This window comes from Embleya sp. NPDC025285, from assembly GCF_055558835.1.
On sequence record NZ_JBVHLU010000044.1, the window covers coordinates 1 to 81,060 of the forward strand.

The following is an 81,060-nucleotide window of genomic DNA, read 5'->3' on the forward strand; positions in this document are numbered from 1 at the left end:
TCAGCCCCGCCGCGTTCGAGGAACGCGCGAGCGAGACCGATACGCTTTCACTGGCCGCATGAAACCCCGTGTCCATGTTCCGGGGGAAGCCTCACTCCGCGCGGCCTCTGCCTCCCGCGCCGTTGCCTTGCCCATGCCGGTCGTCTCCCGGCGCGACGGCGACCGGCCGTGACCGAGCCTTGTACTCCCGCGCAGGTTCTTCGGGAAGCCCGCCAGAAGGCCGGCCGCGAGAAGCGCGCGTGTGATCGCGGTCGTGGACCAGATGTAGGCGAGCGGAGAGCCGATCAGCTTCCTTGCGGTGGCGAGGATCGCGGGAGCGTCGAACTGGCTGGTCTATGCCGAGGCAGTACGTGAGCACATCGAGGAGGCCCGCAAAAGCCAAGCCAAAGGCGAGTGTCGGCGTACGGGTCAACGTGTCCAACCGGGTGCAGCCAAACGTGCACAGCTCCAAGACGACGCTCAGGGATTGATCGCGGTTGTCCCGCATATCGAGCGTCCACGATCGGCAGGACCGACCATGCACCCCGTGGCACGACAGTGCGGTCGCCCGTGAGACGGTTGCTGTCATGACAGTTGGCGCGACCCCGGGCAGCGAAGTTGTACTCGAGACGAGTCGCCTGCTGCTCAGACCTTGGCGGGTAGCCGAGGCTGTCGTCCAGCGTGAGCTGTGGACCGAACGTGATCCACGAGTGCCGCCGCACCGCCGAATCGACGCGGACGGACACCCCACGGTCGCGGAGCTCGAGGATTCGATCCGCACCAACCAACTGTGGTCGATCGGGTTGCCGGCCGTCGAGCGGAAGGCGTCTCGTGACGTCATCGGCTACTGCGGGCTGGTCGACAGCGGGCGAGGGTCGGTGGCGGAACCGGAACTGGCATTCGAGCTGCTACGCCGAGTTTGGCGTCAGGGATACGCGACCGAGGCCTCGTTGGCGGTTCTGGAATGGGCGAGATCATCTGGGCACGAACGTCTGGGGGCCACGGTCTGGGACTGGAACACCGCTTCTCGCCGTGTTCTGGCCAAGGTCGGGTTCACCGAGACCGAACGGAAGGAAGTGGACACGGTGTACGGGACCACCCTGTTCGCCACGAGACGGCTCTGAAACACCGGATGTCCGGTCTTGCGGACGGCCCCGTGCTGTGCCGGTAGGCGGCAGGTGTGCCCATTCCGTCGGCAGAAGCGGATGCGACACACGCTCGATGCCGGGGCGCTCGGGACGGAACATCACGGTGGCCGACAAACCCTTCATAGTGGGTCTCGCTGGGTCCGGTGGTCGGATCGAGGTCGGTTGAAGCATCGGACCTACCTTCGCGCGTCTCATCATCGATCCGCACGACGCTGTGCACGTTCAGCTGTGCGTGGGTGTGCACGTTCACTCGCCCGCCGACAGCGAGTCCAGAAAGGCCAAGGAGGGTGGGGTCGCAAGCGCTGCGAGCGTGGCCACGGATTTCGAACTGATCCGGACCGAGCCGCGAGCGGTCCGGGCCGAACGCGACGCGTTCAAGGCCGCTGTCCAACGCAGCCTGGGCCGGCAGGTCGACCAGGCCGGCTCTGCCGAACTCGTGGCCCGTATCCTGGAGTTGATCAAACAGATGGAGATACGGGACGAGACCATCAAGGCTCCGACCAGCGAGCGGAACGCGCTCAAGCACGTGCTGGAGGAGGCTCGGGCGACCTGATTTCGTCCCGGACAGCTCTGCGGGACATGATCCGGGCCCAGAATGCCCCGCAAGACGCGGTTCACTGAGATCAGGTCAGTGCGGCGACCCGCTGGTCGAGTTCCTGGGCGGCGGGCACCGTCTTGCGGCGGCAGGTGCGCATCTCGGTGTGACCTTGCGCGTCGACCGTTCTGTCAGAGGCCTCGTCTAGGGTCGCCCGATGACCGAGCTCTCCCATCTGGCCGCTGTCCGGGAGTCGTACGACACCGTCGCAGCCGCCTACGTCACACGGGTCCTGGCCCCGGCCCAGCTGGATCCGTTGTCACGCGCGATGTTCGCCGCGTTTGCCGAACTCGTGCAGAAGGCCGGCCTCGGACCGGTCGCGGATCTGGGGTGCGGACCCGGCAGGGTCACCGCGTATCTGGCCGAGTTGGGGTTGTCCGCGTTCGGCATAGACCTGTCACCGAAGATGATCGGGCTGGCCCGACATGCCTATCCGAGCCTGCGATTCGACGTTGGCTCGATGACCGCACTGGACCTCCAGGACGACGAGCTCGGCGGCATCCTGGCCTTCTTCTCCACGCACCACACCCCGCCGGAGCAGTTGCCGGTGGTGTTCACCGAGTTCCACCGCACGCTCGCGCCCGGTGGCTATCTGATGCTGGGCGGCCACATCGGGGACGACGAGCACCTGCGTCACACACAGGCATACGGCGGTCATCCGGTGTCCTACGATTCCTACTTCCTGCCGCTCGACCGCATCGCCGAGCTGCTGGGGCAAGCTGACCTCATCGTCACGGCACGACTGCGGCAGGAACCCGGCCACGGGGCGACAAGGCCGCATGCCTACCTCTTGGCCCGCAAACCCGAATAGCCGTAACACGGGACGCCGGCCCATCAGCCAGGCTGTTGGACGAGCTCCTGGCACAAGTTCGCCCGGGAACAGCCGCCGCCGACGCCCGGGGAGCGGGCCGCGGCCGAACGCGCGGCCCGCGAGGCGAAGGCCCGCGTGCAGGCGGAGCACGTCCGGGAGTACGAACTGCGCGAGTGGGCGGGCCGGTTGCCGACGGAGCGGTTGCGGCGGGTGGGCGGGAACGTGCACGGGATGCGGATGCTCGATGTGCACCTGGTCCACGCGATCGCGCGCGTGGACGACGGGACGCAGCGCGAGATCGCCCGCTGGGCGGCACATCGCGCCTATGCCCTGGCGCGGTTGGCCGACGTCGACTGGATTGCACCCGCGTTGGCGGCACTCGACGCGGGCGCGCCGCTGCCTGCGCCGTTCGACAATTCTGGTGAGCTGTGGCAGCGCCTGTTCGAGGACCCGAATGTTCCACGGCCACGATCACCCTCCCGAACGGCACCACCCACAACGCGCTCCAACAGGCGTGCGCCCTGCCGGCGTTGCTCGCCGCCGCCGAGCCGGACTCCCTGGAGGCTGCCCTCGACGACCTGCACGCCGCCGCGTACGCACACGGCACCGACCACCGCGCCTTCCTGGACGAGGTCCGCGACACCTGGCCCGGACTCGGTGTCGTACCACCCGCACCGCCGGAGTCGCCCCCGCCGCACTTCCCGTTCCTCCCGCCTTCCGCAGACGCATCCGGCGACACCGTCTCGGGCCGGCGGACTCCGGCCACCGAAGCACGACCCACCGCTTCGGCACCCGACCCGAAGGCCCCGGCCGCCCCACCTGGACACCGCCCACCGACCACGCCTCCCGTCGCGCCCCCCAGCGCACGGCGCGCGTCCGGTAAAGGCCTCGCGCCGCTGCTCCCGGCATCCGGCCCCCGGCACCGCCCCGCCGGCGCAACCACCTCGATGGACAGGGTTCGGATCGTCATCGTCGTAAGGTCTTCGGACCGGCCTGCAGCTGCCGAGCCCGCCGCGGTGGACGGCCTGGCGGGCGTCCCGAACAAGGGCGTCGACACCGACACCGATGGCGAGGAGAAGCCTCCCGACGTCGGATGAACAGGGGAGCGGATTCCCTGTCGCTTGCTGCGGTGACGGCCTGGTGGCCGTGGCTTCAACCCCCTGGACGTTCCAACGGGACGATGCCGACCAGCGCGCCGCTCACTCGCCTCGGTGAACGCGCCACGTGCTGCTGCCTATTGCTGCCGGAGTTCTCGGAGACGGGCGGTCTGGCGCTCCACCCGTGCGTTGTCCGAACGCCCCCGGTATCCCGCCAGGCCCTGCAACTCCACGACGGTCTCGACCAGCACGAGAACCGCCATGCTCGACGGACCGTGCTTGCTGGCTCGGTGCGGGCGACGATCGGCTCGGGCGTGTCCGGCCGCCACTTACCCCGGCGGGTTCGAATCTGGGGGAGGGTACGCGTGCTGCTTACGACGAGCACGCGTGCCCCGTCCAGGGCCCAGGCGGCGGCCGTGTGGTGGGCGAGTGCGTCCGTCTCGCCCCGGCCGACGACGGCCACCACCACCCCCGCCGGTGCGGTGGACCCCGCGACGGGCGCCCGGAACTCCGGACGTGTCGAGGCCGGGTGGGAACGGCGCGCGTAGTGTGTCGCGTTTGCGCGCGGCAGCGATGTAGGGGATCGATTCCCGCGCGGCGAGGGCGCGGGTGCGGGCCTGACGGCCTCCGGGGGCATTCCTGGACACGACTGTCTCCGTTGTCGGCGTGCCGGGCCCACGTCCCTCCACGCCCTGCTGGTTGGCCTACGTGTGATGCGGTCGGCCCCGCGAGCGCGGGGATGTTCCTGGATTGGATCGGTTGTCACTTCGAGATCATGTTGCGGGGGGCGCGGCGCCGGGTGGCCTGTCCTCGGTGGCCGTCGTCGCCTGCGGTTTTCCGGATGGTGTGGGTACTGGGGGTGTCGCATCGGGTGGTACCGGAGTCCTGGGCCTCGCGAACGAGGCGCCGAGCGTGGTTGGTTGCCTAGCGTCTGAGTCATGGGATCACACTTTTTGCACTCGTCCGGGGACACCGACATCCCGGTGGCCACTCGCCGTTGTGGGCCGAGGTCGGGGCGGCTGAGCCGAATCCTGCTTCCCGTCCTGCCGTTGCTGTGCCTGGCGGCAACCGTCTCGGGGACGCCCGCTCAGGCCGCGCCGGCCTCTTCGGCGGTGTCCGCCGACTCCTCCTCGTCGCAGGAGGGTCCCGCGCGCGCCTTGGCGCGTACCGCGCACCCGCTGGGCAGCACCGTCCCGGGCGGCTCCGACGCGGATCTGCGGGCGTTCGACACGATGATCCGCGGCGCGGACGTGGTCGGCGTGGGCGAGGCCACGCACGGGTCGAGCGAGTTCTACACCGTCAAACACCGCCTCTTCCGGCACCTGGTGGAGCGCCAAGGCTTCCGGAGCTTCGTCCTGGAGATCCAGTGGAGCGCGGGGGTGCGCCTGGACGAGTGGGTCCGCCACGGCGGGGGCGACCTGGACACGATCATGGACGAGGAGTTCCAGGCCGGCGGCAGCCTGTGGAACACCACCGAGACCCGGGACCTGTTCCGGTGGATACGAGCCTGGAACCTGCGCCACCCCCAGAGCCCCGTCCGCGTCGCCGGGGACGGCCCCGAGTTCGCCGGGCCCGCCCTGTTCGACACCGTCACGTCCTACGTCGCCCGCACACGTCCCGACCTGCTGCCCGAGGTCCGACGGCTGTACCGCGAGTCCCGACCCACGGCCTCCATGGAGGAAACCTTCAACGCGCGCCTGGCCCTGCCCCTCGCCGACCGCACACGCATGCGCGAGGACACCCGGCGCGTCCTGTCCCTCCTGGAGCACCGTCCCGCGGGCATCACCGCCAAGGAACACGACCTCATGCTCCAACACGCCCGAGCCATCGCCCAGAACGCCACCCTCTTCGGGTTCGACATCGCCAACGACGCCGCCGCCGCGTTGACATACCGCGACCAGGTCATGGCCGACAACACCGCCTGGTGGCAGCGGCACACCGGCACCAAGGTGTTCCTCTCCGCCCACAATTCCCACGTCGCCGGCGAGAGCGCGGCACCCGAGAGCCAGCCGAAGACGCAGGGGCAATTCCTGCGCGAACGGCTCGGAACACGCTACGTCAACGCCGGATTCACCTTCGGCCGAGGATCCTTCAACGCCATCGACCCCACCGCCTCCGGATCGACCTGGCGCCGCGTCGACGTCGGCCCCACCCGCGAGGGCAGCGGGGAGAACACCCTGGAGAAGGTGTCCCGACGCGATTGGTACCTCGACACGCGCACCGCGGCCCCCGGTACCGCCCGCAACTGGCTCACCACCGCACACCCCATCCGGAACATCGGCGCCTCCTGGCCCGTCGACGCGTACGAGAACACCCGGCTGCGCTCCACCTACGACATCGTGATCCATCTCCACAACATCAGCGCCTCGCACCGGCGCTGATCCACACCGCCGGATGCCGCGACCCATCGTCGCCCGTTCACCCTGCGGTCCGGTGCCGTCGCCCACGCCGAACAGCCCGGGCCGGGGACCGTGCCCGTCCGCGACGCCGGTCTCCGCCCGGCGAGCCCGTCGAGGCCGCGGGCACAACGGGAGCGCATCCCGACAGCTCCCGCCGTCGGCGCCGGCGCGTCGTCGTGATCGGCGGCACCGACCTCAACGACGGTGAGACGTGTTTCGCCGATATGCCGCGTCCGCGCCCGGTGGCCTCGACTCGAGGACACCGGGCCGGGCGGTCGGATGGTGACGCGTGGGGAACGCGCAGACGTGTCGGCGCGTGGCCCAGCAGGGTGGCCGTCGAGTCGACGATCGACAGGATCGCCCGGGCTGGGGCCGTCACCAGCGGAATCCGTACAGGCGGCGACCGCCACCACGCCTCCGTCGCCGTGGAGCCGTGGCGGTGGGTGCTTTGCACGTTCCGAGGAAGTGCGGGATGCCTCCGGTACCTGCCGATGCCGGCCATGCCATCGAGGGCCGAGGCGGTGCCGATCCTTGCGTTCCCCGGCCGGCCCGGATCGATCACCGCTCGAGAGGCATCGAGGGGACCATCGGGTGAACTACCGTGGTGTCGAACGGGGTTCACCTCGCCGCGGACGACGCGTAGGTGACAAGATGCAACCGAACGAATGCTGTTACCCGCTGGTAGGATCCCAAGTCATCCAGTGTCGGCCCCGCGCGAGCGGGGATGCCAACCCTCGGCGGGGGCTCGTTGCACGGGCACCGAACACACCGACATCCCGGTGGCCTCGGACAGCCGACGGGCGTACTCCATCGCCACCCGCTCGTCACCGCGTCCAGGCGTTCCAGGGACTTGTCGTTGCGGTGTACCGACCGCAGGTGCCCGCCGATCCGACGCACGGCCTCCATACTGAAGTTGATCAGGAACTCGGTGGGTTGCCACCGCCCCGTATCGGGCACGCGGACCGTTGACGACGTCGACCAGGCGCCGGAACGGGAGCCCCAGACCGCACGGGTCCAGAAACAGGAACAGCGGCAACCCGTCGGCCTCCGCGACGGCCAGGTCCAGGAATCCGCCGTCGACCACGCCGTGGTGGACGCGGGCGTCCACACCGCGACGGCGGTACTCCTGGGCCACCATCCCCAGCCTCGCGGCGGACTCGGCCTTGCGTTCGGCGAAGAAACACGTCCACGAGATCGCCCACTCCATCCCGGCGTGATCGGCGGCGATGCCCATCGCAAGCTCGGCCGAGCCCTTCTCGCCGTTCTCGTAGCGACCCTCGCCCGCGTAATCACCTTGATCGCACCCACCCCCACCGACCGGCCCCGGCGGTTCTCCGCTCGCCCTCGGGGTCGCCTCCAAGTTGCTTCCATGTGCCTTCCAGGACCATCCGGCGAGTGTTTTCCCCACAAGGCGACGACGACCGGTCCCGCCGGCCCGACACTGGGGAGAACATCCATGAAGCTCAGGACCCTGACCACCGTCCTGGCCGCCCTCGGTGGCGCGTTCATCATCTATGTCGGCCTCGCCTACCTGTTCGCCCCGCAGGCGACCGCGTCCGGCTTCGGCCTGCCCACCTGGCCCGAGCACGAGGGCACCGGGTTCCTGGCCGTCAAGGGCGTCCGCGACATCGGCACCGGGCTGGTCATATTCGCCCTCCTGTCGACCGGGCACCGGCGGGCACTGGGCTGGACGATGCTCGCGATGACCTTCATCCCGGCCGGCGACATGACGGTCGTGCTGGGCAACGACGGCTCCGCTGCCACGGCCTTCGGCGTCCACGGCCCGACCGCCTGCCTGGTGGCACTCACCGCCGGCCTGCTGCTGCGCGAACGCCCGGCCCGGGCAACCACCCCCACGCCCACCCCGACCACCCCGCACATGAGCCTCCCGGCCGCACGTTGACCCCTCGGGCCATGCCGGTACCGGTGCCCTGTTGCTGCCGGCGGGCTGCAGCGCGGCTCCCTTGCGGTCGGTTGCCCTCACTCGGCGGGGTGCTCGACGATGTGGCGGGCAACGTTAGGGGGCTGCGGTCGAACCTCCTGGCGAACGGCCGCTACCAGATACTCAGCTGCCTTTCCCATCCGTGCGGATGGCCGGGTTTTCGTCAACGCGTTCCTCGTCTGCGGTCACAAGGCGAATCCACCGAGCGCCCGAAGAGCCGGGTGGCCACATGTCGGAGACCGCCCTTGGACTTATGGCCGTTGCGATCCTCAGATGTCGTTCACTGTGTCGGGATCGCGCCCGATGCGGCCGCGTTGCGTCGCCGCGCGAAGCCCAGGAGCGCGTCTTTCGCGGTGAATACCTCGAACCCCAGGCGCTGAAGCGGACCGAGCTGTCCCGCCTGCGCAGCGAGGAGGAGAGAGCTGCGGGGCCGCCTTGGTCGACCTGAAGGCCGAGTTGTCCGAGCATGCCTTGGGCGTACCGCTTCGACTGCTGATGGTGATGCCGGACGTTACGTATGACTGTGCGCCGACGGCGTTCGTCGAAGCTGTGGTTGTCGCCGCGGAGTATCGGCGCCAGGACATCGCCGGCGCAATGCTGCGACAGCTGCTCGCGGACGCGCGATCCGCCGGCGCAACAAGGTCCGACTGCTGTCTCACAAGCGCCATGCCTTCGACGGGGCCCATCGCCTGTACTCGTCGTTGGGATTCGAACCCGAGGCGGAAGGGTTCCGGCTGTATCTTCAGCAGGCGCCCGCATTCGCCCAGAGCGCCAGGGCCGACGGATGACCGCGACGCAGCCCTGCGGCTCCGCTCACTACGGATTGCTACCTGGGACCTCGCCGTAGCGATACGAGTTCCGGACCGAGTAGCCCGTATCGGTGGCATACCGAATCACGTCGAGGATGTCGCGGCGGTGGTGGTTCTCCGAACGGCCGCCGCGCGGGGGTCGTCCGCTCGCCGGCGGCTGCGACAGCCGTTGCGGCAACCCCTGTTCCGCGTCGGTCTGGTCGGACGGGTTGCGCTGCTGACGCATCCGCGCCGGTGCGGCGGGACGGGGCCGGGTGTCGGTTCGTTGAGGCGGTGTCACCACGGCAGCGTGTACACGGATTCTGCGGCGCGGTGTTCCCGACCGGGCTGTTGCGGGCCTGCCTCGCTCGCGCGGGGCCCTCGGGTGGTGTCAATCGGACGCGCCGGATCCCGCGCGCCGCCGCGCCAGTGCGGTCACGGGGCAGATGCCCAGCGCACCGGTGAGGAGAGGGAGTAGCCCCAGGGCGGCGAGGGCTCACCAGGCGCCGCCGAAGGCGGCTCCGGCCGCGACCACGGCGGCGCCGATGCCGACGCGCAGGGTTCGTCCGGTGCGGCCGTTCATGAAGGAGAGGAAACGCATTTCGGTCTTCGGCCTCGCGATTCTCGGGTTCCGGAGTGCGTTCAGTGCGGGAGTGCGGTGAGGGCCGCGTCGAGGCGGGCGGCGGCTTCGGCGGCGACCGGTTCCAGGTCCGCGTGCCCGGTGAGGGTGACCATGGTGGTGGGGTCGAGCGCCTGGACGAGGGTGTGGTCGCCGTCGCGGCGTACCACGACGTTGCACGGCAGCAGCAGGCCGATGGCGCGGTCGACGTCGAGGGCGCGGTGGGCCGGCGGCGGGTTGCAGGCGCCGAGGGTCAGGTAGTCCTCCATGTCGGTGCCGAGCTTGGCTTTGAGCGTCGCGGTGACGTCGATCTCGGTGAGCACGCCGAACCCCTGCACGGCGAGCGCCTCGCGCACGGCGGCGATGGTGGTGGCGAAGTCGGTGGTGACACGCACGGTGCGGTCGAAGCCCATGCCGGCCTCCTGAGTGGTCGAGAGGGTGGTCGAGGACACTCTCCAAGATACCCCTACCCGTATTTTTGGATACCGGAGGGGGTATCGGCTATCGTCGTCTTCAATGTACCCCCCGGGGTATCTATGAGGAGGCTTTGTGACGACCGCCGACCCGACCCGCGTCCCCGCGCAACACGAATCCCCGCCCCGGCGCGGCACACCGCCGGGCGGACCCGGCAGGCTCGGGCCGCTGGGCAGGCTCGGTGTGCGCGCTGCCGGCCGTCTGAAGCTGGTGGCCGTCGTGTGGCTGGCGCTGGTGGCGGGGCTCGGTGCGTTCGCTCCGCAGGTGACCTCGGCACTGGCCGGGGCCGGCTGGCAGGCGAACGGATCGGAGTCGGTCCAGGTGCGCGAGCTGGCCCGGGCCCACTTCGGGGGCAACGCCTCCACCGCGCTCCAGGTGGTCGTCGCCGCGGACCGCTCGGTCGACGACCCGGCCGTACGCGACGTCATCGACCGGGCGACGACCCTGCTGCGCGCGGACGGCCGCATCGCCGAGGTGGTCCCGCCGCAGGACGGCGCCACCGTCAGCCCCGACCGCCACACCGCGATCCTGCTGGCCGGCGCCGCGGCCGACAGCAACGACATGGTCCGCGCCGCCGACGACCTCAAGGAGCCGCTGGCCGCGCTGTCCGGGGACGGTATCGAGGTCTCCGCGACCGGCGCGTCGGTGCTGTGGAGCGACTTCAACAAGGCCAACCACGACGCGATGATCAAGTCCGAGATGCTCTCGTGGCCGGTGACCCTCGCGATCCTCGTACTCGCCTTCGGATCGCTGGTCGCGGCGGGACTGCCGCTGCTGCTGACCCTCGCCGGCCTCGCGGCCTCCGCGGGGGCGCTGGTGCTGCTCAACCACGTCACGCCGACGTCGATCTGGGCGATGAACTTCGCGATGATGTTCGCCCTCGCCCTCGGCATCGACTACGCGCTGTTCCTCGTCGTGCGGTTCCGCGCCGCGCTCGCCCGGCACGGCGACGCCCGCCGCGCCGTCGGGGAGACCATGGACACCGCGGGCAAGGCCGTGCTGCTGTCCGGCGCGACCGTGCTGGTGAGCCTGTCCGCGGTCATGCTCGTCCCGGCGCCCGCGTTCCGGTCCATGGCCCTGGGAATCATGCTGGCCGTCGCCTTCGTGCTGGCAGCCACCTTGACCCTGCTGCCCGCCGTCCTCGGCCGCCTCGGCGACAAGGTGAACGCCGCGGCGCTGCCCTGGACCCGCCGCGGCACCGAACAGGCCGGCGCTTCGAAGACGTTCACCACATGGGGCGAGCGTCTGTGGCGGCACCCGCTGCGGTACGGCATCCCCGCCCTGCTCCTCCTGCTCGCCCTCGCCGCGCCGATCGTCGGACTGCGCACCGCGATGCCGTCCATCACCGTCGTCCCCGAGGACTCCTCCGCCCGCACCGGCTACACCGCCGTCCAAAAGGCGTTCGGCCCCGGCGCCCCCGGCACGCTCCAGATCGTCACACCGGCCGCCGCCGCCGACGCCACCAGCGCCGTCCTCGCGGGCGACCCCGGGATCGCCGCCGTCATGCCCGCCCGGCACGCGAGCGACAACTCGGCCCTGGCCCTGGTGCAGGCCGTCCCGAACGTCGACCCGTCCGACCCCGCGCTGAAGGACACCGTCGACCGCCTGCGCGGCAACCTCCCCGCCGACGCCAAGGTCGGCGGAGCGGCCGTGGAGAACCTCGACCTCCAATCCACCCTCGACGCGAAGACCCCGCTGGTCCTCGGCGTCGTCCTGGGGCTGGGCTTCCTCCTCCTGGTGCTCGCCCTGCAGGCTCCCCTGGCCGCGCTGCTCGGCACCGCCACGAGCCTGCTCGCCACCGCCGCGGCGTTCGGCACCGCCCGGCTGATCTTCCAGGACGGCCACGGCGCGGGCCTCCTCGGCTTCACGCCCCAGGGCTTCCTGGACGGCTGGGCACCGGTCTTCTTCTTCGCGATGATCTTCGCCATCGCCATGGACTACACCGTCTTCCTGCTCGCGGCCGCCAAGGAGCACTACGAGAAGACCGGCGACCCGCACCGCGCCGTCGTCGGCGCGCTCGGCCACTCCGGGCGCGTCATCTTCGCCGCCGCCGCGGTCATGGTCGCGGTGTTCTTCACCTTCGCCCTCTCCGGCCCCCTGCCGCCGAAGGAGATGGGCATCGTCCTCGGGTTGGCCGTGCTCCTCGACGCCGCCCTCGTACGCCTGGTGCTGCTGCCCGTCCTGCTGCGCCTGAGCGGCCACGCCGCCTGGTGGAGCCCGGCATGGCTGCGCCGGATCCTGCCCGACATCCGCTTCTCCCACAACTGAACCGCGCACATCCCACAGGCCCCCGGGCCCACCGGGGCCGAATACCCCCAGGGGTACCATGGGGGAAGCTCGCAAGCGAAGGGACACACGATGACCGTCGACGAAGAAGCCACGCGCGTGGTGCTCAACCGGCTCCGCCGGGCCCAGGGACAACTGGCCGCCGTCATCACGATGATCGAGGCCGGCCGCGACTGCAAGGACGTCGTCACCCAACTCGCCGCCGTCTCCCGCGCCCTCGACCGCGCCGGATTCAAGATCGTGGCCAGCGGCATGCGCCAGTGCATGACCGCCGCCGACGGCGACACCCCGCCCCTCACCGAAGCCGAACTCGAAAAGCTCTTCCTCTCCCTCGCCTGACGGCAGAGGCGCTCCGACACCACGCGTTCTGCGCACGCGGCGAAAGGGACAGGGTGGGGAGGGACATGACCGAGCCGGGCGACGCCGCCGCGGCTGCCCCGCGGACCGTCCGGCCCCCGCGGACGGCGCGGGCGCGGGGACGGCGAAGTTGGACCGCGGTGAGGCCTTGGCGCTGCTGGGGTCGGTGCCACTGGACCGGGTCGTCTACACCGAGCATGCCCTGCCCGCGGTGCGGCCGGTGAACTTCGTGCTGCGCGGCGACAAGGTCCTCGTCCGGCTGGACAGCCTTCCCGCCGCAGGTGCGTTCCGTCGACGCCGTGACGGCGGAGCGGTCGCTCCGGTCGTTGTCGGGCTCGATCTGTCATCAGGGCTCGCGGGCTTCGGTGGCGCCGCCGGCGGTGCCGTTCCTGTTGCGGATCGCCGCGGACCGCCGCGCGCATCCCCGGGTGGGCGCGCTGTTCCTGGTCGCGATGGTGGCGCGCTGGGATTGTCAGGAGGACTCGCGTGCCGATCTGTTGCGGGTGGCCGATTCCGACGGCGACCACGGGCACTTCGATGTGGGCGGCTACTTCCAGAACTGGACCGTGGAGGCGGCGCGCGACGCGATCGCCGCGGACGCGCATCTTCCGATCGCGCTCCTTCACGACCCGGACCCCGATGTCCGGGAGGCGGCCCAAGGTCGCGGTCGGACCGAGCGTGGCCAGCCGCGACGTTCCGGGCAGTCGGCGCAGCCTCGGACTCCCGGGGTCGGGCCGCGCGCGTCCGGATCCGGTGACCGGCCGGCAATGGCGTCGGCCCTTCCCGAACTCGCCGAGGGCCACTCGGAGGTCGGTGAACCCGGAGATGACGCGTCGCGGCGCTGTCCGGCGGTGGGGTCAGGACAAGCCAAGGTGCCTGGCGATCATCATCTGTTGTACCTCGGTGGTGCCTTCGCCGATTTCCAGGATCTTGGCGTCGCGGTAGAAGCGGCCCACGGGGCTGTCGTTCATCACGCCGGAGCCACCGAAGATCTGGGTCGCGTCCCTGGCGTTGTCCATCGCCGCCCTGGAGGAGACCAGCTTGGCCATCGCCGCCTCCTTCGAGAAGGATTCGCCGCGCAGCATCGAGGCCGCAGCCGAGTAGTAGGCCAGGCGTGCGGTGTGGGCGCGCGTCTCCATGTCGGCGATCTTGAACTGGATCGACTGGTACGCGCCGATGCGCTGCCCGAACGCCGTCCGCTCCTTGGCATGGCGCACACACTCGTCCACGCAGCCCTGGGCCATCCCCGCTCCGACGGCCGAGATCGCGATCCTGCTCTCGTCCAGCACCGACATGAACTGCGCGATGCCCAGGCCGCGTTCGCCGAGCAGGTGCTCGGCCGGCACCCGGCAGTCGGCGAAACCGAGTTCGTGGGTGTCCGAGGCGCACCAGCCCACCTTGGAGTACGACGGTGCCACCGTGAAGCCCGGAGTGCCCGACGGCACGACGAGCGCGGAGATCTCCTTGGCGCCGTCGGCGCGGGTACCGGTCACCGCCGTCACCGTGACCAGGCTGGTGACGTCGGTACCGGAGTTGGTGATGAACGCCTTGCTGCCGTTGATCACCCATTCGTCACCGTCGAGTTCCGCCTTGGTGCGGGCCGCCGCCGTGTCGGTTCCGCCGCCGGGTTCGGTGAGCCCGAAGCCGGCGATCCGCTCGCCGGTGCACAGGGCGGGGAGCCAGCGTTCCTTCTGTGCCGCGGTGCCGAACCGATGGATGGGGATCGCGCCGAGCGTCACGCCCGCGGACAGTGCGACGGCCACCGAGCAGTCCACTCTGGCCAGTTCCTCGATGGCCAGACACAGGGTGAACACATCCCCGCCCATGCCGCCGTAGCGTTCCTCGAAGGGCAGTCCGAACAAGCCCATGCGGCCCATGGCGGCGACCAGTTCGTAGGGAAACTCCTCGCGTCGGTAGATATCGGCGATCACCGGAGCCACCTTGGCGCGGGCGAAGTCGGCGACCGTCTCGCGCAGCAGCCGGCGTTCCTTCGACAGGCGTGAGAGTGTCATCGTGCTCCTTCGGGGGGATCGGACGTGGACCCGGAGCCGGACCCGGCGACCGCCCGTCGGGCCGTCGACGAGAGCAGGCCCGGTACGGGTCCGCGGTGGGGGTACAGGGCGTGCGCGCAGGCTGACGCCAGTGCGTCGACGCTGGACACCTGGAATTCCGCCGGCAGCCCGCTGTGCGCGTAGGCGAGCGGGAGTTCGGTACAGGCGCTGATCACCGGCAGGCACCGAATGCGCAGCAGCTCGTGGACCGCCGAACCCAGGGTCGCGCCGGCAGCCGGCAGCCGGTTCGCCTTCACCAGCACGGTGGCGGCGTGGATGCGCTGCTGGAGCGCCTCGTCGGGGAGCAGCAGTCGGTATCCCCGGTGCTGCGCATAGCGCTGGTAGATGCCGCCGGCGACGGTACCCGCGGTCGCCGTCAACCAGGCCCCGTCGGGACTGGCGACCTCGGCGGCCCGCACGCTCGCCTCCGCGATGTGCACCAGGGGCACCGGCAGTCGGCTGCGAAATCGATCGATGTAGACGTGCGCGGTGTTGCAGGGCACCGCGAGCAGCTCCGCGCCCCAGCCGGCAAGGGTGAACAGCGCCTGCCGGATCGGCAGGAGCGGTGCGTCGTCGCCCCTGAGCAGCGCGGCGGTCCGGTCCGGGATGCCCGGCTCGGACAGCATCAGGATCCGGGGGTGCTCCTGGTCGCTGCCAGCCGCGACGCGCACGGCCAGCAGCCGCAGGAACTCCGCCGTCGCCGCCGGTCCCATCCCACCGAGCACACCGAGGGTGCGTGAGGGCTCCACCTCAGCCGGCCTGCTCCCCGATCAGCCGCTGCGCGACGCGCTCGGGGATGTGGGCCGCCGCCAGCCGCGTGCCCACGGGGGCGGGACACCACCAGGTGAGCACGAGCTCGCCGGCGTCGACGACACCGGTGATCGTCGCATCGGTGTCGCCTGGGTGCCCCGGCCCGGCGAAGTCCCGCCACACCGTGTCGCGCAGCGTCCAGGCCACCCCCGACGGAAGCAGCGCGGCGGCCGGATCGCCGAAGTGTTCGTAGCGCACCCGGGCCGGCTCGGCCGCTCTCGCGACCCGTACGACGCTCGCTCCCCGCGCGAGCGGGGTCACCACCCAGCAGTCCGCTTCGGCCAGCGGACCGATCATCCGTGCCGCGGGCCTGCGCGTGGTGTGATCGAGGACGTCCGCGACCAGTCGCCCGCCGCCGAACTCCTCGACCAGCACGTGCGCGATCGCAGCGGCGACGTCGCGGGCCGTCGCCGCGCGCACCGGGCAGCGCGCTTCGAGCGGCTCCTCGGCGATCGGCTCGGGTGCGGGCGAACCCGGGAGGACACAGCCGGCCCCGGCGGCCTCCGGGCCCGCCTCGTCCTCGACGCCGGCGGGCTCGGCCGGGTGGTCCAGGAACGACGCGGCAGGCGGCAACCGGACCTCCGAGCCCGCCCGGAGCTGTCCCAGCCCCAGGGCCAGGTCCGCCAACAGCACCCGCCAGGACTCGACATCCGCGGCCAGTTCGTGCACGACGATCAACAGACCCGCCGGCCGGGTGCCCCGGTCGACCATCGCGGCCCGCAGCAGCGGGCCCTGATCGACGTGCAGCCGGGCCCGCATCCGGTCGGTGAGCCGACGCAGCACCTGCCCCTGCGCGCCCGGGTCCTGGCCGGTGAGGTCCACCCGCGACACGTGGACCGCACCGCCGAGGCCGCCCCGGGACTGCCGCCAGCCCTGATCCCCGTGGCCGAACCGCAACCGCAACGCCTCGTGGTGCAGCAGCAGTTGCAGCCACACCCGCTTCAGGTCGGTGACCGGGAAACCAGACTCCGAGGACAGGAACAGGGCTCGGGCTCGGTGCGCCGCCCGGACCGGATCCCGATCGAGGATCCGACGCTGTACCGGACGGACCCCGACCGAGCGATCGGAATCCGCGTCCGCGGTGACGCCCCCGCCCCGCGAGCCCGGGGCCTTCGGGCGGTGCATCCCGCGCAGAGCCCACTGATCCACGGCGCCCGCGACCCTGGGGATCTCCGCCACCTGCACCCACTGTGCCGGTACCAGTGTGGGCGGCAGGGCATCGGCCACCGCGGCCGCGAGCCGGTCGCCCGACGCGCTTCGGTCGGCGACGTAGTAGACCGCCAGCCGGGCGCCCGTCCGGTCGGCGTCGGCCGGGTCCGGATAGCCGATCCTGGCCAGCATCCGTTTCACCTGCGCGGTCTCCACCGGGGCGCGCAGCTCCGCGTCCGCCTCGGCGACGTCCAGATGCCCGAGCCGTACCTCCCAGCGGGTCGGCGCCTCGTAGTTGTGGAAACCGCGCTCCGCGGCGTGGACGTAGGTGCCCACATCGTTGATCATGCAGTTCGAGCTGCAGAACCCGGTATCGGTGGGCTGCGCCCAGAACGACGAGCGCTCGCGCAGGAAGGCTCGCACGTCCTCCTTCGTCACCGCCGAGTAGCGGAAGTAGTCGACGACCTGGACCGCGTTCACCGCGGCGGCGTCGACCGTGCCCGCGGCCTGGTGGTACACCTCCCGGCCCAGCCGCAGCTTCTCCTCGATCTCGGCCACGTCGAAGATGCCCTGCTCGTGGAACCAGGACAGCCGCTCGTCCATGATCTGGCCGCGGGAGAGCCCGGTGACCACCGTGGGGATGTCGCGCTGGTGCGCGAGTTCGGTGCTCAGGTCCAGGAGGGAGCGGAAGCACCCGTTGCACACGCTCTTGTGCTCCTGGAGCGAGTTCAGGAAGATCCGCTTCTGGTCGGCGTGGGTGGCGGTGACGTGTTCGATGCCCAGTTCGGCGGTGACGGTCTCGACGTTGCGCAGCGCGGTCCGCGAGATGAACCCGTTGTCGAAGGTGAAGGTCATCACCCGCAGACCCAGTCCCACGAGCTGGTAGAGCACATAGGTGCTGTCCTTGCCGCCACTGAACAGCAGCAGGCAGTCGTAGTCCGATCCGCGCCCTCGCGCGGCCTCGCGCAGCCGCGGCGCCAGCTCCCGCGGGTCACGGAAGTAGGCGTGCATCGCCGATCGATGGGCGGCGTAGCGCGCGCACAGCGAACAGACCCCGTCCGGGTCGAAGCGCAGTCCCGGGTACGCGGCGCTGATCCCGCACCGGACACAGGCGCGGGCGCCGGCCGCCGCGGGGTCGGCCTCGTTGAACACGACGGCGCAGTCGAGGACGCCGTCCTGGTCCAACACGGCCGTCCGCACCCGGCGTTCGACGGACTCGATCTGCTCGGCGTCCAGCGGCTGGTCGGTCATGTCAGCTCCCGAAGAGGTCGTCGGCGTCGTCGTCGGCGAGCAGCAAGCGCTCGACCAGGTTCGACAGGCCCTCGATCGTCTGGTTCGCCAGGAAGTCCGCCAGCGGGACGGACACCCCGAACTCCTCGGTCAGCCGCGCCAGTACCGAGATCACGGCCAGCGAGGTGCCCACGTCGAAGAACCGGGTGTGCACGTCGTCGACCGGGGCCGGCAGCGTACGCGCCCAGATCCCGGCGATCGTGCGTTCGGTGGCGGTGCGCGGTGCGACGGCGTCCGCGTCGGGTCGGGCGGGGGACCGCACGGGCACGGTGAGCGCCTTGCGGTCGATCTTGCCGCTGATGGTGCGCGGGACGAGTTCCAGCGGCACGATCACCGCCGGGATCGCGCCGTCCGGCAGGTGTGCGCGCAGATGCTCGCTCAGCCGAGTGCGAAGTTCCTCGGAGTCCGTCCCGGTGCCGGTCTCGACGAACGCGCACAGGTACGGCGGGGCGTCGTCCGGCTCGACCGACACGACGGCCGCCTCGGCGACCGACGGGTCCTCGCGCAGGAGCTGCTCCACCCCGTCCAGCTCCACCCGCACGCCGCCGATCTTGACCTGTCGGTCCCGGCGGCCGAGGAAGTCGAGCGTGCCGTCGGGCAGCAGGCGGGCGAAGTCCCCGGTCCGGTAGACGACTTCGTCGTCGCCGGACCGGGTGGGGTCGGCGATGAAGGCGCGTTCGGTCTCCTGCGGCCTGCGGTGGTACCCGAGGCTGCGGTAGGCCGTACGCAAGTGAACCTCGCCGACCCGCCCCGGTGGTACCTCCCGGCCGCGTTCGTCGAGCAGCAGGACGACGGTGTCGGGCATCGGGCGTCCGATCGGGACGGACCTGCCCCGGGCATCGGCGGCGGTGACGAAGTGGAAGGTCTTCGTCATGGTGGTTTCCGAGGGCCCGTAGAGGTTCAGCAGCCGGATCCGCTCGCCGAAGCGGTCGAACCAGCCGGCGGCGTCGGTGGGCAGCACGCGCTCGCCGGACAGGGCCACGCACTTCAGCGCCTCGAACCCCGGCCGGACCGTGTCGATCGCGCCCGCCAGGACGCGAAAGACCGAGGGCACGCAGTGGATCAGATCGATCCGTTCCCGGTCCAGCCACCGGCACAGGGCGACCGGGTCGAGCCGGACGTCCTCGGCCGGCACGCATACCGTCGCGCCCACGCTCAACGGCAGGAGCAGGTCGCGCAGCACGGCGTCGAACGCGGGCGAGATCAGCTGGCCCACCCGCCATTGGGGACCGGCGCCGAGCAGCTCCGCCTCCCAGCGGATGTAGTGGTCCACCGCGCTCAGCCGGCCGAGGATCCCCTTGGGCCGGCCGGTGGAGCCGGAGGTGAAGAACAGGTAGCAGGGATCGTCCGGCTCCGGCACGTGGGGCGGGTAGTCGTTCCCGGGTCGGTCCTTGACCGTGCCGAGATCGACCAGCGTGGCCCGGTCACACGTGTCGCGCACGTCCTCCGCGAGGTCGCCGTCGTCGGCGCCGACGACCAGGAGATCGGGGTCCGCCTCGCGCAGCATCCAGCCCAGCCGATCCGGCCGGGTGCCCACGTCGAGGGGGACCACCACACCGCCCAGCCGCAGGACGGCGAGCAGGGCCGCAGTCAGCTCGGCCCGGTCGCCGGCGAGGACCGCGACGACGGAGGCGCCGCGTGCTCCGCACCGATACAGCTCGGCCGCGACGGCGTCGACGCGTTGGTCCAGTTCGCGATAGCGCAGCGAGCCGTGCGCGGTCTGCACGGCGACTCGGTCGGGGAAGCGGTCGATCGCGCGGGCGACAAGCGACTGGATCGGTTCGAACGCCATTGCGGTTTCCTTTGCTCGACCCGCGTTCACACGTGACCGGGAAGGTTGAAGGTGTCCAGCAGAATTCCGAACGTCAGGACGACCAGCAGCAGATCGTCGTCCAGGTGCGGATGCAGGTCGAAGCCCGCGTCCAGGCTGCGCGAGCGCAACTGCTCCACGACCGCCGGATCGAAGTAGCCCTGACGGGCGATGCGCGCCGGGGACAGCAGGTCGTCGACCCATTCGACGTTGCGCCGGAGCAGCCGAGGGCTCGCGGGCGCGCGAAACCCGTACTTCTCCCGGCGGATGATCTCCGGCGGGACCAGTCCCTCTGCGGCCTGTCTCAGCACGAGCTTCTCGCCCCGCGTGCCCACCTTGAGCCGGTTGGGAATCTGCGTGGCGAAATCGAGCACGGCGCGGTCGAGGAACGGGTAGCGGGCCTCCACGGAATTGGCCAGGGCCATCCGGTCCCCGTGGTCGGTCAACAGGTGGTCCGACAGTCGCAGGGTGAAGTCCAGATAGGAGCGCTGACTGAGCCGCGGCCTGCCCACCAGGCGCTCGTGGTCGACGACCGGGTGGTGCAGACAGTCGAACTCCTCGAAGGCGGCCCGGGCCTGCTCGGAGTAGAGCTCGAACTTCGCGTCCCGCCACGCGTGGTACCGGCGCTCGTAGAAGAGCTCCGGGTCGCCCCACAGCCGGGCGCGAAGGTCGTCCTCGAAGGCGTCCTCCAGCGGATCGCCCGACACCACCGGGCCGCGCCCGCCCGCGTCGAACCGGTACCCGGGATACCCGCCGAAGAGTTCGTCGGCCCCCTCGCCGGTCAGGATCGCCTTGACGCCGTGTTCTCGCGCGAGCGCCGACAGGACCAGCGAGCAGGTGTTGTAGGTCTCCTTCACCGGGCACTCGGCATGGCGCACCATGCGCTGGAGTTCGGCGACGGTGTCCTGCTCCGTGAAGACCGCCTCGTGGTGCACGGACCCCACCTTGGTCGCCATCAGGCGCTGATACCTGGACTCGTCGATGGCCGCGTCGGGGAAGGTGATGGAGAAGGAGTGGGCGGGGGGTCCCGATTGCGACGCCAGCGCGCCGATCAGCGAGGAGTCGAGGCCGCCGCTGAGATAGAAACCGACCTCGACGTCGGCTCGCATCCGGAGCCGAACGGCCCGGGTGAGCAGTTCACGCAGGTGTTCCGGGTAGAACTCGTCGGGCCGGTGCGCGACGTCGTCGCGGGGGTAGTCCAGGGCCCAGTAGCACCGGTCGGTGACGACACCGTCCCGCACGATCAGGTAGTGGCCGTTGCGCACGCTCTCGATGCCGCGGAACATGGTGCGCGGACTCACCAGCCCGGGGAAGGTGAGGACCTGGTCCAGACCGGTGAGGTCCACGTCGCGCGGTACGCCGGGGTGTTCCAGGATCGACTTGATCTCCGATCCGAAGACGAAGTGCCCGCCGGTGTCCGTGTAGTACAGAGGAGCGATCCCGGCGTGGTCGCGCGCGAGGAAGAGCTGTCGCCTGCGCCGGTCGTGGATGGCGAACGCGAACTGGCCGTTGAGTCGCGCCAACAGCTCGGGCCCCTCGTCCTCGTAGAGGTGCAGGATCACCTCGACGTCGCAGGACGACCCGAATCGGTGGCCCCGGGCGAGCAACAGGGCGCGCAGCTCGACGTGGTTGAAGATCTCGCCGTTGCACACCATCGTGACGCTGCCGTCCTCGTTGGACATCGGCTGCCCGCCGCCGGCGAGGTCGACCAGACTCAGCCGGCGGCAGGCCAGCGCCACGCCGTCCTGGATCAGGGTGCCCGCCGCGTCCGGGCCGCGGTGCGTCAACGTATCGCTCATCCGCTCCAGTACCTCGGCCGTCGTCGGTCGAGCGTTGTGCAGGACCATGGACCCGGTGATGCCGCACATGTCAGATCCGCTCCTTGATCGCCGGCGACAGGGGCATCGTCAATCGCAACGCCCGGGCGAGGACCGGTCCGATCACGCGCAGCGCCGCGGGGCGCATCATCCGCAGGTGCTCGCTGTCCACCGGCACCACCGCGATGTCCCCGCCGATGCAGGACCGCCACCGTTGCCCGGCCTGCGTTCCTCGGCCGCCGGGCGCGGCCTCGAAGAGCAGCAGCGAGCCGTCGAAGAACTCCGGGACGATCCCCGGATCCTGCAGGAGGCGGATGTTGTTGCCGGTGGCCCGCAGCAGCGCGGCCACCGACTCCTCGTCCAGGGCCGCCATCGCCTCCCCGCCGTCGAAGGCCACCAGCCGGACGTCGGAGGGCTCTTCGGTATCGCGATCGGTACGGGCGCCCGCCGGCCAGGCGTCGATGGCGGCGAGCAGAGCGACCGCATGCCCCGACGCGCGCAGTCGGACCGCGACGGCATGGGCCGCGGCTCCGCCGAAGGACCAACCGGCAAGCAGATACGGCCCGTTCGGTTGGATGTCGACGATCCGCGCGCAGTAGTCCCCGACGAGCTCGGGGAAACTGCCGGCCAGGGCGGTGGAGCCGTCGAGGCCGCGCGCCTGGAGGGCGTACACCGGGTGTCGGGCCGGAATGTACGGCAGCAGGCCCGCGTAGCTCCAGCCCAGGCCACTCCCCGGATGGATGCACCACAGCGGCCGACCCGTTCCGCCGCGTAGGCGGATCAGCGGGCCGAGCAGATCCGCCGTCGCGGGCTGGTCTCGGAGCAGCTGCGCCACGGTGGGTCGCACGAACAACTGCTTCAGGGTCAGTTCCAGCCCCAGGGTCTCCTTGGCCCGGGTGAGCAACCGCGGCATGAGCAGCGAGTGCCCGCCCAACTCGAAGAATCCGTCGTCGATGCCGACCGTGTCGACGCCGATCACCTCGGCGAACATCTGGCACAGCGACGCCTCCGCCGGGGTACGCGGCGCCCGCCGGTCACCGACCGGTGCGTCGGTCTCCGGCAGCGGAAGAGCGGCGCGGTCGAGCTTGCCGTGTGGCGTGACCGGCAGTTGGGCAAGGACCACGACGGCCGAGGGGACCATCGGCGCGGGCAGTACGTCGGCGAGGGCCGCCCGGACGGCTGCCGGGCTCACGCTCGCGACCGGACCGGTCGGGACGACATACCCGATCAGGCGTCTGTCGTCGGAAGAACGCTCGTGGACCACGACCGCGCACCGGGAGATCCCGGGCAGGGCCAGCAGCGCGGCCTCCACTTCGCCCGGCTCGATGCGGTGGCCGCGCAATTTGATCTGGTGGTCCGCCCGCCCGACGTATTCGAGTTCGCCGTCGGAGCGCAGGCGGACCAGATCACCGGTGCGATACATCCGGGTACCGGCCCGGCCGAACGGATCCGCCACGAAACGCTCGGCCGTCAGCGCGAACCGGCCCAGATAGCCTCGCGCGAGGGCCGGACCCGCCACGTACAGTTCGCCCGCGACGCCGCTCGGCACCGGGCGCAGCCGCTCGTCCAGGACGTACATGCTCAGGCCGTCGTGGGGGCGGCCGATGGGAACCGGTCCGGGCGGTGTGGGCTCGCCCGGGTCAAGCCGGAACCGGGCACAGTCCACGGTCGCCTCGGTGGGGCCGTAGAGGTTGTGGACCACGACGTCCGGGTGTTGCTCCCGCCACCTGGCCAGCGACTCCCCGCGCAACGCCTCACCGCCGATCAGCAGGCATCGGGTCGGCGACGGATCCACCGGCATCGCCGCCATCAGGTCGAGATGGCTCGGCGTGACGTCCAAGAGGGAAGGGCGGAGCGGGCCGGTGTGGGGCCCGGCCAACTCGTCCAACCGCACGTGCCCGCCGCTCACCAGCGGGGTGTACAGGGCAGCCACCGTCAGGTCGAAGGACAGCGAGGTATGGACCAGGCTCGACCCGGCCGCGCTCGGATACGCCGCCCGTGCCTGTTCCACATAGGCGGCCAGGGAACGGTGTTCCACCACCACGCCCTTGGGGCGGCCGGTGGAACCGGAGGTGTAGATCACATAGGCGGCGTTCGCCCCGTGCGGCACACCGGCCCGCGCACTGCGGGTCGGTCCCGCTTCGGGCGGCACATCCGCCGCCTCGTGCTGCCAGGCGGCGATGTCCAGAACGGGGACGGTGCCCGCCCCGGCCGGGCCGGCCGCGCTCCCCGTGGTGATGAGCAGCGTGGGTGCCGAGTCCGTGAGCATGAAGGCGATCCGGGCGGCCGGGTAAACCGGGTCCACCGGCAGGTACGCGGCGCCGGCCTTGAGCACGCCGAGCATGGCGACGACCGCGTCGATGGAGCGCGGCAGCAGCAGCGCCACGATGTCCTCGGCGCCGATACCCCGGCCGGTGAGCCATCGGGCCAGCCGGTCGGCCCGCGCGTTCAGTGCCCGGTAGGTCGTCCGTGCCTGCCCGGCAATCAGTGCCGTCGCCTCCGGAGTACGCGCCACCTGCGCCTCGAAGAGCCCGGGGAGCAACTGCTCCCGGGTTCGAGCCGGGGCCGGGCGGCACGCGCCGAGCAGGGCGCCGCGCTCACCGGGCCGGAGAATCTCCACGTCGCCGATGCAGCGGTCCGGGTCCGCAGCCATGGCCGCGAGCACCGACTCCAGCCGTTCGACCATGCGTTCGGCGGTGATCGAGTCGAACAGATCGCGGGCGAACTCCAGGCCGCCTTCCAGGCCGTCGGGGCTGCCGTCGTGGGTTAGTCGCTCCCGGAGGTGGAGTGACAGGTCGACTTTCGAGTCCGGGTTGTCGATCGGTTCCTCGGTGGCCGGCAGGCCCGGGAGGTACGGGAGGTTCGTGGTGCGGTCCTCCAGGACGAGCATGACCTGGAACAGCGGGTTCCACGCCGCCGAACGGGAGGGGGCGAGCACGTCGACGAGCCGTTCGAACGGCACGTCCTGACGTGCGTACGCCGCCAGGTCCGTCTCCCGTACGCGGGCCAGGAGTTGCCGGAACGACGGATTGCCGCCGGTGTCGGTGCGCAGCACCAGGGTGTTGACGCACATCCCCACCAGATCGTCCATCGCCTCGTCGGACCGGCCGGCGACGGCCGAGCCGATGGGGATGTCGGTGCCGGCGCCCAGCCGGGTCAACAGGGCGGCGAGCCCTGCCTGCAACACCATGAAGAGACTGACCCGCTCCTGTCTGGCCAGCTCGATCAGGGCCAGGTGCGTTCGCGGTGCGATCAGCATCGGGATCGTCTCGCCGCGATGGGAGGCCGCAGCCGGCCGAGGCCGGTCCACGGGCAGCGAGAGATATTCCGGGATCCCGGCCAAGGCGGCGCGCCAGTAGGCCAGTTGCTCGCTGATCAGACTGTTCGGATCAGCCTCGTCGCCGAGCAGTTCACGCTGCCACAGGGTGTAGTCGATGTACTGGACCGGCAGCGGATCCCAGCCCGGCGCCCGCCCCGCGCACCGCGCCCCATAGGCGGTCGCCAGGTCGCGAAGGAGTGGTTCTCGCGACCAGCCGTCCGCCGCTATGTGGTGCAGGAGGATCAGCAGGACGTGCTCGTCCGGTCCGAGCGAGAGCAGGGTGAACCGCACGGGCGCTTCGGTGGTGAGGTCGAAGACGTGCGCTCCCGCGGCTCGAAGGACCGCGGGCAGTTCCGGCGGCCGAATTCGTTCGACCGCCAGGACGGGCCAGGCCGCGGAGTCCTCCAGGACCACTTGGCGGGGAGCACCGTCGGACTCGGGAAAGACCGTGCGCAGGCTCTCGTGTCTGGCCAGGACATCGGTGAACGCGGCCCGCAGCGCCGCCACGTCCGGCTCCCCGACGAGTCGGTACACCAACGGGATGCGGTAGCCCGTCCCGTCGTCCAGCTTGTTGAGGAACCAGATCCGGTGTTGCGCGTACGACAGCGGAATCATCAGCGGTACCCCAGGTGGGTGCGGTCCGAGTGGATCACGAGCCCTCGCTCCGTTCATCGGCCGCGGGCCCCGGGCGGGGCATCCGCCGCAACGCCGGCCGGCGCGAACGTTTCGTGCCCTTGATCCGGGCGGCCAGCGCCGCCGGCGTCGGCGCCTCGAACACCGCGCCCACCTCGACGTCGATGCCCAGCACGGTCCTGATCCGGCTCGTCAGTCGGGTGGCCAGGAGCGAATGACCGCCGAAGTCGAAGAAGGAGTCGTCCGGTCCGACCCGCTCCAGTCGCAGTACGTCCGCGAACAGCGCACACAGGGCCTCCTCTTCCGGCGTAACCGGTGCCCGGGTCGAGGCGAACTGCGCGAAGTCCGGGACGGGCAGCGCCCGGCGATGGACCTTGCCGCTCACAGTCAGCGGCAGGTCGGCCAGGATCAGCACCGCGGTGGGCACCAGGAAGTCCGGCACCGACTCGGCCACGAAGCCGCGCAGCGCGACCGGGTCCGGACGGGTGTTCGCGGCGGGCACGACGTAGGCGACCAGCCGCTTCTCTCCCGCCTGGTCCTCGCGCACGACGACCGCGACCCGGTCGACGTCCGGGTGCCGGCCGAGCACCGCTTCCACCTCTCCGGGCTCGATCCGAAACCCGCGCACCTTGACCTGATCGTCGACGCGGCCCACATAGTCCAGCCGACCGTCGCCGGACCAGCGCACCAGGTCGCCGGTGCGGTACATGCGCTCGCCGGGGCCGTCGAAGGGGTTCGGCACGAACCGGTCGGCGGTCAGGCCGGGACGATTCCAGTACCCGCGGGCCAGGACCGCGCCGGCGATGTACAACTCACCGGTCACCCCCGGCGGAACCGGCCGCAGGGTCCGATCCAGCACGTACATCCGGGTGTTCCAGATCGGCGTTCCCAACGGCGCGGTCGAGGACTCCCAGTGCGTCAGGTCCGCCGGCAGCGAGAAGGCGGTCACCAGATGCGTCTCGGTGGGGCCGTAGAGATTGTGCAGCCGCACCTTCGGCCGCGCGGACAGGAACTCCCGGACCCCGGGGGTCAGTCGCAGCACCTCGCCGCCCTGTCCGATGTCGCGCAGTGCCGGCAGCGCCAACCCCTGGGCCAGGGCCGCCTCGCACACCGCCTCCACCATCACGTTCGGCGCGCAGAACTGCTCCACCTCGTGCTTGTCCAGCCATCTGGTGAACGCCGCCGGGTCGCGCCGGACCTCGTCGTCGGGAACGACCAGGTGCCTGCCGGAGGTGAGGGTCTCGATGATCTCCCAGGCCGAGACGTCGAAGCTGATCGCCGCGAACTGCGCCACCGGGCCGCCGATGCCCGTCCGCCCCCGCCGGACCCACCGGGCGTGCGCCTGCACCAGGTTCACCATCGCACCCGTACCCATGGTGACGCCCTTGGGCCTGCCGGTCGAGCCGGACGTGTGGATCACATACGCCGGGTGCAGCGCCGACAACGGCCCGGTCCGTTCGTCGTCGCGCAGGTCGTCGGCCGACTCGGCGGCCGCCGCGGCGCCGGTCCGCGGCTCGTCCAGGAGCAGGCGCGGGACGCCGGGCGGCAGTTCCGCACTCGCGCGCACGGTGGTCAGCAGCAGGGCCGGCCGGACGTCGTCGAGGAGGAAGGCGATCCGCTCGGCCGGATACTGCGGATCCAGCGGCAGGTACGCCGCACCCGCCTTGAGTACCGCCCACACCGCCGCCACCAGGTCGAGCGAGCGCGGCACGGCCAGGGCGACCACGGATTCGGGCCCCACCCCGGCGGCCACCAGCAGCCTCGCCAGCCGGTTCACCCGGGCGTTGAACTCGCGGTATGTCATGCTCCCGTCGGGCGCGGTGACCGCCGTGTGCTCGGGGCCCTGCTCGACCCGGGACTCGAACAGGGCCGGCAGCGTGGTCGCGACGACCGGGTGATCCGTGTCGTTCCAGTCCCGCACCACCCGCTCGCGCTCGCCGGGCGCCCACAGTTCGAACGCGCCGATCCGGCGGGTGGGCTCGCTCACCACCTGTGCGAGCAGGCGCCGCAGCCGGTCCGCGATGGACAACGCGGTGCTCCGGTCGAACAGGTCGGTGCCGAAGAGCAGGGCGCCGCTCAGTCCGCTGGGGCCCTGCGACCCGGCGGACTCGTCGTCGAACTCCACCACCAGGTCGAACGGGGACATGCCGGTCCACACCGACTCGGGGTGCACCTTGATGCCGGGCAGTACCAGTTCGCCCGAGCGAGTGTTGCGCAACACGAGCGCTACCTGGAACAGGGGATGCCGGGCCAGGGAACGCTCCACCGCCAGGTCGCCGACCAGCAGTTCGAAGGGGACGTCCTGGTGGGCGTACGCGTCCAGGCAGGTTTCCCGCACCCGGGCGAGCAACTCGGTGAAGGTCGGATCTCCCGACAGGTCCGTACGCACCACGAGGGTGTTGGTGAAGAACCCCACCAGTTCCTCCAGCGCGTCGTCCAGACGGCCGGCCACCGGCGCACCGATGGGGACGTCGTCGCCGGCTCCGAGCTTGGACAGCAGCACGGCCAGCACGGCCTGGAGCACCATGAACGTGCTCGCGTCGTGTGCCCGGGCCAGGTTCACCAGCCCCAGGTGCACGTGCGCCGGGATCTCCAGCGGAACCGAGTCGCCCGCGTAGGAGGGCAGGGCGGGCCTGGGCCGGTCCGACGGGAGGCTGATCTCCTGCGGCAGCTCGGCCAGGGCCCGCCGCCAGTAGGCCAGTTGTCCGGCGTGGACACTGTCCGGATCCGCCGCCGAGCCGAGCCGGTTCCGCTGCCACAGGGTGTAGTCGGCGTACTGGACCGGGAGCGGCGCCCAGCCGGGGTCCCGTCCGGCGGCGCGCTCGGTGTATGCCCGGCCCAGATCAGCCAACAGCGGACGCAACGACCAGGCGTCGCCGGCGATGTGGTGCATCACCAGCAACAGGACGTGTTCACTGGGCGACAGGGCGACCAACCGCGCGCGCAGCGGGATCTCCGACTCCAGGTCGAACGCCCGCCGGGTGGCCCGGGCCAGGTCCTGTGCCAGGTCGGCCGGGTCGATCGGCACCACGGGCAAGTCGAGGTCAACCGAGTCGGCGCAGAGCACGTGCTGATAGGGGTGGCCGTCGTCGGCCGGGAACACGGTGCGCAGTACCTCGTGCCGGCCCACCAGGTCGCGCAGCGCGGCGCGCAGGGCGGCGACGTCCAAGGCACCGAGCAGACGCAGCCCCATGCCCTCGTTGTACGTGGCGACCGGCCCCTGGAATTGTCGAAGGAACCACAGTCGGGACTGGGCGAACGACAGCGGGATCCGGTCGGGCCGCACCGCCGGGACCAGTGCGGGCCGGGCCGGGCCGGCCGTGCCGAGCCGGGCGGCCAATGCCGCGACGGTCGGTGCCTCGTACACGGTCCGAATGCCCGTCTCCCGGCCGAGCACGGTCCGGATCCGGGTGAGCAGGCGCGTCGCGGACAGGGAGTGGCCGCCCAGCGCGAAGAAGCTGTCGTGGACGCCGACCGAGGTCAGGCCCAACACCTCGGCGAAGATCGCGCACAGCGCCTTCTCCGCGGGTGTGCCGGGCTCGCGTCCGCCGCTCGGGGCCTGGCGGGAAGGTGCGGGCAGGGCGCGCTCGTCCACCTTCCCCGCGGTGGTCAACGGCAGCGCGTTCAGCACGACGAAGGCGGCGGGCACCATGTAGTCGGGCAGGAAGCCGGTCACCTGCGCACGGATCGCGGCGATGTCCGGCCGCGCTCCCGCTGCGGGCACCAGGTAGCCGACCAGGCGCTTGTCGGTGCCGGGGTCCTCGCGCACCACGGCGAGCGCGGCGGCGACGCCGGCGCACCGGGCCAGGGCGGCCTGCACCTCGCCCGGCTCGATCCGGAAGCCGCGGATCTTGACCTGGCGGTCCGCCCGCCCGACGAAGTCCAGATCGCCGTCCGACGTCCAGCGCACCAAGTCCCCGGTACGGTACATCCGCGATCCGGGCGCACCGAAGGGGTTCGGGACGAAGCGCTCGGCGGTGAGGCCGGGCCGCCGCAGATAGCCCCGGGCCAGGCCGGGGCCGGCGACGTAGAGCTCGCCGACGGCGCCCGGGGGCAGCAGGTGCAGACCGGCGTCCAGCACGTACGCCGTGGCGTGGGCGACCGGTGGGCCGATGGGCGGCGATCGGCCGTCGGAGGGCGCGACACACAGTTTCTGCGCGGCGTCGACGGTGGTCTCGGTGGGTCCGTATCCGTTCCAGAACTTGCGTCCGTCCGCGGCCCACTGGTCCACGAGCGTTGCCGGCACGCGCTCGCCACCGGCGGACACCGTGCGCAGCGCGGGCAGTTCGTCGGGCCGCAGCAGATGCATCAGGGCCGGGGACAGGTGCGCGACGGTGACCCGGTGGGCGGCCAGCAGCCGTTGCAGGGCTTCGGCGTCGAGCCGTTGGTCGTCGTCGGCCAGCACGATCTGCGCCCCGGCGGCCAGGGAGACCCACAGTTCGAGCATGGAACCGTCGAAGGTGAAGGCGTACGCCGCCAGGACACGGTCCTGTTCGCCCACGCCGTACGCCTGGACGGCGTGCGCCACGTACCGGGCGATCGACCGGTGTTCGATCACCACCCCCTTGGGACGTCCGGTCGACCCCGAGGTGTAGATCACGTACGCCGGATGCGTCGGGAGGAGGTCGGGCGCGGGTGCCTCGCGTGACTCGGCGAGGGGCGTTTGGTCGGCGGCGCCGGTGACCTCGTCCACCACCAGACACCGTGGCCCGGTCCAGTCGGGTGGAAGTCCCCGCGCCAGGTCCGCCGTCGTCACCACCAGTGCCGGTCGCGCGTCGTCGAGCATGTACGCGATGCGCTCCGGCGGGTACCCGGGATCGATCGGCACGTAGGCGCCTCCGGCGGTGAGGGTGGCCAGGAAGGCCACCACGCCCGCCGGGGAGCGGGGCAGCAGTACGGCCACGAACCGCTCGGGCCCGACGTCCCGCTCGGTGAGCACGCGGGCCAACCGCCCCGCGCGGGCCCGGAGTTCGGCATACGTCAAGGAGGTGTCCCGGTACACCAGCGCGGTCCGCTCCGGGGTGCGCAGGGCCTGCTCGGCGAGCAGCTCGGACAGGGTGCGCGGGGGGAGCGGTGCGGACGGCGGGTTCCACCGGGTCAGGAGCAGCCGCCGAACGGCGGCCGGCAGCACCTCGATTCGGCCCACCGGGGTGTTGCCCGGCGTGTCGACGACGCGCTCGAGCGCTTCGTCGAGCAGGCGCGCGCAGCCGGCGTGCGTGCGCTCGTCGAACCGGTCGGGGTCGGTGTCGACGGCCAGTTGCAGGCTGCCGTCGCGCGAGATGTCCCACAGGTTCAGGGAGATCTCCTCGAAGGGCCCGGTGGCGAGGTTGTGGGCGACGAAGGGCCGGCCGGCGAGGGTGACTCGATAGTCGAACGGCATGACGTTCAGGGAGACCGCCCAGGGCACCTCCCCCGGGGCGAGGCGGAGGTCGTGGCGGATGTCCTCGTAGCGGTATCGCTGGTGGCGCATCGCCTCCAGGACCTGGACAAGGCTTCGGTCGAACAGGTCCGCCAAGGTCGTCTCGGGACGCACCGACAGGCGGATGGGGACCACGTTGGCCACGACTCCGGGGATCGTCTGCTCGATGCCGGGGCCGCGGCCGGGTACGGCGAAGCCGATGACCACGTCCGTCTCGCCCGTGGCCCGGGCGGCGAAGAGCGCGGTGGCCGCGACCGCGAGGCCGGCCAGGTTGGTTCCGAAGCCGCGGCAGGCGGACCGGAGTCGGTCGGCCGCCGCGGGGTCCAGGTTCCTCGTCTCGCGCCGGCGCGCGCGGGCCGGTCCTTGCACCGCCCCGCCGGCCAGGGACACCGGGCGGGGCCGGTCGGCCAGCAGGTCGAGCCAGTACCGGCGGTCCTCGTCGAACGCGGGGGAGGCGCGGTACGCCGCATCGGCGTCGACGAGGGCCTGCACGGACTCGAAGGGTTCGCCGTCGGCCGAGCCGCCCTCGAACAGGGCGGTGTAGAGCTCGGCGACGCGGGCGACCACCAGGGGAAAGCCGAATCCGTCGTTCACGATGTGGTGGCAGCCTTGGTACCAGTGGAAACGCCGATCGTGCAGCTTGAAGAGCGCGAACGTGACGAGCGGCCCGCGTTCGAGGTCGCGCGGGTGGGCCAGATCGGCACTCATCCACTCCAGAGCGGACCGGTGCGGGTCCCGGTCCGCGCTCACGTCGACGACGTGCAGGCGATGTTCGAGGTCCGGGTCGACCTCCTGGCGGAGCCCGTCCTCGTCCTCGAAGAATCTCAGCCGCAGGGTCTCCGCCTCGGAAACGGTCTGCCGCAATGCCTCCTCGAACAGGCCGATGTCGAGGGAGCCGTCGATGTCGAGATACTCGCCCTCGTTGAGGATCGGGCTCTCGGGGTCGAATCGATGGGCGTACCACAGGCCCCGCTGTCCTGCCATGAGCTCGATACGTCCGGCGCTGCGGTCCGACATCTCACACTCCAGATCGAGACGGCGCTTGGCGAGGTGCTCCCTGCGGCGGGTCAGCCGGGGTGGTCGAGATAGGAGTCGAGTCCGCCGCTGCGTCGCACGTCGAGGGTGGCGCAGTGGAAGGAGCCACCGAAACTGTTGAAGTTGCGGAAGCTGCACGGGATGGGGGTGAAGCCCCACTCCTTCATCGCGGAGATCATCGGCTCGTCGCCGCGCTCGACCACGACGCGGTTCTCGTCCAGCATCAGGACGTTCATGTTGATCCACTTGCTGGTCAGGTAGAGCGGGTGACTGTCGGGAATCACCGGCCGGGGGGCGCGCATCACGTCCCAGCCCTTGAAGATCGCGGGTACCTTCGACACCCGCTCGGGGTGCACGAGCAGCTTCCCGGGAGCCAGCGGGGCCAGCGTGGCGTCGATGTGCATGGGGTGCGTGTCGTCGAACTCGAGGACGTGGATCCGGTATCGATCACCGAGATGGCGGCGCAGCCAGTCGATGCCGAACTCGTTCGTGACGTTGCTCTTCTGCGCGACGATGTCGCGCCCGAGCCGCAGGAAGTCGGCCGCGTCGAAGGTCGGCTCGAATTCGGTCACGATCAGCCGGGTCGGCATCCCCTCGGCCGGCTCGGTCCAGGTCAAGTCGTATTGTTCGTCGGTGAGTTCGGGCTTGGGTCCGGCGCTCCACCGGGCGCCGGACCGGAAGTACTCCTTCAGGAGCGGCCGGTAGGCGAGGGTCTCGTAGTACCGGGAGCGCCAGGCCATCGGGCACTCGATGACGTCCTCGCCCACCACCAGGAGGCAGTCCCGCGGCATGGCCGCGTACAGACCGGTGCTGGTCCAGTCGCGCGTGGCGTAGGGCGTGCGCTGCGCGACCGGCTCGGGGCGTCGGACCGTTACCCCCTCGGCTTCGAGGATGTGCACGAACTCGTCGAGTTCCTTGCGGGCCGCGGCGATCAGCTCCGCGGGAAACGGTTGCCCGCCGCGGCGGCGGAAGGTCTCGTGCTGGTGCGCCGGAATGACCGGTTCCAGTGACGCGTGCCACGGGGGAAACGTGGCGTCGTCAACTATGCCGACAATCACTTCTTCGAGTGGATCCCACTCGGTATATGACGAGACGGAAGAATTTCCTGATAAGGGCATGTCTGCTGACGAATCGGACAACGTGAACTCCAGTCACTCTGCCGCATTCCGGTCCGACGGTCGCGCCAAGCCCTATCCAGGGCGGCCGCACGGCAGGCGGGGTGACATGAATTCAAGCCGCCGTCCCGGCGTGCCGAGTGGTCGGCGGCCCTGGTCGTCCAGGTGGGTCATGGTGAACCTGCCGTCGGTGCGGCCGCCCTGTCAACACGGCGCCGATGTGACGCACATCACTTGCGTTATCCGATCGTGATCATGGATATTAAATGTCGCCTGTCGTAAATTTTTGTTTCTCACCATTTTGCGTGAGAGGGGTGGATGTGACGCCGGGGGACAGCGAAAGAGCGATAACCCACATATACAATTCTGCGGTGGCGGCTTCGGCCATCGGTGCCGCCTGGGAACTCGGTATGTTTGACGAGTTACACACGCAGGGAATGCTCGACGTGCAGAGTTTCGCGGCCGAACGGGGACTCGACACCGTTTCCGTTCTCGGCCTCTTTCGGGCACTCTCGGCGGTCGAGATCGTCGAGCGCGAAGATTTCAAGATATTACCGGGCGTCCACTTCTCCGAGGCATACCGAAACAAATCGTTCTTTCACTGGCTCACCAGGGGGAGTGCCGATCTGTTCCGGCGGGCGCCCGAGGTCGTGCGTACCGAGAACCGGGTGGGAAATTTCTGCCCGCGCGACAGCGCCGCCATCGCCTTCGCGTGCCGGGAGATCAGCGAGTTCTGCTACGACCACTGGTTCTGGCAGACGGTGCAGGGCCTGGACTTCGACTTTCACGTCGTCGCCGACCTGGGCTGCGGCAGCGGCGAGCGGCTCATGCAACTCCTCGGCCGCCATCCGGGTACCCGGGCCGTGGGCATCGACATCGCCCAGCCGGCCGTACGGATGGCAACCGCCGCAGCGGCCGCGGCGGGCCTTGCCGATCGGATGACATTCGTGCAGGCCGACGTGCTGACGATGGCCCCGGTTCCGGCGTTCGAAGAGGTCGAACTCCTGACCTGTTTCATGATGGGGCACGACTTCTGGCCCCGGCAACGGTGCATCGAAAACCTTCGGCGGCTGCGCACCCTGTTCCCGCGGGCGCGCAGATTCCTGCTGGGTGACGCCACCCGCAGCGAGGGAGTCGCCGACCGTGACCTGCCGATCTTCGCGCTGGGATTCGAGGTCGCGCACGACATGATGGGCACCTTCATTCCGACCGTGCGCGACTGGGAATCGGTTTTCGAGGAAGGCGGTTGGCGACTCAGGAGCAAAAATTCGATCGACATCGCCGTCGGCGAGGTCATCTTCGAACTCGAAAAGCTCTGAGCCACGCAGGATGTCGGAACCGGGGCCGACGCAGGCCGCCGGCCACCGGAGAGGATTCGTATGCCCGATCTCGAATCGGTGCCCGTTCTGCACCACATCGCGGTGCAGACGGACAACCTCGACAACTCGATTTCATGGTACGAGGACTTCTTCGGCGGCCGGCTGACCTGGGCGACGGACATATTCTCGGACCTGACCGTATCCCGCCTGCCCGGCATCGTGCGGATGGCCGAACTGGCCGTTGGGGCCGCGCACTTCCATCTCTTCGAACGCGGCACTCCCGCCGAGCGTCGGGCCGCGCCGGACGCACCTCGTTTCCAACACGTGTGCCTGGGCGTCGAAACGCCCGCCGAACTGCGTACCTGGCGCAGCCGTTGGTTGGAACTCTCCGGTTCGCACCGCTACGCGTTCGTCGACCCGGAGCAACCCACCGAGATCGTGACCGACGCGCAGGGCACCCAAAGTTTCTACTGTCTCGACGTGAACGGCCTGGAATTCGAGTTCACCTGCATCGGGGGAGCAGTGGGGGAGAACGCATGAAGCGCCCGTCGGCCGTCGCCGCACTCTCCCTGCCCGGCACCCACGGCTGGGACTTCGGCGACTACCCCTACGGCCTGGAACCGCTGACGATGCCGGCGCCGAACAGCGCCGCACCCGACGGCGGCAGTCGCGACGAAGCCGACCTCGACGACGCGTGCCTGGGCTTTCTGGCCCGGGCCAAGGAGGGCTTCGGGATCACCCCACCCGTCGACGACAGCCGCCTGGGGCAACTGTTCTGGTTTCGCTGGATCATCGGCCATCACGTCTCCTTCGTGATCTGGCGCCTGCTGGCGGACGAACTGTCGCGACTGTCCTCGAACCCGAAGGACCGCGAGGCCGCCTCGGTCGCCGTGACGGAATACGTGCGGGCGTACTGCGGGATGTTGCTGTACACGGGCTCGTGCAACAGCGCCATCTACAACGCGGACATCCGACCGAGCATGCATCGGCTGCACAGCACCTTCAGCGGTACCTGGGCGCCGGACTACCCGCCGGTACGAAGCCTGTTCCGAGGCCGGAAACTGCCACCCGTGGTCGACTCCGAGCGGGAACGGCTGGTCCGACAAGTCGAGTTGAGCCACCGCATCCACCTGGGGGTCGCGGCCAAGCTGGTGGAAGGCGGCAGGTCGCTGCTCCAGCAGTCGGTCGCGCAACGCGACGCCAACCAGCCCCGCATGTGGGAGGGGATCTTCGACTGCTACTTCCTGACCCTGCGGGCGCCGACCACGCGGCAGGAGATCCTGGCGCAATTGCTGCGGCGCAACAAGGCCATCGTGATCGACCTCGCCACGAACGGCCTGTACCCGGGGTCGCCCGAGAGCCGAGACGAGACATTGGCGGAGATGCGACACCCCGACATCGTGGAGTGCGAGGAGGATCTGACCCCCTCGCTCTTTCGCGTCGCCGGTCTGGCCGCCGGCTTCTCCGCGGCCCGGGTGGCCAAGGAGATGACCGCCTCGTGAGCACCATGCGGCACGGGGTGATCCTGCTGCCCGAGCAGCGCTGGTCGCACGCGCGGCGACTGTGGACGCACGCCGAGGAACTCGGCTTCGACCACGCGTGGACCTACGACCATCTGATGTGGCGATGGTTCCGCGAAAAACCCTGGTTCGGCGCCGTCCCCACGCTGGCGGCCGCGGCCGAGGCCACCTCCCGGATCGCACTCGGGACGATGGTCGCCGGCGCGTCCTACCGGCACCCGGTGACCTTCGCCAAGGAATTGATGACCCTCGACGACATCTCGGACGGCCGGCTGATCTGCGGCCTCGGCGCCGGCGCCGGTGGCCACGACGACCGGGTGCTGGGCCACACACCCCCGTCCCCGGCCGAACGCCACGACCGTTTCGCGGAGTTCGTCGAAATGACCGACCTGCTGCTGCGCCGACGGGTGACCGACCACCGGGGTGCCTGGTTCGAAGCCCACGGCGCCTTCATGGTGCCGGGCTGCGTCCAGCGCCCGCGCCTGCCCCTGGCCATCGCCGCGACCGGCCCCCGAGGCATCCGGCTGGCGGCTCGCCACGCCGACATCTGGGTGACGGCCGGCGACCCCGGCTGGGGTGAACCAAGCAGCTACGCACCGGCGATCGCGAACCTTCGCGCACAGGCGCAAGCCCTCGACGCGGCGTGCGCGGACATCGGCCGCGACCCCTCGACGGTGCGCCGCCTGGTCGTCACCGGCGCGATGATCACCGGCGTGATCGATTCGGTCGACGCCTATGATGACGCCTGCGGGCTGTTCGCGGACATCGGTTTCACCGACCTGGTCGTCCATTGGCCCCGAGCCGACTTCCCCTACCAGGGCAGCCCCGAGGTCGTGGAGCGGATCGCCGGCAAGCTCTTCACGTCGACGGGCACACGATGATCGGCTACGAGCTCGTCAACATGTTCACCGACCGTCCCTTCACGGGCAGCGCGCTGGCCGTGGTCCCCGACGCGACGGGACTCTCGTCCGCCGTGATGCAGTGCGTCGCGGCTGAACTCGGCGCCGCGGAAACCGCCTTCGTCCTCCCCGCGACCTCGCCCCACGCGTCGTACCGGGTACGCGTCTTCGGTCCGGACGCCGAATCACCGCACGGCGCGCATTCCGGCGTGGGGACCGCCGCCACGCTGGCTCGGTTGGGCCGCGTTCCCACCGGCCACCTGGTGCAGGAATGTGGCACCGGACGCCAGGTGCTCGCGGCGCGGGCCGACCGCGCCACCCTGCACGCGACCGGGCCGGTGCGCGGCGAGCCGCTGGATCGGCAACCACTGCTCGACGCGGTGGGGCTGACCGAGGCCGACCTCGCCGATGCGGACGGCGACGGCGGGCCGCGACTGGCGGGCTTCGGCGGGGGCTTCGCGGTGCTCCCGGTCCGCGCCGGCGCGATCGCCCGGGCCCGACCCGACTTCGCGCACATGCGCGACGTCGCGCTGCCGGCTCTGTGCCTGTTCACCTGGGACCCGGCCGATCGCCTCGCCCGGGCCCGGCTGTTCGCCCCCGGCTTCGGCATCCCCGAAGACCCCGCCTGCGGACCGGTGGCCATGGCCCTGGGCGGGTGGCTGATCGTCGCCGGCCGACTGCCCGCCACGAACGGCGAGCACGGATACACGGTCCGCCAGGGAGCCGAGGCGGGCCGCCCCGCACTGCTCGAGTGCACGGTGACGGTCGAGAACGGCCTCGTGGTGCGAGGCAGCGTGACCGGCCGGGTGACACCGGTCGCCTCCGGGCACCTCGCGGACCCCGTCGAATCCCCTTGACCGACCCCTCGGAAGGACGTCTCGTGCTGCATCGTCCGGAACTGCACGGCACCGCGTGCGCGGTCTCCTCCACGCACTGGCTCGCTTCGGCGGCGGGCATGGCGATGTTCGACCGCGGCGGGAACGCGTTCGACGCCGCCACCGCCGCGGCCCTGGTCATCCAGGTGGTGGAGCCGCATCTCAACGGCCCCGGCGGAGACGTCCCGATCATGGTCTACGACGCGGCGACCGGGTCCACCCGGATCGTCTGCGGACAGGGTCCGATGCCGCGGCAGGCGACGCCGGAGGCGTTTCGCCGGCGTGGGCTGGCGGTGATACCCGGCTCCGGACTGCTGGCGGCCACCGTGCCCGGGGCCTTCGGCGCCTGGATGCGCCTGCTGCGCGACTTCGGCCGGCTGACGGTACAGGACGTGCTGGAGCCCGCGATCGGCTACGCCGAGGACGGATATCCGCTGCTGCCCAAAACCGCCGCGATGATCGAGGTGATGGCGCCGCTCTTCCGCGACGAGTGGACCGAGTCCGGCCGTACCTATCTGCACCACGGCGCGGCTCCCGCGCCCGGCGCCCGGATGCGCAATCCGGCGCTGGCCCGGACGTATCGCCGTATCCTCGCCGAGGCCACGGCGGGCGGACGAACGCGCGAGGCACAGGCGGACGCCGCGATCTCGGCCTTCTACGAGGGATTCGTCGCCGAGGCCGTCGACCGGTTCATGGCGACCGAGGAGCCGATCGACTCCACCGGCCGGCACAACGGCGGCTTGCTCACCGGTGACGACCTGGCCGGCTGGCGGGTACCCGTCGAGGCCACCGTGACCCTCGACTACCGCGGTCACAGCGTGCACAAGGCGGGTCCCTGGTCCCAAGGCCCGGTCTTCCTCCAGCAACTGGCCCTGCTGGAGGGCTTCGACATGAACGCGATGGACTTCGGGAGCGCGGACCACGTGCACACCGTGATCGAGTCCGCCAAGTTGGCCTTCGCGGACCGGGAGGCGTGGTACGGCGACCCGGAGCACGCCGACGTGCCGCTGGCCGGCCTCCTCGACCCCGTCTACGCGGCGGCCCGCCGGACCCTGATCGGATCCGAGGCGTCCGATGTCCTGCGCCCCGGCTCCCCCGACGGTCGGAAACCGTGGATTCCCCCGGTGCTGGACGTGTCCGCCTCCTCCGGCGACCCGGACTGGCTGCGGCAGTTGGCCGACGGCGTCCCGACCGTCCTGCAGCGGACGGCGGCGAAGGGCGACACGTGCTGCGTGAGTGCGACCGATCGCGACGGCAACATGGTGGTCGCCACCCCCAGTGGCGGGTGGCTCAAGAGCTCCCCGGTGGTCCCCGGTCTCGGATTTCCGCTCGGCACCCGAGGCCAGATGGCCTGGTTGGACGAGGGGCACAACAACTCCGTCGCTCCCGGCAAACGGCCCCGTACGACGCTCAGTCCCACCTTGGTGCTCCGGGACGGCGCGCCCTACCTGGCCTTCGGTACGCCCGGGGGTGACCAACAGGACCAGTGGACCCTGAACTTCTTCGTCAACCACGTCGACTTCGGCATGAGCCCCCAGCAGGCCGTGGAAGCGGCGACCTTCCACACCGATCACGTACCGAGCTCGTTCACGCCCCGTCGGGCGCGGCCGCTGGCCGCGGTCGTGGAGCAGGACGGGTTCGATCCGGCCGTCCTGACCGAGCTTCGCCGGCGCGGCCACGAGGTGCAGACGGTCGCGCCGATGACCCTGGGCAAGGTGTGTGCCACGGGCCCGGACTCGCACGGCGGCGTGCTGGCGGCGGCGAGTCCGCGTGGGCAACAGGCGTACGCGGTCGTTCGGTGACCGTGGCCGGGCGCCGTGGGAGTCGCGCCCGGCCTTGCGGAAAGTGGTGCCGGTCACCGGGGGAGCGTCGGATCGTCGACCGGATCCGGATCCGGATGGGGATCGGGATCGGGATCCGGATGGGGATCGGGATCGGGATCCGGATGGGGATCGGGATCGGGATCCGGATCGGCTGCGCCGTCGAGTCCGGCGGGTCGGCTTCGAACCGCCTCGAGACTCGCCAGCCTGGGGACCACGACGAGGGACGCGAGCAGGACGACACCGCCGAGAATGGCGGGGGTGCGCACGGAGAACGCGGAACCGAGCCAGCCGCTGAGCCCGGCGCCGACCAAGATCCCCAGACGGCTCAGCAACAGGTAGCAGCTGTTGACCCGACCGAGAAGCCGACGCGGTACGACCCGTTGCCTGAGGGAGACCACCTGCACGTTCCAGGTCACCACACCGAAACTGGCCACGGCGTACAGGACGGCCGCCAAGGCCACGGAGGAGCCGACCCCCAGACCCAGCAGTGAGGCTCCCATCAGGAAGAAGGACAGACCGATTCTGGCCGTCAGGCCGAGGCGGTTGCGCAGCCGGCCCGAGGTGACGCCGGCCAACGTTCCGCCGACGGCACCCGAGGCCAACACCATGCCGTACGCCACGGGCGACGCCCCCAGGGTCTTCGTCAACAGCAGCACCAGCATGGTGACCGCCAGATAGAAGGCCATCGACGCCACCGCGGCCACGATGGCCAGCAGCCGGATCCCGCGGTGCGTCCAGGTCCAGCGAACGCCCTCGCGGATGTCCGCCGCCACCGGGCGACGAGGTGACGGCGTGCTCGCGCTCGACCGACCCAACGCCGCCACCAGGGCGGCGGCCAGGACGAAGGAGAGGCCGTCCACGGCGAACGGGTACCCCGCGCCGACGACGAACAGGGCGGAGCCCAGCAGCGGGCCGACGAAGTGTCCGCCGACGATGAGACCGCCCTCCAGACGACCGTTGGCGGCCTCGAGTTGCTCGGGCCGCACCACATCCGGCAGGGCGGACGTGGACGCGTTGACGAAGACCGTCTCGCCGCATCCGAGCACGAAGGCCAGCAGGGCCGGCACCACCAACGGCGGGCTCGCGACGAGCACCCACGCGGCGAAGCCCAGGACCACCACGGCGCGCACCAGGTCGACCTGCCACATCAGGCGCCGCCGGTCGAACCGGTCGGCCAGGACACCCCCCACCAAGGACATCACCAGCCAGGGCAGCGTTCCGGCCACCGTCACCAACGCCACGGCGCTCGGTGACGACGACACCGTGGCGGCCAACAAGGGCAGGGCCGCGTCCCGCATACCGTCACCCACGGCGGAGACCGACGAGGCCGACCACAGCAGCGTGAACTTCCTGCCCAGCCTCGACGCCGGAAGCCCCTGCGATGCCGCCGATTTCGCCGTAGTCACCGCCCCAGTCTGGCAGCCGGCCGGCCCCGACGAACGGGAGACGAGAGGGATGGCGCCCGGCAGGCACCAACACGTCGACGGCGCATTCGACCCGTCCGCCCGATTCGTGGTGAACACCCGGATCCGGGTGGAGACGTTGCCCGCGTCGGCAACCATCGAGCAGTCCGCGGGTACCGAACTCCGCGGCGACCCGCTCCGGCCCGACCGACGATCACGACCCGCAACGGCCACCAGCCTCACCCGGACCCAAGCGCCGGCGCCGATGCATGATCGGCACCGGCGCGAGTAGCCGCACTCGCCAGGTGGCTCAGGGCCTCCGTGACGAGTCCGGAACCGCCTCAGCCCGCATGGTTCGCCGGCGAACTCGCTCGTCCACACCCCCATCGAGGACCTGACGAACGACGAAGTGTGGATCCGTTTGATGCAGTTCCATGGCGACCTGAACCAGTACACCCTGATACGCGAACTACTCGGTGTGGAACGCAAACACGCGACCTCTCAGCGACGCCGAGGACTGTTTCGCCGACCTGCACGCGGTTCTCCTCGAACGACGGTTCGACAGCGAGGCCGACGCACTCGAATTCGCTCTCGAACGAGATCGCGCCCGAACAGCACACCACGCACCCGACGCAACACCACCGACAGACCCCGAGGCCGACCACGGCCCCGCGGCTGAAGCAACGATGTGACCCGACTCCGGTCGACCTTCGTCAGAACGGAGTTGCCCGTATCCGGCAACTCCGAAGACCTTGTGTCGATCCAGGGGTGCCGTCGATGGTGACGGAGCCCGTGAGTGCCGCGCCCAGGGCGCCGACGGGTTCGAGCGGGGCTAGGAGGGGGTGGGCGGCACGCTGGGCGGAGGCGTCGTCGACGAGGATCCAGGTGTCGCGCAGCCGCACGAGGGGGCGGGCGGCCACGGCGAGGGCGTCCATCTCGGCGTCGGTCAATGTCCGCCCGTGCAGGGCCAGTTCCCAGCGGAAGTCGAGGAGTTCGGCCAGGCCCAGGCGGGTGGACGCGCCGCCGGAGCGGGTGCCGATGACGGAGCGCGCGGTCAGGGGCCCGATCACGTCCGCGGGCCAGGAGATCGTCAGGTTCGCGGGCGGGGCTTCGGCGAGTCGGACGGCCTCGGACGCGGTCAACCGGACCACCGTGGATGCGGGTCTACGCTCACTGCAAGCAAGCGGTGTTGCAACGACCCCTTGAACCCAAGCAGTAAACGCGACCAAACTGACAACGTGGCCTCTGCGGGCGGGAGTTGCCGCCTCGATGGGTTCGGTGGGCGACTCCTACGACCACGCCCTCGTGCGCCCGGCCTCGTCCGGGTTCGAGTTCGAGTTCACCGACCCGGAGCAGGTGATGCCGCCGAGAAGGTGTTCCCGGACAAGCAGTCCAGCGGTGATCTCATGATCGCGAGTATCCAGGTGTGGGAGGCGGACCAGAGCGGTTCGCGCTGGTACGACGCCCTGGAACGAGCCCTGAACTCAACGATCGCGGTGATCGACAGGGTCATGGGCAACTCGGTCGGGATCGCCACCGGCCCCACCCTCATGCCGGTGACGATCGCGTCCGAGATCGCCAGGTTCCTCGTCTCGCTGATGGACGTCCTGCGCAGGCTTCACGTAGTCCTTGCGGTGGGCAGGATCGAGCGCAGGCCGTGGCGGTCGCGGACGCCGACCTTTCGGTAGGCGCGGCCCAGCGTGTTGTCGACGGTGCGAATCGACAGCCCGCACGTCGCGGCGATTTCCCTGCTGGTGTGACCCTGTGCGGCCAGGAGGGCGATCTGATGCTCGCGGACGCTGAGGCTCGCGGCGCTGGACAGGGTCGCCAATGCCGGCGTCGCCGCGTCCTCGCACACTGCGACCAGGAGAAATGCCCGCGATTCGGCGCGTCGCGCCGCCGCTTCCGCGCGTGCGTCGTGCGCGTGTCGGCGGAATCGGGCGGACCGGGCCAGGCACTCGGCCGCGAGCAATACCGCGCCATGGGCGGCCCACTGGTCCGCCACGGCGCTCAGCGCGTGCGGGTCGGCAGTGGCGACCGCGCGGGCATGGGCGGCGCGAGCCGCGGCGTGCGGGCCTTGGATCACGTCGGCCGACGCGATCACGCGGATCGCCGCTGCCCGGTCGCCCCAGCGGACCAGATCGTGTTCGAGGGTGAGGGCCGCGCTCGGATCGCCACGGTCGCGCGCCGAGGCGGCGCCGGCGCGCAGGACCGCGTGGGCCTCGTCCGCGTACCCGCCGCAGCGCAGCGCCCAGGCGTACGCGCGCCTGGTGTCCCACCCGCACAGCGCGCTTTCGCCGTCGGCGACGGTCAGAGCGAGCTCGTCCGCCTCCGCTCCGGTGTGGCCGGCTTGGGCCCGGGCCAGGACCAGGCCGGCGAGCGCGCGCTGCTCGGCGAATCGGTGGCCCTGCACATGGGCCTGGGCGCGGGCCTCTGCGAAGAGTGTGGCGGCCAGCCGTAGGCGCCCGCGATCCAGCGCGATCCGGCCGTGTACCCAGCCGAACCACACGACCAGCGCCGGGACCGGTGCGCGCAGCAATTCGTCCAGGCCCTCGATGAGTACCCGTTCGGCCTCGTCGAGGCGCCCGGCCTCCAAGAGTGCCCAGGCAACCAGGTACGAGCTGCGGGCGGGATAGAAGACTTCGGTACGGTCGGTGAGTTCGCGGTGCGCGGCGTACGCGGCGCGGGCCGTGCGAATCGCGTCCTCCGGCCGCGCGCGGGCGAGTTCGACGCGCAGGCGGGCTTGGAGATGCAGGACCAAGTCCGGCCCCGGCCGATCGTCGGCGCCGAGGCCGGGGCCGGCGTCGAGTTCGTCGCCGGCCCGCGCGACTTGCCCCGTCGCGCCGAGGATGGTCGCGGTCCACGCGGACAGCGCCGGGGAGGGACCGGCCCGACGAGCGGTCTCGCGCAGTACGGCCAGCGCGCGGGGCAGGTCACCGGGCCCATAGAAGTGGTGCACGGCCAGGGCCAGTCCGGCCGGATGGGCGTCGGCACCCCGGGCCGCGGCGAAGGTCTGTTCCAGGACCGCGATGCCCTCGGCGAACTCGCCCCGCTGTCCCAGCGCTTCGCCCAGCATCACCCCGGCCCGCACGTTGGGTCCATGCCGCAGGGCGGCTCGGGCCAATCGGCACATGGTCTCCACGTCGCCGACGCCCAGAGCCTCGGCGGCGCCGCGGACCAGAAGTTCGCTGTCGGCGGTGCCGGTGGCGGCCAACTCCCAGCAGGCCAGGGTCAGGGCGTCGCCGGTGCGATTCGCCCCGTGCGCCCGTACCCGCGCGGCCTGCCCCAACAGGATGGCGCGGGCGCGCAGTCGGCCCACGCCGGCCCGCAGGACGGGCGCGTGGGCCGGCTGGGCGAGCGCGAGGCGTTCCCGACGGTCGTCGCGGCGCAGACCCACCAGGTGCGCCGCCTCCAGGTCGGCCAGCGCGTCGGCCGGGGTCTCCGGCGGCAGGTCGCACAGCGCGATCGGGCCGCACAGCGCGAGGAGTTCGAGGACGGCCCGCCGGTCGGGGGACAGCAGGTCGATCCGTTCGTCGAACGAGACGCCCTCCAGCGAGTCGGCCAAGGGCCGCTTCAGGCACCAGATGCCGTGGGTCGGGCCCAGCCGATCCTCCGCGATCGCGGCGCGCAGCGCCTCGCGAAGGTGGAGCGGGTTGCCCTGGCCAGACGTCCACAGCGCGCGGACGGCGACCGTGGTGATGGGCGCGCCCAGGGCGGCGCGGAGCAGGGCGCCGGCCTGCCCGATGTCCAACGCGGGCAGTGCCACATGCCGCAACGCGCCGCGACGCCACAACGAGCGCAACGGGTCGGGCCAATCGGCGCCGTCGGGCAGCGTGGCCAGTAGGAAGATCACGTCTTCGGCCAGCAACAGCGCGAGCAGCGCGGACGAGGAGGCGTCGAGCAGGTGGACATCGTCGATCGCGACCACCGGCCGGCCCGCTCCGGCCGCCCGGCGCGCGGCCAGTTCGTCGCGCACCTGCCGGAAGAACGCCGCGGGCTCCTCCGGGCGCGCGCCGTGGGGCAGCAACGGGGTCAGCGCCGACAACGCCACCGACGCCGAAGCTCGGGTGGCCCGCACCCGTACGATGTGCCGACGCCGAGAGGCAGCCCCCGCCCCCGCCCTTGGCGGGCGGACGTCTGCCGGATCACCGCCACGGGCGGACCGACCGAGGAATTCCTCGACGAGACGGCTCTTGCCGATCCCACCCGCCCCGGTGATCACGGTGCCGATACAGGTGGACGCGCGTAACGCGCGGTCCAGCTCGCCCAGTTCCACATCGCGGCCCACGAACGGCAGGCACGCGTCTCCCGGAGCGATGTCCATTGTGACCCCCGTCGTATAGGCCCCCCGGCCACGGCCCGCGAGACGGACACGCTCTCGGCAGCATGCCGGCCCCGGCTCGTTGCCGCACGAATTCGCGCCCATGGGGACCGCGTTCGTTCGACGGGTCGGCGGCTTCATGGAGTATGCGTCGCGGCGAAATGGAGTAGCGGACCACTCTGTGTGCGGCGGGGCGGCCCGGTTGACAGTAGCCGTGCCGAGGACCGGTCGACCAAGTGCCTTCCGAGGTCACGGCATTCCATACCGCTCGTCGGGCCGATCCGCTCGGCGCGACGTCATCGAAGAGGACACCGATGTGAACGCGAGACGACTTACCCGCCGGTTGGCGCCTTTGGCGTTGATCACGGTGGTCGCGGCCGGCACCCTCACGGTCGGCACCGCCGTCGCGGAACGCTGCCAGGACTGCGAGCCGGGCGGCGGCGGGGGCGGCGGTGGTGCGGGATCGACCGGACCCACCCGCCACGTCCGGCTGACCGGCTCCGTCGCGACGACCGACGCGGAGGGCATCTTCGGCGACAACAAGCACTGCACCGACGCCTTCGCGTACGAACTGGCCGCGCCGATCGGCCAGTGGACGGTGAGCCGACGGGACAGCTTCTGCGGCGGCGAAGTGCGGTTGGAGACGTATGTGGACGTCTTTCCGGCGGCCGACGGAACGATGCAGGCGGTAGTGCGCCTCAAGCTGTTCGAGGGGACGAACTACCAAACGCAGGACCTGGACGGCGAGGCGAGCAAGATCCTGCCGACCATCGCGGTGGGCGGGTCCGGTGGGGCCAACGTCTACGTGCACAGCGGCGAGGGTGCCGCCGACGACGGCAGGTCGGACATCACCATCGAGAACTTCTGAGCGGGACCCACCGAACGAGAGTACTTCCGAGCGGGACCCACCAAACCAGAGAACGGCTGAGCGAGACCCACCGAACGAGGGGGACGGAACCATGCGAGACAAGCTTTGGCGGCGGATGCGCAAGGCGGCTGTGCTCACGGCAAGCACGAGCCTGGCGATGGGCGCGCTGACGATCGGCTCCGCGTCGGCGGAGCGCTGCCAGGACTGCGAGCCGGGCGGCGGCGGGGGCGGCGGCACGGGAGGCGGCACGACCACGCCGGTGGTCTACCGGCACGTCGGCCTGGAGGGCTGGGTGAACCTGTACGACCACGAGGGCGGCAGCACCTACACGCGCTGCGAGGGCAGCGGCGGCGACTACTTTTGGTATGACCTGCAGGCGCCGGTCGGCCAGTGGACCGCCAGTCGACGGGACAGTTTCTGCGGCGGCGAAGTGCGCCTGGAAACCAGGATCGAGGTCAGGCCGAACGCTGACGGCACGCTGGACTACCGGGGCACCCAACTGCTCTACGAAGGCACCAGCACCACGACCAACGACCTCGACGGCAAAGCGGCGATCCCGCAAGCCGCTCCGGTGGGCGCGGGGGCCACCGCGGGCTTCGACGTCGCGGCCAAGAACGGCAACGAACAGGGGCATATCAACTTCGAGTTCGGCTCGACCGACGACGGCTTCCAGGTCTCTTTCAACTGGGTGCACGACGAGGGAGACCCCACCGACTTCACGGTCTCCCGCTTCCGAGTCCACAACGTCTGACCGAGTGATCGGACGACCCGATCACGGGTTCGCCACCCCGGTGTTCGGGTCGTCTCGGCGTTCGGGCCACTTCCTGGTGCTGAGTTCCGCTTTGGGTGGACAGGTAGTGGTCGACAGTGCTGTTCTGCGTCCAGCGTGAAGCCCTCGTTGTCGAGGATTTGCAGAGGCTCGTAGTCGTCGGAGCGTACTGCGCGGTTATCCCCCTGGACGCCGATGCCGAAGCTTGGGGCCGAAGGTGGACTCGATGATGCGCGGGTGCGCTCCGTCGGCACGGGTAGTCACGACCCGCCACGGCCGGAGCTGACAGGGGACGAGCCCCAGGCCACGCATCAACGCGCGGACGAGTTCGGGGGAGGCTGCCTCGCCGGAACGGGCCAGGACCGCGTGGATGCGCCGATATCCGTAGGTCTCGTGATTCGCCATGAAGATCTCCTTGATCGTTGCCTTCTGTCGCGACGAGTCAGCGACGATCGACGACGCCTGGCCGGCGGTGTTCGACGCCCCCATGCCCCCTTCGGGGAACCTGCGCATCGATCTGGACCGCCTACTGCTGCGTTCCTCAGTGGGTGTTTGATGTTGATTCGCGCTGACCGTTTCGACAGGTTTTGTCTAATTGAATCGCCAATGCGCACAGTCTGAAGTGGCTGGAAGACCCGCTAGTAATAGGGAGCTTCCACCCCATTGCTAAGCCAGACGGAATGCAGGCCCGAGAAGCGGAGCAAACAGGCACTCGAAGCTGGAGCCTCACGACCGCGGCGAGCCACGTAAGGCGCAAATCCCATCGAAGGCCACTTGCAGCAAAGCGACTTACCACTGCGCTCCATACCTAAATCCCCACTGAGCGCCCGGTTGCGAACCCTGCGACGACCCCGTCCCCGACGGTCCACGTCGTCGGGTGAGGTGTCGGCGGTACTTCGTGGACCAGGGGTGGGACCTGGAGGTCAGGGCCACCACGCCGACCAGGGTGCCGTCGCGGTGGTAGCCGACCGCGCAAGCCGTGTTCCAGGCGCCTTCGAGGAGGCGGATGTCGGAGGTGCCGAGGGCGGGCGCGCCGTAGGACTGGAGGCGGTCCTCGTATTGGTCGGACCAGAAGGTGGGCAGCGGGGCGAACGGCACATTCGGCGGGTGGTGCCGGACAGGTGGGCAGCCCGTGTGCGGGCCGCGTGTTTGGCCATGTCGGTGGGGATGCTCCAGTGTTCGACCGCTGCGGCCGGCCCGAATCGGCTGTCGTCGGCGAGGGCGCTCGCCTCGTCCTCGGTGGTGAAGGTCTGGCGGGTCGGCACCGGGCCGAAGACCTCCTCCTGGAGATCTTGGCGTCCTGGGCGACATCGGTGAGCAGCGTGGGGCGGTAGTACAGCCTGCCCAGTCCGGTATCGGGGCCGCCGCCGAGCAGGGCCTTGGCGCCGGCGTCAAGCGCGCGGCGGACGAAGCCGTCGACCCGGGCGAGGTGCTCCGGGTGGACGTTGGGCCGATGTCGGTGGCCGGATCGCGCGGGTTGCCCTGGACCGGGGAGCGGGCCTCGGCCGGGAACCGCGTGGTGAACGCGTCGGCGACGGCGGCGTCGACGAGCAGCCGGGTGGCCGCCAGACAGACCTGGCCGGCGTTGTCGTACTGCTCGACGGCCAGGTCCAGGTCGGCGTCGGCGAAGACCAACTGCGGGGATTTGCCGCGAGTTCGAGGCTGACCGGGGTGAGGTTGGCGGCCGCGGCGGCGCCGATGTGCCAGGCGATGGGGACCGAGCCGGTGAAGCTGATCCGGCGTACGTCCGGGTGGGCGGTCAGCGCGGCGCCGACCTCCTCGCCGTACCCCTGAACCACGTTGAACACGCCCGCCGCAGGCCCGCCTCGCGGTGATGTCGGCCAGGAGCGACGCGGTCGGCGGAGTCCACTCTGCGGCCTTGAGCACGACGGTGTTGCCGGCCGCGAGCGCCGGGGCGACCTTCCAGGTGGCCAGCATCAGCGGCGCGTTCCACGGCGTGATCAGCACACACGGTCCGGCCGGATCCCACGAGACCCGATTCTCGTGGCCCCTGGTGTCGAAGCCGTCGTGCCCGAGCGAGTCGTGAGCCAGTCGGCGAAGAAGCGGAAGCTGTGCGCGACCGCGGCATCACCCCGCGCAGGTGCGAGCGAAGCAGCGCGCCGTTGTCCGTGGTCTCGACGATCGCCGGCTCGGCGAGCCGGGCCTCGAGGCCGTCGGCGGCGGTGGGCAGCAGCCCCGGGCCCGCTCGGCGGGCGCGGCGTGGCGGCCCAGCCGGGAAAGGCGGCACGGGTGGCGGCCGCGGCCGCGTCGGCCTCGGCGGTGGCGGACGCGCTGCCGGATCCGGCGATCGCAGGGTTTTGCTTCGGTCCTTCCGGCTTGTTCGGTCACGGCTGCTGCGAATCTCGACTCATACATGGCGTATGATTGATGGTATGACGATCAAGGAACGGGTCACGGTGACGATTCCTGCGGACTTGCTGGCCAACGCCAAGGCCGCGTCGGCGGGGAATCTCTCCGCCTATGTCGAACGTGCGCTGCGTGCCGAGGTCCTGCGTGAGGCGGGCGAGGCGATCGAGGCGTGGCGCGGTCGGCACGGCGAGGACGTGGAAGAGCTCGCGGACGTGTTCGGCGAGGACGTCGCATGAACCTCGCGCGCGGGCAGGTCTGGGAGGTGTCCCTGGCCACCAATGTGCGGGCTGTCCTGATCGTCGAGTCCGACGCCGCCATCCGCGCGCTGTCCGGGACGCTGGTGTGCATGATGATCGACCAGACCGGGGGCGCACCGGACACCGTCGTCACGGTACCGATCAGTGAACCGGTGGCGGGTGCCGCCGTTGCGGTCGACCTGGTCGCGCTGACTGACAAACGCATCCGCTCGGGTACGTTCCTGGGGACCGCCGACCCTGCCGTGATGACCCGCGTTTCCGCAGCACTGCGCGTCGTCCTCGAACTCACCGACTGAACCGGCGAATCCACGCCCCGACGACCACCACCTCCGGGAACGTCACCGCGTCCCGCCCGACCACCCGCCACCACTCGAAATCACCCCCGGCGTCCCCACCCGCGACCGCGCGCAGCCGCCGCGGCCGGATCTCCTCCCGCTCCCACTGCAGCGCCGACTCCCACCACCGACACACCACTTCGAACGCCTCCCCGGGATCCACCCCGGGACTGTAAAGCTAACGGCTCTGCGTCACATTCCGGATGCTGTCGGTGATCTTCTGTGAGTCAGTGATTCCGGGGGATCGCGAGCTCGTCGCAGAGTCGCTGGAAACGGCTGGGAGCTCTGGGTGTTCGGGTGGGCATCGTGCCTGGTGGTAGGCATCCGCTGAGCCGGGCGATGTTGGTACCGGCGGCAGCGAGAACGTGTTGGACATGGGTCTTTGCGATGCCGCGGTAGCGGCAGTTGCGCATCCCGTGGGCCCGGACGGTCTCGGAGACGGTCGCCTCACAGCCGGCCCGCATCGCGTACTGCCGCCGCCATTCCGGGGTCTGCTGATCCCGGCGGACCCGACTCTGGATCTGGTGCAGAGGCCGGGGCATCAGGGTCGGATGTCGACCACGGCCGCCGGTGTTGCCGGTGCACCGGAGCCGGTCCTCGCAGGCCCTGCAGGCGGCCTTGGGGAACAGGACGGAAAATCGGGGCTGTTGATCCCCGAGGGTGGGCTTCCACGGTGGGCTGGTGACCCCACGTGGGCAGGTCGCGGTGCGACTGTCCCAGTCGAAGGTGAAATCCTCCTTGGCGAAGCCGGGTCGGTCGCAAGCGCGCGGATCGACCCGGACCGGCCCGGTCAGGTCGATGCCGTGCGTGGCGGCTGCGTGCCGGATCGTCTCCGCGCTGACGTAGCCGGCGTCGACCAGATGCTCGCGCGGCCAATCGACGGGCGACGAGAGCCGTATGGATGCCGTCGAGCGCTTCGATGTCCTGTTCCGGAGCGGGCGCCGTGGCGACGTGCACGATCACGTTCGGCCCGCCCGTGTCGCAGGTCTCGGTCAGATGGACGCGGTAGCCGACCCACGCGGCCTTGCCGGCCTTGTGGCAGAACCGGGCCTCGGGATCGTGCGGCGTGACGACCTCCATCCTCGACCAGGGCACCCGCGCCGATTCGGGGTCGGGCGACCCGTCGGCGGCCGGGGCGGACGCGGCCCGACGAGGCCGGTCCCGGCGACTGGCCCGGTCCTTGGTGTCCTTCGGGCCCCGCCGGCGCAGCCGCCCGGAGGCGTCGTACCAGTACTGCTGCACCCAGACCTGCCGCAGGACCTGCATCGATGGCAGGGCCCGCAGCCTCGGCGGGGCGTCCGGCGCGTGTGCCGCGCGCAGGAGCAACATGCCGTCCGCGCCGACTTGTTCGACGTAGGCGTCAAGCTCGGCCCTGCTCTTCGGCAGCCGGTCGTAGCGGACCGACCGTCCGTAACGCTCCGCCCACCCCGGCACGATCAGCGGGGCGAGCCATGTCTCGTGTGGTCTGCGGGACTTGTCACACGGACATCCACGGCAAGAGACCCGTCGCAGCACTCACGGAGTAGTCACTGGAGAGCGACGTGCGGTGACAAGTCGCATGCGTCGTTCGGGCTGGGGGCCGTCGGAAAAGGACCTGCTCAGCAGGCACCTCGCCAACGGCCCACCAGTACTTTATGGAAGAACCTGTGCGAGGCCGTCGGGAAGTGCGTTGCCGCACACCGAAGTTGCCTGGCCGAGCCTTTCGAGACCGCCTCTCCCGAGGCCACCACCACGCAGGATCCCGAGGCGGCCGACCGGGGGCTGCTGGAGTCGGCGGAGGGGCCGCGCGTCATACAGCGCTACGAGCGTCACGCCGCCGTGCACGCCCTGTATGACAAGGGCATACAGATCCAGGTGATCGCCGAAACCCTCGGCCTGGACCGCAATACGGTGCGTCGGTACGCGCACGCGGCCACCCCTGACGATGCGTACCTCGCCATCGGCTCCCGCAGTTACGGCCAGGTCCATGCCTATTCGCCTTATCTGCACCGGCGTTGGAACGAGGGCTGCACGGACGCGGCACGGCTGCACGCGGAGATCGTCGAGCTCGGTTACCGCGGCAGCAAACGAACCGTCCGCCGTCACCTTCAAGAGATACGGGCCGGCGGCAAACCCGCACCCGACAAACCCAAAGAGCTGACCATCCGGAAGGCCACCTGGCTGATCACCGCACACCCCGACAAGATCAACGAGAGCAACGCGCTCAAGCTCGAGCAACTCCTCGCCCGCTGCCCGGAACTGGAAGCCGTCACCGAGTGCGTCCGCACCTTCGCACAGATGATGACCGAGCGCCGCAGCGGCGATCTCGACAGGTGGCTCACGGATGCCGAGCGCACCGGGTTGAAACCGCTGCGGAGTCTGGCCCGTGGCCTACGACAGGACTTCGATGCCGTCACCGCCGGACTCACTCTGGAATGGAACTCCGGCAAGGTCGAGGGCAACGTGAACAGGGTGAAGCGGATCAAAAGGAACGGGTACGGTCGAGCCGGATTCGACCTGCTCCGACGGCAAATCCTCCTCGCGGACTGAGCGTTGTTACCCTCTGCCACCTGACCACAAGAAGTGGATCAGAACCGATAAGACTGGCCGTTGACAGTCGACTGCCCGCACTCTCGGGGAGCTGCTGTCGACGACGACTGGACTTCCGAAAGCAAATCCTTCACGACGTTTCAGGTTCGACCCTGCCGCGCCGCGGAGAGAGCGTCCGCGTTCGGTCGGCCCGGGGCTGGAGGCGGCCCGGTCGCCGTCAGCAGGGCATGGTTCGTGGGGACGACCGAGCGTCGACGGGGTGTGCGGGGACCGGCAGGGGTGGCAGTACATGCCGGCGTTCATCCGGTAGCCTCGACCGCCCCGCACGCACACAACGCGAGGCCGGAGCCACCCCCGTCCGTCACCTCACAGCACCACACGTGCCTTACTTGCCTCGTAGGAACACCCGGCGCTGATCAGCAGATTCGCTTGGTCCCGACGCACTCAGGAGGCCGGAGCCGACGGCGTGGGTGGACCGTCGGACCGGGCATCGGCCCGGAAGCTGCCGGAGGTCTCGATCAAGGCCTGGGTGAATGCCCGGATCACCCGGTGGTTCATCCCCGTGACCGGATGGATCACCGCGTAGTTGACGGGGGGCGCGTCGTTGAAGGGAATGCACACCGTGTCGGGTCGGGAGTAGTAGGGCACCGCGCCCGTGCTCACCATCGTGCAGCCCTTTCCCGCACCTACCATCGCCAGGGCTTCCTGCCAATAGGTTGCTGTGATCCGGGTTACGGGTGCTCCGGTGGGTGTGTACGGGGGGTAATGGTGGTCCACCCAGTACTGCGGCATGCCGGCGAAGGTGATGATCGTCGCATGGGCCAGGTCCTCGAGTGTCACGAACTCGCGGCGGGCGAGTTCGTGGGCCTTGGGAACCATGAGCACCCGCTGCTCGGAGATGAGGACCGGTCCGACCGTGAGATCGGGCTCCTGTACCGGGACCTCGGTGATCTGGAAGTGCAGTTGGCCGGCGCGCAGCGGCCCGAACGGGTCGGCGAGCTGCACTTCCTGGATACCGATTTCGCATTCGGGACAGGAATCGCGGAAGGCCTCGGCCGCGCGCAGGATCAGATCGGCGGCCCTCGGGCTGGAATACCCGATCCGCAGCCCCCCGCCCATGCCCCGTGTCGACGCGACGGCGGCCGCCCATGCCTGCTGCATCTGCGTGTACGCGGGGCGCAGGTCCTCGCATAGCTGCCGTCCGATCGGCGTCAGGGCGACGCGCCGACTCGTTCGCTCGAACAACAGCCCGCCCACCCGGCGCTCCAGTTTCGCGATGGTCTGGCTGACCCGTCCGGCGGAAACACCCAGACGATCCGCCGTGCGACCGAAGTGCAGTTCCTCGGCGAGCGCCAAAAACGCCTCCATCTCGTGGCGCTCCAAGGCCCCCTCCCTTCCCTTAGTGAAACTCAACATTCGTTTAGGCAGTCGGTATTGTTCCAGGTCCCGAACCGCGGCGATCATGGTGTCCGAGCACTGAACCCGCGCTGCGACTCCGATACGAACGCGAGCGTCACCTGGCTCGTCGGAGCACGCCACGACCAGGCGCTCGCCGTCATACCGGGCGTTGTGCGAATGAATCGCGAGGGAGTCCTGGACGGTCGCGTGCAGCTCGCTGCCGCCCCCGATCACGATCATCGTCCCGCAGAGATCACATGGCTGCGGCGAGAGCTCGTCCTCGTCCTGAGCGCCGGCCACCCCTCCGGTTTCCGCGGCCGCTGTGTTCCCGGCGGGCATCGCCGTCCGTTCGTGCGTAGGAAGCCGGTGGGCAGGGTCAGTTGCCCGTTGCCGATGAGGCAGACGCTTTCGCCGACGCGGATGGGAGCGGATCTTGTTCCGGTTCGCGCGGGCGGTGGCGTACAGCGTGGACGGCCTGCCGACGGCCTCACCCTGGCTGAGGGTGATCGGGTTCCGGACGCGAGGAGTCCGTGGCGGACCAGATGGGCGGCCGGCGGGTCGGCCGCCAAGCCGCACGCCGGGTCTTCAGGCACCTTGTCAAAAGGCGAGAATGTCCGGGTCACAGCACTGGTCAGTCCCGTCGTGGCGCACACATCGACGTGGTCGCTGCCGGCGACGGCGCCGAGCGCGGGGTAGTTCGGCACGATGCCCAAGACTGCCTCGGGGTTTTCGGCGGCTACGTACAGATGCCGGAAACCCGCGTCGCTCAGCGTGACCGGCAGTACGTTGCCCGCCGGGCCGAGCACGTCGAGCAACTGGTGAGCCGGCCCGTCGAGGGTCGCGTCACCTTCGGCACGGGCTGGTCCATCCAGTCGGCAAACCGACCCGTCTCACGGGGGATCGTTGTGACCGGGACGATAGCCGCACCAGCGCATCGCCGCCGTCCCACGGAGCAGTGAGGAACACAGTCTCGGAGAGGCTCATCTCCAACGCGACAGCCTGCATAAACCCATCGTCGAGCGGCGCTCCGTCCGCGAAGACGGCAAGCTGATTGCCGTCCAACGGCCGGCCGGTGAAGGTTTCGGCTAGGTCGTATCGCAACGACAGCTCCATCCACTCGCGGACAGGCAAACGCGCCACACCGGACGACCGAGACGGCGTCCATCGATCACAACGGGCGCGGCGTGCTCAAGACTTCCAGGGCCGGGCAGTCACATCCCGGGTCGTCACGCAAGCGCTCGCCGACCGTGGTCAGCGGCACGCGGCGGCATGGGCATTCGAACACCGGTGTGCCGACCCGACGTTCCAGCTTCTGGATCGTCTGGGTGACGCGGCCCGCGCTCACACCCAGCAGTGCCGGCGGTGCGACCGAAGCGCAATTCTCTGGCAAGCGTGAAAAAAGCCGGTATTCCTGCCGTTCCATGTAGCGGTGTCTCCGACCTTTAGCCGTGCTCAATGCCGTTTGAGCGGATCGGCATTGTTGCAGAGCCGTGGAATGGCGATGCTCGAGACCGCCTTCGGGAACCCGTCCCGCCGTCCCTCCCGCAGGCATGTCGAGAACGGGACGGCAGACTCCGGACTTCAGGATGAGGAATTCATGACCGACGCTGCGCGAAATCGGAACGCCCGCGGCACGCGCATCGAGACACAACGCACATCGCCCCCCGATCCGCAGAGATGGCGAGCGCTCACCCTGCTGGTGGCGGCGTTCTTCATGGTGATCGTCGACTCGCAGATCGTGATGCTGGCGCTTCCTGCGATCGAGACCGAGCTGGGCTTCGCGGCCGGTGACTCGACATGGGTGATGAGCGCGTACCTGCTGAGCTTCGGCGGTCTGCTGATGTTCGGCGGCCGGACGGCCGACCTGCTGGGCGGTCGCAGAATGTTCCTGGTCGGCACCGCACTGTTCGGAATCGCGTCGGTCCTGTGCGGGGTCGCGTGGGCCGACGAGGTGCTGATCGGCGCGCGCGTCCTGCAAGGCGCCGCCGCCGCGGTGATGACCCCGACGGCGATGGCCGTGCTCATGAACACCTTTGCCGAGGGGGCCGAGCGCAACAAGGCGCTGGGCATCTGGACCGGTGTCGGCGCGTTCGGCGCCACGGCCGCGCTGCTGATCGGCGGTCCGATCACCGACGGCCTCGGCTGGGAGTGGATCTTCTTCATCAACGTGCCGGTCGTCGCCGCGGTGCTGCTGCTCGGGCCGAAGATGCTGCGCGAGACCCCGGTCCGTCCGGGACGCAAGTACTTCGACCCGGCCGGTGCCCTCACCGTCACCGCGGCCATTGGACTGCTGGTGTACGCGGTCGTCGAAGCCCCCGAAACGGGCTGGACCAGTGGCCACACCCTCGGCATACTGGCCGGCGCCGCAGTGCTGTTCGTACTCTTCGTGATCGTCGAGGCCCGCTCGAAGGCCCCGCTGGTGCCCCTGCGCATCTTCCGCTCGCCGACACTGGTAGGCGGAAACATCCTCATGTTGATCGTCGCCATGGCGGTCTACGGCGGCGCCCTGATCACGTCCCTGTACGCGCAGCAGGTCCTCGGCTACAGCGCCGTCAAGTTCGGCCTCTCCACCGCGATCTACGCGGTCATGTCCATCATCGGCGCCAACGTCGCCGCCAAGCTCGTCGGCAGGGTCGGCTACAAGGCCATCGCGATCGTCGGCATGACCCTGCTCGGCGGCGGCCTGCTCCTGCTGACCGGCATCGACGCGGCCGGCGGATACTGGAGCGACCTGTTCCTCGGCTTGGTCGTCTTCGGCGCCGGGATCGGCAGCACCAACGTCGCAGCCTCCATCGCGTCGCTGACCGGAGCCAAGCCCGAGGAATCCGGACTCGTGTCCGGCATCAACAACGCGGTCTTCCAGATCGGCGCAGCCCTCGGCATCGCCATCGCCACCTCCGTCGCCTTGGCCCACACATCCGCCCCCACACCGGTGGGTCTGACGGACGGCTACCAGGCCGGCTTCATGGCGACCGCGATCTTCGCCGCCGTCGGCCTGGCCACCGCTCTCCTCCTGCTCCTCCACCGAAAGTCCAGCCACGGCACGCGCATCGCCGACCACGGTTCCGACATCGCACCCGGCAACGACGCCGGCCGGAAGCAGGTCACTGTCCTGCACTGACCGCCGTCGGCACGCCGAAACCACGAGGCCCGGGGGGTGCGACCCGCGTAATGCCCGTCGCACGCCCCGGTCCTACCGAGGGAGAGGCGGCCTGAACGCCGGGCCCTGACACGCGGACGACCCCGCTTGGCAGCAGCGGCTCATAGGCTCTGCCTGCACCCCAAACCCCGCCTGACGTGCTGGACGGGGTGCGTACCTTCGGCCGGTTGGGTCGGTGATCGGCGACCGCCGCGGCGAGCACCGGGCCGAGCTGTACACGCCGATGTGCGGTTTCCCGCACTGGTAGCGTGGCCAGAACTCCGGCGGCCATCGGTTTCGGTATGCGCGGACAGCGTCTCTATACAACTCATTGGCACGGCCCACCTCGCGGATGCCCAGCTCACGCTGAACGTCGCAAAGCGCCCGGAACGCCGCGCCTCGTCAAAGTGTGGCAACCCGAGCACTCAGGTATCAAAGTCCGGAGCCTGTGGTCACCCGTCCCCACCGGCCGCATCGACGGGACCGGGCGACCGTCGGCGCGGACAGCCCGCGCGAGCGGCTCGCCGCCCTCGCCCACGCGGTCGGGGTCTTCGGCCCCGCCGCTGCCTGCCTGCGGCATAGCTCTTGATCACCCGCGCCGGTCGGGTTTCGGTCGCTGGCCCCTGTCCACCGCATACACGAACCCCGAGTCGTCGCACAGGATCACGATGTCGTCCAAGAGCAACGGGTCGCACAGACCGAAGGCATCGGGGCGCATCGACCACAGCGGTGCCTGCGAGGCGACGTCCAGCGTGGTCAGCGTTCGGACGCCGCACACATAGAGGAGCCCGCGGTCGAGCGCGAGGCCGTGGCCCGCATCCTCGAGTTCCACGCGCCAGCGCACCGCTCCACTGACTGGATCGAGGGCGAGGACGCCCCCCGACGCCTCGGTCGCATACAGCAGTTGGCCACCGAACACTGGTGGGCTGCCCACGAACCCCTGGGTTTCGGTGTGCCAGAGCGTGCGGCCGGATGCCGCGTCTACGGCGCGTACTCCCAATGCTCCGCGTGACTGGGACATGGCCATGCCGATGAACACCCGCCCGCACATGACGGTGGCCGCTGTGATCAGGCCGCCCTCGAAGTCCACAGACCAGCGGCGGGTGCCGGTGCCCGTGTCGAGCGCGTACAGAGCGTCGGTGCAGCTGATGTAGATGGTGCCGTCAGCGAAGCGCGGTGCGGCTAGCAGGTGTCCGCCGACGGCCGCATGCCAGCGGTCCTCTCCCGTCGCTGCGTCGCAGGCGCGCACCGTGCCGGCTCCTGTGCCCGCGAGGATGAGGCCGTTCGCGTGGCTTGCGTCGTGGAAGCCTCCTTCGGAGGTGGGCGGTCGGCGCCAGCGCACCGCGCCGGTCTCCGTGTCCAGAGCCCGGAGGTCCCCACCGGTCACGAAGACGGTGCGGTCGACGACGACGGGCGTGCAGTCGGCGATGTCGTCGGTCGCGTTCTCCCACAGCACCTGCCCGGTGCCGGGGTCGAGCGCGGAAACGGACGCGCCCGCGACGAAGAGCCTGTTGCCGGCGAACGCGGGGGTGACCGCACTCGTCCCGTAGCTCTCGAATGTCCAGCGCACTTCGGCTTGAGGCAGTGTCATCGGGGAGCTCCGTGTCGGTTCGGGGCGCGTCTGTCCGTCGGACCGGCCGCAGCCTAGGAGGAGAACCCCGGCTGCACCGAGCAGCACCTGCCGCCGAGGAGGCGCGGCACCCAGGGCACGGGGATGAGGGATCGAACGGCACACGGTCGGCGATCATGGCAGACGGTTCGGGGCCGGGCCAGAGGCGCGTTGTCCAGGGAATCGACCGTGTCGCCGACCACTCAGCGAGTTCCACCACAAACTCCGTTCGAAAGGCCCGAGTCAGAACGACTGCCATCCGTCGGCGCGGTTTGTGGACCTCAGCCGGGCTATGGCGAGGCACGCGGCCGTGCCGATTGCCGCATCGGTCCGCAGGGAGATGGCGTTGGTAGAGCCGGACCGGGTGAAGATGGCGACTGCGTGGTGGCCACCATCCGGATACTCCACGACGCCGACATCGTCGCGGATGGTCGGCCGTCCCGGTTTTCCCGCTGACCAGTACCTCGTCACAGGGGAACCGCGAGGCCAGGCCACGCGACCAGAGGTGCAGACCGAGCAGGCGGCGCATCTGCGCGCACTGCTCGGGCGGAGCGGCCTCGGCGTCGTCCTGATCGCTCACCTACGCCGCCACTATGCGGCTCGGCCGACCATCGCGCCCGGATGATCTCCGGCTACGAAGATCTTGCCAGTCTTCAGCGTCGACAGGTCCAAGCGTGTTCAACGCCGCGATCCGCCGCGCCGGCAACGCTGAAGCGGCTGTACGCCGCGTTCGCCATCGAGCTAGGCACCCGGCGGGTGCGGCTGCTCGGGGTCACCGCGCATCCGACCGGCGCCTGGGCGGTGCAGGTCACACGCGAGTCTCGGCCGACCTCGTCGACACCGGACACCTGTTCACCCACCCGGTCCGCGACCGCGACGCGAAGTTCACCGCCCCCTTCGACGCGGTCTTCGCCTCCATCGGTATCGACGTCGTGCCCACCGCACCGCAGGCGCCGACCATGGACGCGTTCGCGGAACGCCGGATCGCCTCCGTCCGGCGCGAGTGCACCGACCGGATCCTCGTCACCGGAAACGTCACGTGCGCGTGCTCCTCGACGCGTACGTCGGGCACTACAACGCCGGCCGCAACCACCAAAGCGATGGACCGGACGTGCGGGCCCCGGACGACATCCAGAACGTGACCGCGCTACCAACCCGGCCCGACGCCGCCAACGACTGGGCGGGCTACTCAACGAGTACGACGTTGTCGCATGAACATGCCAGGTCAGGACCGGTATCCGAGTTTTCGACCAGCACAGGCCGGACGGGCCGCCGGGGAGGCCGAAAGCCGTCCCGCACCGCGGCGTCCCGGGCGTCTAGGCTCGTCAGCTGTGGGTGGTCTCGGCCTCCTTCGCGGCGGACTTGAACGGTTCGGCGAGCTGGGCGAGGTAGGCGTCGGGGTAGTGCGGTTTGGCGGCCATGCCCAGGTCGTCGCTGGTGAACCGACGTGCGGGGTCGTAGGAGTAGGTGCGCAGCAGGTGGTCCCAGACGAGGGTGAACAGGCCGAAGTTGACGTCGCCGATGCCGGTCCATTTCAGGTGGTGGAAGCGGTGGCCCTCGTTGAGCGCGAGCAGGTGCTTGAGGGGGCCGATGCGGTAGTCGGCGCCTGAGTGCTGGAGCAACAGCTGCACCGCGACGGTGAGGGCGAGAGCTGCGGCGACGGGTGCGGGCATGCCGATCAGCAGGAGCGGGCTGACGCCGGCGGTGGTTTCGATCATCTGGTGGAGGGGGTGTTTCATCAGGCCGTTGAAGCCGTAGAAGCGTTTGACGCTGTGGTGGACGGCGTGGAACCGCCACAGCACCTTGATGCGGTGGCTGGCGTAGTGGGTGAGGGTGATCCCGGCGTCGGCGACGAGCACCGCGGCGAGGACCTGGAGGGCGAACGGCCAGTGGTGGGGCCAGATGTCGGCGAGGGTGAGCACGCCGGCCAGAGCGGGGATGGCCGCGAGGGAGGCGAACAGCAGGCCCTCGTTGACCACGGCGTGCGCGAGGTCGCGCCCCGAGTCGCCGCGGCCGGTGTTCCACGGCCGGTGATAGGGCAGCACGCGTTCGGCGGCGAACGACAGGCCGACGGCGAGCGCCAGCAACGCGAGCAGCCAGGCTTTGGAACGGCCGGTCGCCATCAGGGTGATCGCGGCGGCGTTGACGCCGAGCAGCATCACGGGCACGTACGCGTAGCGCACCGCCCAGGCGGGTGCGCCGGTCCTGGGCCCGGCCGCGTCCGCGTCGGCGGCGGGGCCGGTGGGTGTGTCTGTGGTGGTCATGCCCGTCAGCGTGCGTGGGGAGGCGGCCCGGTGCCTTGTACGCAGCTGTCGCGGTGTGCGTCGCGCTCCTCGTGGGGGTCGGTGCTCCAGCGGGCGGCGGCGAGGGCCTGCGTGGGGGTGAGGCCGAAGAGGGCGTGCACGACGCGGGTGAGGTGGGCGCTGTCGGTGAACCCGGCGCCGTGCGCGGCGTCGGTCAAGGTGACGCCCGCACGAGCGAGTTCGGCGGCGTGCTTGAGTCGGGCCCAGCGCCGCCAGGCGGTGTAGGGCAGGCCGAGCTGGTCGGTGAACAGGCGCCCGAGTCGGCCGGGTGAGAGCCCGACCGTGCGGGCGGCCTCGGTCAGCGAGCCGGGTCCGCCCGTGCCGGGTGACATCGCCAGTACGGCGGCCAACCCCGGGTGCAGCACCTTCCGGCCGGGGGCGCCGGGTTCCGGGACGGAAAGGGCGGTCCATGTGTCGACGTGCCGGGGATCGGCGCCGCCGGACCCGGCCGCACCGGGTGCCGCGGTGTGGTCGGGGTCGAGGTAGACGGTGGTGCCGTACGCGTCCGGCCCGGTCTCGACGGTGTGCACCGCTCCGGCGGGGATGACCGCGCGGACCACCGCCCGGGCGTGTCCGGCCGCGTCGGTCAGCACCACCGTGCCGCGCTCGACGGTGAGGATCTGCACGGCGGCATGCGCGTGCGCGTGGGCGCTGCCGAGCGCGCCGGTGAACGACAGCACCCCCGCCTGCCACCGGGTCGAACCGGACCATGTCGTGCTCGTCATCCCTGCCGCGCTCCTCGGCTCATGGCGGCTTTGTGCAGTCCCGCCGGCACCGCGACCGCCACCACGCCTCCCCGCCAAGCTACTGAATTTTGTTGGCCCGTCAACGGGAACGGTTGTCCCGGGCAGCTTCCGCCGGGCTGGCTTCGGCGACGCGGTGAGTACCGGTACTCAGGCGGGGCGAGCATAGCGACGCTGTTCCGGACTGCGGATCGTTGATGGGATGTTCGTACGTAGATAGGGTCGCCAGCCTCGCCGGTGCCCGCCCACCGCTGCGGCAGGGTTGCGGCCACACGCGGGTGTGTCTTCGTCGGTGTGATCGGGCTCGCCGGTCTCGCCCTCGCGTTGGCGGCGCTCGTCTGGCTCCACGTCTACTTCGAAAGCAACGACGTCACCGCTCCCCAGTAGCGCGACGCTCCCGGACGGTGCCGCCGCGCGGCGCTGTCACCGACCCACAGGGTCCACCGAGAACACAGAGGATCTTCATGCTCCGCGCACCACACCCCCTCCCGCGTCGGTACCGGCCGGGCGGCACTTGCCTGGCCCTGGCACTGACCGGACTTCTCCTCACCGGCTGTGGCATCACCGATAACGCCACCGGCAAGTCCCCGGAGATCCCGTCCGCGGGCACCGCGGACACCGCGGAGGCGGTCGCCGCCGTGAAGTAGGTCTCCAGCCGGCTCGACGACTTCGTGGGGGTGCCCGGTAAGGCATCCACACCGGGGCCCGGCGTCCGGGAGTGCGCGGGCAAGGACCCGAACACCTACTTCCGCGTCCACCACCCGTGGAACATCCTGCCGACGTCCGGTGCCGACATCGACACCGCCATGGCGAACCTCAAGGAGAAGCTGAGCACGGACGGCTGGATGGTCAAGGACTCCTGCCGCGACAACGGCACCAGATTCTGCTTTCCGGAGTCGAGGGTCTCCGGGGCCTCGGCTGCCGGAGCTACGTGGTGGGCCTGGCCGCCGACGACCCGGACACGATCGTGGTCACCGAGTCCCGGGACTCGAAGGAACGCCATGACGCTTCCCTCCGGCTGTTCCCCGTCACGGACCCCGGGCGGCGGCACTCTACGGATTCCGACCCGCTCGGATCTGGTTCACGAGTGCGCGTACGGCGGCTGTGTCCGCGACGTCTGCTCGGATGTCGATCCAGTGCTTGTCGTCTGCCCACATGCACGAGGCGTTGCGGGTTGCGTCGCTGCCGTTGTCCTCGCATGTGAGCGTGCCGCCGGCGGACGGGCCCTTGGTGGTCTTGGCGCCGGGTTCCGCGGGTTCGTCGTCGTCCTTGGCGGCCAGTCGGGCCAGCCACTGATCCGGTGGTGTCTTGGTGCGCTCGCCGGTGATGACGAGGATGTGGTTCGGGGCCGAGGGGCCGGCCGTTGCGTTGTAGTAGTAGGCGCCCTGCACGTCGGTCAGGTCTGTGTACCCGAGGTATTCCATCTCCTCTCTGAGCCTTTGCACCGGTGGGGTGCTGTGTCCACCGGGCAATGCCTGGTCACCGTCGACGCCTTCTGCGGTCCAGTCCTCGGCGGTCCGGCCATATGTGACGATGCGTGGTGCGTTGGCGAGTTCCCGGGGCAGGTCGGCGAGGTGGCCTGCGGGGGCCTTGGGTTCTGCGGCGGTGTTCTCGCCCCCGCCCGCACCTTTTGCGTCGTCTTTGGTGCATCCGGCGGTTGTGAGTGCCAAGGCGGCGACCACCCCCGCCAGGAGCTGCCAGGGGCGTTGCGTGTGTATCGAATCGGCGCGATGCCGCATGTGGTGTCGTCCCGTCGTGGAGTTGGTTACGGCAACGGCGTTGTGCGTGGCGTTGTCGGTGGCATGGGGGCAACCACGTGCGCCCGTCCGCGCTTCCGAGTTCCACCGTGTCCGCCTCGGACAGCGTGGGCGCCGGGCGAACGAAAATTCTTCTCAGTGGTCGAGCAGCCGCCATGTGATGAGGGCGAGGCTGGCGCGCAGCAGTCCGCCGGGTTCGGTGAGTTCGATGCCGAGGGTCTTGCCGATCTGTTCGAGGCGGCGGGCGACGCTGCTGTGGTGGAGGTGGAGGAGGTCGGCGGCCCGGCGTTGGGAACCTGTGGTGCAGTAGGCGTCCAGGGTCTCCAGATCCTCCGGGGTACCGGCGATGCGGGCGATCGCGACCACGTCGGCATTTTCCCGCGCGGCGTCCTGGGGGACCTCCGCCAGGAGCGCCAGGGCGCCGAGGCCGTCGTAGCGCACGACCGGCCGGCGGGGGGTGGTGAAACGGAGCGAGGTGCGGGCCTGCCGCCAGGAAAGGTCGGGGCTGTTCGCGGCCCCGACGCCCGCGCGTACGCCTGCCGGAAAGCGGGTCGTGTCGACGGTGGTGGCCAGGAGCACGCCCACGTCGGCGAGCGGTGCGGCTTTCACCGGGCGGCCCGGGCAGATCAGACTTCCGATCCGGTCGAGCGGGAGCGGCGATCGCACGGCGACGACGCGGACCGGCAGGCCGGCGGCGAACCCCAGGAGCCGCAGCGCGCGGGCCCTGGCCGCCTCGTCGCTGTCCGCGCTGACCGCCAGTTCGACGAGCGCGGGGTCGGCCATGGTGGTGCGGGCCGGGCCGTACCTTTCGAAGACCGCCGCGGCGGCGATGGCGAGCCGGTCCAGCAGCACGTCGTCGAGCAGGCCGGCCGGGCCGGGGCGCTCAAGCCACGCCGTGCCGACCTCCTCGTCGTCAAGGGTGATCGGCGCCGTAGGGGATGCGGGCGGCGGCCCGGACCTCTCCCCGCCGTCGGGCGCGACGCGGATGACCTTGCCTGTGCCGTGGAGTCGGATCCCGACCACGCATTCGGCCAGGCCTGCCGAGGCCCGGGCGAGCGCCGCAAGGTCCACCCGCCGGCGCATCAGCGTGTCGAAGAACGCGACAACGCGGATGGCACCTTCAGAGTGCGGATCCAGTTTCGACAGCCGGACGGCCAGAGCTTCCATGGCGAGAGCGTAAGAGAAAACGCTGCGCCGGTCGGTGTGAGATTGGCGCTCATCGCGCGACGGATGGCGGATGACCTCGCGGTCGGCGACCGCGAGGATGATCGTCATGGATCCCGAACTCGAAGCATTCATCCCGTTCTTTCCGAAAATGGATCTGAACGACCCGGCCGCGGCGCGTAAGGACTTCGCCGAGCGCGCCGCGGCCAAGCCGGCGTCGACAGCCTCCGACGTGGAGTTCGAGGACGTGAGCGTGCACGCCGATCCGGACGTTGCGCTGCGGATCTACCGCCCACGCGAAGCACAGGGCGCGATCGTCTGGCTACGCGGCGGCGGATTCGTTTTCGGCGATCTGGACAGCGACCATCCGTGGGCCGTGCGGCTGGCGGAAGGCTCCGGCGCGGTCGTGGTCGCCGTGGACTACCGCCGGTCCCCCGAGAACCGGTTCCCGGCCGCCTTCGACGACGCCTACACCGCCCTGTCCTGGACGGCCGAGCACGCGACCGAGCTCGGCATCGACCCGGCGCGGATCGCGGTCGGCGGCCACAGCGCGGGGGCGGGCCTGGCGGCCGCCGTGGCGCTGCGGGCGCGTGACCGGCAGGGGCCCGCGATCTGCTTCCAGTTGCTCAACGAGCCCGTCCTCGACGACCGCCAAGAGACCTGGTCACAGCGGACCTTCACCGACACGCCCTGGCACGACCGCGACACGATCAGCGCGGTGTGGCGGCACTACCTGGGCCCCCAGGCGGCGACACCGTACGCCGCCCCCGCCCGCGCCGCCGACCTGTCGGGTCTGCCGCCGGCGTACATCGCCACCGCCGAGTTCGACCCGCTCCGCGACGAAGGCATCGACTACGCGGTACGCCTGCTCCAGGCGGGCGTCTCCGTCGACCTGCACCAGTGGCCCGGCACGTTCCACGGATCCCAGGCCGTCCTCACCGCCGGGGTTTCGCAACGGCAAATCGCCGAACTCGCCGCCGCGCTACGCCGCGCCCTGGCCTGAGGCGGCTGTCGGCCCGACCGCCGCCCGAGCAGCCGAAAGGCACGGGCGGGCGAGGGAAACGGCCGCAGCCCGGTACGGCGAATCCAGTTGGTCCGACGGGTCCGCAGCCCACCAGCTGCGGCCCCGGTGTTTGTCATGCCTGAAGCGGGCGCGGAGCTCCCGCAAGAGAAGGGAATCGAAATGGCGTCCTGGGCGCGGTGGTGCTTCCGGCACCGGTGGTCGGTCCTGGCGATGTGGCTCGTGGTGCTGATCGGCACGGTAGGCGCGGGTGCGGCGGTGGGCAGCGCCCACGTCAACGTGCTCGAACTGCCGGGCACCGGTTCGACGAAGGCCTACGACCGGATGGCCGACGCCTTCCCCGAGCTGTCCGGCGACGAGGACGCGGTGGTGTGGAAGGTCGAACGCGGGACCGTCCACGACCCGGCGGTGCGTGACCGCGTGACGGCAGCGTTGGCCGACATGGCCCGCATGCCGGACGTCGGTGAGGTGGCGAGCCCGTACGACGCCGCCAACGCGAGCCAGATCAGCGCGGACGGGCGCATCGCCTACGCACGCGTCACGTTCGTCAAGCAGGCCTACTCCCTCGACATCGAGAACACCCGGCACATGATCGATCGTGCCCACGAGGCGCGCACCGACGGCCTGCGCGTCGAGATGGGCGGCGAGGCGATCGGCGAGGCGCAGCAACCACCCACGGGACTCGCCGAAGCGGTCGCTGTCCTGGCTGCAGGCGTGATCCTGTTCTTCGCCTTCGGCTCGTTCTTCGCAATGCTGCTCCCGCTGCTGAGCGGAGTGGTCGCAGTGGGCACCGGCTTGTCCTGCATCGCGCTGCTCAGCCACGCCACCGAAATCCCGGACATAGCGACGCTGCTCGCCAGCCTGATCGGCCTCGGCGTCGCCATCGACTACGCGCTGTTCATCGTGACCCGGCACCGGCAGGGCCTGCGCAACGGACTCACTGCGGAAGAAGCCACCGTCCGGGCACTCGACACCTCGGGCCGTGCCGTGCTCTTCGCGGGCGGCACGGTGTGCGTCGCGCTGCTCGCGCTGTTCTCGGTCGACATCACCTTCCTGAACGGCATTGCGGTCAGCACAACCTTGGTGGTGCTGATCAGCATGCTGTCCGCGGTGACCTTGCTGCCCGCGATGCTGGGCCTGCTCGGCGCTCGCACCTTGAACCGCCGCGAGCGCCGGGCGACGGCGGCCGGCGACGCACAGCACAGCCAGGCAGCCGCAGGTTCCGCGCGCGGCACCACGCGCTGGGCCGGCTGGGTGGAACGCCACCCCCGCACGCTCGGCGGTGCCGCGCTCGTCCTGATGGCCGCGCTCGCGGTGCCCGTCCTCTCGATCCGGCTGGGCACCAACGACCAGGGCAACCAGCCGGCTTCGCAGACCGTTCGGCAGGCCTACGACCTGCTGGCCGAGGGCTTCGGACCGGGCTTCAACGGCCCGCTGCTGATGGTCGCCGAAGTGGACGACACCCGGGCCGGGCAAGCCGCCGACTCCATGCTGGCCCAGGTCCGCGCCACCGCGGGCGTCGTGCGCGCCGACGAGCTGCCGCTACCCACCGATGCCTCCGAGCTCGCCGCCACCACCCGGGTGTTCCGCGTGATCCCGGCAACCTCGCCGCAGTCCGAGGCCACCGACCGACTGATCGACCGGCTGCGCGACGACATCGTGCCCGCCGCAAAAGCAGGCACCACCCTGGACGTCCACATCGGCGGCCCCACCGCGCTGCAAAAGGACTTCGCGACCGTCGTCGGCGACCGACTGCCGGTCTTCGTCCTCCTCATCGTGGGCCTCGGCGCGCTGCTCATGTTCGTCGCCTTCCGCAGCATCGCGATACCGCTGACCTCGGCCGCTATGAACCTCCTGGCCGCCGCAGCCTCGTTCGGCCTCCTGGTGCTGATCTTCCAGTGGGGCTGGGGCATGGACCTGTTCGGTCTCGGTAAGGAAGGACCGATCATCTCCTTCCTCCCGGTGATCATGCTGCCCCTGCTGTTCGGACTGTCGATGGACTACCAGGTCTTCCTGGTCAGCCGCATGCACGAGGAATGGACGCACACAGCCGACAACGCCCACGCCGTGCGCGTCGGACTGGCGAGCACCGGACGCGTCATCAACAGCGCCGCACTGATCATGATCTGTGTGTTCGTCTCCTTCGTCCTCAGCGGAGACCGCGGCGCGATGATGGCGGGAGTCGGCCTCGCGGGGGCCGTCGCGCTCGACGCGTTCCTGCTGCGCATGATCCTCGTCCCGGCAGTCATGCACCTGCTGGGCCGGGCCAACTGGTGGCTGCCGCAGTGGCTCGACAGGCGCATGCCGCACATTGCCGTCGAAGCGACGGACATTCCTCCGGCCCGCGAACCGGCCCCGGCCGCCGCAGCCGCTGCCCGCTAGGAAGTGTCTTCAAAGTGGTGGTCGGAGCCAGAGCAGGATCGATGCGAGGGCGAGCGCGGCGGCCGAAGGACGAAGCGGTCTTGCCATAGCGCGTGGCAATGCCGCAGAACTGTTTTCAAGCGGTTGAAACAGCGTTCGACGACGTTGCGCCGTCTGTAGGCCTCGGGGTCGAACAGGGGTGGCCTGCCGCCGCGTTCTCCCTTGCGGAGACGGTTCTTGACCTGGTCACGACGCTCGAGGATGGTGTGGGCGATGCCTCGCCGTCGTAGGTGCAGGCGGATTCTTCGGGAGCTGTAGCCCTTGTCCCCGAGGACGTGGTCGGGTCGGGTTCGTGGCCGGCCCGGGCCGCGTCGTGCGACCCGGATCGTCGCAAGGAGGGCTTCCAGTCGGGTGCAGTCGTTGACATTGCCGCCCGTGAGGAGGAAGCCGGGGGGCGGCCGTCGCCGTCGCAGGCGAGGTGGAGCTTCGTGGTCAGTCCTCCCCGGGACCTGCCGAGGGCGTGATCCGCCGTTTCGTTCCCGTCCCGGTCCCCCTTTTCGCCCCGGTGGCGTGTTGGTGGGCGCGAACGATGGTCGAGTCGACCGCGACCAGCCAGTCGACGTCGCCCGCCGCGTCCTTGTCGGCGTGGATCGCATCGAGCATCGCGGTGAACGTGCCGTCGAGCGCCCACCTGCGGAAACGTGTGTACAACGTCTGCCACGAGCCGTACCGCTCGGGCACGTCCCGCCACGGGACGCCGGTACGGATCTTCCACACGAGCCCGTTCAGGATCGCCCGGTCGTCCGCCCGCCGGAGCCCCATCGCCCCCGACGGCCGCAACGCAGCCCACTCCGCGTCCGTCAACTCATGACGTCGAATCACGCCCGACACCATTCCTCAACTTCGGTGAGATTGAAAACACTTCCTAGGCCCGCGGATTCAGCACCTCGCAGCACCCCTCACCTCTACAAGAACTCGCCAAACTCCCCACGTGAGACATGCCCTTAAAGCTTGTCCTCGCATGCAAGGAGAGACTTTTGATTAGCGCCCAGGAAGCGCCCCCAAGGAAGGCAATGATGCCCGCCGCGACAGTCGCACCGATAGCCCTCGTCATAATCTTCAAAAGAACTACGACCGTAGCACTGGTCGCAGAACTTCCGAGCGTGAGGATAAGGGGGCGTTCGATATCACAAACCTCGAAACCAATTCAGAAGTTTCCGAATTCCGTCGACTCAAGATTTCTCAATCCATCATAACTGCATCGATCGTCGTTCCGGGCTCCGAGTCGCGAGTCCAAGAAGGGGTAAAGGCGTCATCCATGCCATATGTCGACAGGCCCGCTTTCGTACGCGGCGAATCCTCACCCGGCCGGTGCACTCCTGGTTCGGTGGGCTAACGCTCACGTGCTCGCGTGCCCGCGTGCCCTGCCGGGTCACATCGACAGACGTCGCGCACTTCCCGCACCGCCCTCTCGAGGTGGTGCTGGCTGGGAATGGAGCGATGGAGAGCATGGGCCGGGGCCGGGCGAAGTCGCCGGCGAGATCGGCTATGACACGGCCGGGGGCCAGCCGAACGGCGGCGAACGCACGACCCGACAGGTCCCTTGACCGGTGGCCTGACCCCTGGTCGAGTCGTCGCCGTAGGCCTTGCACCGGGACACGGGAGGTCACCGCTGAGGGCGTCGGGGTGGGGCTTCAGTGGAAGTCCCGGCCGCTCAAGGTGGAAGCAATTCGCGCCCAACCATGTCACCGGTGCCCGCCGGTTCCGACAACCCGCCGTCCACGATGCCGTCTTGGACGGCGGGTTCGCTCCATCGGAGCATGCCGGCCAAGTTTCGAATATTTTCATCCCGCCAGGAACCTCGATCACCACCGGTTCCTCACGAATGCCTAGAGCGTCAAGGAGATGGCATGTCGACACCTCAGCCGGCAGCGCAGGGAAGGGGTGGTTCACTGCGCAGGTTCGCCCGGACTGCTGTGATCGCCGTCAGGCGCGGGATCGAGCGAGCATCCGGCGGGCGCGCGCAACAGGTGGACAAGGCCCAGGACGCCGCCATCCAGGAGTGGTTACGCAGGTCTCCTGACCCGGAAGCCAGAAGTCCCAACTGGGTGAACGATCGCTGGGAGGCCCCGCACGCTACGAAAGCAAAAATCGAAGCCCTGACCGCGAAGGAGGAAGCGGTCTCACGTGGAGCTGCGGACTTCCTGAGGCAGGGATTCGGCCCGACACAATCGGGCGGCCCTGGTTACGGGCAGTCCGGCGGCGGAGGCCAATCACCCGAGAACGGCAGTGGCCTGGAACGAGGCAAGGACAGAGGACCGGAGGCCGGTCCCAACTGACCGAAGAACCCGCGAGTCGGCCCGACACGCGACGACACCACCCGTGATGGCCGTCGCGAGTTTGGCACCATATGTGTGGCGTGCGCGCGTGGTGCCGAACTCGGCTTCTGTGGCGGAGCAGTGTGGTGGTGGGGTGGGTTGATGGCTGGTCTGGGGTTTCGTGTGTTGGTTGGGAATCCAGCGGGTGGGTTGGTGGTCCCTGGTTGTGGTGGTGGGGGTTTCGCGGGGCGGGTCCGGTGGGGATTGGTCTGGGGTTTCGTATCGGGGGTGGGGAACTGTCCCGGCGCCAGGTGGCGTCCGGCGTCGAGGGCGGCGCCGGCGTCGCCGAGGGAGTACAGCACGCCGACTTCGTACGGCCCCACCGACGCCGGGGTCACCGTGAACACCGTGCGGGCCTCCGGCCCGGCCGGGACCTGCCGAACGGCACGTTTGGCGTCGGCCATCAACTCCAGCGCGTTCGCCCGGTCCCCGGCGTCGGCGCAGGTGTAGGCGGCGGTGCACAGCATCTGCGCGTAGGCGGCGGCCTGTTGCGGTGTCGTCAATCCGGTGGCCTCCACGCGCGAGGCCGCGTCCAGCGTGACCCGCTGGGCGGTGCCCTGCTGTCCCTGGTGGCGCAGCACGATGGCGAGCATCCGTGCGGATGCGGCGGCCGCGAGCGGCGATGCGCACTGGTGGGCGTAGACCGTCGCGCGGTCGGCTGCGGTCCGCGCCCGCTGGTACTGGCCGATCTTGGAGAGGGTTTCGGTGGCGAGGTCGTAGCACGCGGCCAGACGCGCGAGCGCCGCTGCGTTGCCTGCGGTGTCGGCGTGGGTGTGCCCGGCCGCGAGCAGCTCCGGCAGCGCCGCGATCAGTCGGGCGTGATCGCCGCTGTCGTACCACCCGCGAGCCTGCCGAAGTCGGGTGAGGACGTCGGCTCCTGTGGTGGGGGAGGAGCGGGTGGGGATGGACGCGAGCGCCCGGTCGACCCCGCCGAGCACGGTGACGGGCACGGCTGCGAGGGAGGCGGTCAGCAGGCGGCGTCGGCGCATCGAGTCGTCCTCCTCGTCCCGCCGCGCGGCGGTCCGGGCCACCCTAGCCGGTAGCGGCGCGCTCACGCCGAGTGCCGCGCCCAGTACCCCAGGAGGCATGTCCACCGCGGCGGCCAACCGGCGCACCACCGCCACATCCACGCTCGAACGCGCGCCCGACTCCACGCGGGACACCGTCGACGCGGAGTACCCGACGATCGAACCCAGGTCGCGTTGCCGCCAGTTCCGCGCCAGACGCCCGATCCGTACCAGACCACCGACATCACCTCGCGCGGCAAGGAGCCGCACGCGCGGCGTGTCCCACGGTGGGCGCAGCTCGACCATCACGACCCCCAGGGAACGCGCGGACGACGTCCGTCCCCACGGTAGCCGGCGAATCACCCTGCGTCGACGCCGTGTGCACGACACGCACGCGATTGCACGATCCGCACATACCCTTCCCACGCCACAGGCAGCGCGCTCTCCTGGAAACGCACAGCAGTTCACACCACCCGCCAAGGCGACCCGACACCCGAAAAAGGACTTGCCCCATGGCCACACCGCTGCTCCTGACCCGCCGCCTCGCGGCCCCCACACCGACCCGCGATGCGTTCCCGCTTCCCGACCACCACCACGACCCGCTGGTCGGGGCGAACGTGGTCGCGGCCGAGAGCGATTTTACCGCCGACCTGGTCGTGAGTGGCCTCGACCGCGACGCGTTCGTCCGCCTGGACCCCGGCCGCCTCCACGAAACGCTCACCATCGGCGGCAGGTTCGCCGCAGGGGCCTGGACCACCGTCGTCGACGACGGCCGGCGCACCGCGAGAATCGGCCCCGGATGCGCGGTGTACTGGCGCAAACCAACCCGCCCCGACACCCACCCCGACCCCGATCAACGATGGCGCGCCGAGGAGAACACCACCGCCCTCCTGGGACTGCTGCGCGCCCAACCGGTGCTGTGGGTGAACGATCCGGTCGTGGTGGACGCTGCCGAGCACAAACCCGCCCAACTCGCCTCCGCCGCCCGCCGCGGCATGCTCGTGCCGGACACGCTGTTCACGAGCGACCCGGCCCAAGCCCGCGCGTTCGTGGCCGACCACCTCGACAAGGTCGTGGTCAAGGCCCTGACCCAACGCCACACCACCTTCGTCCCCACCACCCGCCTACGCGCGTCCGACGACCTCGACGCCATCGCCGGCACCCTCCACTACCTCCAAGCCCTCGTCGAGAACCGCCTCTTCGACGCCCGGGTGACCGTGGTCGGCGACCGCGTTTTCGCGGCCTCCATCACCACCCCCGGCGCCCTCGACTGGCGCACCGTCCCCGCCGCGGACTGCCGCCACGCGCCGATCACGCCGCCCGCCGACGTCGAACGCGCCTGCCGGGAGCACGTACGCGACCTGGGTCTGGTCTACGCCGCGTTGGACTTCGTCGTCACCGCCGACGGCTGGACCTACCTGGAGACCAACTGCGCGGGCGAATTCGGCTGGATCGAAGCCCTGGCCGGCCTGCCGATCTCCACCGAGATCGCCCGACTCCTCACCCACCACACCCGCACGACCGCCACCCGACACCGCGCGGTGCCCATTCGCGCGAGGATGTGACGATGGACCCGCTGCTCGCCGCCGCTCTCGCCGCCCTCGACGTCACCGACGAGCCCCGCGCCCTGACCACACACCACACCCACGCCTGGCGCGCCGGCCGCTGGAAGATCAAGTCCACGGCCGACCCCGCGGCCGCGGTCCTGCTCCTGCACGAGGCCCGCGCGGTGCGGCTGCTGCACGCGCAGGGCCTGCATCCCGCGCACGCCGAACACGGGCGCGTCGGCGACGGGATCTGGACCGCGGTGGAGTTCCTGCCCGGCGTCGACCTGTGGCAGTGGTGCGCCCCGGGCCGAGCCCTCGACCCGCCACCCGACTTCGCACCCCGCCTGCTCACCGTCGCCCACCGCGCGTTCACGGCGTTGGAACGCCTGAACGGCGCCGGATGGCGCCACGGTGACCTCCAACCCTGGAACATCCTGATCGGCCCCACCGACGAGCCCGTGTTCGTCGACCACGAATACACCCATCACCCCGACCTGTTGCCACCGGCGGCCCCGTATCGCGGTGGCATGGACCACGCCACCACACCCGGCGTCGCCCGCCGACTCCTGCACAGCGCACCCGACACCCACATCCACCTCACCCCCGCCGACGAACGCCACGCCCTCGCCGCCGCCCTGCGCTGGGCCTGGACCGGAACCACCCCCCAGACCACCCGGGACGTCGGGCCGGGCGTCACCCTCGACGACCTCCTCGAGGACATCGCCACCGGCCGACACCACGTTCCCCTCGCCCAGGCCCGCCCGTGGCCGGCCCCGGAACTCGAAGCCCTCATCGCACACGCCACCACGCCCGACTGATGGGTACCAGGGCGTGGGCGACGGCGCGTCGGACCGGAGATGCCGATCCCTTCGCCCGGAATCGGGCGTGTGCTCAGGAGAACCTGCACCATTCGTCGTTGGGGATGCGGCCCTCGGATGCGTCCGAGCATCGGGTTGCCCATTCCCGGGCGACGAGGACCGGCCGGGTCAAAACGCGGTCCCCGGCACTGCGCCACCCCCTGCTGCTGGGGCGCTGGGAGAAGGCGCTGACGGACCTCGGAACCATGAACGCAGGCCACGCCCGCGCCGAATCCCCTCACGCCCTGGGAGAACTCCCAGCGGACTTCTACGCCCTGCCTCACCCAGAGGCGATCGCGGTGCTCAACGCCCGTCGGTTCCTCGCCGCCGTGCTGCAACGGCGCATGGAGAACAAACGGTACATCCGCCAGATCACCCAGGAACTGCGCGAACGCGAACGCGCAAGCCCGCGTGCACTCGCCAACGCGGAGGCCAAGGCCCACGCCAGCCAACTTCTGCGCGAAGCCCACCCGACCGAATACGCCTACATCCGTGCCGTGCTACGACCGCACGAACAAGCCCCCGGCGCTCTACCGCTGTCGCTGGCCAGCAGCCCACGCCGGGCCGAGATCAAACGCCACGTCCTTGCCGCGCTTGCTGACGGCACATGGGCAGCACAGGCACCGCGTTCGAGCACACCGGACGGGAGGCGAGTAGGCCCCGCTGGTACGGGGGACGACACCCCGCAGGACGAAGAACCGCCGATTCCTCCTGCGGATCGGGGTGCTCCCATCCATGAAGGATGTGTCTGAAAGTTCGTGTAAGTCCGTGATGTGAAGGATGGGCCGGGGTACCTTCCCGGATCCCGGCCCTTCCGGAACGGACAGTCATGACCGAGATCGAAAACCCACAGCCCACCGGTGGTCCGCCCGCGGACACGGACGCGATGGTGGGCGAGGTCGTCGAGCGGTTGATGGATCGCGCGGACGCCTCCGGAACGGCCCTGCTCGGCGAGGGCGGCCTGTTGACCGAGATCACCCGGGCCGTCCTGGAACGGGCCCTGGACGCCGAGATGACGGAACATCTCGGCTACGAGCGTCACGATCCCGCCGGTCGTGGTTCGGGGAACTCGCGCAACGGCACCTCGCCCAAGACCGTGCTCACCGACGCGGGCGAGGTGACGATCGCGGTCCCGCGCGACCGCAACGGCGACTTCGAACCCGCCCTGGTGCCCCGGCACGCGCGGCGCCCGGCCGGGTTCAACGAGCGGATCCTCTCGCTCTACGCGCGCGGGATGAGCGTGCGCGACATCCGCTCCCACCTCGCCGGTGTCTACGGCGTCCAGGTGAGCCCGGACCTGATCTCGCGGGTGACCGACGCGGTCGCCGACGAACTCGCCGCCTGGCAGAACCGGCCGCTGGATCCGGTTTGGCCGATCCTCTACATCGACGCGTTGTGGGTCCGGATCCGCTCCGGATCCGTCGCGAACCGCCCGGTGTTCGTCGCCGTGGGCGTGGACATGGACGGCCGCAAGGACGTCCTGGGGCTGTGGGTCGGCGCCGAGGGCGAGGGCGCCACGACCTGGATGGCCGTGCTCTCCGAACTGCGCAACCGCGGCATCGAGGACGTGTGCATCGTCGCCTGCGACGGGCTCAAGGGCCTGCCCGACGCGGTCACCGCGACCTGGCCGAAGGCAACGGTCCAAACGTGCGTGATCCACCTGATCCGGGCCTCGCTGCGATTCGCCTCGAGGAAGGACCACACCAAACTCGTCACCGCTCTCAAGGCGATCTACACGGCCCCGACCGAGCAGGCCGCCGAGCAGGCCATGGACGAGTTCACGGCCTCCGAGCTCGGAGTTCGCTACCCGGCGATCGTGCAGACCTGGCGGCGGGCCTGGCCCGAGTTCGTCCCCTACCTCGCCTTCCCCCCGGACATAAGGAAGGTCGTCTACAGCACCAACATGATCGAGTCGATGAACGCGCGCCTGCGCAAGGCCACCCGCAACCGCGGGCATTTCCCCACGGAACAGGCCGCGCTCAAGGTCCTCTACCTGGCGGTTCGCGAACAGATCGAACCACGCGCACGCGACGTGAACCTGGTCGCGCCACACTGGAAGAACGCCCTCAACGCCTTCGCGCTCTTCTTCGAAGACCGCCTCAGCGTTCAGTAACCACCCCCAGGACTTACACAAAGACGCTGACATGCCCTCCATGAAGCGCGATATCACACGGCGCGCGATGTGTTCCGCCGTCCGCAGGGATGAATTTGGTGATGCGGTGTGCTCGGCTGTGTCGTCTCCACGGGGTTGTGCGGGTGTGGGCCCCCAGGGTGATTGCAGGGCGGGCGGTGCGTGACAAAACCGTCGGGTCCCCAGGAGTGTGGGTGCAGGGCGCGACTACCCCCTTTCCCCGTCGCATTCGATGGCACGTCGGTTACCTGTTCATCGAAGGGGAGAGGGGTTTGCTTGGTGCGGTGCCCTTGGCGATGTCCAATCCGGCTCCGCTCGGAGCCGAAGACGAGGGGTGGAGGGGGTTTTCGACGTTGACCGACGAGTTGCGATCCACGGGCACGAATCCCAGGTTCGTCACCTTGGTCGGGGCTTGGTTGGGGACGGTCGCCTCGGGCAGAGCGGCCGGGCCGTTCGGCTGATTCCCGGCAAAGGCGCGCACCGTTGTGGGCCGGGGCATGGGGAAGCGGGTCTTGACGGTTTCGCCCGTCGGATGGGCTGCCGGCTCGATGGGCTTCCGTGGCAGGAGTTCGGCCCCCGGAGAGTCGAGACGATGGGCCGCGACGTTGCGCGAAGCGATCTGTTGGGGGTTCACACCGTCCACGGCCGGGGCACGGTACTTGTAGGCCCCCTTGCTCATTGATTTCGTTCGTGTCCGAGTCGAACGACCGGGGGCGGGTCCGAGCGCTCCATTCTCGACGATGACCTTGGCGACCTGGGCCGGTTCGAGAGGCTCTCGTCCCCACACCTGCACGACGGCGGGGTTGACAAGCGCCGTGACCGACGCCGCCAAGGCCCACAGGCCGTTTTCTTGTTCGCTCGCGGACATCTTGGCCAACTCCGCCAGACCCGCCTCGATGCGCAGGGGTGCACTGGTTGCCTTCAATTCCCTTTCATAGCCGATGAAGCGGTCGAAGTCGGCCTCGATCGACGCGGCCGTGTCCGGGCGGAGATTCGCGGCCCTCTCCTTGATCTCCGCCAGTTGGGAAGGGGCGTAGTCGAACTCGGCACAATGCTGGGCCAACCCGCGTGTGATCGGGCCCCATTGGGCCAGGTCGCAGTCGATGACGTACGTCTCGCCGCGGGAACGCAGGATGTTCTCGGGATGCAGGTCGTTGTGCACCATGCCGAAGGGTACGGATTGCCATGGAAAGGTGGTGCTGCTCTCCCAGTCCAAGGCCGCATTGGCCCACTGGGTCCAGCACCAAGCCCGACCGTGGATTCCCAAGCCCGTCAAGCGGGTGTTCATCCCCAAACCGGGGACCACGAAGAAGCGCGGCCTCGGAATTCCCGTGATCGTTGACCGGTGCCTGCAAGCTGTGGCATTGGGAGCATTGGAGCCCGAGTGGGAAGCGCGGTTCGAGCCGAAGTCGTATGGCTTTCGGCCCGGCCGTGGCTGTCACGACGCGATCGGGGCCATCTACTCCACGCTCAACGGGAAGAACCCGCAGCGTGCGTGGGTTCTCGACGCGGACCTGACGGCGGCGTTCGACCGGATTGACCACACCCGGCTGATGGCCGCTCTCGGCGCTTTCCCCGCTCGGGGACTGGTCCGGCAGTGGCTGAAAGCCGGGGTCGTTGATCGCGGTCGGTTCGCCCCGGCCGAGGAGGGAACTCCTCAGGGTGGGGTGATCAGTCCGTTGCTCTTCAACGTGGCCCTGCACGGGATGGAGAAAGCCGCAGGGGTCCGCTATTACACCACCGGCAGAGATGCCGGGAGTGCACAAAGCGGCAGCCCCGTGCTGGTGCGGTACGCAGATGATTTTGTCGCGATGTGCACCAGCCGTGAACAGGCCGAACAGGTCAAAGAACGGCTGGCTGCATGGCTGACGCCCAGGGGACTCGCCTTCCACGAGGACAAGACACGAATCGTCCACGCGGAAAGCGGATTCGACTTCCTGGGGTTCAACGTCCGCCGCTATCACGGCAAGCTGCTGATCAAACCGAGCAAAGCGGCTCAGACACGGATCCGGGAACGGCTCAGCACTGAAATGGTGGCTCTGCGAGGAGCCAACGCCGGTGCGGTACTCAAGAAGATCAACCCGATCGTGCGGGGTTGGTCGGCCTACTACCGGACAGTGGTGTTCAGCGAGATCTTCACGGCGCTGGACAATCACATGTGGAAGCTCGCTTACAAGTGGGCCAAGCACAGCCACCCGAACAAGCCGAAGCACTGGATATCCGACAAGTACTTCGGCCGGTTCAACAGGTCCAGGAAGGACCGGTGGGTGTTCGGTGACCGCGACAGCGGCGCCTACCTGCTCAAGTTCTCCTGGACGAAGATAGTCCGGCACCAACTGGTCAAGGGGAAGGCGTCCCCGGACGACCCAGCCCTGGAATCCTATTGGACTCAGCGGCGACGCAAGGGAGCCCCTCTACCAGTCGACGCCATGACCGTGCGCCTACTACAGGCACAGCACGGCCGTTGCTCGATCTGCGGAGGGCTCCTGCTGCACGCCGACCACCCGCCAAAAAGCCCAGAAGAATGGGAAGCATGGCGGGTCGTCATCCGGAAAGCGATCTCCAAGCAATACATCGCGTTCCCGGACGAGAGCACGCCGGGCGGTCAACGACTCCGTCTCCTCCACACCCATTGTCAACGGCGGAATGGAGCCGCCGAGATGACAGGTCCAGCACTTTTGACTGCCGGCGAGCCTTTGGGGCTTGCTTGAGCCGTGTGCGGTGAAAGCTGCTTGCACGGTTCTGAGGGGGCGGGGACGCGGCAATGCGTCCCCGCTACCCGACCGATCATCGGGACGGGGCGATCTGCGATCGGCACGCTCGTCGAGCGCAGCAGCCGCTCCACGCTTCCGGTGCACCTGCCCCGGCTCGAGGGCTGGGGCGAGAATTCGCCCGTGAAGAACGGACCCTCGCTCGGAGGCTATGGCGCAATCGCGATGAACACGGCGCTTACGGCATCGATGATGAAACTGCCCGAGCAGCTGCGCAAAACCCTCACCTGGGACCGCGGAAAGGAACTCTCGGGCCACGCCCGGTTCGCCGTCGAAACCGGGACGAAGGTGTTCTTCGCCGATCCGCACCCACCCTGGCAACGACCGACGAACGAGAACACGAACGGGCTGCTGCGTCAGTACTTCCCGAAGGGCACCGACCTGTCCCGTTGGTCGTCCGCAGACCTCGAAGCCGTCGCCCTGGCGATCAACAACCGGCCCCGCAAGATCCTCGGTTGGCGGACACCAGCCGAGGTCTTCGAGGAGCAGCTACGCTCACTACAACAACCAGGTGTTGCAACGACCGGTTGAACTCGCCCAATACACCTCGTTCCGCCTCACCGCCCACCTCGCGCGCGAAGGCACCGCCGGATCCATCGGCACCGTCGGCGACGCCCTCGACAACGCCCTGATGGAATCCACCATCGGCCTCTACAAGACCGAACTGATCAAACCCCGCGGCCCCTGGCGCACCCTGGCCACCGTCGAACTCGCCACCGCCGAGTGGATCGACTGGTACAACCACACCCGACTGCACGGTGAGATCGGCCACGTCCCACCCGCCGAACACGAAGCCAAGCACTACCAGACACAACCAAAACCGCAGGTCACAGCCATAGAACCGAGTCTCTAACGAACCCGGAGCGGTTCAAACACCGGTCGCGGACCCTCGCCGAGCAGGACGACGAACGCGAGGCGACCTGGCGTGAACGCGCGCTGAACGCCGAGGACGCACGCAAGGCCGCGCACACAGAGATCGCCACCCAGCGCACTCGTATCGGCGAACTCCTCGGTGACATCCGGGCCTTGGAAACCGCACGGACCGAGGAGGGCGTCCGGCGGATCACCACCGATAACACCACCCTCAAGCAGCGGCTCCGCCAGATTACCGCCGAAAACCGCACCCTCGACGAGCGACTCAAGGCCGCCCGTTCCAACCTCCGCTTCCATGACCGACGCGTCGCCGACCTCGAAGCCCAGATCGCGGGCACCTGACAACCCGGAGAACCGCTCAGTCCGGTCCGGTGACCAGGGGAAACCCGTGGTCACCGGATCGTTCTGTATGCCAGGCTCCGGCATATGGAGCCCCACAACGAGCAGGCCGCAGGCGAGGTCCTGCATCAGCGCGGCTGGCGCAAGGCATTCACCGTCCAAGAGATGGTCGACAAGTGGGCCTGGCTCGTGGGCAAGGTCGAGGACGGTTACAGCGACCTGGTGGACGAATACACCAACGACCTCTACAGCCGGAACTGGCTGCACGAGGCGTGGCCGATCCTCACTGCGCGCATGATCGTCCTCTGGACTCCGCAGATCAAAGCACTCGACGACCGTTTCCGGGCCGCCACCGTCTTCGACGACGGCATCTCCTTGTCGCAGTTCCACCGGATCAGCGGATTCGACCCCACCGACATGTGGTGGTGGCGGCGCCACCCTCGCCTGCTCGTCGGCGATCTCGGCCGCTCGCTCCGTTCGGCGGGCGCCACCGACTGATCCTCGACAGGACAACGCACGCGAGTCGGGCCATGGTTGCCATGTCGGATCACTCGGACGAGCGACAGCATCGACCCCAACTCAGCGTCACGGACATGTAGTCTATGAATCGCCGCAGGTCAGAGCCGGGTCACGAGCTCCCGCGGTCGGTAAAGACTTCCAAGGCGCGGTCGCCGATCCTGAACTGGCCCCCGGCCAGCTGCTCGACCACCTTGCGCAACTCGGCCACGATCTCCGCGTACCGCTGCCGACTGACACTGCCGACGTTCACAGGCTCGTCGGCGCTCTCGTTGACGGTTCCCTCGGGCATGGCGCTCACCACCCCTGCGGGCCGGGGCACGGCACTCCGGCCGTGACAGGGCAGGACCCGCTCCATACCAGGGATGACACGAAAGCCACATGATCACATCAACTCGCCCGAAAATGAACGAAATTGGATGAAATCCGAGAATCGAACCGTTCCCGTTCCCGTTGCGGTGACCCTTGCGCGAACGGTTCCCTGCGTTTCCGCCAGGCCCTCACCTTGCACCTGCCTGAGCAATAGAGCGCGGACGAGCGCCGGTCCACCCCGGCCACCCAATCCGCCCCGCACACCGGGCACACCGCCTCGCCCACGCCGCCCGTCTCGGCCGCCGTACGCAACCGCAGACGCCGCCGCTTGCGCCACGACCTGGCCCGACACGCCGCCGAACAGTAGACCGCCTGGCGCCTCGCTCCCGGCCTCAGCCGCTCACCACACCCCGGACAATCCCGCTTCCCGGCCCACCCGGCCTCCTCGGACACCCCGCCAGCTTACGACTCAACAGGCCCTCAAATCCGGGATATGACACAGGCACTCAGCTTGACTCTGTCGGTGATCTTGGAGGTTGGGCTCAGCTGCCGAGAGTTCGCCAGGATTTCGACCGGGGGATCTCGTTCTCGTCCAGGAAGGTC

At 69.9% G+C, this 81,060-nt stretch carries 67 protein-coding genes and 3 pseudogenes; 36 read left to right on the forward strand and 34 right to left on the reverse strand.

Annotated features, from left to right (window positions below):
• Nucleotides 1-566: 566 nt before the first annotated feature.
• From ACZ4FV_RS27085 to ACZ4FV_RS27100, 4 genes are all read left to right on the forward strand, one after another.
• The gene (locus ACZ4FV_RS27085) at nt 567-1,103 is read left to right on the forward strand and encodes a GNAT family N-acetyltransferase (RefSeq protein ID WP_465323448.1); all 537 of its coding nucleotides are present in this window, start codon (nt 567-569) and stop codon (nt 1,101-1,103) included.
• Nucleotides 1,104-1,437: 334 nt separating this feature from the next.
• The gene (locus ACZ4FV_RS27090) at nt 1,438-1,680 is read left to right on the forward strand and encodes a hypothetical protein (RefSeq protein ID WP_465323449.1); all 243 of its coding nucleotides are present in this window, start codon (nt 1,438-1,440) and stop codon (nt 1,678-1,680) included.
• Nucleotides 1,681-1,879: 199 nt separating this feature from the next.
• A complete protein-coding gene (locus ACZ4FV_RS27095) occupies nt 1,880-2,533 on the forward strand; it encodes a class I SAM-dependent methyltransferase (RefSeq protein WP_465323450.1) in 654 nt (217 codons plus the stop codon).
• 428 nt (nt 2,534-2,961) lie between these two features.
• Entirely contained in the window at nt 2,962-3,630 is a 669-nt protein-coding gene (locus ACZ4FV_RS27100) for a hypothetical protein (protein ID WP_465323451.1), read from the forward strand.
• 137 nt (nt 3,631-3,767) lie between these two features.
• Here the strand turns inward: ACZ4FV_RS27100 and ACZ4FV_RS27105 are convergent, their stop codons facing one another.
• Nucleotides 3,768-3,893 carry a hypothetical protein gene (locus ACZ4FV_RS27105; protein WP_465323452.1) on the reverse strand — a complete coding sequence of 42 codons (126 nt, stop codon included), beginning with the start codon at nt 3,891-3,893 and terminating at the stop codon, nt 3,768-3,770.
• 675 nt (nt 3,894-4,568) lie between these two features.
• Here ACZ4FV_RS27105 and ACZ4FV_RS27110 point away from each other — a divergent pair.
• Nucleotides 4,569-6,011: an erythromycin esterase family protein gene (locus tag ACZ4FV_RS27110; RefSeq protein ID WP_402240138.1), complete on the forward strand. Its 1,443-nt coding sequence runs from the start codon at nt 4,569-4,571 to the stop codon at nt 6,009-6,011.
• Nucleotides 6,012-6,723: 712 nt separating this feature from the next.
• Here ACZ4FV_RS27110 and ACZ4FV_RS27115 read toward each other — a convergent pair.
• Nucleotides 6,724-7,389, reverse strand: a complete 666-nt coding sequence (locus ACZ4FV_RS27115; protein ID WP_465323453.1) for a class I SAM-dependent methyltransferase — start codon at nt 7,387-7,389, stop codon at nt 6,724-6,726.
• Nucleotides 7,390-7,485: 96 nt separating this feature from the next.
• Between ACZ4FV_RS27115 and ACZ4FV_RS27120 the strand changes: the two genes are divergently transcribed.
• Nucleotides 7,486-7,932, forward strand: a complete 447-nt coding sequence (locus tag ACZ4FV_RS27120) for a DUF4267 domain-containing protein (RefSeq protein ID WP_465323454.1) — start codon at nt 7,486-7,488, stop codon at nt 7,930-7,932.
• A gap of 540 nt (nt 7,933-8,472) precedes the next feature.
• Nucleotides 8,473-9,237 carry a GNAT family N-acetyltransferase gene (locus ACZ4FV_RS27125; RefSeq protein ID WP_465323503.1) on the forward strand — a complete coding sequence of 255 codons (765 nt, stop codon included), beginning with the start codon at nt 8,473-8,475 and terminating at the stop codon, nt 9,235-9,237.
• A gap of 164 nt (nt 9,238-9,401) precedes the next feature.
• Here ACZ4FV_RS27125 and ACZ4FV_RS27130 read toward each other — a convergent pair whose 3' ends face one another.
• Nucleotides 9,402-9,791 (reverse strand): DUF302 domain-containing protein, encoded by a 390-nt coding sequence (locus tag ACZ4FV_RS27130; protein ID WP_465323504.1) that lies wholly within the window; start codon nt 9,789-9,791, stop codon nt 9,402-9,404.
• 136 nt (nt 9,792-9,927) lie between these two features.
• Between ACZ4FV_RS27130 and ACZ4FV_RS27135 the strand changes: the two genes are divergently transcribed.
• From ACZ4FV_RS27135 to ACZ4FV_RS27145, 3 genes are all read left to right on the forward strand, one after another.
• Nucleotides 9,928-12,120 (forward strand): MMPL family transporter, encoded by a 2,193-nt coding sequence (locus ACZ4FV_RS27135; protein WP_465323455.1) that lies wholly within the window; start codon nt 9,928-9,930, stop codon nt 12,118-12,120.
• Between the two features lie 90 nt (nt 12,121-12,210).
• A complete protein-coding gene (locus ACZ4FV_RS27140; protein WP_465323456.1) occupies nt 12,211-12,477 on the forward strand; it encodes a metal-sensitive transcriptional regulator in 267 nt (88 codons plus the stop codon).
• 148 nt (nt 12,478-12,625) lie between these two features.
• Complete coding sequence (locus ACZ4FV_RS27145) at nt 12,626-13,252, forward strand: pyridoxamine 5'-phosphate oxidase family protein (protein ID WP_465323457.1); 627 nt, start codon at nt 12,626-12,628, stop codon at nt 13,250-13,252.
• Between the two features lie 100 nt (nt 13,253-13,352).
• Here the strand turns inward: ACZ4FV_RS27145 and ACZ4FV_RS27150 are convergent, their stop codons facing one another.
• Genes ACZ4FV_RS27150 through ACZ4FV_RS27185 form a run of 8 tightly spaced genes read right to left on the reverse strand, consistent with a single transcriptional unit; the run spans nt 13,353 to nt 32,886 of the window.
• Nucleotides 13,353-14,507, reverse strand: a complete 1,155-nt coding sequence (locus ACZ4FV_RS27150; RefSeq protein WP_360324823.1) for an acyl-CoA dehydrogenase family protein — start codon at nt 14,505-14,507, stop codon at nt 13,353-13,355.
• Entirely contained in the window at nt 14,504-15,295 is a 792-nt protein-coding gene (locus tag ACZ4FV_RS27155; RefSeq protein ID WP_465323458.1) for an aspartate/glutamate racemase family protein, read from the reverse strand. Before ACZ4FV_RS27155 ends, ACZ4FV_RS27150 begins: the two co-directional genes overlap by 4 nt.
• A 1-nt stretch (nt 15,296) precedes the next feature.
• Nucleotides 15,297-17,756: a condensation domain-containing protein gene (locus ACZ4FV_RS27160; protein WP_465323459.1), complete on the reverse strand. Its 2,460-nt coding sequence runs from the start codon at nt 17,754-17,756 to the stop codon at nt 15,297-15,299.
• A gap of 1 nt (nt 17,757) precedes the next feature.
• A complete protein-coding gene (locus tag ACZ4FV_RS27165; protein WP_465323460.1) occupies nt 17,758-19,587 on the reverse strand; it encodes a non-ribosomal peptide synthetase in 1,830 nt (609 codons plus the stop codon).
• 26 nt (nt 19,588-19,613) lie between these two features.
• Entirely contained in the window at nt 19,614-21,473 is a 1,860-nt protein-coding gene (asnB, locus tag ACZ4FV_RS27170) for an asparagine synthase (glutamine-hydrolyzing) (protein WP_465323461.1), read from the reverse strand.
• Nucleotide 21,474: 1 nt separating this feature from the next.
• Nucleotides 21,475-25,356 (reverse strand): non-ribosomal peptide synthetase, encoded by a 3,882-nt coding sequence (locus ACZ4FV_RS27175; protein WP_465323462.1) that lies wholly within the window; start codon nt 25,354-25,356, stop codon nt 21,475-21,477.
• A 34-nt stretch (nt 25,357-25,390) separates the two neighbouring features.
• Nucleotides 25,391-31,810, reverse strand: a complete 6,420-nt coding sequence (locus ACZ4FV_RS27180) for an amino acid adenylation domain-containing protein (RefSeq protein WP_465323463.1) — start codon at nt 31,808-31,810, stop codon at nt 25,391-25,393.
• Nucleotides 31,811-31,860: 50 nt separating this feature from the next.
• Nucleotides 31,861-32,886, reverse strand: coding sequence for an amidinotransferase (locus ACZ4FV_RS27185; RefSeq protein WP_396007562.1), 1,026 nt, complete (start codon nt 32,884-32,886; stop codon nt 31,861-31,863).
• Nucleotides 32,887-33,314: 428 nt separating this feature from the next.
• Between ACZ4FV_RS27185 and ACZ4FV_RS27190 the strand changes: the two genes are divergently transcribed.
• Genes ACZ4FV_RS27190 through ACZ4FV_RS27215 form a run of 6 tightly spaced genes read left to right on the forward strand, consistent with a single transcriptional unit; the run spans nt 33,315 to nt 39,358 of the window.
• On the forward strand, nt 33,315-34,262 hold the full coding sequence (locus ACZ4FV_RS27190; RefSeq protein ID WP_465323465.1) for a class I SAM-dependent methyltransferase: 948 nt from the start codon (nt 33,315-33,317) through the stop codon (nt 34,260-34,262).
• Nucleotides 34,263-34,322: 60 nt separating this feature from the next.
• Nucleotides 34,323-34,802: a VOC family protein gene (locus tag ACZ4FV_RS27195; protein ID WP_402240705.1), complete on the forward strand. Its 480-nt coding sequence runs from the start codon at nt 34,323-34,325 to the stop codon at nt 34,800-34,802.
• Nucleotides 34,799-35,764: a hypothetical protein gene (locus tag ACZ4FV_RS27200; RefSeq protein ID WP_402240703.1), complete on the forward strand. Its 966-nt coding sequence runs from the start codon at nt 34,799-34,801 to the stop codon at nt 35,762-35,764. The genes ACZ4FV_RS27195 and ACZ4FV_RS27200 overlap by 4 nt, the downstream gene beginning before the upstream one ends.
• Before the next feature lie 5 nt (nt 35,765-35,769).
• The gene (locus tag ACZ4FV_RS27205) at nt 35,770-36,663 is read left to right on the forward strand and encodes an LLM class flavin-dependent oxidoreductase (RefSeq protein WP_402240751.1); all 894 of its coding nucleotides are present in this window, start codon (nt 35,770-35,772) and stop codon (nt 36,661-36,663) included.
• Nucleotides 36,660-37,538: a PhzF family phenazine biosynthesis protein gene (locus ACZ4FV_RS27210; protein WP_402240701.1), complete on the forward strand. Its 879-nt coding sequence runs from the start codon at nt 36,660-36,662 to the stop codon at nt 37,536-37,538. Before ACZ4FV_RS27205 ends, ACZ4FV_RS27210 begins: the two co-directional genes overlap by 4 nt.
• Before the next feature lie 23 nt (nt 37,539-37,561).
• Nucleotides 37,562-39,358, forward strand: coding sequence for a gamma-glutamyltransferase family protein (locus tag ACZ4FV_RS27215; protein ID WP_465323466.1), 1,797 nt, complete (start codon nt 37,562-37,564; stop codon nt 39,356-39,358).
• Nucleotides 39,359-39,411: 53 nt separating this feature from the next.
• Here the strand turns inward: ACZ4FV_RS27215 and ACZ4FV_RS27220 are convergent, their stop codons facing one another.
• Both ACZ4FV_RS27220 and ACZ4FV_RS27225 read right to left on the reverse strand, forming a co-directional pair.
• Nucleotides 39,412-40,785, reverse strand: coding sequence for an MFS transporter (locus tag ACZ4FV_RS27220; protein WP_465323467.1), 1,374 nt, complete (start codon nt 40,783-40,785; stop codon nt 39,412-39,414).
• A 710-nt stretch (nt 40,786-41,495) separates the two neighbouring features.
• Entirely contained in the window at nt 41,496-41,924 is a 429-nt protein-coding gene (locus ACZ4FV_RS27225) for an SNF2 helicase-associated domain-containing protein (RefSeq protein WP_465323468.1), read from the reverse strand.
• A 264-nt stretch (nt 41,925-42,188) separates the two neighbouring features.
• On the opposite strand from ACZ4FV_RS27225, the gene ACZ4FV_RS27230 reads away from it, so the two are divergent.
• Nucleotides 42,189-42,470 carry a hypothetical protein gene (locus ACZ4FV_RS27230; protein WP_465323469.1) on the forward strand — a complete coding sequence of 94 codons (282 nt, stop codon included), beginning with the start codon at nt 42,189-42,191 and terminating at the stop codon, nt 42,468-42,470.
• Here the strand turns inward: ACZ4FV_RS27230 and ACZ4FV_RS27235 are convergent.
• Nucleotides 42,401-45,106, reverse strand: a complete 2,706-nt coding sequence (locus tag ACZ4FV_RS27235; protein WP_465323470.1) for an AAA family ATPase — start codon at nt 45,104-45,106, stop codon at nt 42,401-42,403. The two genes, ACZ4FV_RS27230 and ACZ4FV_RS27235, sit on opposite strands and share 70 nt — an antisense overlap.
• 313 nt (nt 45,107-45,419) lie before the next feature.
• On the opposite strand from ACZ4FV_RS27235, the gene ACZ4FV_RS27240 reads away from it, so the two are divergent.
• Both ACZ4FV_RS27240 and ACZ4FV_RS27245 read left to right on the forward strand, forming a co-directional pair.
• Complete coding sequence (locus tag ACZ4FV_RS27240) at nt 45,420-45,971, forward strand: hypothetical protein (protein WP_402240629.1); 552 nt, start codon at nt 45,420-45,422, stop codon at nt 45,969-45,971.
• A gap of 91 nt (nt 45,972-46,062) precedes the next feature.
• Nucleotides 46,063-46,722: a hypothetical protein gene (locus tag ACZ4FV_RS27245; RefSeq protein ID WP_465323471.1), complete on the forward strand. Its 660-nt coding sequence runs from the start codon at nt 46,063-46,065 to the stop codon at nt 46,720-46,722.
• A gap of 195 nt (nt 46,723-46,917) precedes the next feature.
• Here ACZ4FV_RS27245 and ACZ4FV_RS27250 read toward each other — a convergent pair whose 3' ends face one another.
• Nucleotides 46,918-47,145, reverse strand: a complete 228-nt coding sequence (locus ACZ4FV_RS27250) for an IS3 family transposase (RefSeq protein ID WP_465323472.1) — start codon at nt 47,143-47,145, stop codon at nt 46,918-46,920.
• Between ACZ4FV_RS27250 and ACZ4FV_RS27255 the strand changes: the two genes are divergently transcribed.
• On the forward strand, nt 47,144-47,296 hold the full coding sequence (locus tag ACZ4FV_RS27255; RefSeq protein ID WP_465323473.1) for a hypothetical protein: 153 nt from the start codon (nt 47,144-47,146) through the stop codon (nt 47,294-47,296). The genes ACZ4FV_RS27250 and ACZ4FV_RS27255 overlap by 2 nt on opposite strands.
• A 233-nt stretch (nt 47,297-47,529) precedes the next feature.
• Here ACZ4FV_RS27255 and ACZ4FV_RS27260 read toward each other — a convergent pair whose 3' ends face one another.
• Nucleotides 47,530-47,838 (reverse strand): oxidoreductase C-terminal domain-containing protein, encoded by a 309-nt coding sequence (locus ACZ4FV_RS27260; protein ID WP_465323474.1) that lies wholly within the window; start codon nt 47,836-47,838, stop codon nt 47,530-47,532.
• Nucleotides 47,835-49,034: pseudogene (locus tag ACZ4FV_RS27265) on the reverse strand (aldehyde dehydrogenase family protein); the annotation flags it as partial. The gene ACZ4FV_RS27260 and the pseudogene ACZ4FV_RS27265, both read right to left, overlap by 4 nt.
• Before the next feature lie 99 nt (nt 49,035-49,133).
• Between ACZ4FV_RS27265 and ACZ4FV_RS27270 the strand changes: the two are divergent.
• Nucleotides 49,134-49,346, forward strand: a complete 213-nt coding sequence (locus ACZ4FV_RS27270; RefSeq protein ID WP_465323475.1) for a type II toxin-antitoxin system CcdA family antitoxin — start codon at nt 49,134-49,136, stop codon at nt 49,344-49,346.
• Nucleotides 49,343-49,663, forward strand: a complete 321-nt coding sequence (locus tag ACZ4FV_RS27275; RefSeq protein WP_465323476.1) for a type II toxin-antitoxin system PemK/MazF family toxin — start codon at nt 49,343-49,345, stop codon at nt 49,661-49,663. The genes ACZ4FV_RS27270 and ACZ4FV_RS27275 overlap by 4 nt, the downstream gene beginning before the upstream one ends.
• Here ACZ4FV_RS27275 and ACZ4FV_RS27280 read toward each other — a convergent pair.
• Nucleotides 49,653-49,865: a hypothetical protein gene (locus ACZ4FV_RS27280; protein ID WP_465323477.1), complete on the reverse strand. Its 213-nt coding sequence runs from the start codon at nt 49,863-49,865 to the stop codon at nt 49,653-49,655. The genes ACZ4FV_RS27275 and ACZ4FV_RS27280 overlap by 11 nt on opposite strands.
• Nucleotides 49,866-49,929: 64 nt before the next feature.
• Complete coding sequence (locus ACZ4FV_RS27285) at nt 49,930-50,601, reverse strand: transposase (protein WP_465323505.1); 672 nt, start codon at nt 50,599-50,601, stop codon at nt 49,930-49,932.
• A gap of 955 nt (nt 50,602-51,556) precedes the next feature.
• Here ACZ4FV_RS27285 and ACZ4FV_RS27290 point away from each other — a divergent pair.
• Complete coding sequence (locus ACZ4FV_RS27290) at nt 51,557-52,231, forward strand: ISL3 family transposase (protein ID WP_465323478.1); 675 nt, start codon at nt 51,557-51,559, stop codon at nt 52,229-52,231.
• Nucleotides 52,232-52,675: 444 nt separating this feature from the next.
• On the opposite strand, the gene ACZ4FV_RS27295 is transcribed toward ACZ4FV_RS27290, so the two are convergent.
• Genes ACZ4FV_RS27295 through ACZ4FV_RS27310 form a run of 4 tightly spaced genes read right to left on the reverse strand, consistent with a single transcriptional unit; the run spans nt 52,676 to nt 55,052 of the window.
• A complete protein-coding gene (locus tag ACZ4FV_RS27295; protein ID WP_465323479.1) occupies nt 52,676-53,929 on the reverse strand; it encodes a LysR family transcriptional regulator in 1,254 nt (417 codons plus the stop codon).
• Nucleotides 53,866-54,435: a PhzF family phenazine biosynthesis protein gene (locus ACZ4FV_RS27300; protein WP_465323506.1), complete on the reverse strand. Its 570-nt coding sequence runs from the start codon at nt 54,433-54,435 to the stop codon at nt 53,866-53,868. The genes ACZ4FV_RS27295 and ACZ4FV_RS27300 overlap by 64 nt, the downstream gene beginning before the upstream one ends.
• A gap of 37 nt (nt 54,436-54,472) precedes the next feature.
• Nucleotides 54,473-54,742 (reverse strand): PhzF family phenazine biosynthesis protein, encoded by a 270-nt coding sequence (locus tag ACZ4FV_RS27305; protein WP_465323480.1) that lies wholly within the window; start codon nt 54,740-54,742, stop codon nt 54,473-54,475.
• A gap of 55 nt (nt 54,743-54,797) precedes the next feature.
• Nucleotides 54,798-55,052, reverse strand: coding sequence for a helix-turn-helix domain-containing protein (locus tag ACZ4FV_RS27310; protein WP_465323481.1), 255 nt, complete (start codon nt 55,050-55,052; stop codon nt 54,798-54,800).
• Nucleotides 55,053-55,226: 174 nt separating this feature from the next.
• On the opposite strand from ACZ4FV_RS27310, the gene ACZ4FV_RS27315 reads away from it, so the two are divergent.
• The gene (locus ACZ4FV_RS27315; RefSeq protein WP_465323482.1) at nt 55,227-56,750 is read left to right on the forward strand and encodes an MFS transporter; all 1,524 of its coding nucleotides are present in this window, start codon (nt 55,227-55,229) and stop codon (nt 56,748-56,750) included.
• 607 nt (nt 56,751-57,357) lie between these two features.
• On the opposite strand, the gene ACZ4FV_RS27320 is transcribed toward ACZ4FV_RS27315, so the two are convergent.
• Nucleotides 57,358-58,359 (reverse strand): outer membrane protein assembly factor BamB family protein, encoded by a 1,002-nt coding sequence (locus ACZ4FV_RS27320; protein WP_465323483.1) that lies wholly within the window; start codon nt 58,357-58,359, stop codon nt 57,358-57,360.
• 692 nt (nt 58,360-59,051) lie between these two features.
• On the opposite strand from ACZ4FV_RS27320, the gene ACZ4FV_RS27325 reads away from it, so the two are divergent.
• Nucleotides 59,052-59,519: a hypothetical protein gene (locus ACZ4FV_RS27325; protein WP_465323484.1), complete on the forward strand. Its 468-nt coding sequence runs from the start codon at nt 59,052-59,054 to the stop codon at nt 59,517-59,519.
• 183 nt (nt 59,520-59,702) lie between these two features.
• On the opposite strand, the gene ACZ4FV_RS27330 is transcribed toward ACZ4FV_RS27325, so the two are convergent.
• The gene (locus ACZ4FV_RS27330) at nt 59,703-60,641 is read right to left on the reverse strand and encodes a sterol desaturase family protein (protein ID WP_465323485.1); all 939 of its coding nucleotides are present in this window, start codon (nt 60,639-60,641) and stop codon (nt 59,703-59,705) included.
• Between the two features lie 5 nt (nt 60,642-60,646).
• Nucleotides 60,647-61,405 (reverse strand): helix-turn-helix domain-containing protein, encoded by a 759-nt coding sequence (locus ACZ4FV_RS27335; RefSeq protein WP_465323486.1) that lies wholly within the window; start codon nt 61,403-61,405, stop codon nt 60,647-60,649.
• Nucleotides 61,406-61,887: 482 nt separating this feature from the next.
• Here ACZ4FV_RS27335 and ACZ4FV_RS27340 point away from each other — a divergent pair, with 482 nt between their 5' ends.
• Nucleotides 61,888-62,070, forward strand: a complete 183-nt coding sequence (locus ACZ4FV_RS27340; RefSeq protein WP_465323487.1) for a hypothetical protein — start codon at nt 61,888-61,890, stop codon at nt 62,068-62,070.
• A 95-nt stretch (nt 62,071-62,165) separates the two neighbouring features.
• On the opposite strand, the gene ACZ4FV_RS27345 is transcribed toward ACZ4FV_RS27340, so the two are convergent.
• The 3 genes from ACZ4FV_RS27345 to ACZ4FV_RS27355 form a co-directional block, all read right to left on the reverse strand.
• Nucleotides 62,166-62,426: a hypothetical protein gene (locus ACZ4FV_RS27345; RefSeq protein WP_465323488.1), complete on the reverse strand. Its 261-nt coding sequence runs from the start codon at nt 62,424-62,426 to the stop codon at nt 62,166-62,168.
• A gap of 49 nt (nt 62,427-62,475) precedes the next feature.
• The gene (locus ACZ4FV_RS27350) at nt 62,476-63,093 is read right to left on the reverse strand and encodes a hypothetical protein (RefSeq protein ID WP_465323489.1); all 618 of its coding nucleotides are present in this window, start codon (nt 63,091-63,093) and stop codon (nt 62,476-62,478) included.
• Between the two features lie 222 nt (nt 63,094-63,315).
• Nucleotides 63,316-64,455 carry a helix-turn-helix domain-containing protein gene (locus tag ACZ4FV_RS27355; RefSeq protein WP_465323490.1) on the reverse strand — a complete coding sequence of 380 codons (1,140 nt, stop codon included), beginning with the start codon at nt 64,453-64,455 and terminating at the stop codon, nt 63,316-63,318.
• Here ACZ4FV_RS27355 and ACZ4FV_RS27360 point away from each other — a divergent pair.
• Both ACZ4FV_RS27360 and ACZ4FV_RS27365 read left to right on the forward strand, forming a co-directional pair.
• Nucleotides 64,454-65,347, forward strand: coding sequence for an alpha/beta hydrolase (locus ACZ4FV_RS27360; protein ID WP_465323491.1), 894 nt, complete (start codon nt 64,454-64,456; stop codon nt 65,345-65,347). The two genes, ACZ4FV_RS27355 and ACZ4FV_RS27360, sit on opposite strands and share 2 nt — an antisense overlap.
• A gap of 180 nt (nt 65,348-65,527) precedes the next feature.
• On the forward strand, nt 65,528-67,747 hold the full coding sequence (locus ACZ4FV_RS27365) for an MMPL family transporter (RefSeq protein WP_465323492.1): 2,220 nt from the start codon (nt 65,528-65,530) through the stop codon (nt 67,745-67,747).
• Between the two features lie 9 nt (nt 67,748-67,756).
• Here the strand turns inward: ACZ4FV_RS27365 and ACZ4FV_RS27370 are convergent.
• Nucleotides 67,757-68,620, reverse strand: a pseudogene (locus tag ACZ4FV_RS27370) (IS5 family transposase).
• A 1,351-nt stretch (nt 68,621-69,971) separates the two neighbouring features.
• Nucleotides 69,972-71,417 (reverse strand): helix-turn-helix domain-containing protein, encoded by a 1,446-nt coding sequence (locus ACZ4FV_RS27375; RefSeq protein WP_465323507.1) that lies wholly within the window; start codon nt 71,415-71,417, stop codon nt 69,972-69,974.
• Nucleotides 71,418-71,623: 206 nt separating this feature from the next.
• Here ACZ4FV_RS27375 and ACZ4FV_RS27380 point away from each other — a divergent pair, with 206 nt between their 5' ends.
• The 4 genes from ACZ4FV_RS27380 to ACZ4FV_RS27395 all read left to right on the forward strand — a co-directional run bounded on the left by ACZ4FV_RS27380 (nt 71,624) and on the right by ACZ4FV_RS27395 (nt 75,628).
• The gene (locus ACZ4FV_RS27380) at nt 71,624-72,676 is read left to right on the forward strand and encodes an MvdC/MvdD family ATP grasp protein (RefSeq protein WP_465323493.1); all 1,053 of its coding nucleotides are present in this window, start codon (nt 71,624-71,626) and stop codon (nt 72,674-72,676) included.
• 2 nt (nt 72,677-72,678) lie between these two features.
• Nucleotides 72,679-73,476, forward strand: a complete 798-nt coding sequence (locus ACZ4FV_RS27385; RefSeq protein ID WP_465323494.1) for a hypothetical protein — start codon at nt 72,679-72,681, stop codon at nt 73,474-73,476.
• A 245-nt stretch (nt 73,477-73,721) separates the two neighbouring features.
• Complete coding sequence (locus tag ACZ4FV_RS27390; protein ID WP_465323495.1) at nt 73,722-74,267, forward strand: hypothetical protein; 546 nt, start codon at nt 73,722-73,724, stop codon at nt 74,265-74,267.
• Nucleotides 74,268-74,344: 77 nt separating this feature from the next.
• Nucleotides 74,345-75,628: an IS256 family transposase gene (locus ACZ4FV_RS27395; RefSeq protein WP_465323496.1), complete on the forward strand. Its 1,284-nt coding sequence runs from the start codon at nt 74,345-74,347 to the stop codon at nt 75,626-75,628.
• Nucleotides 75,629-75,890: 262 nt separating this feature from the next.
• Here the strand turns inward: ACZ4FV_RS27395 and ACZ4FV_RS27400 are convergent, their stop codons facing one another.
• Complete coding sequence (locus tag ACZ4FV_RS27400; RefSeq protein WP_465323497.1) at nt 75,891-76,862, reverse strand: phosphotransferase family protein; 972 nt, start codon at nt 76,860-76,862, stop codon at nt 75,891-75,893.
• Here ACZ4FV_RS27400 and ltrA point away from each other — a divergent pair.
• From ltrA to ACZ4FV_RS27415, 3 genes and pseudogenes are all read left to right on the forward strand, one after another.
• Nucleotides 76,840-78,357, forward strand: a complete 1,518-nt coding sequence (ltrA, locus tag ACZ4FV_RS27405; protein ID WP_465323498.1) for a group II intron reverse transcriptase/maturase — start codon at nt 76,840-76,842, stop codon at nt 78,355-78,357. The two genes, ACZ4FV_RS27400 and ltrA, sit on opposite strands and share 23 nt — an antisense overlap.
• A 75-nt stretch (nt 78,358-78,432) precedes the next feature.
• Nucleotides 78,433-78,948 (forward strand): annotated as a pseudogene (locus ACZ4FV_RS27410) (IS30 family transposase); the annotation flags it as partial.
• On the forward strand, nt 78,929-79,270 hold the full coding sequence (locus tag ACZ4FV_RS27415) for an integrase core domain-containing protein (RefSeq protein WP_465323499.1): 342 nt from the start codon (nt 78,929-78,931) through the stop codon (nt 79,268-79,270). The pseudogene ACZ4FV_RS27410 and the gene ACZ4FV_RS27415, both read left to right, overlap by 20 nt.
• On the opposite strand, the gene ACZ4FV_RS27420 is transcribed toward ACZ4FV_RS27415, so the two are convergent.
• Nucleotides 79,267-79,686 (reverse strand): hypothetical protein, encoded by a 420-nt coding sequence (locus ACZ4FV_RS27420; protein WP_465323500.1) that lies wholly within the window; start codon nt 79,684-79,686, stop codon nt 79,267-79,269. The two genes, ACZ4FV_RS27415 and ACZ4FV_RS27420, sit on opposite strands and share 4 nt — an antisense overlap.
• A gap of 30 nt (nt 79,687-79,716) precedes the next feature.
• Here ACZ4FV_RS27420 and ACZ4FV_RS27425 point away from each other — a divergent pair, with 30 nt between their 5' ends.
• Complete coding sequence (locus ACZ4FV_RS27425) at nt 79,717-80,127, forward strand: hypothetical protein (protein WP_465323501.1); 411 nt, start codon at nt 79,717-79,719, stop codon at nt 80,125-80,127.
• A gap of 130 nt (nt 80,128-80,257) precedes the next feature.
• Here ACZ4FV_RS27425 and ACZ4FV_RS27430 read toward each other — a convergent pair whose 3' ends face one another.
• Nucleotides 80,258-80,503, reverse strand: a complete 246-nt coding sequence (locus ACZ4FV_RS27430; RefSeq protein ID WP_465323502.1) for a hypothetical protein — start codon at nt 80,501-80,503, stop codon at nt 80,258-80,260.
• Nucleotides 80,504-81,060 lie beyond the last annotated feature (557 nt).

Excerpts from the sequence above, each read along its gene's own strand:
- ACZ4FV_RS27175 (WP_465323462.1), bottom strand. The coding sequence starts at position 25,356 with ATGATTCCGCTGTCGTACGCGCAACACCGGATCTGGTTCCTCAACAAG.
- ACZ4FV_RS27355 (WP_465323490.1), bottom strand. The coding sequence starts at position 64,455 with ATGACGATCATCCTCGCGGTCGCCGACCGCGAGGTCATCCGCCATCCG.
- ACZ4FV_RS27385 (WP_465323494.1), top strand. The coding sequence starts at position 72,679 with ATGGACCCGCTGCTCGCCGCCGCTCTCGCCGCCCTCGACGTCACCGAC.
- ACZ4FV_RS27330 (WP_465323485.1), bottom strand. The coding sequence starts at position 60,641 with ATGACCACCACAGACACACCCACCGGCCCCGCCGCCGACGCGGACGCG.
- ACZ4FV_RS27125 (WP_465323503.1), top strand. The coding sequence starts at position 8,473 with ATGCCGGACGTTACGTATGACTGTGCGCCGACGGCGTTCGTCGAAGCT.
- ACZ4FV_RS27140 (WP_465323456.1), top strand. The coding sequence starts at position 12,211 with ATGACCGTCGACGAAGAAGCCACGCGCGTGGTGCTCAACCGGCTCCGC.
- ACZ4FV_RS27210 (WP_402240701.1), top strand. The coding sequence starts at position 36,660 with ATGATCGGCTACGAGCTCGTCAACATGTTCACCGACCGTCCCTTCACG.
- ACZ4FV_RS27195 (WP_402240705.1), top strand. The coding sequence starts at position 34,323 with ATGCCCGATCTCGAATCGGTGCCCGTTCTGCACCACATCGCGGTGCAG.
- ACZ4FV_RS27105 (WP_465323452.1), bottom strand. The coding sequence starts at position 3,893 with ATGGCGGTTCTCGTGCTGGTCGAGACCGTCGTGGAGTTGCAGGGCCTG.
- ACZ4FV_RS27230 (WP_465323469.1), top strand. The coding sequence starts at position 42,189 with ATGATCGCGAGTATCCAGGTGTGGGAGGCGGACCAGAGCGGTTCGCGC.
- ACZ4FV_RS27165 (WP_465323460.1), bottom strand. The coding sequence starts at position 19,587 with ATGGCGTTCGAACCGATCCAGTCGCTTGTCGCCCGCGCGATCGACCGC.
- ACZ4FV_RS27085 (WP_465323448.1), top strand. The coding sequence starts at position 567 with ATGACAGTTGGCGCGACCCCGGGCAGCGAAGTTGTACTCGAGACGAGT.
- ACZ4FV_RS27160 (WP_465323459.1), bottom strand. The coding sequence starts at position 17,756 with ATGACCGACCAGCCGCTGGACGCCGAGCAGATCGAGTCCGTCGAACGC.
- ACZ4FV_RS27380 (WP_465323493.1), top strand. The coding sequence starts at position 71,624 with ATGGCCACACCGCTGCTCCTGACCCGCCGCCTCGCGGCCCCCACACCG.
- ACZ4FV_RS27180 (WP_465323463.1), bottom strand. The coding sequence starts at position 31,810 with ATGTCGGACCGCAGCGCCGGACGTATCGAGCTCATGGCAGGACAGCGG.
- ACZ4FV_RS27270 (WP_465323475.1), top strand. The coding sequence starts at position 49,134 with ATGACGATCAAGGAACGGGTCACGGTGACGATTCCTGCGGACTTGCTG.
- ACZ4FV_RS27120 (WP_465323454.1), top strand. The coding sequence starts at position 7,486 with ATGAAGCTCAGGACCCTGACCACCGTCCTGGCCGCCCTCGGTGGCGCG.
- ACZ4FV_RS27275 (WP_465323476.1), top strand. The coding sequence starts at position 49,343 with ATGAACCTCGCGCGCGGGCAGGTCTGGGAGGTGTCCCTGGCCACCAAT.
- ACZ4FV_RS27375 (WP_465323507.1), bottom strand. The coding sequence starts at position 71,417 with ATGGTCGAGCTGCGCCCACCGTGGGACACGCCGCGCGTGCGGCTCCTT.
- ACZ4FV_RS27200 (WP_402240703.1), top strand. The coding sequence starts at position 34,799 with ATGAAGCGCCCGTCGGCCGTCGCCGCACTCTCCCTGCCCGGCACCCAC.
- ACZ4FV_RS27305 (WP_465323480.1), bottom strand. The coding sequence starts at position 54,742 with ATGGAGCTGTCGTTGCGATACGACCTAGCCGAAACCTTCACCGGCCGG.
- ACZ4FV_RS27320 (WP_465323483.1), bottom strand. The coding sequence starts at position 58,359 with ATGACACTGCCTCAAGCCGAAGTGCGCTGGACATTCGAGAGCTACGGG.
- ACZ4FV_RS27430 (WP_465323502.1), bottom strand. The coding sequence starts at position 80,503 with ATGGAGCGGGTCCTGCCCTGTCACGGCCGGAGTGCCGTGCCCCGGCCC.
- ACZ4FV_RS27130 (WP_465323504.1), bottom strand. The coding sequence starts at position 9,791 with ATGGGCTTCGACCGCACCGTGCGTGTCACCACCGACTTCGCCACCACC.
- ACZ4FV_RS27110 (WP_402240138.1), top strand. The coding sequence starts at position 4,569 with ATGGGATCACACTTTTTGCACTCGTCCGGGGACACCGACATCCCGGTG.
- ACZ4FV_RS27315 (WP_465323482.1), top strand. The coding sequence starts at position 55,227 with ATGACCGACGCTGCGCGAAATCGGAACGCCCGCGGCACGCGCATCGAG.
- ACZ4FV_RS27345 (WP_465323488.1), bottom strand. The coding sequence starts at position 62,426 with ATGGCGTTCCTTCGAGTCCCGGGACTCGGTGACCACGATCGTGTCCGG.
- ACZ4FV_RS27365 (WP_465323492.1), top strand. The coding sequence starts at position 65,528 with ATGGCGTCCTGGGCGCGGTGGTGCTTCCGGCACCGGTGGTCGGTCCTG.
- ACZ4FV_RS27395 (WP_465323496.1), top strand. The coding sequence starts at position 74,345 with ATGACCGAGATCGAAAACCCACAGCCCACCGGTGGTCCGCCCGCGGAC.
- ACZ4FV_RS27255 (WP_465323473.1), top strand. The coding sequence starts at position 47,144 with ATGAAGATCTCCTTGATCGTTGCCTTCTGTCGCGACGAGTCAGCGACG.
- ACZ4FV_RS27245 (WP_465323471.1), top strand. The coding sequence starts at position 46,063 with ATGCGAGACAAGCTTTGGCGGCGGATGCGCAAGGCGGCTGTGCTCACG.
- ACZ4FV_RS27235 (WP_465323470.1), bottom strand. The coding sequence starts at position 45,106 with ATGGACATCGCTCCGGGAGACGCGTGCCTGCCGTTCGTGGGCCGCGAT.
- ACZ4FV_RS27150 (WP_360324823.1), bottom strand. The coding sequence starts at position 14,507 with ATGACACTCTCACGCCTGTCGAAGGAACGCCGGCTGCTGCGCGAGACG.
- ACZ4FV_RS27310 (WP_465323481.1), bottom strand. The coding sequence starts at position 55,052 with ATGGAACGGCAGGAATACCGGCTTTTTTCACGCTTGCCAGAGAATTGC.
- ACZ4FV_RS27095 (WP_465323450.1), top strand. The coding sequence starts at position 1,880 with ATGACCGAGCTCTCCCATCTGGCCGCTGTCCGGGAGTCGTACGACACC.
- asnB (WP_465323461.1), bottom strand. The coding sequence starts at position 21,473 with ATGTGCGGCATCACCGGGTCCATGGTCCTGCACAACGCTCGACCGACG.
- ACZ4FV_RS27335 (WP_465323486.1), bottom strand. The coding sequence starts at position 61,405 with ATGACGAGCACGACATGGTCCGGTTCGACCCGGTGGCAGGCGGGGGTG.
- ACZ4FV_RS27360 (WP_465323491.1), top strand. The coding sequence starts at position 64,454 with ATGGATCCCGAACTCGAAGCATTCATCCCGTTCTTTCCGAAAATGGAT.
- ACZ4FV_RS27390 (WP_465323495.1), top strand. The coding sequence starts at position 73,722 with ATGAACGCAGGCCACGCCCGCGCCGAATCCCCTCACGCCCTGGGAGAA.
- ACZ4FV_RS27205 (WP_402240751.1), top strand. The coding sequence starts at position 35,770 with ATGCGGCACGGGGTGATCCTGCTGCCCGAGCAGCGCTGGTCGCACGCG.
- ACZ4FV_RS27340 (WP_465323487.1), top strand. The coding sequence starts at position 61,888 with ATGCTCCGCGCACCACACCCCCTCCCGCGTCGGTACCGGCCGGGCGGC.
- ACZ4FV_RS27425 (WP_465323501.1), top strand. The coding sequence starts at position 79,717 with ATGGAGCCCCACAACGAGCAGGCCGCAGGCGAGGTCCTGCATCAGCGC.
- ACZ4FV_RS27250 (WP_465323472.1), bottom strand. The coding sequence starts at position 47,145 with ATGGCGAATCACGAGACCTACGGATATCGGCGCATCCACGCGGTCCTG.